The organism is Kitasatospora sp. NPDC092039 (assembly GCF_044756065.1).
Lineage (GTDB): Bacteria > Actinomycetota > Actinomycetes > Streptomycetales > Streptomycetaceae > Kitasatospora.
In genome coordinates this window covers 54,634-165,665 of the sequence record NZ_JBIVSD010000010.1, presented here as the reverse complement: position 1 = coordinate 165,665, position 111,032 = coordinate 54,634, and the positions used below count along the sequence as shown (strand labels likewise).

At 75.0% G+C, this 111,032-nt stretch carries 102 protein-coding genes, 1 tRNA gene and 2 pseudogenes (2 of these 105 only partly in view); 54 read left to right on the top strand and 51 right to left on the bottom strand.

Features of this window, described 5'->3' with window-relative positions; translation table 11 throughout:
• Window positions 1–53: the 3' portion of a DUF4232 domain-containing protein gene (locus ACIQI7_RS21055; RefSeq protein ID WP_401112128.1), read on the top strand. The gene continues 703 nt to the left of window position 1, outside the view; 53 of the gene's 756 nt are visible here — the last part of the coding sequence; the start codon falls outside the window, past its left edge; the stop codon is at window positions 51–53.
• A 71-nt stretch (window positions 54–124) separates the two neighbouring features.
• Here ACIQI7_RS21055 and ACIQI7_RS21050 read toward each other — a convergent pair whose 3' ends face one another.
• On the bottom strand, window positions 125–1,342 hold the full coding sequence (locus tag ACIQI7_RS21050) for an alpha/beta fold hydrolase (protein ID WP_401112125.1): 1,218 nt from the start codon (window positions 1,340–1,342) through the stop codon (window positions 125–127).
• 100 nt (window positions 1,343–1,442) lie between these two features.
• On the opposite strand from ACIQI7_RS21050, the gene ACIQI7_RS21045 reads away from it, so the two are divergent.
• The 3 genes from ACIQI7_RS21045 (at window position 1,443) to pntB (ending at window position 5,546) form a co-directional block, all read left to right on the top strand.
• Window positions 1,443–2,078 carry a TetR-like C-terminal domain-containing protein gene (locus ACIQI7_RS21045; protein WP_401112123.1) on the top strand — a complete coding sequence of 212 codons (636 nt, stop codon included), beginning with the start codon at window positions 1,443–1,445 and terminating at the stop codon, window positions 2,076–2,078.
• Between the two features lie 398 nt (window positions 2,079–2,476).
• On the top strand, window positions 2,477–4,081 hold the full coding sequence (locus ACIQI7_RS21040) for a Re/Si-specific NAD(P)(+) transhydrogenase subunit alpha (protein WP_401112120.1): 1,605 nt from the start codon (window positions 2,477–2,479) through the stop codon (window positions 4,079–4,081).
• A gap of 4 nt (window positions 4,082–4,085) precedes the next feature.
• Entirely contained in the window at window positions 4,086–5,546 is a 1,461-nt protein-coding gene (gene pntB / locus ACIQI7_RS21035) for a Re/Si-specific NAD(P)(+) transhydrogenase subunit beta (RefSeq protein ID WP_401112117.1), read from the top strand.
• A gap of 97 nt (window positions 5,547–5,643) precedes the next feature.
• Here pntB and ACIQI7_RS21030 read toward each other — a convergent pair whose 3' ends face one another.
• Window positions 5,644–5,976 (bottom strand): NHLP-related RiPP peptide, encoded by a 333-nt coding sequence (locus ACIQI7_RS21030; protein ID WP_401112114.1) that lies wholly within the window; start codon window positions 5,974–5,976, stop codon window positions 5,644–5,646.
• 165 nt (window positions 5,977–6,141) lie between these two features.
• Here ACIQI7_RS21030 and ACIQI7_RS21025 point away from each other — a divergent pair, with 165 nt between their 5' ends.
• Window positions 6,142–7,332, top strand: a complete 1,191-nt coding sequence (locus tag ACIQI7_RS21025) for a putative peptide maturation dehydrogenase (RefSeq protein WP_401112112.1) — start codon at window positions 6,142–6,144, stop codon at window positions 7,330–7,332.
• A 291-nt stretch (window positions 7,333–7,623) separates the two neighbouring features.
• On the opposite strand, the gene ACIQI7_RS21020 is transcribed toward ACIQI7_RS21025, so the two are convergent.
• Together ACIQI7_RS21020 and ACIQI7_RS21015 are read right to left on the bottom strand one after the other, a co-directional pair.
• Window positions 7,624–8,304, bottom strand: a complete 681-nt coding sequence (locus ACIQI7_RS21020) for a hypothetical protein (protein ID WP_401112109.1) — start codon at window positions 8,302–8,304, stop codon at window positions 7,624–7,626.
• 340 nt (window positions 8,305–8,644) lie between these two features.
• Window positions 8,645–8,848 (bottom strand): hypothetical protein, encoded by a 204-nt coding sequence (locus ACIQI7_RS21015; RefSeq protein WP_401112107.1) that lies wholly within the window; start codon window positions 8,846–8,848, stop codon window positions 8,645–8,647.
• A 68-nt stretch (window positions 8,849–8,916) separates the two neighbouring features.
• On the opposite strand from ACIQI7_RS21015, the pseudogene ACIQI7_RS21010 reads away from it, so the two are divergent.
• Window positions 8,917–9,545 (top strand): annotated as a pseudogene (locus ACIQI7_RS21010) (transposase family protein); the annotation flags it as partial.
• Here ACIQI7_RS21010 and ACIQI7_RS21005 read toward each other — a convergent pair.
• Window positions 9,441–9,953: an SMI1/KNR4 family protein gene (locus ACIQI7_RS21005; protein ID WP_401112467.1), complete on the bottom strand. Its 513-nt coding sequence runs from the start codon at window positions 9,951–9,953 to the stop codon at window positions 9,441–9,443. The pseudogene ACIQI7_RS21010 and the gene ACIQI7_RS21005 overlap by 105 nt on opposite strands.
• Window positions 9,954–10,246: 293 nt before the next feature.
• Here ACIQI7_RS21005 and ACIQI7_RS21000 point away from each other — a divergent pair, with 293 nt between their 5' ends.
• The 6 genes from ACIQI7_RS21000 to ACIQI7_RS20975 all read left to right on the top strand — a co-directional run bounded on the left by ACIQI7_RS21000 (window position 10,247) and on the right by ACIQI7_RS20975 (window position 14,822).
• Window positions 10,247–11,044, top strand: a complete 798-nt coding sequence (locus ACIQI7_RS21000; protein WP_401112104.1) for an SMI1/KNR4 family protein — start codon at window positions 10,247–10,249, stop codon at window positions 11,042–11,044.
• A gap of 289 nt (window positions 11,045–11,333) precedes the next feature.
• A complete protein-coding gene (locus ACIQI7_RS20995) occupies window positions 11,334–11,975 on the top strand; it encodes a hypothetical protein (protein WP_401112102.1) in 642 nt (213 codons plus the stop codon).
• A gap of 162 nt (window positions 11,976–12,137) precedes the next feature.
• Window positions 12,138–12,779 (top strand): dihydrofolate reductase family protein, encoded by a 642-nt coding sequence (locus tag ACIQI7_RS20990; RefSeq protein WP_401112100.1) that lies wholly within the window; start codon window positions 12,138–12,140, stop codon window positions 12,777–12,779.
• A 4-nt stretch (window positions 12,780–12,783) separates the two neighbouring features.
• Window positions 12,784–13,626, top strand: a complete 843-nt coding sequence (locus ACIQI7_RS20985; RefSeq protein ID WP_401112097.1) for an alpha/beta fold hydrolase — start codon at window positions 12,784–12,786, stop codon at window positions 13,624–13,626.
• Between the two features lie 201 nt (window positions 13,627–13,827).
• Entirely contained in the window at window positions 13,828–14,028 is a 201-nt protein-coding gene (locus tag ACIQI7_RS20980) for a hypothetical protein (RefSeq protein ID WP_401112095.1), read from the top strand.
• Between the two features lie 179 nt (window positions 14,029–14,207).
• On the top strand, window positions 14,208–14,822 hold the full coding sequence (locus ACIQI7_RS20975; RefSeq protein ID WP_401112092.1) for a restriction endonuclease: 615 nt from the start codon (window positions 14,208–14,210) through the stop codon (window positions 14,820–14,822).
• A gap of 39 nt (window positions 14,823–14,861) precedes the next feature.
• On the opposite strand, the gene thpR is transcribed toward ACIQI7_RS20975, so the two are convergent.
• From thpR to ACIQI7_RS20955, 4 genes are all read right to left on the bottom strand, one after another.
• Entirely contained in the window at window positions 14,862–15,497 is a 636-nt protein-coding gene (thpR, locus tag ACIQI7_RS20970; protein WP_401112089.1) for an RNA 2',3'-cyclic phosphodiesterase, read from the bottom strand.
• Window positions 15,498–15,572: 75 nt separating this feature from the next.
• Window positions 15,573–16,553 carry an endonuclease/exonuclease/phosphatase family protein gene (locus tag ACIQI7_RS20965; RefSeq protein WP_401112086.1) on the bottom strand — a complete coding sequence of 327 codons (981 nt, stop codon included), beginning with the start codon at window positions 16,551–16,553 and terminating at the stop codon, window positions 15,573–15,575.
• Between the two features lie 165 nt (window positions 16,554–16,718).
• The gene (locus tag ACIQI7_RS20960) at window positions 16,719–17,876 is read right to left on the bottom strand and encodes a toll/interleukin-1 receptor domain-containing protein (RefSeq protein ID WP_401112083.1); all 1,158 of its coding nucleotides are present in this window, start codon (window positions 17,874–17,876) and stop codon (window positions 16,719–16,721) included.
• A 167-nt stretch (window positions 17,877–18,043) separates the two neighbouring features.
• Window positions 18,044–18,114: transfer RNA gene (locus ACIQI7_RS20955), tRNA-Cys, on the bottom strand.
• A gap of 195 nt (window positions 18,115–18,309) precedes the next feature.
• On the opposite strand from ACIQI7_RS20955, the gene ACIQI7_RS20950 reads away from it, so the two are divergent.
• Window positions 18,310–19,143 (top strand): hypothetical protein, encoded by an 834-nt coding sequence (locus ACIQI7_RS20950; RefSeq protein WP_401112081.1) that lies wholly within the window; start codon window positions 18,310–18,312, stop codon window positions 19,141–19,143.
• Between the two features lie 72 nt (window positions 19,144–19,215).
• Here the strand turns inward: ACIQI7_RS20950 and ACIQI7_RS20945 are convergent, their stop codons facing one another.
• Window positions 19,216–19,887 (bottom strand): polysaccharide deacetylase family protein, encoded by a 672-nt coding sequence (locus ACIQI7_RS20945; protein ID WP_401112078.1) that lies wholly within the window; start codon window positions 19,885–19,887, stop codon window positions 19,216–19,218.
• A gap of 363 nt (window positions 19,888–20,250) precedes the next feature.
• Here ACIQI7_RS20945 and guaD point away from each other — a divergent pair, with 363 nt between their 5' ends.
• Complete coding sequence (gene guaD / locus ACIQI7_RS20940; protein ID WP_401112075.1) at window positions 20,251–21,753, top strand: guanine deaminase; 1,503 nt, start codon at window positions 20,251–20,253, stop codon at window positions 21,751–21,753.
• 502 nt (window positions 21,754–22,255) lie between these two features.
• Window positions 22,256–22,609 carry a beta/gamma crystallin domain-containing protein gene (locus ACIQI7_RS20935; RefSeq protein ID WP_401112072.1) on the top strand — a complete coding sequence of 118 codons (354 nt, stop codon included), beginning with the start codon at window positions 22,256–22,258 and terminating at the stop codon, window positions 22,607–22,609.
• A gap of 104 nt (window positions 22,610–22,713) precedes the next feature.
• Here the strand turns inward: ACIQI7_RS20935 and ACIQI7_RS20930 are convergent, their stop codons facing one another.
• The 7 genes from ACIQI7_RS20930 to ACIQI7_RS20900 all read right to left on the bottom strand — a co-directional run bounded on the left by ACIQI7_RS20930 (window position 22,714) and on the right by ACIQI7_RS20900 (window position 30,553).
• Window positions 22,714–23,181 carry a hypothetical protein gene (locus tag ACIQI7_RS20930; protein ID WP_401112069.1) on the bottom strand — a complete coding sequence of 156 codons (468 nt, stop codon included), beginning with the start codon at window positions 23,179–23,181 and terminating at the stop codon, window positions 22,714–22,716.
• Between the two features lie 505 nt (window positions 23,182–23,686).
• Entirely contained in the window at window positions 23,687–24,130 is a 444-nt protein-coding gene (locus ACIQI7_RS20925) for a hypothetical protein (protein ID WP_401112066.1), read from the bottom strand.
• Window positions 24,131–24,691: 561 nt separating this feature from the next.
• A complete protein-coding gene (locus tag ACIQI7_RS20920) occupies window positions 24,692–25,900 on the bottom strand; it encodes a cytochrome P450 (protein ID WP_401112063.1) in 1,209 nt (402 codons plus the stop codon).
• Window positions 25,901–25,993: 93 nt separating this feature from the next.
• Window positions 25,994–26,212, bottom strand: a complete 219-nt coding sequence (locus ACIQI7_RS20915) for a ferredoxin (RefSeq protein ID WP_401112060.1) — start codon at window positions 26,210–26,212, stop codon at window positions 25,994–25,996.
• A 262-nt stretch (window positions 26,213–26,474) separates the two neighbouring features.
• Window positions 26,475–28,013 carry an SDR family oxidoreductase gene (locus tag ACIQI7_RS20910; protein ID WP_401112057.1) on the bottom strand — a complete coding sequence of 513 codons (1,539 nt, stop codon included), beginning with the start codon at window positions 28,011–28,013 and terminating at the stop codon, window positions 26,475–26,477.
• A gap of 356 nt (window positions 28,014–28,369) precedes the next feature.
• Window positions 28,370–29,059, bottom strand: a complete 690-nt coding sequence (locus ACIQI7_RS20905; protein WP_401112055.1) for an arylsulfatase — start codon at window positions 29,057–29,059, stop codon at window positions 28,370–28,372.
• Window positions 29,060–29,296: 237 nt separating this feature from the next.
• Window positions 29,297–30,553 (bottom strand): alpha/beta hydrolase, encoded by a 1,257-nt coding sequence (locus ACIQI7_RS20900; protein ID WP_401112052.1) that lies wholly within the window; start codon window positions 30,551–30,553, stop codon window positions 29,297–29,299.
• A 119-nt stretch (window positions 30,554–30,672) separates the two neighbouring features.
• Here ACIQI7_RS20900 and ACIQI7_RS20895 point away from each other — a divergent pair, with 119 nt between their 5' ends.
• Window positions 30,673–31,131, top strand: coding sequence for a MarR family winged helix-turn-helix transcriptional regulator (locus tag ACIQI7_RS20895; RefSeq protein ID WP_401112049.1), 459 nt, complete (start codon window positions 30,673–30,675; stop codon window positions 31,129–31,131).
• A 4-nt stretch (window positions 31,132–31,135) separates the two neighbouring features.
• Here ACIQI7_RS20895 and ACIQI7_RS20890 read toward each other — a convergent pair whose 3' ends face one another.
• Window positions 31,136–31,591, bottom strand: coding sequence for an STAS domain-containing protein (locus ACIQI7_RS20890; RefSeq protein ID WP_401112046.1), 456 nt, complete (start codon window positions 31,589–31,591; stop codon window positions 31,136–31,138).
• A gap of 168 nt (window positions 31,592–31,759) precedes the next feature.
• On the opposite strand from ACIQI7_RS20890, the gene ACIQI7_RS20885 reads away from it, so the two are divergent.
• Window positions 31,760–32,053, top strand: a complete 294-nt coding sequence (locus ACIQI7_RS20885; protein WP_387754599.1) for a helix-turn-helix transcriptional regulator — start codon at window positions 31,760–31,762, stop codon at window positions 32,051–32,053.
• Between the two features lie 96 nt (window positions 32,054–32,149).
• On the top strand, window positions 32,150–32,482 hold the full coding sequence (locus ACIQI7_RS20880; RefSeq protein WP_401112043.1) for a hypothetical protein: 333 nt from the start codon (window positions 32,150–32,152) through the stop codon (window positions 32,480–32,482).
• 76 nt (window positions 32,483–32,558) lie between these two features.
• Here ACIQI7_RS20880 and ACIQI7_RS20875 read toward each other — a convergent pair whose 3' ends face one another.
• Together ACIQI7_RS20875 and ACIQI7_RS20870 are read right to left on the bottom strand one after the other, a co-directional pair.
• Entirely contained in the window at window positions 32,559–33,371 is an 813-nt protein-coding gene (locus ACIQI7_RS20875; RefSeq protein WP_387754595.1) for a maleylpyruvate isomerase family mycothiol-dependent enzyme, read from the bottom strand.
• A gap of 224 nt (window positions 33,372–33,595) precedes the next feature.
• Window positions 33,596–35,443, bottom strand: coding sequence for a hypothetical protein (locus ACIQI7_RS20870; RefSeq protein ID WP_401112040.1), 1,848 nt, complete (start codon window positions 35,441–35,443; stop codon window positions 33,596–33,598).
• Between the two features lie 934 nt (window positions 35,444–36,377).
• On the opposite strand from ACIQI7_RS20870, the gene ACIQI7_RS20865 reads away from it, so the two are divergent.
• From ACIQI7_RS20865 to ACIQI7_RS20835, 7 genes are all read left to right on the top strand, one after another.
• The gene (locus ACIQI7_RS20865; RefSeq protein WP_401112038.1) at window positions 36,378–37,730 is read left to right on the top strand and encodes a PLP-dependent aminotransferase family protein; all 1,353 of its coding nucleotides are present in this window, start codon (window positions 36,378–36,380) and stop codon (window positions 37,728–37,730) included.
• Window positions 37,727–38,863 carry a 3,5-dihydroxyphenylacetyl-CoA synthase DpgA gene (gene dpgA / locus ACIQI7_RS20860; protein ID WP_401112036.1) on the top strand — a complete coding sequence of 379 codons (1,137 nt, stop codon included), beginning with the start codon at window positions 37,727–37,729 and terminating at the stop codon, window positions 38,861–38,863. The genes ACIQI7_RS20865 and dpgA overlap by 4 nt, the downstream gene beginning before the upstream one ends.
• A gap of 26 nt (window positions 38,864–38,889) precedes the next feature.
• Window positions 38,890–39,573, top strand: a complete 684-nt coding sequence (gene dpgB / locus ACIQI7_RS20855; protein WP_401112034.1) for an enoyl-CoA-hydratase DpgB — start codon at window positions 38,890–38,892, stop codon at window positions 39,571–39,573.
• Window positions 39,570–40,889, top strand: a complete 1,320-nt coding sequence (gene dpgC / locus ACIQI7_RS20850; RefSeq protein WP_401112031.1) for a (3,5-dihydroxyphenyl)acetyl-CoA 1,2-dioxygenase DpgC — start codon at window positions 39,570–39,572, stop codon at window positions 40,887–40,889. Before dpgB ends, dpgC begins: the two co-directional genes overlap by 4 nt.
• Window positions 40,890–40,967: 78 nt before the next feature.
• Entirely contained in the window at window positions 40,968–41,201 is a 234-nt protein-coding gene (locus tag ACIQI7_RS20845) for an MbtH family protein (protein ID WP_401112028.1), read from the top strand.
• On the top strand, window positions 41,198–43,225 hold the full coding sequence (locus tag ACIQI7_RS20840; protein ID WP_401112026.1) for an ABC transporter ATP-binding protein: 2,028 nt from the start codon (window positions 41,198–41,200) through the stop codon (window positions 43,223–43,225). Before ACIQI7_RS20845 ends, ACIQI7_RS20840 begins: the two co-directional genes overlap by 4 nt.
• Window positions 43,222–48,180 carry an amino acid adenylation domain-containing protein gene (locus ACIQI7_RS20835; protein WP_401112024.1) on the top strand — a complete coding sequence of 1,653 codons (4,959 nt, stop codon included), beginning with the start codon at window positions 43,222–43,224 and terminating at the stop codon, window positions 48,178–48,180. Before ACIQI7_RS20840 ends, ACIQI7_RS20835 begins: the two co-directional genes overlap by 4 nt.
• Window positions 48,181–48,289: 109 nt before the next feature.
• Here ACIQI7_RS20835 and dpgD read toward each other — a convergent pair whose 3' ends face one another.
• Window positions 48,290–49,117 (bottom strand): enoyl-CoA-hydratase DpgD, encoded by an 828-nt coding sequence (gene dpgD / locus ACIQI7_RS20830; RefSeq protein ID WP_401112022.1) that lies wholly within the window; start codon window positions 49,115–49,117, stop codon window positions 48,290–48,292.
• Between the two features lie 289 nt (window positions 49,118–49,406).
• Here dpgD and ACIQI7_RS20825 point away from each other — a divergent pair, with 289 nt between their 5' ends.
• The gene (locus ACIQI7_RS20825; protein ID WP_401112019.1) at window positions 49,407–49,898 is read left to right on the top strand and encodes a helix-turn-helix domain-containing protein; all 492 of its coding nucleotides are present in this window, start codon (window positions 49,407–49,409) and stop codon (window positions 49,896–49,898) included.
• A 72-nt stretch (window positions 49,899–49,970) separates the two neighbouring features.
• Here the strand turns inward: ACIQI7_RS20825 and ACIQI7_RS20820 are convergent, their stop codons facing one another.
• The 4 genes from ACIQI7_RS20820 to ACIQI7_RS20805 all read right to left on the bottom strand — a co-directional run bounded on the left by ACIQI7_RS20820 (window position 49,971) and on the right by ACIQI7_RS20805 (window position 53,774).
• Complete coding sequence (locus ACIQI7_RS20820) at window positions 49,971–50,573, bottom strand: ClpP family protease (RefSeq protein ID WP_401112017.1); 603 nt, start codon at window positions 50,571–50,573, stop codon at window positions 49,971–49,973.
• Between the two features lies 1 nt (window position 50,574).
• Window positions 50,575–51,213, bottom strand: a complete 639-nt coding sequence (locus ACIQI7_RS20815; RefSeq protein ID WP_401112014.1) for an ATP-dependent Clp protease proteolytic subunit — start codon at window positions 51,211–51,213, stop codon at window positions 50,575–50,577.
• A 183-nt stretch (window positions 51,214–51,396) separates the two neighbouring features.
• The gene (locus ACIQI7_RS20810) at window positions 51,397–51,741 is read right to left on the bottom strand and encodes a hypothetical protein (protein WP_401112012.1); all 345 of its coding nucleotides are present in this window, start codon (window positions 51,739–51,741) and stop codon (window positions 51,397–51,399) included.
• Between the two features lie 164 nt (window positions 51,742–51,905).
• Window positions 51,906–53,774, bottom strand: coding sequence for an RICIN domain-containing protein (locus ACIQI7_RS20805; protein WP_401112009.1), 1,869 nt, complete (start codon window positions 53,772–53,774; stop codon window positions 51,906–51,908).
• 332 nt (window positions 53,775–54,106) lie between these two features.
• Here ACIQI7_RS20805 and ACIQI7_RS20800 point away from each other — a divergent pair, with 332 nt between their 5' ends.
• Entirely contained in the window at window positions 54,107–54,643 is a 537-nt protein-coding gene (locus ACIQI7_RS20800; RefSeq protein WP_401112007.1) for a hypothetical protein, read from the top strand.
• Window positions 54,640–57,492 carry a M48 family metalloprotease gene (locus ACIQI7_RS20795; RefSeq protein ID WP_401112004.1) on the top strand — a complete coding sequence of 951 codons (2,853 nt, stop codon included), beginning with the start codon at window positions 54,640–54,642 and terminating at the stop codon, window positions 57,490–57,492. Before ACIQI7_RS20800 ends, ACIQI7_RS20795 begins: the two co-directional genes overlap by 4 nt.
• 43 nt (window positions 57,493–57,535) lie before the next feature.
• On the opposite strand, the gene ACIQI7_RS20790 is transcribed toward ACIQI7_RS20795, so the two are convergent.
• The gene (locus ACIQI7_RS20790; protein ID WP_401112002.1) at window positions 57,536–58,348 is read right to left on the bottom strand and encodes an arylamine N-acetyltransferase; all 813 of its coding nucleotides are present in this window, start codon (window positions 58,346–58,348) and stop codon (window positions 57,536–57,538) included.
• Window positions 58,349–58,584: 236 nt separating this feature from the next.
• Here ACIQI7_RS20790 and ACIQI7_RS20785 point away from each other — a divergent pair, with 236 nt between their 5' ends.
• On the top strand, window positions 58,585–59,556 hold the full coding sequence (locus tag ACIQI7_RS20785; RefSeq protein ID WP_401112000.1) for a hypothetical protein: 972 nt from the start codon (window positions 58,585–58,587) through the stop codon (window positions 59,554–59,556).
• Between the two features lie 75 nt (window positions 59,557–59,631).
• Here the strand turns inward: ACIQI7_RS20785 and ACIQI7_RS20780 are convergent, their stop codons facing one another.
• From ACIQI7_RS20780 to ACIQI7_RS20760, 5 genes are all read right to left on the bottom strand, one after another.
• A complete protein-coding gene (locus ACIQI7_RS20780) occupies window positions 59,632–60,810 on the bottom strand; it encodes a serine hydrolase domain-containing protein (RefSeq protein ID WP_401111997.1) in 1,179 nt (392 codons plus the stop codon).
• A gap of 242 nt (window positions 60,811–61,052) precedes the next feature.
• Window positions 61,053–61,670 (bottom strand): RICIN domain-containing protein, encoded by a 618-nt coding sequence (locus ACIQI7_RS20775; RefSeq protein ID WP_401111994.1) that lies wholly within the window; start codon window positions 61,668–61,670, stop codon window positions 61,053–61,055.
• A gap of 34 nt (window positions 61,671–61,704) precedes the next feature.
• Window positions 61,705–62,343 (bottom strand): hypothetical protein, encoded by a 639-nt coding sequence (locus tag ACIQI7_RS20770; protein ID WP_387754544.1) that lies wholly within the window; start codon window positions 62,341–62,343, stop codon window positions 61,705–61,707.
• A 204-nt stretch (window positions 62,344–62,547) separates the two neighbouring features.
• Complete coding sequence (gene ligA, locus ACIQI7_RS20765; RefSeq protein WP_401111990.1) at window positions 62,548–64,596, bottom strand: NAD-dependent DNA ligase LigA; 2,049 nt, start codon at window positions 64,594–64,596, stop codon at window positions 62,548–62,550.
• Between the two features lie 64 nt (window positions 64,597–64,660).
• On the bottom strand, window positions 64,661–65,656 hold the full coding sequence (locus tag ACIQI7_RS20760) for a 3-oxoacyl-ACP synthase III family protein (RefSeq protein WP_401111987.1): 996 nt from the start codon (window positions 65,654–65,656) through the stop codon (window positions 64,661–64,663).
• Window positions 65,657–66,051: 395 nt separating this feature from the next.
• Between ACIQI7_RS20760 and ACIQI7_RS20755 the strand changes: the two genes are divergently transcribed.
• From ACIQI7_RS20755 to ACIQI7_RS20735, 5 genes and pseudogenes are all read left to right on the top strand, one after another.
• Window positions 66,052–66,483, top strand: a complete 432-nt coding sequence (locus ACIQI7_RS20755; RefSeq protein ID WP_401111986.1) for an SRPBCC family protein — start codon at window positions 66,052–66,054, stop codon at window positions 66,481–66,483.
• A 62-nt stretch (window positions 66,484–66,545) separates the two neighbouring features.
• Window positions 66,546–66,836: pseudogene (locus ACIQI7_RS20750) on the top strand (UTRA domain-containing protein); the annotation flags it as partial.
• Between the two features lie 149 nt (window positions 66,837–66,985).
• Window positions 66,986–67,069: a tryptorubin family RiPP precursor gene (locus ACIQI7_RS20745; protein WP_401112463.1), complete on the top strand. Its 84-nt coding sequence runs from the start codon at window positions 66,986–66,988 to the stop codon at window positions 67,067–67,069.
• 131 nt (window positions 67,070–67,200) lie between these two features.
• The gene (locus tag ACIQI7_RS20740) at window positions 67,201–68,259 is read left to right on the top strand and encodes a cytochrome P450 (RefSeq protein WP_401111984.1); all 1,059 of its coding nucleotides are present in this window, start codon (window positions 67,201–67,203) and stop codon (window positions 68,257–68,259) included.
• Complete coding sequence (locus ACIQI7_RS20735) at window positions 68,249–69,514, top strand: cytochrome P450 (protein ID WP_401111981.1); 1,266 nt, start codon at window positions 68,249–68,251, stop codon at window positions 69,512–69,514. Before ACIQI7_RS20740 ends, ACIQI7_RS20735 begins: the two co-directional genes overlap by 11 nt.
• Before the next feature lie 234 nt (window positions 69,515–69,748).
• On the opposite strand, the gene ACIQI7_RS20730 is transcribed toward ACIQI7_RS20735, so the two are convergent.
• Window positions 69,749–70,012, bottom strand: a complete 264-nt coding sequence (locus tag ACIQI7_RS20730; protein WP_401111979.1) for a hypothetical protein — start codon at window positions 70,010–70,012, stop codon at window positions 69,749–69,751.
• A gap of 221 nt (window positions 70,013–70,233) precedes the next feature.
• Between ACIQI7_RS20730 and ACIQI7_RS20725 the strand changes: the two genes are divergently transcribed.
• Window positions 70,234–71,250, top strand: coding sequence for a helix-turn-helix domain-containing protein (locus ACIQI7_RS20725; RefSeq protein ID WP_401111976.1), 1,017 nt, complete (start codon window positions 70,234–70,236; stop codon window positions 71,248–71,250).
• A gap of 295 nt (window positions 71,251–71,545) precedes the next feature.
• Here ACIQI7_RS20725 and ACIQI7_RS20720 read toward each other — a convergent pair whose 3' ends face one another.
• Both ACIQI7_RS20720 and ACIQI7_RS20715 read right to left on the bottom strand, forming a co-directional pair.
• Complete coding sequence (locus ACIQI7_RS20720; RefSeq protein ID WP_401111973.1) at window positions 71,546–72,340, bottom strand: hypothetical protein; 795 nt, start codon at window positions 72,338–72,340, stop codon at window positions 71,546–71,548.
• 59 nt (window positions 72,341–72,399) lie between these two features.
• The gene (locus ACIQI7_RS20715; protein WP_401111969.1) at window positions 72,400–73,428 is read right to left on the bottom strand and encodes a DUF4232 domain-containing protein; all 1,029 of its coding nucleotides are present in this window, start codon (window positions 73,426–73,428) and stop codon (window positions 72,400–72,402) included.
• 263 nt (window positions 73,429–73,691) lie between these two features.
• On the opposite strand from ACIQI7_RS20715, the gene ACIQI7_RS20710 reads away from it, so the two are divergent.
• Together ACIQI7_RS20710 and ACIQI7_RS20705 are read left to right on the top strand one after the other, a co-directional pair.
• On the top strand, window positions 73,692–75,290 hold the full coding sequence (locus ACIQI7_RS20710; RefSeq protein WP_401111968.1) for a M4 family metallopeptidase: 1,599 nt from the start codon (window positions 73,692–73,694) through the stop codon (window positions 75,288–75,290).
• 138 nt (window positions 75,291–75,428) lie between these two features.
• Window positions 75,429–75,806, top strand: a complete 378-nt coding sequence (locus ACIQI7_RS20705; protein WP_401111965.1) for a hypothetical protein — start codon at window positions 75,429–75,431, stop codon at window positions 75,804–75,806.
• A 78-nt stretch (window positions 75,807–75,884) separates the two neighbouring features.
• Here ACIQI7_RS20705 and ACIQI7_RS20700 read toward each other — a convergent pair whose 3' ends face one another.
• The gene (locus ACIQI7_RS20700; RefSeq protein WP_401111963.1) at window positions 75,885–76,766 is read right to left on the bottom strand and encodes a helix-turn-helix domain-containing protein; all 882 of its coding nucleotides are present in this window, start codon (window positions 76,764–76,766) and stop codon (window positions 75,885–75,887) included.
• A 191-nt stretch (window positions 76,767–76,957) separates the two neighbouring features.
• Between ACIQI7_RS20700 and ACIQI7_RS20695 the strand changes: the two genes are divergently transcribed.
• Window positions 76,958–77,884 (top strand): alpha/beta hydrolase, encoded by a 927-nt coding sequence (locus ACIQI7_RS20695; RefSeq protein WP_401111960.1) that lies wholly within the window; start codon window positions 76,958–76,960, stop codon window positions 77,882–77,884.
• 299 nt (window positions 77,885–78,183) lie between these two features.
• Here ACIQI7_RS20695 and ACIQI7_RS20690 read toward each other — a convergent pair whose 3' ends face one another.
• Together ACIQI7_RS20690 and ACIQI7_RS20685 are read right to left on the bottom strand one after the other, a co-directional pair.
• Window positions 78,184–78,435, bottom strand: coding sequence for a hypothetical protein (locus ACIQI7_RS20690; protein WP_401111958.1), 252 nt, complete (start codon window positions 78,433–78,435; stop codon window positions 78,184–78,186).
• Window positions 78,435–78,797, bottom strand: coding sequence for an ATP-binding protein (locus tag ACIQI7_RS20685; RefSeq protein ID WP_401111955.1), 363 nt, complete (start codon window positions 78,795–78,797; stop codon window positions 78,435–78,437). Before ACIQI7_RS20685 ends, ACIQI7_RS20690 begins: the two co-directional genes overlap by 1 nt.
• 254 nt (window positions 78,798–79,051) lie before the next feature.
• Between ACIQI7_RS20685 and ACIQI7_RS20680 the strand changes: the two genes are divergently transcribed.
• Together ACIQI7_RS20680 and ACIQI7_RS20675 are read left to right on the top strand one after the other, a co-directional pair.
• On the top strand, window positions 79,052–79,900 hold the full coding sequence (locus ACIQI7_RS20680; RefSeq protein ID WP_401111954.1) for a helix-turn-helix domain-containing protein: 849 nt from the start codon (window positions 79,052–79,054) through the stop codon (window positions 79,898–79,900).
• Window positions 79,901–79,910: 10 nt separating this feature from the next.
• Entirely contained in the window at window positions 79,911–80,102 is a 192-nt protein-coding gene (locus ACIQI7_RS20675) for a DUF397 domain-containing protein (protein WP_401111951.1), read from the top strand.
• A 265-nt stretch (window positions 80,103–80,367) separates the two neighbouring features.
• Here ACIQI7_RS20675 and ACIQI7_RS20670 read toward each other — a convergent pair whose 3' ends face one another.
• Complete coding sequence (locus ACIQI7_RS20670) at window positions 80,368–81,015, bottom strand: NADPH-dependent F420 reductase (protein WP_401111948.1); 648 nt, start codon at window positions 81,013–81,015, stop codon at window positions 80,368–80,370.
• Between the two features lie 74 nt (window positions 81,016–81,089).
• On the opposite strand from ACIQI7_RS20670, the gene ACIQI7_RS20665 reads away from it, so the two are divergent.
• On the top strand, window positions 81,090–81,482 hold the full coding sequence (locus ACIQI7_RS20665; protein ID WP_401111946.1) for a winged helix-turn-helix transcriptional regulator: 393 nt from the start codon (window positions 81,090–81,092) through the stop codon (window positions 81,480–81,482).
• 281 nt (window positions 81,483–81,763) lie between these two features.
• Here the strand turns inward: ACIQI7_RS20665 and menC are convergent, their stop codons facing one another.
• From menC to ACIQI7_RS20635, 6 genes are all read right to left on the bottom strand, one after another.
• Entirely contained in the window at window positions 81,764–82,873 is a 1,110-nt protein-coding gene (menC, locus tag ACIQI7_RS20660) for an o-succinylbenzoate synthase (protein WP_401111944.1), read from the bottom strand.
• A complete protein-coding gene (locus tag ACIQI7_RS20655; RefSeq protein ID WP_401111940.1) occupies window positions 82,870–83,679 on the bottom strand; it encodes a GNAT family N-acetyltransferase in 810 nt (269 codons plus the stop codon). Before ACIQI7_RS20655 ends, menC begins: the two co-directional genes overlap by 4 nt.
• A 53-nt stretch (window positions 83,680–83,732) precedes the next feature.
• Window positions 83,733–85,331: a PucR family transcriptional regulator gene (locus tag ACIQI7_RS20650; RefSeq protein ID WP_401111937.1), complete on the bottom strand. Its 1,599-nt coding sequence runs from the start codon at window positions 85,329–85,331 to the stop codon at window positions 83,733–83,735.
• Window positions 85,328–86,182 (bottom strand): amidohydrolase family protein, encoded by an 855-nt coding sequence (locus ACIQI7_RS20645; RefSeq protein ID WP_401111935.1) that lies wholly within the window; start codon window positions 86,180–86,182, stop codon window positions 85,328–85,330. The genes ACIQI7_RS20650 and ACIQI7_RS20645 overlap by 4 nt, the downstream gene beginning before the upstream one ends.
• A gap of 98 nt (window positions 86,183–86,280) precedes the next feature.
• Window positions 86,281–87,861 carry a serine hydrolase domain-containing protein gene (locus ACIQI7_RS20640; protein WP_401111932.1) on the bottom strand — a complete coding sequence of 527 codons (1,581 nt, stop codon included), beginning with the start codon at window positions 87,859–87,861 and terminating at the stop codon, window positions 86,281–86,283.
• A gap of 581 nt (window positions 87,862–88,442) precedes the next feature.
• On the bottom strand, window positions 88,443–89,435 hold the full coding sequence (locus tag ACIQI7_RS20635) for an ArsR/SmtB family transcription factor (RefSeq protein ID WP_401111929.1): 993 nt from the start codon (window positions 89,433–89,435) through the stop codon (window positions 88,443–88,445).
• Between the two features lie 116 nt (window positions 89,436–89,551).
• Here ACIQI7_RS20635 and ACIQI7_RS20630 point away from each other — a divergent pair, with 116 nt between their 5' ends.
• Window positions 89,552–90,154 (top strand): ricin-type beta-trefoil lectin domain protein, encoded by a 603-nt coding sequence (locus ACIQI7_RS20630; RefSeq protein WP_401111926.1) that lies wholly within the window; start codon window positions 89,552–89,554, stop codon window positions 90,152–90,154.
• A 178-nt stretch (window positions 90,155–90,332) separates the two neighbouring features.
• On the opposite strand, the gene ACIQI7_RS20625 is transcribed toward ACIQI7_RS20630, so the two are convergent.
• Window positions 90,333–90,914 (bottom strand): HD family hydrolase, encoded by a 582-nt coding sequence (locus ACIQI7_RS20625; RefSeq protein ID WP_401111923.1) that lies wholly within the window; start codon window positions 90,912–90,914, stop codon window positions 90,333–90,335.
• Between the two features lie 13 nt (window positions 90,915–90,927).
• Entirely contained in the window at window positions 90,928–92,037 is a 1,110-nt protein-coding gene (locus tag ACIQI7_RS20620; protein ID WP_401112460.1) for a helix-turn-helix domain-containing protein, read from the bottom strand.
• A 231-nt stretch (window positions 92,038–92,268) separates the two neighbouring features.
• Between ACIQI7_RS20620 and tgmA the strand changes: the two genes are divergently transcribed.
• From tgmA to ACIQI7_RS20600, 4 genes are read left to right on the top strand one after another with little or no spacing between them, the layout of a single operon-like run.
• A complete protein-coding gene (gene tgmA / locus ACIQI7_RS20615; RefSeq protein ID WP_401111920.1) occupies window positions 92,269–92,523 on the top strand; it encodes a putative ATP-grasp-modified RiPP in 255 nt (84 codons plus the stop codon).
• A complete protein-coding gene (tgmB, locus tag ACIQI7_RS20610; protein WP_401111917.1) occupies window positions 92,520–93,494 on the top strand; it encodes an ATP-grasp ribosomal peptide maturase in 975 nt (324 codons plus the stop codon). Before tgmA ends, tgmB begins: the two co-directional genes overlap by 4 nt.
• Entirely contained in the window at window positions 93,491–94,636 is a 1,146-nt protein-coding gene (gene tgmC / locus ACIQI7_RS20605) for an ATP-grasp peptide maturase system methyltransferase (RefSeq protein WP_401111914.1), read from the top strand. The genes tgmB and tgmC overlap by 4 nt, the downstream gene beginning before the upstream one ends.
• A gap of 40 nt (window positions 94,637–94,676) precedes the next feature.
• Window positions 94,677–94,970, top strand: coding sequence for a DUF6087 family protein (locus ACIQI7_RS20600; RefSeq protein WP_401111911.1), 294 nt, complete (start codon window positions 94,677–94,679; stop codon window positions 94,968–94,970).
• Between the two features lie 96 nt (window positions 94,971–95,066).
• On the opposite strand, the gene ACIQI7_RS20595 is transcribed toward ACIQI7_RS20600, so the two are convergent.
• Window positions 95,067–96,137 (bottom strand): alpha/beta fold hydrolase, encoded by a 1,071-nt coding sequence (locus tag ACIQI7_RS20595; protein ID WP_401111908.1) that lies wholly within the window; start codon window positions 96,135–96,137, stop codon window positions 95,067–95,069.
• A 229-nt stretch (window positions 96,138–96,366) separates the two neighbouring features.
• Here ACIQI7_RS20595 and ACIQI7_RS20590 point away from each other — a divergent pair, with 229 nt between their 5' ends.
• The 3 genes from ACIQI7_RS20590 (at window position 96,367) to ACIQI7_RS20580 (ending at window position 102,480) form a co-directional block, all read left to right on the top strand.
• On the top strand, window positions 96,367–98,814 hold the full coding sequence (locus tag ACIQI7_RS20590; RefSeq protein WP_401111906.1) for a helicase C-terminal domain-containing protein: 2,448 nt from the start codon (window positions 96,367–96,369) through the stop codon (window positions 98,812–98,814).
• A gap of 255 nt (window positions 98,815–99,069) precedes the next feature.
• Entirely contained in the window at window positions 99,070–99,447 is a 378-nt protein-coding gene (locus tag ACIQI7_RS20585; protein ID WP_401111903.1) for a recombinase family protein, read from the top strand.
• 141 nt (window positions 99,448–99,588) lie between these two features.
• Window positions 99,589–102,480 carry an ATP-binding protein gene (locus ACIQI7_RS20580; RefSeq protein WP_401111900.1) on the top strand — a complete coding sequence of 964 codons (2,892 nt, stop codon included), beginning with the start codon at window positions 99,589–99,591 and terminating at the stop codon, window positions 102,478–102,480.
• Window positions 102,481–102,589: 109 nt separating this feature from the next.
• Here ACIQI7_RS20580 and ACIQI7_RS20575 read toward each other — a convergent pair whose 3' ends face one another.
• From ACIQI7_RS20575 to ACIQI7_RS20560, 4 genes are all read right to left on the bottom strand, one after another.
• Entirely contained in the window at window positions 102,590–102,760 is a 171-nt protein-coding gene (locus ACIQI7_RS20575; RefSeq protein ID WP_401111897.1) for a hypothetical protein, read from the bottom strand.
• A 259-nt stretch (window positions 102,761–103,019) separates the two neighbouring features.
• Window positions 103,020–104,984, bottom strand: coding sequence for a glycerophosphodiester phosphodiesterase family protein (locus ACIQI7_RS20570; protein WP_401111894.1), 1,965 nt, complete (start codon window positions 104,982–104,984; stop codon window positions 103,020–103,022).
• 230 nt (window positions 104,985–105,214) lie between these two features.
• Window positions 105,215–106,312: a chemotaxis protein gene (locus ACIQI7_RS20565; protein WP_401111892.1), complete on the bottom strand. Its 1,098-nt coding sequence runs from the start codon at window positions 106,310–106,312 to the stop codon at window positions 105,215–105,217.
• Window positions 106,313–106,610: 298 nt separating this feature from the next.
• Complete coding sequence (locus ACIQI7_RS20560) at window positions 106,611–107,201, bottom strand: lytic polysaccharide monooxygenase (RefSeq protein ID WP_387754412.1); 591 nt, start codon at window positions 107,199–107,201, stop codon at window positions 106,611–106,613.
• A gap of 344 nt (window positions 107,202–107,545) precedes the next feature.
• On the opposite strand from ACIQI7_RS20560, the gene ACIQI7_RS20555 reads away from it, so the two are divergent.
• The 5 genes from ACIQI7_RS20555 to ACIQI7_RS20535 all read left to right on the top strand — a co-directional run.
• Window positions 107,546–108,055: a MarR family winged helix-turn-helix transcriptional regulator gene (locus ACIQI7_RS20555; RefSeq protein WP_401111889.1), complete on the top strand. Its 510-nt coding sequence runs from the start codon at window positions 107,546–107,548 to the stop codon at window positions 108,053–108,055.
• 219 nt (window positions 108,056–108,274) lie between these two features.
• The gene (locus ACIQI7_RS20550) at window positions 108,275–109,471 is read left to right on the top strand and encodes an MFS transporter (protein WP_401111886.1); all 1,197 of its coding nucleotides are present in this window, start codon (window positions 108,275–108,277) and stop codon (window positions 109,469–109,471) included.
• Between the two features lie 40 nt (window positions 109,472–109,511).
• A complete protein-coding gene (locus ACIQI7_RS20545; RefSeq protein WP_401111883.1) occupies window positions 109,512–109,946 on the top strand; it encodes a heme-binding protein in 435 nt (144 codons plus the stop codon).
• Window positions 109,947–110,052: 106 nt separating this feature from the next.
• On the top strand, window positions 110,053–110,883 hold the full coding sequence (locus ACIQI7_RS20540) for an aldo/keto reductase (RefSeq protein ID WP_401111881.1): 831 nt from the start codon (window positions 110,053–110,055) through the stop codon (window positions 110,881–110,883).
• Between the two features lie 76 nt (window positions 110,884–110,959).
• Window positions 110,960–111,032, top strand: the 5' end (the start) of a protein-coding gene (locus tag ACIQI7_RS20535) for a TIGR03571 family LLM class oxidoreductase (protein ID WP_401111878.1). It continues 935 nt past the right edge of the window; the window shows 73 of its 1,008 coding nt (coding positions 1–73); its start codon is at window positions 110,960–110,962; its stop codon lies off the right edge, out of view.

Here is a 111,032-nt window from a genome sequence, read left to right as displayed (position 1 = left end):
ACCGTTCCACCGTCGCCGAAGCGGTCGCCTCCATGACCAGCGCGGGCAAGTAGGCCCCGGCCGCCGCGCGCCGGCACCGTCTCCCCCGGGCGTGACGGCCGGGAGGAGGCGGCGGCCCCGGCCGTCAGCCGGCGGGCGCGGCCGCCCGGGCCAGGGTGGTGTCCAGCCAGTCGAAGACCGTCTGGTGGAAGCGGGACATGGCGCCCATGTGGCAGTGCTCGCCCGCGCCTTCGGCGTCGGTCAGGGTGACGAGGGCGTGGGGGCAGGTCAGCGCGGCCCGGACCTGCTGGGGCTGGCCGCGGAAGAACTGGTCGTTCTCGGCGTCCAGGACGAGGGTGGGGCAGTCGATGAGGTGGGCGACGCCGTCGAGGGTGTAGTCGGCGGAGCGGCGCAGGTAGTCCGCCACCGATGCGGCGCCGAACGTCCACACCCCGTTGCGCATGGCCCAGCGCAGCTGGGTGCTCGCCTGCATGAACAGGCGCATGACGGGCTCGACGAGGTCGTCCCGGCCGGCCTCGACCCACTCGCGCAGGAACGGCGGCAGGAACCGGTCCTGGGCCTGGCCGAAGCTGTACAGGCCGTCGTCCAGCACCAGGGCGGCCAGGCGGTGTTCGTGGGCGGCGGCGCGGGCGGCCAGGTAGCCGCCGAGGCTGTAGCCGAACAGGACCAGCCGGTCGGCGGCGATCTCGGGGCGGGTCAGCGCGTGGTCGACCACCGGGGTCACCACGGCCTCCCAGTCCGGACGGAAGACCAGCCGCTGCTCGCGCAGCGCCGCTCCCTGGCCCGGACCGTCGTAGGCGAGGACGTTGTAACCGCGGCGCAGCGCGGCCGCGGCGACGGCGAAGTACGCCTCCTCCAGCGTGGAGTCGAAGCCGCTGGTGAACAGGACGGTGGGGCGCGGGGCGCCGGAGTCGTCGACGAGGAAGAGGTAGCCGGGCAGGGTGGTGTCCTCGTAGGGGATGCGCACGGCCTCGACCGGGGTGTCCATCAGGGCCGCCGCGGTGGCGAAGGTCTCCCGGGAGAGCGCGGAGAGGCGCCTGGCCTCGGGGTCGTTCGCGGGGTCGTCGCGGCGGTAGAACTCGGCGGTGCGGTAGTAGTTCGACGCGCGCAGCAGGGCTTCGCGGGCGCTGACCCGGTGCCCGGCCGCCAGGGCGCGGCTGCCGATGCGGTGGACGCGCTCGGCGGTGGCCTTCCACTCGCGCAGCCAGGCCTCCTCGTCGCCCTCGCCGATGGTGCGGGCGGTGGCGATGACCTCGCCCAGGTCGGCGCCGCCGTAGGTGGCGAATCCGGCGGCCCGGAGCGTTTCGAAGGAGAACGACTCGTCCTCGAAGAGGAATCGCATGGGTGCTCCCGACATTGTCGAGACGGAACGGTTCCGTCTCGACTAAGAGTAGCCGTGTCTAGCCGAGACGCAAGCGTTCCGTCTGGTGTAGTTTCGGGGGATGTCCCGCACACCCGCGCCCCCGCCCGCGACCTCCGGCCCCTCCGAGCAGCCCGCGCGCCGCACGCCCGGCGGGCCGGTGCTCCAGGACTCGGTGACCGAGGCGATCTCGGCCGCGTTCTTCGAGGAACTCGCCGCGGTCGGCTACGCCCGGCTCTCCCTGGAGACGGTCGCCAAGCGGGCCGGGGCCGGCAAGGCCGCCATCTACCGCCGCTGGCCGTCCAAGCTCGACATGACCCTCGACCTGGTCCGCTCGGTCGCCGTGGACGCCTCCGAGATCAAGGACACCGGCACCCTGCGCGGCGACGTCCTCGCCTTCCTCACCGAGATCGACGGGGCACTGCGCCACCGGCTCCCGTCGAAGATCATCCCCGACCTGCTCGCCGAGAGCGGCCGCAACCCCGAGCTGGCGCAGGTGCTGACGACCGCCGTCCGCGACACCCGCCGGCACAAGGCCGCCCGCCTGCTGGAGCGCGCGGTCGACCGCGGCGAGCTCCCCGCCGACGTGGACCGCGAGTTCGCGCTCGACTTCCTCGTCGGCCCCCTGTACTGGCGCCTCGCGGTCGTCCGCACGCCCACCGGCCCCGACTACCTCGACCGGCTCACCGACAAGCTCCTCGCCGCCTTCGCCGCCTGACGGCGGGACGGCGCCGCGCCTCGCCGCACCTCGGCGCGCCGCCGGCGGGGGACGCGCTGGACGGGGACGCGCTGGACTGCGGCGCTGCGGGAGCCGACCAGCGGTCACCGGTATCCGCGTGCCCCGCCGTGAGCAGCACGGCGGGGCACGCGGGCACCCGGGGCAGGCGGGCACGCCCACGTCGGCGGATCCGCAGCCGGATTCCTCCCCGGCTCCCGGGGCCCGGGGCCCGGCCGGTTCGCGTCGGCGCGTCGGCGCGAACCGGTGGAGCACATCACAGTGGCGCCCCGGTGCCGGGCGGCGCCGTGGCGGGTAGGTTCCTGCCCCCGAGGGCAGCGAGGCTCCCCCGGGCGCGGATTCCGCCGTCATCGGCTCCTTCGAGGAGAGAGGCACGAGTGATGTCTGCACAGCACTCCACGCACCACCCCCCGCGGCTCGTCGGCGTGGTCGCCGAGTCGGCCGCCGGGGAGACCCGCGTCGCCGCGACGCCGTCGACGGTCCGGGGGATCCTCGCCCTCGGCTACCGGGTCGTCGTCGAGTCCGGCGCTGGCGCGGCCTCCGGGTTCACCGACGAGGCCTACGCCGGGGCCGGCGCGGAGATCGCCGGGGCCGGCGCGGAGGTCGCGGACGCCTGGGCGGCCGACGTCGTGCTGAAGGTCAACGCGCCGTCGGCCGCGGAGCTCGCCCGGCTGCGCGACGGCGCCACCCTGATCGGCCTGCTCGCCCCGGCCCAGCGGCCCGAGCTGCTGGCGGCGCTGGCGCGGCGCCCGGTGACCGCGCTGGCGCTGGACGCGGTGCCGCGGATCTCGCGGGCGCAGTCGATGGACGTGCTCAGCTCGATGGCGAACATCGCCGGGTACCGGGCGGTGATCGAGGCGGCGCACGTGTTCGGCCGGTTCTTCACCGGCCAGGTGACGGCGGCCGGCAAGGTCCCGCCGGCGAAGGTCCTGGTGGCCGGGGCCGGTGTGGCCGGGCTCGCCGCGATCGGGGCCGCCTCCAGTCTGGGTGCGATCGTCCGCGCGACCGATCCACGGCCCGAGGTCGCCGACCAGGTCAGGTCGCTGGGCGGCGAGTACCTGGCGGTGGAGGTGGCCCAGGAGACGGGCGCCGACGGCTACGCCAGGGCGACCTCGGCCGACTACGACCGGGCGGCGGCCGCGCTCTACCGCGCGCAGGCCCAGGACGTGGACATCGTCGTCACCACCGCCCTGACCCCCGGCCGCCCCGCCCCCCGCCTGCTCACCGCGGCGGACGTGGCGGCGATGAAGCCCGGCAGCGTCATCGTCGACATGGCCGCCGCGCAGGGCGGCAACGTCGAGGGCACGGTGGCCGGCCGCGCGGTGGTCACCGGCAACGGCGTCACCATCATCGGCTACACCGACCTCGCCTCCCGGCTGCCGGCCCAGGCCTCGCAGCTGTTCGGCACCAACCTGGTCAACCTGTTGAAGCTGCTGACGCCGGGGCAGGACGGGCGGCTGGTGCTGGACTTCGAGGACGTGGTGCAGCGGGCGGTGACGGTGGTCCGCGCCGGTGAGGTCACCTGGCCGCCGCCGCCCGTGGCCGTCTCCGCCGCACCCGCGACGGCGCCGGAGGCCGGCACGGCGGTCGGCGCGGCGGCCGCGGCGGAGCCCCGGCGCTCCCGGCTCGCCCCGGCCGCCCGGTTCGGCCTGATCGGCGCCGGGATGCTGGCGATGTTCCTGCTGGTCGGCTTCGCCCCGGCCCAACTGGCCCGGAACTTCACGGTGTTCGCGCTCGCCGTGGTGATCGGCTACTACGTGATCGGCAAGGTCCACCATGCCCTGCACACGCCTCTGATGTCGGTCACCAACGCGATCTCCGGGATCGTGGTGGTCGGCGCCCTGCTGCAGGCCGGGCACGGGAGCACGCTCGTCACCGTGCTCTCCTTCACGGCCGTCCTGCTGACGAGCGTGAACGTCTTCGGCGGCTTCGCCGTCACCCGCCGCATGCTGAGCATGTTCTCCTCCTCCCCCGAAAGGCGCTGAGCCGATGACCTCCACCACCGCGGCCCACGCCGCGGACCTGGTCGCCGCCCTGCTGTTCATCCTCAGCCTGGCCGGGCTCTCCCAGCACCGCACCTCCCGCGCCGGTGTGGGGTACGGCATCGCCGGCATGGCGCTCGCCCTGGTCGCCACCGTCGTGGTGGCGGCGCGGAGCATCAGCGCCGGCGCCGTCGCCCTGATCGTCCTCGCCATGGCGCTGGGCGGTGCGATCGGCCTGTGGCGGGCGCGGCGGGTCGAGATGACGCAGATGCCGGAGCTCATCGCCGTCCTGCACAGCTTCGTCGGGCTCGCCGCGGTGCTGGTGGGCTGGAACAGCTACCTGGAGGTCGAGGCGCACGGCTCGGCCCGAACCGCCGTACCGGCCGACCTGTCGGGCATCCACCACGCCGAGGTGGTCATCGGCGTCTTCATCGGTGCGGTCACCTTCACCGGCTCGGTCGTCGCCTTCCTCAAGCTGTCCGGCCGGATCGCCTCGCGCCCGCTGGTGCTGCCCGGCAAGAACGCGCTGAACGTCGGCGCGCTGGGGGCGTTCGCGGCGCTGGCGGTCTGGTTCACCGCCGACCCGGGCCTCGGCCCGGTGATCGCGGTGACCGTGCTCGCGCTCGCGCTCGGCTGGCACCTGGTCGTCTCGATCGGCGGCGGCGACATGCCCGTCGTCGTCTCCATGCTCAACAGCTACTCCGGCTGGGCCGCCGCGGCCGCCGGGTTCCTGCTCGACAACGACCTGCTCATCGTCACCGGCGCGCTGGTCGGCTCCTCGGGCGCCTACCTGTCGTACATCATGTGCCGGGCGATGAACCGGTCCTTCCTCTCCGTCATCGCCGGCGGCTTCGGCATCGAGGCGCCCTCGGGCGGTGGCGGGGAGCAGGGCGAGCACCGCGAGATCCACGCCGAGGAGGCGGCCCGGCAGCTCGCGCAGGCCAAGTCGGTGGTCATCACCCCCGGCTACGGCATGGCGGTGGCGCAGGCGCAGCACCCGGTCGCGGACCTCACCCGCCGGCTGCGCGAGCGCGGTGTCGAGGTGCGCTTCGGCGTCCACCCGGTCGCCGGGCGGCTGCCCGGCCACATGAACGTGCTGCTGGCCGAGGCCAGGGTGCCGTACGACATCGTCCTGGAGATGGACGAGATCAACGACGACTTCGCCGCGACCACCGTGGTCCTCGTCATCGGCGCCAACGACACCGTCAACCCGTCCGCCACCGACGACCCGGCCAGCCCGATCGCGGGCATGCCGGTGCTGCGGGTCTGGGAGGCGGAGCAGGTGATCGTTTTCAAGCGCTCGATGGCCTCCGGCTACGCGGGGGTGCAGAACCCGCTGTTCTTCCGGGAGAACAGCGCGATGCTCTTCGGGGACGCCAGGCAGAGCGTCGAGTCGATCCTGCGCGCCTTGGACGGCGGCCGTCCGGACGGGCGCAGCGACGCCCCGTCCGACCGGGCCGGGGTGTAGCGCCGGGGGCGGCGTGACGGGCCCCGGCCCGGCGGCGGCCTGATCGGGGCCGCCGCCGGGCCGGGGGTTCCGCGCGGTGTTCGGGGCCGGCGTCGCGTCAGGTCCGGCGCAGTACCGCGTGCATCTCCCCGGATTCGAGGGCATGCGGGTTGCTGTACGCCGCGTCGGCCAGCAGGTGCGCGCGCAGTTCCTCGCGGGCCCCGGCGATGGCCTCCTTGTCGGCCAGCCGGTCCACGGCCAGACAGCTGAGCGGCGAGGCCGCCCGCAGCTGTTCTTCGGACAGTGCGCAACCGGCCTCGACCAGCGCCGCGTGGCGGTTGTGCGTGAACAGCCGGCGGAAGCGGTCGTCGGTGCTCAGCAGAGCGAGCAGACGATCGACGACGTCGGCCGGAAGGTGCAGCTTCTCGTTCCCCAGTACCTGAGTCCGCATGGTACAAAACCATAGCCAACTGCCTTGCTGCACGGGGGCTTTCCGCGGCACCGTCGATACCGGATCCCGTGCTCCGGATCCGCCGTGCTCCGGAACCGTCCGCTGTCCGCTGTCCGCCGTCCGCCGTCCGCTGTCCGCTGTCCGCTGTCCGCCGAACGGATCCCGATGCGAATTCGCCGTTGTGCCGTGCTGTTCCTGGAGCCTCGCGAGGAGGTGGACTTCGACCTGGGCTCGCTGCTGACCGGCGGTACCGGCCTGAGCCGCACCAGGCGCTGGCTGGCGCTGGCCGCGCATCTCGACGCGGAGGTCGAAGTGGACGCGGCGCAGCGCGAGTTGCTCGGCCGGCTGAGCCCCGGCGAATGGTGTGGCACCGACTCGCTGGACGCCGAGGAATCGGCCCTGGTGGCCGGGCTGGTCGACAGCGGCCTGGTGATCTCCGACGACGAGCGCCAGGCCGCCCATCGGGAACGCGACGAGGTCCTGCGGGCCGGCCACTGGTGGCCGCCCGCGGCGATGATGCACCGGCTCGCACGGTGGGAGGGCATGGACAGCGTCAGCAGCATGGAAGCCAACGAGCTGACCACCGCCGCCGACCTGAGGCGCAAGCTCGGCCCGCCGCCCACCCACGCGCTCGAACGCGGGGACGCGCCGGAGCGGGTGCCGTTGCCGCGCGTCGAAGGCAACGGGTTCGACGCGATGCTGGCGCGGCGTGCGACCTGCCGCAACTTCGACGGCGAGCGGGCGTTGCCGCTGGCGTTGTGCGCGCACATGCTGCAACGCGTGTTCGCCGCGCAGGCGCAGGTGCGCGTCGGCGAGGACACCGTGTTCCTGAAGAAGCACACGCCTTCCGGAGGCGGTCTGCACCCGACCGAGGCCTACCTGATCGTGCAGAACGTCGAGGGCCTCGCGCCCGGGCTGTACCACTACCACGCGGTCGAGCACGCGCTGGAGCGCCTGCCCTCCCCGGACGAACCGCTGGAGCAGTTCGCGCGCCGCGCCCTGGCCGGCCAGCACTGGTTCTCCGACGCGGCCGTGCTGGCGGTCCTGGCACCTCGGTACGCACGCAGCTTCTGGAAGTACCGTCAGCACGCCAAGGCCTACCGCGCCCTGGTGCTCGACAGCGGGCACCTGTCCCAGACCCTGTACCTGAGCGCGACCGAACTCGGCCTCGGCGCGTTCGTGACGTCGGCGATCAACGAGGTCGACATCGAGCGCGGCTTCGGCCTGGACCCGCTGGCCGAAGGCCCGCTGGCGGTCTGCGGCTTCGGCTGGCGCGCGCAGCGGATGACCACCAGCGAATTCGACCCGGCCGAGGAGGTCTGGCTGCGGACGGCGGACGCGGCCGAGGAGGGCTGAGTCCAGGTGCCCGCCCCTGCCGGGCGGCAGCGGCCTCCGGCGCCGTACGGATCTTGCGGATCTTGACGTCCGGCCGGGCTGTGGACCCGACGCGGCGCAGCGCGGTGTTGCGGGTGTGCCGAACGGCAGGCTCCTTCCTCGTTCCGTCCTGGGGCCGGCCCGGCCCCGGGGTGACGGTGGGCGGCCCGGGGGTGCGGTGGGCGTACGTGCCCGCGCACGCGGCGGGGCGCGGCGCGGCACGGCGGGGCGGGGCGCGGCACGGCGGGGCGCGGCACGGCGGGGCGGGGCGCACTACTGGGCGGCCGACGTCGGGGGCTCCAACTCGGTGTGGTGGACGGCGAAGCCGCCGCGTATGACCGGAGCGAACGGGGCCGGAGCCATGCAGGTGCCCACCACCGGCTGGTAGGGCTTCCCGTCCTCCCCCACGTCCAGGTTGGCCACGCCCCAGGAGAACCCGAGGCGACCGCCCTCACGGCCGCTGCCCTGGTGGACGCTCAGGCCGATCCGCTCCTTGGCGTTGCCGGTGTTCGAGGCGGGGATCACGGCGGTCAGCGTGGCGACCGGGCCTCCGGTGCTCAGGCAGTCCACCTCGGCCTCCGCGCTGTGGACCTCCCCGGTGGCGGCCACGCGATGGGAGTAGCGGACCGTGCCCCGGGCGTCGGTGGGCAGTCCGTCGGGCGCGTTGGTGCCCGGGAGGGGGTGGGTGTACGGCGCCGCCTGGGCATCGACGGTGAACCAGATCTCGTCGTCCGGGGAGAAGGCGTACGAGATCCGGGCGCTGCCGCTGACGCTCGCCGGACGCGCGGGTCGTCCGTCCCGGTGGTCGGACGCGACGGCGTCGGCGGACGCGGTGCCGGCGCCGGAGGCGGAGGCCGGGGCGACACCCGTGAGCGCCGCCAGGACCAGCCCGCCGGCGACGGAGGCCCTGGCGACGCGGGCGGTGGCACGGTTGCGGGTACGAGTGCGGAACACGGTGGCTTCCCTCCCTCCGACGGCCCCGGTGGCCGCCGTTCTGATGTCCCCGATCCTGCGCGCCGAACCCCCTCACGCACATGTGCCGATCAGCAGGGATTCGCCCTCGTACCGGCCCCCTCCCCCTGCCGATCGGCACCCCCGGCCGGCGGCCCCGGCCGGCACCTCCGGTCGGCTCCCCCGGCCGCCACGACGGCGCTGGTGCTGCCCGACGGCGCCGCTACCGGGGTGTGACCCGCATCCGCAGGTGGTCCCCCCGGCCCGCGCGCCTTCCTGAACTCCCATGAGGGGACGCTCGTCCGCAATCGCCCGGAACGCGACGCCGGGGCGCCGCCCGGCCTCAGCCGAAGTCCTGGATCACCGCACTGCACGCCAGGCCGCACATCACGCTCACGGCGGAGGCGACGAAGCGCCACGGAGCCCAGCGCGGTCGGCGCGGCAGGGCCCAGGCGGCCGCGATGAGCGCCACCTGTACGCCCATCAGGCCGTGGGCGGCGTCGTACTGCGGACCCCAGTCCCGCCCGCAGGCACCCGCGGCGTGCACTGGTCGACCGCGACCGCGCGCACCAGGGCGAAGTACCGGTAGAGGATCTGGCAGAGCGGCAGCAGAAGCGTCGCGACGAGCGACGCTGCAAGCTCCCGCCCCACCAGCGTGCCCTCGTCGGCCTCGTCTACCTACGCCGGCACGACACGCTCGCACAGATCGCCGCCGGCTTCGGCATATCCGTCGGGACCGCCCACGCCTACGTGACGGCCGTCGTCGATCACCTGTCCCGCCGGGCACCCGGTCTGCTACGGGTCCTGCGCGAGACGGATCCTGATCACGTCCTGCTCGACGAGACCTCGCCGAGTGCGACCGTGTCGGCGACGGCCGGAGCGACTTCTCCCAGAGCGAACGCCAGGGCGTCCCCGTGCTCGCCGACCGCGCCTACATCGGAGCCGGCCCCTGGATGACCACGCCCATCAGAGGGCTTCCCGGCCAGGACCTCACCGCGACCCAGCAGACAATCAACCGAGCCCTGTCAGCGGCAGGAGCACCGGTCGAACGAAGCATCGCGCGACTGAAGTCCTGGCAGATCTTCCGCCGGGCCCGCTGCAGCCCCAACCGGATGACCGTCATCCGGTGGGGAACCGTCTCACGACCAGACAAGTCGCCCTTCGACAACGGAACAGACCGGATAGTCCCCCGCGCCGATCCTCGTCAGCATCTCCGCCACGGAGTCGAAATAGTGAGCCAGTGACGCGTACTCGCCGGTGACCGTGGGCGCACCCACGAACCATCTGCCGATACGTCCGTCCCTCGCGTCGATGAACCGGCCCATCCAGCCGTCCCGGTCCGACTGGAACGGGATCCACTCCTCGCGCCATTCGCTCCCACCGGACAAGGGGTGATTCGCGTAGAGCCTCTCCGACGCCCGGATGCCCAGAAAGAAGCTTCCCTCGTCGGGGAACCAGTCGAAGCCGCAGCACATCACGTCGTCGTCGACGTCTTCCTCCGGCAGATCCAGATTGTTCTGCAACATCCACGTCCGTAGGTCCCCATGAAGGGAGATCCCCATCCGTTCCTCGGCTGCCGCGAGCATCTGCTCCGTAGCGGGCCCTGGCAGATCCGCGTGATCGGCCGGCGCGTGCTCCCGAAGAAGACTCATCACACGCGACCAACTCTCAGCCACACTCATCGCCCTCTGCCCTCTGACTTCTCTGCAGGGATGTCTCCGTCCGACCACGCCACTGCGGAGGTTGTGAAGTACCGGCCGGAGAACCTTGCAGGGATAGTACTTCGAGCATGTGTTCCATTCCTCCCCATGACTATCTTCCGCCCCGAAGCGCAGGGCCGGCCCCCTCAGCGAAGTGACCGCCCGCGACAGACAACCCGCTATACCCGGCGGGCCCAGCCGAGGAGCTTCCCGGGCCCAAGCGAGGGCCGCGGCGTCACCCTGGAGTGGCGGAGCTGAGAACGCTCAGTAAGCTGCCCGCGGCCGAAGGCGCCCGAGGACATACAGGAGTTCGGACAACGGCCATACCTCGCGACGCCCTCCTGGACCTGTGCCGGGCCGCCGCGGCGGGACTGCTCGATCTCGACGGGTCCTGCCCCGCCTCGCGCGATGCGGTGCGGGCGCGGGAAACCCTCCTGGAGCCGCGCATCGGCACCGTCGCCCGGACGGTGCCGCCGGGCTACCGGGCGCTGCTGGCGGAGCACAACCGGCTGCACTGCCGTCGGGAGGAGGATGAGGACGAGCGCGAGTTCGTGCCCGTGGACGAGGAGGAGCTCGTCGGGCTGAACGCCGAGCTGGTGCACCTGCCCGAGGGGGTCGGTCGCGAGCCCGGGCGGGTCCTGTCGACCGATCACCTGGTCGGGTCCGCAGGGGCCGGTGACGAGGCGGTCCGGTGTTTCGATGTCGCGAAGCCCGGCGGAGACGGCGAGTACCCGGTCTACTACCACCATCAGGACGAGCCGCGGGCACGCTACGTCGCGGACGGCACGTGGGTGGAGCAGGCCGACGCCGTGCCCGACTTCCCTTCGTTCGCGGCCTGGTTCGAGGCGACGGCCGCGGCCTTCACCTCCGCGCGGCCCCCGGCGTGGTTCGACGAGATGGGCGCCCCGGTCCTGGTCCGGCTCGCCCGTGACGGGATCTTCCGGGCCGACGGTCGTCCTCTCCCCGGCGGTCCCCTCGTCTCGTGGGTCGCCGCCACCTCCGGGCCCGACGGGCGCACCGGCGCACCGGCGCACCGGCGTTGACGGTTCTCCTCCTGCCGGCGGCCGCCGCGCTCGTCGTCATCGTCACCTGAGTCGAGGCGTACGGCTCCCGGGTACCGGCCACAGCGGGCCCAAGTCCTCTGCGGGGCGGGCCTCCACGCACCCGGGCGCTCCAGCCGGCCGGACCCGGCCGGGCACGCCTGCGGGCGGGGTTGGCGCTTTCGGGTGGCGCAGGGCATGTCGGGCGGCGGGCTTCGATTGGCGTGTCCACGCCCGTGGCACCGTGGGGGCTTCCGGTACGGATGGCTCGGGACGAGAGGGAATCGCTGCAATGAGGAGAATCGCGCGCGGGTTGGCGGTGCTCGGGGCGGCCGCCACGGCGGTCGCGGCGACGGTGGCCCCCGTGCCGGCGCAGGCGCAGACCCGGCAGTTCCGGCCCGCCGAGCTCGGCATCCGGTTCAACCCCGACGGTGTGTCAGGGCAGTGCGGCGGGAGGACGGGTGATCAGTGGGTCGCGGAGGGGGCCTGGACCGACGTCATCCGTTTCGACACCGACAGCCGTCCCGGCGGCTGCCAGCTGGCGTTCGGCGTCCACGACCCCGACAACGAGCTGGAGGGCGTGTCCCTCGCCTACGCCCTCCAGGCCACCGCCGGCGGGGACCCGGCACAGTGCGGCAACCAGGGCACCTTCGGCATGCCGATCCGCAGGGACGCCCGGACCTTCGGCCCCGCCGTCCGGATCGACACCGACAACCGGCCGGGCGGCTGCAGCCTCACCTTGGCCGTGCCGCAGATCAGGCAGACGTACGTCGCCCTCGACATCCAGTACGACGCGGACGGCGACCGCGCCCAGTGCCGGAACACCGGGTACCGGTGGGCGGAGACCGACCGCGGCCCGGCGACGATCGGCATCGACACCGACGACCGCCCCGGCGGGTGCCGGCTCCAGCTCCGGCTCCGGGTCGGGCTCTGACGGGACGGGCGGACCGAGCAGGCCGAGCGGGACGGGCGGGGCGAAGCGCGGGGCGGGGCGATCGGCGGGTTCGGAAACCGGGTGTCGGCGTGGCGATGAGTTTTCCGGCCCCGGCGGGTCTACATCTCGACCGGGACGACCAAACTCATCGGGAGTGCAGACATGGGCCTCATCCACATCGAACTGTTCGCGACCCTCGACCTCGTCGGGCAGGCGCCCGGCGGCCCCGACGAGGACCCGGAGGGGTTCCCGTTCGGCGGCTGGCAGGCGCCCCTGATCGACGAGGCCACCGGGGCGCAGATCCTCGCCGCGTACGAGGGCACCGACGCCCTGCTGCTCGGCCGGCGGACGTACGACATCTTCGCCGCCTACTGGCCGCACCAGAAGGACGGCGAGATCGCCGAGCTCTTCAACCGCGTCCCGAAGTACGTGGCCTCCCGCGGCACGCCCGACCTCCCGTGGGCCGGGTCCACGCTGCTCGGCCCGGACCTGGCGGACGCCGTGCGCGGGATCCGCGACCGGCACCGGAACATCAAGGTCGTCGGCAGCCTGGACCTGGTGCAGACCCTCCTGCGGGAGAAGCTCTTCGACCGTCTCGACCTGTGGGTGCACCCGATCGTGCTCGGCGTCGGGAAGCAGGTGTTCGACGGCGGCGCGGTGCCCACGAACCTCACGCTCCTCCAACCGCCGGCGGCCGGCCCCACGGGCACCGTGTACCTGCGCTACGGGCTCGCCGACGGCACGCCCCGGACGGGCGACATGAGCGCCCCCGACCGCGGTCTCGGGCACGACGACGCCCGGTGACCCGGTGACGACCGTCGACGCCGGCGGGATCGCGCTGGGCGTGGAGTCGTTCGGTGACCTCGGCGCACCGCTGGTCCTGCTCGCGGGCGGGCCGACGATGCTCTCCTGGCCCGACGCGCTCTGCGAGCGCCTCGCCGCCGGCGGGCGCCGGGCGGTGCGCTACGACCTGCGCGACAGCGGGGAGTCGACGACGGTGGATCCGGGAGCCCCCGGCTACACCCTGCGCGACCTCGCCGCCGACGCGGCGGCCCTCGCCGAGGCGCTCGGCGGCGGGCCCGCGCACCTCGCGGGGATCGGCGTCGGCGGGATGGTCGCCCAGGTGGCCGTGCTCGACCGCCCGGACGTGTTCTCGGCGCTCACCCTGGTCGGCACCCGCGCGGTCGCCCCCGGCCCGCCCGACGACGACCTCCCCGACCACGACCGGGCGACGATGAAGCGGCTGTTCGCCCGTCGGATGCCCGACTGGAGCGACCGCGGGGCGGTCGCGGAGTTCGCCGCCGCCGGCGCGGAGATCCGCGGCGACGACCCCGCCGCCGCGCGCGCGACCGCCGCCCGCGTCTGGGACCGCACCCCCGGCACCGCTGCCCCGGTCCAGACGGCCAACCAGCTGGGCGCGGTGTTCTCCAGGCTCGACTGCGCACCGCGCTGGCGCGAGCGCCTGCCCGCGATCGCGGTGCCCACGCTCGTCGTCCACGGCCGCCGCGACCCGTTCTTCCCGGTCGGCAACGGCGAGGCGCTCGCGCGCGAGATCCCCGGGGCACGGCTGCTCGTCCTCGCCGAGGCCGCCACGGCGATCCCCGACGCGGCGGTCGGCGAGGTCGCCGGGGCGATGCTCACGCTCGGCTAGCCGCCCCGCCCCCTGCCCGGGCAGCCCAGGGGGCGGACAGCGGGGACGGGAGGTGGGGGCGGGCGGTGGGCTGAGCCGTTCGCGTCCGGCTGATTCGGGCAAAGCGGCCCCGGGAGGGGGGCGGCTCTGGCATGCTCACCCGGATGCGGCGGGCTCCCGGTGACGGGAGCCTCACACAGGGTCAATATCCGGGGGTGGGCAGTGCAGTACACGATCAGCGCCACGGCGTTCCTCGCGATCGTCATCGTCGTCCGGCTCCGCCGCCGTACCGAGGCCCGCAGCCGTGTCGACGAGGCGTTCACCGTCTTCACCGCCGTCACCTTCGGTGTCCTGATCGCCGCCACGTCCTGGGGTCACGCCGTCCTGGAGCTCGTCGGCGTCGCCGTCGAAGCCACCCGCTGACGCCCGCCCGGCCTCACCCGTACCCGTCTGCGGCGAGAGCCCTCGAAGGAAGGACACCGACGTGCAGAGGTCCGGAGCGGCGGATGGCTAGGCGCAGGCCTCCGGCGCGGCGCGCGCGCCCGCGCCCGCGTCCGCGTCGTGCCGGACGGCGTGACGACGTCAGCTGGTTCGTCTACGCCGTGGTGGCGTTCCTGGTCCTCAGCGCGGTCGCCGCCGCGCTGCGGTGGCTGGCGGCGAACTGGTGGGTCCTCGTCGTCGGCCCCCTGGCCGCCGGTGGCGCCGCCGCGGCCGTCGTACGGGCCCGGGTCCTCGCCGCGCGCGAGCACCGGCTGCGCGCCGCCCGGTTGCGGCTGGCCCTGAGCGGCCCCGGCGGGCTCGACCACATGAAGCCGGATGCGTTCGAGTTCGCGGTGCGTGACCTGTTCGAGCGCGACGGCTGCCGCGCCCGCAAGGTCGGGCGGGCGAACGACCAGAGCGTGGACGTCCTCGCCGAGGACCCGATGGGCCGGCGCTGGGCCGTGCAGTGCAAGCACAAGCAGGACCCGCTGGGCGGCAGGCCGGTGGGGGTGGGCGTCCTGTACGCGCTCGCCGGCACCTACCAGCGCTCCCACCACGCCCACGTCGCCGTGGTCGTCACCAACGGCCGCTTCTCCCGCGACGCCCACCGCTGGGGCGCCGAGCACGGGGTCCACCTCGTCGACCGCACCGCGCTCGCCCGCTGGGCCGCCGGCAGCCAGCCCCTGTGGAACGTCCTGCCCCGCGTCCCCGCGCCCCGCGACGGCCGGCGGAACTGACCGCGGCCCGGCGTCGGGCGCAAAGGCCTCGCCCGTCGGCTACGGCCCGGTGAGGGCTCCGTCGTCGCGGCCGCCCCCGTCGTCGCCGGTTCGGGCGGCGGCGGCGAACGGCCAGGCCTCGATGTCGCGGTAGCGGATCGGCCCGGGACCGCGGCCGATGTTGCTGCCGACGAGGTGGAGCCGTTCGGTCCGCCACGGCCGGCCGACGAACCCGGTGAGCCCCGCCGCGGCCAGCGGCACGCTGACCGGGTCGTCGCGGCGGGAGCGGGCCAGCGTCAGGTGGGGGTGCAGCGGCCGGTCCCTGAACTCGATCCCGCGGGAGCGGACCAGGTCGCGGACGGAGTCGGCGAGCAGGTGCAGTCCCTCCAGGTCCCCGTCGATCCCGCTCCACAGCAGTCGCTGGTCGAAGTGGCCGCCGCCGCGCAGGCCCAGGCGCAGGGCGGGGTGCGACGCGGCCCGCCCGGCCAGGTCCGCCCGCAGCGGCGGCACCGCCGTGGACGGCAGTTCGCCGAGGAAGGCGAGGGTGATGTGCCAGTCCTCGATGCGGTTCCAGCGCAGCCGCGGGTACCTGGCGTAGGCGGGCTGCAGGGCCCGGGCCAGCTCGTCCTTGGCGTCGTCGGGCGGAGCCAGGGCGACGAAGACGCGCAGGGTCGAGGGTTCGGGGTGATCGTCCACGAGGGGGGAGGGTAGCCGAGGGCGGCCGCCCGCGCTCAGCCGGTGCCGGCGGCGGTCAGCGCAGGACGGCGGCGGTCAGCGCAGGACGGCGAGTTCGGCCACCACGGCGCGGTGGTCGCTGCGCGGCAGGGCGTGCTCGGAGACGTCGACGGCGGTCAGCGCGGGCCCGTGCAGGACGTGGTCGATCTGGATCACGGCCGGGACGGGGTAGTCGGGGTGGTCCTGGGGCCAGGTCGGCAGCAGGCCGGCGCCGAGTTCCTCGTGGGTGTCGGTCAGGCCGGTGCCGATCAGGTCGCGCATCGGCTTGTGGTCGAGGGTGGCGTTGAAGTCGCCGAGCAGGACCGCGTTGCGGTTGCGCCCGGGCGCGGCGGCGCGCAGGTCGTGCAGTCCCTCGGCCCAGCGGCGGGCGTCGCCGACCGGGTAGTAGGTGTGCACGGCGACCAGTTGCACCGGGCGGCCGCCGACGTCGACGGTCAGGTTGGTGGTCGGCCAGGCCGGGTCGGCGGCGGAGCCGACGGGCAGCCGGGTGTAGAGCGCGGTGTCGGTGCCGGCCGGCCGCTCGCGGTGCGGCAGCAGGGCGCGGATGCCGGCCGCGTCCAGCGCGTCGGCGGCGGAGTCGCTCTGCTCCTCGACCGCGAGCACGTCGATCCGCTGGTCGCGCACCAGGTCGACCAGGGACTGCGGCGAGACCTGCCCCATGAAGTTGTTGCTGGTCGCCACCCGCAGCCGGGGCGCGTCGGCCGGGGCGTCGGCCCCGTCCGGGACGAACCGGGGTACCAGCCACCACAGTTGCAGCACCACCAGGACGGCCGCGGCCCCGGTCAGCCACCGGGCGCGCAGCACCGCCACCGCCGCCAGCAGCAGCACGCTGAGCAGGGCCGCGTACGGCAGCCCGGCCATCGGCAGCGCCCACACCGTGCCGTCGTCCCACCCGAGCAGTCGCACCGCCGCGAGCACGGCCGGGCCCAGCAGCAGCACCCCGCACCCGATCAGTGCGACCGGGCGCCAACGGCCCCGGCGGGCGGGCGACATGCGCTGCGACGTACCGTCCGTCACGGTGCTCCTTCCAGGGGCGGCCGACGGCGGTGATCATCGGCCGCCGTCGTGAAGGACGGACGCGCGCGCCCCGGGCCCGGTTCCGCGCGCCCCCGGCCGAGGCGGGGCAGGGGCCCCGGGGCCGGGGCCCGGGCGCGGGGACGGGGGTGGCGCGGGCCGGGGGCCTCAGCCCTCCCGCAGGTCGCGGGCCAGGCGGCTGACGGCCTGGGGCAGGGCGAGGCCGTCGCCGCGGAAGTCCGGGATGTGGTACTCGCGGATGGCGCGGGCCACGTCGTAGCCGGCGTCGGCGTCGAACAGTTCCCAGCGCAGCAGCCGCTCATGGGCGACGATGCGGATCGGGAAGAGCTTGCGGGTGCCGCTCTCCCGTTCGGCCCGTACGGCCCGGCCGATCTCGGTGGCCACCCAGTTGCTGGCCATGCTGGCCTCGGACAGCACGAGGACCATCCGTCCGCGCCGCTGGATCTCCTCGGTGACCTGCTCCAGGATCGTCCGGCCGCCGCGGATGTCGTGCGGGGCGAACCAGGTGTCCACGCCGTTGGCCTCCAGCTGGTCGCGCAGTTCGGCGGCGAAGGACTCGTCGGCCGAGCTGTAGCTGATGAAGACGCTGGGGCGGGCGGGCTCGCGGGCGCCGCGGGCGGTGTCGCGGTAGGCGCGCACGGAGGCCGGGTCGGCCCCGGCGCGGACGAGGAACCGTTCCAGGCCGGCGAGGTCGCGGGTCAGCTCCCGGACGGCCCGGTCGTCCCCGAGCCGGTCGCGGGCGGCGTCCAGGGCCCGGCTGTTGAGGATGAAGGAGGAGGCGATGGTGCGCTCGTCGATCCGGCAGAGCCCGTTGACGACCACCGGGTCCAGGGTGGTGGCGACGAGCTCGGTGGCGGCGAAGACGTTGAACCCGAAGTGGGCGTCGTCGAAGCGGGCGCCGCGGAGGACGACCTCGTCGAAGACGGCCTGGACGAGGAAGGCCTCGCGGTAGTCGCCGCCGAACGTCCCGCCGCGGAAGGTGGCCTTGAAGAAGTCGGCGCCGCGGAAGGCCGCCTGTTCGACGTCGCAGTGCAGGAACCGGGCCTGGATGAAGCCGGCCCGGACGGCGTTGATGCGGCGCAGCCGGCAGCCCCGGAACTCGCAGCGGTCGAAGGTGCCCATGGCGAGGACGCAGTCGTCGAACTCGCAGTCGGTGAAGACGGCGTCGCCGAGGTTCTGCCGGCCGAGCCGCAGGCCGGTGAACGTCCGGCCGTCGAACTCGCGGGTTCCGGCGGCGTATTCGGCGAGCAGGGCCCGGGTGGCCTGCTCGCCGTCGCGGTCGGTGTCACGGTCGGCGTCGGTCATGGGCGACCCCCCGAGGTTCCTGCGGATGCGGGACGGACACCGTGAACATAGCACCGGGGCACGGCAGTTCGGCCTACTCCGGAGAGGCCGCTCCGGAGAGGCCGGTCCGGGACGGTCGGTCCGGGACGGGCGTACCGCCGGGCCGGGACCGGAAGGAACAGGAGAGGAGGTGGAGACAGGAATCGAACCCGTCTGAACGGCCCTGCAGGCCGCCGCCTCGCCACTCGGCCACTCCACCTCGGCGACGGTGGAAACATTACCCGCCCGTGAACCCGGGCCGTTCGGAAAACGGCGGTTCTTCACTCCGGAAGGCCCTTAGTGCGTTTAGTGCTATTTCTCTCGACATGGCTCCGAAAGGACTCGGGAGCCCGTCCGGGGAAAGGAGGGGTGCGCTAGCCTGTGCCGATATCTCCGACCCGATGGGATTTCACCGATGACCGTCGAGGAATCACGGTTCACCCGTACCGCGGGGCCGCGCTGCGAAACCACCGCGAACCGGTGCCAGTACAAGAGCCTGCCCCTGCGCGACCTTCCCCCGCTCGGTGTCCTGCGCCGCGCCCGGATCGCCCGTGAGGGCCTGCGGGAGCGCCGCGCCGACGTCCCGGAGCCCGGCCGGCCCTCCCGCTTCGCCGAGGGGGACTGGGTCCGGGTGAAGGACGAGGCCGCGGTGCGCGGCACCCTCGACGCCGCGGACCGCCACCGCGGCCTGTGGTTCACCCGCAGCCAGTGGTCGTTCTGCGGCGGCGTCTACCAGGTCGACCGCGTCGTGCGCCGGATGATCGACGACCACTACCGCGTGCGGCGCCTGTCGGGCACCGTCGCGCTGGCCGGTGCCACCTGCCACGGCGCCGACGGGACCCAGGGCTGCGGGATGGACTGCGCGCTGCTGTTCCGCGACGAGTGGCTGGAGCCCTCCCCCGCGCCGGTGCCCGCCGCCCGGCCCGCCGCCCGGTGGGCGACGGTGCGCAGCCTCGCGGAGATCCACGCGACCCTCGGCCCGGACGGGCGCCTGCACGGCGTCCCCTTCCAGCCGGGGATGGAGCGCCACGCCGGCACCCGTCACGGCGTCACCGAGCTGCGCCACCGGTCCCTCGCCTGGTGGCAGCACCCCACCGGGGGGCGCTGGTTCATCCTCCACGGCCTGCGCTGCGGCGGCGAACCGCTCGCCACCGGCTGCGACCGCCGCTGCGCCCTGCTGTGGCACGAGTCCTGGCTGCGCCTGGAAACCGTGGTGGAGCCCGCGGTGGAACCCGCCGCCGTCCGCTGAGCGGCCGCCGGCGACGCCGGGGCGACGGGGCTTCGGGGCGGCGTCGCCGGAGCCGGCGGCGCCGGGACGGCGTCAGCGCCGCCAGCGGTCGCGCACCAGCTTCGCGGTCAGGTGCAGCGGCCCGTCCCGGTCGCCGACGTAGCAGCGGGGAAGCGCGTACACGCCGCCGTGAGCGCCGGGGCTGACCGCGCACCCGTACGCGTAGCCGGCCTGGGCCACCGCCTCCACCGCGGCGGCGTCGAGCGAGCCGTACGGGTAGCAGAACCCTCCGACCGCCCGGCCGGTGAGGTCCTCCAGCAGGTGGCGGCTGTCGGCGACCTGGGCCGCGAGGTCCCGCGCGTCCAGGCCCGCCAGCCGCCGGTGCGTCAGCCCGTGCGAGCCGATCTCCACCCCGGCGGCGGCGGTCTCCCGGACCTGGCGCGCCGTCATCAGCGGCTTGCGCGGGCCCCGGCGGTCCCAGTCGTTGTACCCGCCCAGCCGGTCGGCCACCACGTAGACCGTCGCGGTGAAGCCGTACTCCGCGAGCGCGGGCATGGCCTCCTCCACGAAGTCGCGGTACCCGTCGTCGAAGCTGAGGCCCACCAGGCCCGCCGCGGCGCCCTCCCGGTGGGCGCGCATCAGGGCGCCCACCGACACCCCGCGCAGCCCGCGGGTGGCCAGCCATCGCAATTGGCGGCGGAACCGGGCGGGATCGACGGTGATCAGATAGGGGTCCTCGGTCGTCGACGCCACCGAGTGGTACATGAGCGTCCACGGGAAGCATCCCGCGCCTGTGCCGGGCTCCTTTTCCGGACTGTTGCGTGGCCGAATGATTCGCATGTTCCGCTCCAGCTGTCCGGTGGCACCGCCTGTGCAGGTGGACCTCGAGGAAATTGCATTCTGGCAGCGCCGGACCCGGCTTCCGTTCGCGCCGGGCGATGCCGCGCCATTTCACCCGGATGCCGGAGCGGGAGTCGCCCGCGAAGGGCCGCCGCCCGCTCCGGCGGACCGTGACGTCCGGTCCGGTCCGGCGGGGTACGGTGGGCGTGAACCGTTGGGATGGCTTTTGCCGCGATTTCCCGGTGGCCGGCTCAAGGCGCGCCACCCGGCAGTCCGAGGAAGACGGACATGGACAGCGACGAGGGGGCCGGACGCCCCGGCGAGCCGGCGGAAACCGCGGCGGACGACGGTGCGGGCCCGGATGCGGGGACCGGCCGCGGCCGGCGGGTGACGGTGTTCCTGGGGACGGTCCTGCACTTCTCGGACGATCCGTGGATGCCGGACGGCGAGGGCCAGGACGACCCCCGGGCCTACCACCTGTTCGATCCGGGGGCGCTGGTGGTGCGCGACGGCCTGGTGGTCTGGGCCGGCCACCACCGCGAGTGCCCGCGGGAGTTCGTCGACCACGGGCGGGTCGTCGACCACCGCGGCCACCTGCTCGTACCGGGCTTCGTCGACCCGCACATCCACTCCGGCCAGGTGGACTCCGTCGCCAGCCCGGGCGGTCAACTCCTGCCGTGGCTGCGGGACTACATGTACCCGTCGGAGATGCGGTTCGCCGACCGGGAGTACGCCCGGGCCGCCACCTCGTTCTTCTTCGACCGGCTCCTGGAGTCCGGCACCACCACCGCGTGCGTCTACACCACCACCCACCCGCACGCCGCCGACGCCTTCTTCGCCGAGGCGCACCTGCGCAAGCTGCGGATGGTCTCCGGCAAGCTGCTGATGGACGACGACAACGGCGGCACGGTGCCCGAGGAGTACCTCGACGGGTCCGTCGAACAGGCCGAGGAGGACTGCCGCCGGCTCATCGACCGGTGGCACCACACCGGGCGGCTGCGCTACGCCGTCTCCCCGCGGTTCGCACTGACCTCCACCCTGGAGGCGCTCCGGATGGCCGGCCGCCTCTACCAGGAGTCCCGGCACACCGACCGGCCGCTGTGGGTGCAGTCCCACCTCGCCGAGAACCGCGACGAGGTGCGGGCGGTGCTGGAGAAGTTCCGCGACTCCCTGGACCCGCGCTCCTACCTCGACGTCTACGACAGGTGCGGCCTGGTGGGGCCCCGCAGCATGTGGGGCCACTCCGTGTGGATCGACGACGCGGACCGCGCCCTGCTCGCCGACGCCGGGGCCGGCGCCGCGTTCAACCCCACCTCGAACCTCTTCCTCGGCAGCGGCCTGTTCGACCTGGACGGCGCCGCCCGCGCCGGTGTCCGGGTCGCGCTCGGCACCGATGTGGGCGGGGGCACCAGCTACTCGATGCTCCAGACCATGAACGAGGCCTACAAGGTCGTCGCCCTGGCCAACACCTACCCCCACCCCGTCCCGGAGCAGGACCGCAAGACCCTCACCGCCCTGCGCGGCTTCTACCTGGCCACGCTCGGCGGCGCCCGCGCACTCCGCCTCGACCAGCACATCGGCAGCTTCCGGCCCGGCCGCGAGGCCGACTTCGTCGTGCTCGACTGGGCCGCCACCCCGCTCCTGAGGCGCCGCACCGAGGTGGCCCGGGACTTCCGCGAACGCCTCTTCGCGCTGGCCACCCTCGGCGACGACCGCGCCGTCAGACAGACCTACGTCCTCGGCGAGCCCGCGCTGCGGCCGCACCGGTGGGGGTGCCGGGGAACGTCGTGAAGCCCGGCCGGGCGGCGGGAACCGGACCGGCAGCGGGGGCGGCGACCCGGGCAGCGGGGCGGCGCGGAGGGTAGGCCGTGGGCCTGCCGGGTGCCTCCCCTGCCGCGGCGGCACGGCCGGTTCCGCGCCATTCGCCGACCGGGCGCCACGGCGGCGGGTGCCCGGCGGCGACCGGGAGCGGGAGGGGCCGCCGGCCGGCGGCCCCGTCGTCCCAGGCCGGGGCGGGACCCCGGGGGCGGGTGCCGCGCCCCCGGGAACCGGCGGTTCGGGCCCTTCACCCGGCGGCCACCCACGCCCCACGGGCTCCACCGGCACCACCGACCCCTCCGTACACGGAAGGTTCGGACGGACATGACCGATACCTCGTCAGTGCCCGGTGGACGCGATTGACCGCTTACCTGGGCGCCGAGAAGCTGGTCGGGCACGACGCGACCGGAAATTCCCTCGCGGCGTGGGTTCCTGATCCGGAATCGATTCGAATTGATTCGACTGAGGAGGATCCGTGTTCTCGAAAACGAAGAAGACCGTGGGTTCCGTGACCGCCGCGTTCGCCGCGGCGGCCGCGTTCACCGTGGCCGTCCCGTCCGGCGACGCCTTCGCCATCGACCACGTCGAGTGCCGGGGAGGGGAGAACTTCCTGAAGATCTGGTCGCACAGCGGCGGCAGCCAGAGCGTGGACTGCTACGCGAACGCCGGCCGGACCTCCTTCGGCGACTGGTGGGTCGACCGGATCTCCACCGGGAACAACGACTTGATCTACTACGACGCCAACGGCGACTCGGTCAGGATCCCGCGCTGGACCGACATCTCGTTCCCGAACCGTCCGCCGCAGGTCAGGTCCATCGAAATCCTGTGACCCGCCGGACGGGCCGGACGGGCCGGACGGGCCGGACGGGCCGGACGGGCCGGGCGGGAGCGCATTCCCGTGAGGTGAAGGCGGTCCCGCCCCGCCCCGGGCGGTCAGGCGTCCGGCTGGGTGACCGTCAGGCCCCAGTGCACGTCGGCGGCCGAGGCGGCCACCCCGACGTGGAAGGACCGGCCCTGCTCGGCCGTCACCACCGCCGAGCCCGTGCCGACGGTCTCGGCCGGGCAGGGCACGGTGAACTCCACCGGAGTGGGGTCGCCGTAGTACGGCGTGAAGGTGACCCGTACCTCACCCGCACCGCCGCTGCCGCCCTGGCAGCCCACCGTGACGGTGACGGGCGGACCGGCCGCGTAGGCGCCGCCGGTGACCGCGCCGCCGTCGCCGATCCAGTCCGGGATCCAGATCAGCCCCTCCGCCCCCGGGTACGGCAGGATCTCGCCCGTCCCCGGCGTCCCCTGCCCGAGCGCCCCGCTCTCCCCGGCGACCGCCGGGGCCGCCGTCGTCACCGCGATCGCCGCCACCGCCGCGGCCGCGGCCGCCCCGGCGAAACCCGCACGCCTCATCCTTCTCCCCCTTCGTGGTGCCGGGCCCAGGAGTCCCGGCGGACCTCCACAGTCTCATCCGGCACCGACAGCACCGCCTGAGTACGGATACTCAAAAAGACGACGCCCCGCACCCGGTGGAACGCGATGGCGGCGGGCTCCGTCACCACCGGGCTCCCGGCCCTGGTGACGGGCCAGTCCGTCACGGGGAGGATCTCCGTGGACGACGCCCACCACTGCGTCGGATCCCTCACCCTGTCCAAGACCGGCCGGACGGACTTCCTCTCCGACGGGACCCGCGCCTGGCTGAAGGCCGGCGAAGGCCTGTGGGGTGCGGAGCGCGCCGCGGTGATCGGCGACAGGTATGTCACCGGTCCGCGGTCGGACCGGGTGTTCCAGATCCCGGCCGTCTTCTGCGCCACGGCCGGCCGGGTCCTCACCGGCGATCCCGGCCTCGGCGACGTGGGGAGCCGGACGGCGCCCCGGCGGGTCGGGTTCGGCGCCCGCGGGCCGGGTCGTCATCCCGTCAGAGGGTCACCGCGATCGCGTACGCCGTCACCGCGACCAGCCCGGCCCCGATCACCACGGCCAGTGCCCGCCCCAGCGGCAGCCGCTCCGGCCGCCGGTGGATCCAGAACGGCCGGGCCGCGGCCGGCCGCCGGGGCTGCTCCACCGGCTCCACCGGCTCCGTCGCGGCCAGCTCCTCCGCCAGCCGGCGCAGCCGCAGGGCGAACTCCTCGGTCAGCCGCGGGTCCTGGGCGGACGGCGCGTCCCGCAGCTGGGACACCAGCGCGCCGAGCTCGCCCGGCGGGCCGGGCGGCCCCGGGTGTTCGAGCAGCTCGTGCAGCGTGTCGCCGAGCGCGGACAGGTCGGACCCGGGTGCCGGGGCGGCCGTGCCGAAGCCGAGGACCTTCACGGTCCCGGTCGGGGTGAGCAGCAGTCGGGCGGGCTCGATCCCGCCGTGCGTCATCCCGGCCCGGTGCGCGACCAGCAGGGCCCTGGGCGATCTGGGCGCCGAAGCCGGCGACCTCGGCCGGCCGGAACCGGCCGTCCAGCAGGTGGTCGTCCAGTGTGTACCCGTCGAGCAGCTCCATGGCGAGGAACGGCCTGCCCTCGTGCTCTCCCACGTCGAGCACCGTGACGATCCCCGGGTGCCGCAGCCGGACGGCCGGGCCCGGCGCCCGGGCCGGCGTCTTCACCGCCACCGGCCGCCCGGACCCGGTGTCCTGCCCGAACCGGACCTCCCCCACTCCGTCGGGGCCGATCCGGTACCGCCCGCCGACCACACTGCCGGTCTCCATGCCTTCCCCGTCCCCTCGGCCCCGGCCGCCCGGGAGTCCGTGCGAAGGCCTCGGCGATCAGTGTGCCGCACCGGGTGGCCCCGCCGGACGGCTCCGGCCGACCGCGGTGGCGTCCCCGCGCCGGGACGGTCTGCCGGGAGGGGCCGGCCGACTGGGAGCTGTCCGCGCGGTCATGTGACTGTCATCTGCGGTCCGGGCCTGGAGAACGGGAGTTCTCCGTCGGGCCCCGCTCACCAGGTCACGGGCAGTGAGCGCATCCCGTAGATGAACGACTCGGTACGGAACTCGCGCTCGCCGGCCGGTCGCAGCCCCGGCAGCCGACGGAACAGCGTCTCCAGGGCGATCCCGAGTTCGGCGCGGGCCAGCGGCTGGCCCAGGCACTGGTGCACGCCGAAGCCGAACGCCAGGTGCCGCCGGGCGTCCCGGTCCAGGTCCAGCTCGTCCGTCGCCCGATGGCCGGCGCCGCCGAACACCGCCTCGTCCCGGTTGGCGGTGGAGAGCATCGCCATCACACCCTCCCCGGCCCGGACGGTGACGCCGCCCAGCTCCACGTCCTCCAGCGCCACCCGGGGCAGGCCGGTGTGCACGATGGTCAGCAGCCGCAACAGCTCCTCCACCGCGCCCGGCAGGGTGGCCGGGTCGGCCAGGGCGGGGATCTGCTCGGGGTGCTCCAGCAGCAGCGCGGTCGACAGCGAGATCATGTTCGCGGTCGTCTCGTGCCCGGCGATCAGCAGCAGCACGCCCATGCCGGCCGCGTCGTCCGGGGTCAGGTCGTCCCGCGCCGCGAGTCGGCTGAGGACGTCGTCCTGCGGCTGTGCGCGCTTGCGGGCGGTCAGGTCGCGCAGGTAGTCCCTGACCTCCTCCTGGGCGTCCCGGAGCTGTTCCACGGTGCTCTCCTGGTTGAGCATCGTGCGGCTCAGGCTCTGGAAGCGGTCGTGGTCCTCGTAGGGCACGCCGAGCAGCAGGCAGATCACCAGCGAGGGCACCGGCAGCGCGAAGTCGGTGACCAGGTCGGCCGTGGTCCGGCCCGCGGTCATCCGGTCCAGTGCCCCGTCCACGATCCGCTGGATCTCCGGGCGCAGCGTCTCCACCCGCTTGACCAGGAATTCCCCGGTGAGCATGCGGCGCTGGCGGGCGTGCTCGGGGTCGTCGAGCCGCAGGAAGTCCGGGTTGTCGGTGATCAGCTCGCGGGCGCCGGCGACCAGCAGCGGGAAGGTCGGGTGGCGTATGTCGGCACTGAACCGGCGGTCGGACAGCACGGTGCGGACCTCGGCGAAGCCGGTGACCAACCAGCAGAGGTCGCCGTCGGGCAGCTCGGCCCTGGTCACCGGCCCGGTGGCGGCGGCCCGGGAGTACGCGGGCGGCGGGCCGAACGGGCAGCCGCCGGAGTGCCGGGCCGGCAGTGGGAGGACGGGGGTGGTGGCGGGTGCGGTGGTCAAGGCGGGGGGGTCTCCTCACGTCGCGGGTGTTCCCGTGGGGTTCGGGGCCCGGGAAGGTCTCCGGCGGCCTGCGGGGCCGGCGGCGGGGGTCCGTCAGGGCCCGGTCCGCGCGGGCTCGTCCCCGGTGACGGTGATCGCCCGGCCCGGGCAGAGCTCGGAGGCGAGCCTGACGTCGTCGAACTGCTCCGGCGGCACAGTGGTCTGACGCAGCGTCACGAGACTGTCCCGGCTGTCCTGGTCGAAGACCGCGGGGGCGTTCACCACGCACATGCCGGAGCTGCAGCAACGGTCGCGGTCGACGCTCACCTGCATGTCGGGCACCTTTCGCCAGGGCGATGCCGGCTGCCCGGCGGCCGCCTCTCGTTGTCACGGTCAACCTAGCCGTCGCCGGTCCGTTCACGGAGGGGTACGGTGGCCGGATCGAGAATGGCCGGTTCGGCGCCTGTGTGTGAACCCCCGTTGTGGTGCGGCGCGTTCAAGCCGCGGCACTTCGCCGGACGGGGCCGGCGGACCCGGCCGGGCGGACGGCCTCACAGGCCTTCGGCGGTGGCCGACTCCCCTGCCCGGCCGCCGGTCAGGCCCGGCCGTCCCGGGGTTCGCGGCCGTCCCGGGGTTCGCGCGCCGCCTGCTCGGTGATCCGCCGCGCCATCCCGCCGAAGACCGCGGCGTGGAACGGCGCCACCGCCCACCAGTACGCGTGCCCGGCGAGCCCGCGCGGGTGGAACAGCGCCCGCTGGCGGTAGCGGCTCCCGCCCGCGCCGTCCGGCGTGACCGAGAGCTCCAGCCAGGCCGGCCCGGGCAGCCGCATCTCCGCGCGCAGCCGCAGCAGCCGCCCCGGTTCGATCTCCTCCACCCGCCAGAAGTCGAGCGACTCGCCGACCCGCAGCCGCGCCGGGTCCCGCCGCCCCCGGCGCAGCCCCACCCCGCCGACCAGCCGGTCCAGCCAGCCGCGCACGGCCCAGCCGAGCGGGAAGGAATACCAGCCGTTCTCCCCGCCGATCCCCTCCACGACCCTCCACAGCGCCGCCGGGTCGGTGTCCACCCGCAGCTCCCGGACGTCCTGGTAGAGGCTTCCGCCGGCCCAGTCCGGGTCGGTCGGCAGCGGGTCGCTCGGGGCGCCGGGCACGGAGGCGGAGGACCAGCGGGTGGCGACGTCCGCGTCCCGGATCCGCCGCAGCGCGAGCCCGACCGCCGCGTCGAAGCCGATGCCGCCGCCCGGGGGCTGCGGCAGGTACCGGTCGAGGTCGTGCTCGCCGCGGACCACCTCGTACCGCAGCGACTCCACGAGCGGCCGGGCGATCGACCCCGGGACCGGCGTCACCAGGCCGACCCAGAGGCTGGAGAGCCGCGGGGTGAGGACGGGGACGGCGACGATCAGCCGGCGCGGCAGCCCGGCCACCGCCGCGTAGCGCTCCATCATCCGCCGGTAGGTCAGCACCTCCGGACCGCCGATGTCGAAGGCCCGGTTCACCTCGGGCGGCAGGCCGGCGGCCCCGACCAGCAGCCGCAGCACGTCCCGGACGGCGATCGGCTGGATCCGGGTCTCCACCCAGCGCGGGGTGACCATCACCGGCAGGCGCTCGGTGAGGTACCGGAGCATCTCGAAGGAGGCCGACCCCGAGCCGATGATCACGGCGGCCCGCAGTTCGGCGGTCGGCACGCCGCTGTCGCGCAGCACCCGTCCGACCTCGACCCGCGACCGCAGGTGCGGGGAGAGCCGCCCGGCCGGCACCCCGGCGGGCGCGAGCCCGCCCAGGTAGACGATGCGCCGCACCCCGGCCAGGGCCGCCGCCCGCCCGAAGGCCGCGGCGGCGGCCCGGTCGGTGGCCTCGAACCCGGAGCCCGTGCCGAGCGCGTGCACCAGGTAGTAGGCGACGTCGATCCCGGTGAACGCGCCGTCCAGGCTCTCCGGACGGGTGACGTCCCCGGCGGCGGCCTCCACCCGCCCGCGCCAGGGGTGGTCCCGCAACCGGTCCGGATCCCGGACCAGGCACCGGACGCCGTACCCGGCGGCCAGCAGCTCCGGCACCAGCCGGCCGCCGATGTACCCGGTGGCCCCGGTGACCAGGCAGCGCGGCGCGCCAGGAGGAGCGGGGTCTGCGGCATCGGTCACGGCGGCTCCCGGGGGCGGTCGGCCATCGCCACGATGGTCTCCGCCCCGGACCCCACCCGCACCCGCAGCGGTGCGGTCGGCCGCACCGGCGCAGGAGGCGCCTCCGGCCGGTCCCGGACAGCGGCGGCCCGCGGGTCCGGCAGGGCGATGCTTTCGAACAGGTCGCGGCCCGTTCCCGGCGCGTTCGACCGGATCGCCGCGCCGGCCACCGCTCCCGGCGCCAGGTAGGCGGCGGAGCGCCCGTCCGCACCGCCGCCGGCACCTCGGACGCCGTGCCGGAGCCGGCGGCCAGGCGTCCCTTCGCGAGCCTGTCGAGGGCCGTGTCCGGGTCGTCGGCCACCGTGCGGGCGACGGCGTCACGCGGTCCGTGGGCGGGGTGTCCGGGCTTCGGGGCGGCAGGCGGCAGCGGCGGCGGCGCGCAGCCCGGGGGCCGGGCTGGAGAGGACGGGTACGGCGGTGGTGGCCCGGTTCGCGGCGGCGGCCGTGGAGGCCTGGGCGAGGACGACGACGTCCGCGTCGTCGACGGCCTCGACGGCGGTGGCGACCGCGGTCAGGTAGCCGTCCCGGTCACCGGCCTCGAAGCGCTCCCAGGCGCCGTCGACCACGACGGTGGTCAGGGTGACCGGGCGGGCGGCCCGTACGGCCTCGTCCTCGATGAGGGCCGCCGTCGGGCGCACCGTGCCGGCCAGGGCGGCGACCACCGTGACGCGGGTCGCCGTCCGGCCCGCCGCGGGTGCCACGGCGACGGCGGCGGCCGCCATCGGCCGGTCGACGCGCAGCACGGGCACGCCCGCCGCCGGGGCCCTGGACTCCGCGACCGCCCCGATCGTCGAGCAGGTGCACAGCACGGCCGTGGCCCCGGCGGCGACGGCGGGGGCGAGGAGGCGGTCGATGTGCTCCGCGACGGCGTCGGGCCCGTCGGCCAGGGCCGTGGCCAGCAGGTCCTCGCGGACGAGGTGGCGCAGGGGCAGGCCGGGGTGCTCGCGGTCGCGGAGCGCGTCGAAGACCGGGACGTGGACGGGCGAGGTGTGGAGCAGTGCCAGCATGCGCGCGATGCTAGGGCGTGTCTGACAATTCGCGTCGGATCAGGGCGCGGCGTTGGGGTGCGTGCATCGCAAGGCGGAGGAGGGAGCCACTGCGGAGCATTGGCGACCGACGACAACGCGGCGAGGTGCGTGCCCCGGCGTCGCGAACCCGGCGGGAATTGTCAGACACGCCCTAGCGACCGCGGCGGACCGGGCCGCCCGCCCTGGCTCGGACGGGCGGCCCGGGGCGGGCGGGGCTCAGCGGCGGCGGGCCTCGGTGAGCCGGGTGGGGGCGGCGCCGAGCCACCAGGCGGGGTCGGCGCTGCCGTCGGTGGTGCGGCCGTCGCGGTGGACGTGGTGGCGCACGTCCCGTCCGGGCTCGGCGAACTCGCCGGCCAGGGCCCGCTCCAGCCACTCCGCCGCGAACCGGAAGGCCTCGGCCGCCACTCCCCCGAGCGGGTGGAACTCGTCCTCGTAGACCCGCAGTTCCTTCGGCGCCCGGATGCGCTCGAAGCTCTCCAGGGCCTGGCCGAGGTCGGTGAGCTCGTCGAACTCGCCGATCCCGTACAGCACCGGGCAGGCGATGTCGGCGACCAGGTCGCCCAGCGGCATCCGCCGGGCGAGGTCGCGGTCGAAGGCGTCCTCGTCGGTGTACCCGGCCATGTACATGTAGTTGTTCTTGAAGGTCGGCTGGGCGCGCTCGAAGATGGTCGCGAAGTCGCCGGTGACGGCCTCGAAGGCGGCGAGGGCGGCCAGGCGGCGGTCGGTGGCGGCCGCCCTGGAGCCCCAGTAGCCGCTCATCGAGATGCCGAACATGCCGATCCGGTCGGCGTCGACCTCCGGGAGCGCGGCCAGGTGGTCGAGGTAACGGCCGATCGCCCGCTCGTAGTTGGCGAGGTCGACGGTCAGCCCGCCGGCGCGGCTCTCGCCCTGGCCCGGCCCCTCGATGGACAGCGCGACCATCCCGCGCGAGGTGTAGTAGCGCTCGGCCGCCCAGATGTAGTCCTCCTTGATCATGTCCATCCCGGGGCCGAGGATGACGGCCGGCGCGTTCTCGACCCGGCCGGCCGGCAGGTGCAGCAGGGCGTGGATCCGCGAGCCCTCGAAGTCCAGCTCCACCCGCCGCACCCGGCCCCCGCGCAGCGCGCCCAGGCGCTCCACGCAGTGGTCGGCGCGCTCGCGCATGGCGGCCTTGCGCGGGTCGGCCGCGTCGAACAGCGAGTACTGCGCCCGGCCCCACATCACCGCGGCCCGCAGGTAGAGGTCGGCGGCGGTCTGCGCGAACCCGCCGCGCTCGTGGTGGGCGGCGCGCTCCTCGGCCTGGCCGGCCACCGTCGCCCACGCCTTGGGCAGCATCGCGCCGCTCCTGACCAGCGCGAAGACCTTGGCGAAGTCGGTGTGGTCGTGGCCCAGCTGCTCCATGGTCCCGACGGCCTCGGGGTGCAGCGCGTCGAAGCCGCCCTGGGCGAGGGCGATGTCCAGGGCCCAGCTCTGGCCGGTCGAACGGATGGTCATGGGTCTCCTCCTGGAGGTCCGGTTGGCTCAGTACTTAATGAATAAGTACTTAGTCATTAAGTACTGAGGCTAGGCTGTTGTCAACCGGGCCGCCGTCCACCCGTCCAGGAGGAATCCCGATGACCGAGCCGCAGCCCACCGACGACCGCGCCCGGGCGCTCGACCGCCTGGCCCGCGCCGCCTACCGGCTCAGCGCCGCCGACGCCCGGCTGCGCGGGCGCGCCACCCGCACCCCGGGCGCGCTCTCCCTCACCCACGCCCGGGCCCTGCGCACCCTGGCCGAACAGGGCCCCCTGACCATCGGCCGGCTCGCCGCCGGCACCGAGACCACCGGCGCCGCCACCACCCAGCTGGTCAACGGCCTGGTCGCGGCCGGCTACGTCACCCGCACCCGCCAGCCCGAGGACAAGCGCTCCGTGCTGGTCGCCCTCACCGACACCGGCCGGGCCCGGCACGACCAGCGCCAACGGGCGCTGGCCGAGGCCCTGCACACCGACCTGGACGACTACGACGACGAGGCCCTGGACCGGGCCACCGAGGTGCTGCAGCGGCTGTCCGCCGTCTACGACCGGCTCTGAGCGCCTACGGCCGGCCGCGCGGGGGGACGGCGGGCAGCGCGTCCGGCGCGTACCGGCGGACGGCGTCCTCGGCGCTCGCGTGGACCGGGAACAGCGCGGTGGTCTCGGTGAGCTCCATGACCCGCAGCGTCCGCTCGGAAGGGGCGACCAGCACCAGCGGGACGCCGTCGGCCAGCGCCCGCCGGCGGGCGGTGAGCAGCAGGTTGAGGCCGGTGGAGGTGAGCAGCTCCACGCCGGCGAGGTCGATCGCGAGCAGGGACGGACGCCGGTCGAGCGCGGCGGACAGCGCGCGGGCGGCGACGGACTCGCTGTCCAGGATCATGTCCCCGGCGAAGGAGCACACGAGGGCGTCACCGATCCTGGCGGTCTCGGACGTCAGGCACGGCGGCCCGCTCGCGCAGCTCGGGCCGACGCGGTCGGCCAGCAGGGACTGCAGCCGCTCCAGTGCCTGCCTGTTCATCGGGTCCACGCACACCATCTCCAGACGGAACCACCGCACGGGCCCCGTTCAGGCGGTTCGGATTGCGTCCGTTCCACTCTTCGCCCAACCCGCCGGACATGTCAACCATTGCACGAATTATCTGTCGTGTTTCCGCTGTCGTGAAACCCGTGGCACTATCGTGGGGGAATGGACGACGGCACGACGACCGAACGGCAGTGGACCTTCCTGACCAATCACGCCCGCGTGCTGGTCCAGATCGCCCGGGACCCCGGCATCCGGGTGCGCGACATCGCCGCGCGCTGCCTGCTCACCGAGCGCGCCGTCCAGCGCATCATCGCCGACCTCGAACAGGCCGGGTACCTCAGCCACGAACGCCGCGGCCGCACCAACCACTACAGCGTCATCACCAGCAAACAGCTGCGTCACCCCGCCGACGCCGGGCCCACCATCTCCGAGCTCCTCGCCACCCTCCTGCGCTGACCCCGGCCGCGCCGCCGCGGGCCCCGGGCCGCGGCCGGCTGGTCCGGATGCCACCGTGCGCGTGCGGCGCGGCGCTCCTGCGGCGACGTTGAGGGGATGGACACCGTCATCGTGCTCGAACCCGATACGCCGGCCAACGTGCGGCTCCTCGGCCCGGACCTCCTGCCGGCGGACCCCGAGAACCCGGTGCGTCTGGCCCACGCCGCTCCCGCGGAGGCCTCCGGGGCCTGCGGGCCCCTCACCCTGTGCGGCCGGCACACCTCCGACATGACCCTCGCGCCCCACCGCTCCTCCGGCCCCGGCCGGCCGCACTGGAACACCTGCGGGACGTGCCGGGACGCCGAGGAGGGCAGGGCGGCGCCCCGCACGCCCCGCGCTCCCGACCCGGCCGACCCGGGCGGCCCCGAGGACGGCCCCCGGCCCGGGTAGCCGTCCTCCCGCCCCGCCGGTCGGCCGCCCGGAACCCGGACAGAGCCGCCCGGAAGCCAGTCGGAGCCGGTGGGGCTCAGGGCGCGGTGAACAGCCCGGGGAAGGCCGGGGCCAGCCACGGGCGGCGGCCCCAGGCGAACACCTTGCCGCGGGCGATGGCGCCGGTGGTGGAGCAGCGGCCCAGGGCCAGGAGGAAGAACGCCACCGGCTCGACGACGATCGTGCAGTCCGGGCGGCGCGGCGGCTCCTGGCTCACCACGGCGGCGCCGTCCGTGAAGGTCACCGCGAAGCCGCCCTGGCCCCGCAGCCGCAGCCGGTAGCAGGCGCTGTGGCCGGCCGCGGTGCGGGCGTCCGTCACCAGCGGCATGGCGGTGCGCAGGAACGGCATCGTCAGCTCGACCCGCCGCCGGTCGACCGGGTGCGGCCGGCCGAGGGCGACGGCGACGTCGTACAGGTGGGCCAGCATGTGGGTCAGCAGGTAGGCGCCGAGGGTGTCCAGGTCCATCCGGCCCAGCGGGGTCAGCACCGGTTCGGCGCCGGTGCGCGGGCCGGCCGCCGCCGCGAACTCCCAGGCCTGCCGGGCGATCTCCCCGGCCAGCACGGCCGGGTCCCGTTCGGGCCGCTCGGCCAGCGAGACCGCGTTCGCCGCGGCCAGCGCCCCCGGGGTGCCGTCCCCGTACGGCCGGTCCTCGCCGGCGGCCAGTGCGGCCATCAGCTCGTTGGCCATCGCCAGGTGGGCGGCCGCCTCGGCGACCGTCCACTCGGCTCCGGGGATCCGGGTGTCGCCGCGGCAGTCGGCGAGCAGGGCGACGGCCTCGTCGCCGACCGCGGTGACCGCCTCGAAGAGCGCGGTGCGCGCGGTACCGGAAGTGTGTTGAGGGAACGTCATGGTGGTGAAGACTGGACGACTCGCGCACCGCTGTCCAGTCCGTGCACGGCCGGACGTCCCACCACCGCGGCGGCCTGGGGCACGACGGGCGCCGCCGCTCGGCGCGCGCCCGAACTCGGCGGCGCCGTAGGGCGGTTGGGCGCCACCGGCGGCGCTGCGCGGAGCCGCCCGCGGAACCCCCGGCCGGCCGGACGGGCAGGGGCGGGCGGGGCAGGGGGCGGCCGTCAGGGCCGGGCGGGCGCCGGGTCCTGGACGCGGCCCTGCAGGGCCTTGGACAACTCGGCGACGCAGGCGGCGAGTTGACTGGTCGTCAACTGCCCCGGGTCGCCGCCGCACCCGCCCGCCGGTGCGGGCGGCGGCGCGGTGGGAGGCGCGGTGGACGGCTGCCCGGTGGGTGCCGGTCCGGTCGGCGTCGGTGTCGGCGCCGGGGCCGGCCGGCCGCCGCCGGGCGCGGTGATGTCGCCGCTCAGCGACACCAGGTTGGGCGTCACCGTGGCGTCGCCCGACAGGTCGATGTAGTCCTGGGTCTGCCCGTTGAAGTCCACGAAGCCGCGCCACATGTCCCGCCCGAACGGGACGATCTCCTGCAGCGCACCGCCCGGCCCGGCGCTGATGGAGATCGAGGTCTGCTGGGCCATGTACGACACCATCCGGCTGGCCAGCACGTCCAGGTTCACCGCCGGACCGTCGTCGCCGCGCACGTACACGTGCAGGTCGTTGAGGCCGCCGCCGACCCGGTCGGCCTGCAGGACCGCGAAGGCCACCACCAGTTGCGAGGAGCTCTCCCGCGGCACCAGCGGCGTCACGTAGTACAGGTGGCCGTCCGCCTTCGAGCGCAGCAGGAACTCGCCCGGGTTGACGGCGTTGGTGGAGGCCGAGGTGTGGGCGTAGCCGAAGCCGCGGTCGTCCTTCGCGCCGCGGCCGCCGAGCCACTGGACCTCGTGGATCTGGGAGCGGACCACCGAGGCCGGGTAGACGGCTCCGGGCAGTTCGCCCGGCGCCACGTCCGCCCGGTACGTCGCGTCCGGGCGGCCGTCCGGCGAGCCGCGCAGCACCAGCACCCCGGCCGGCTCCAGGACGGTGCGCTGGCGCCAGCCGCTCTGGCGGGCCACCGAGATCACCACCACGGGCTCGGCGGCGCGGGGGTCGGCGCCGTCGCAGTAGCCCCAGATGTCCTGGTCGCTGTAGACCAGGTCCGGGAACCGTTCGGCGAGCAGGTTGCGCAGGCTGACGGCCCCGGTGCCGGCGAAGGCCCGGCCGAACGCGTGCTCGCCGCGGAACGCGCAGGTGGCGACGGAGTTCGAGCGGCCGTCCCAGACGGCGACGCCCTCCATCGGCTGCTCGCCGGAGCCGTCCAGGACGGCCGTCCACACGCCGCCGCCCGGTGCGGCGCCGGGCAGGTAGTGCAGGCTGTGGCCCATCAGGTGGACCCCGGAGGTCAGGCCGGCGCTGTCGGTCAGCGCCTTGGTGGCCGCCGCGTAGGAGGCGGTGCGCGCCTCGAAGTCGAAGTCCGGCATCGGCGCGGTCTTCACGCAGGCCGGCACGTCCGCGGTGCCCACCAGGTCGCAGCGGCCGCCGTCGCCCGCGCGGGTGTGCTCGGTGACCGGCAGCACCGAGCGCGGGGTGCCCGCGCCGCCGGCGGGGATGTCGAGCACGGTGGCCGCCGCGTAGTAGCGGCCCTCGTCCTTGTCGTCGTCCCACAGCCCGGTGCCGGCCCGCACCAGCGAGCCGGCCAGCGCCAGCAGCACCGCCGCCAGCGTCAGGCGCGTGCGCCACCCGCGGTACCCGGCCTCGGACTCCCGGGCGACGTACGCGACCGCGACCACCGTGCCGCCCAGGCCGATCGCGACCCAGATCCAGAACAGCGGCGCCGCGTCCAGTACCCCGCCGTTCGGGAGGAACAGCCGCTCGACCAGCAGCACGTAGCTCTGGTCCTGCTGCCCGAACCCGCCGAACACGGCGTGCTTGACCAGCCACACCAGCGCCGCGACCAGCGGCATCCACAGCCACCAGACGGCCAGCGCCAGCACACCGCGCCGGACCGCGCCCCGCCGGACATCACGCTTCGTCACACGCTCCCCCTCGGTCCGCGCCGCCCCGCCACCCGCCCGCCGGCCTCCGATCCTACGCGCCGCCCGGCCCCGCCCCCAGGGCCCCAAACGTCCCCCCGCCCAAGGGGGTTGGAATTCGGTGGCCGCCCGTCCGCAGCCGTCCGCAGCCGCGGGCCGGGCCGGCCGCGCGTCCCGCGCCCGGCGCCGGGGGCGCGACCGGCGCCCCGCCCGGCCACCCGGGTGGTGGCGGACCGTAGTCGGACGGAAACGCTCGGCACTTGACAGGGGCTTGTGCGGGGGCGCGTACTGGAACAGGACAAACAGCAGACAGGGCCCTTGCTCCAGGTATCCGTTTGATATCCGTTGCCGGTTCGAAGCGGTGACAGGGGCGCGCCGGGATGCCGGGCATCCCCCGTGTCGCGCTCAGCCCCGTCGCCTTCGACGGCCGTTCTCGCGTTCAAGCGCCGCGCCCGCGCCACCGGACAGGTGGTGCGCGCGCAGTGGCGTTGCCGGGACCGGGGCCCGCAGGCCGGGTCCGAGGGGCCGCCATGAATTCGAAGTCGAAATCGGTCGATGTGGGAACGCGGGAGGCCGACCCCGGCGAACCGCCGGCGGGACGCCCCCCGGTCCTCGCGCGCACACCCCGGTCGGGCCGGGCGCCGCTGCCCGCGGCGCTCGCCGACGCGCGGGGCGTACGTCCGGGGACCGGGGTCGGGTCCGGCCGCACGGCCGCCCGGTGCGCCCCGCGTTTACGGCGTCGGGCACGCCGCGCCGCGGGTGCCCGACCGCACGACGCGAGCCGGACGACGGCGCCCGCCGGGCCCGGGCCTGCCGCAGGCCGTCCGCCGCACATCGCCCGCACCGGTGCCCTGCCGCACCTCCTTCCCGCGGGCCGTGGCCCGCGCCCTTCGGCGCGGGGCCCGAACTGCGGCCCGTACGCGGAAAGGTGGGCACCATGGTGCTCGATTCGACGACGCTGCACTCGAGCATCGAGGACCCCGTCCTCGACCGGATGAACTTCCTGAACGAGATCACGTTCAGCTACCCGGACGCGGTGTCCTTCGCCCCGGGCCGCCCCTACGACGGCTTCTTCGAGGTCGAGGAGGTCCACACCCACCTGCGCCGGTACGCGGCGTACCTGGAGAGCCGGGGCGCGGGGCCGGCCGAAGTGCGCAGCCGCTTCTACCAGTACGGGCCGGCGGCGGGGCAGATCCGGGAGCTGGTCGCGCACTCGCTGCGGCAGGACGAGGGGCTGGAGGTCGCGCCCGAGGCGATCGTGGTGACCGTCGGTGCGCAGGAGGCGATGTTCCTGACGCTGCGCACGCTGTTCGCGACGCCCCGGGACGTGCTGCTCCTGGTCACCCCGTGCTACGTCGGCATCATCGGGGCCGCGCGGCTGCTCGACGTCCCGGTGGTCGCGGTGCCCGAGCGCGACGGGCGGCTGGTGGTGGCGGACCTCGACGAGGCGGTGCGGGCGCAGCGCGCGGCCGGCCGCCGGCCCAGGGCCGTCTACGTGGTGCCGGACCACGCCAACCCGACCGGGTCCACGCTGGACCTCGCGACCCGCACCGCGCTGCTCGAACTGGCCGAGCGGCACGGGCTGCTGGTCCTGGAGGACAGCCCCTACCGGCTGAGCGGCCCCGGTCCGCGCAGCCCCATGCTCAAGGCGCTCGACGGGTCGGCGTGCGTCGTCCAGCTCGGCACGTACTCCAAGACGCTGTTCCCCGGCGCGCGGGTCGGCTACGTGGTGGCGGACCAGGAGGTGCGCGACGCCCGGGGGCGGGTGCGGCTGCTCGCGCAGGACCTGGCGAAGGTCAAGAGCATGGTGACGGTCAACACCTCCTCGCTCAGCCAGGCGGCCGCGGCGGGTGCGCTGCTCAGCGCGGACGGGCGGCTGTCCGTGCTGAACGCCCGGGCCGCCGAGCACTACGGCCGCTGCATGGCCGACACGCTCGCGCAGCTGGACCGGTGGCTGCCCGAGGGGCGCCGCCGGGAGCTGGGGGTCGACTGGAACCGTCCCGACGGCGGGTTCTTCCTCACCCTGCGCACCGGTTTCCGCACCGGCACGGCGGCGCTGGAGCGTTCGGCCCGCGAGTTCGGCGTGATCTGGACGCCGATGGAGTTCTTCCACCCCTTCGGCGGGGGCGAGCAGGAGATCCGGCTCGCCATCAGCTGCCTGACGGCCGCTCAGGTGGCGCAGGGCGTGGAGCGGCTCACCCGGTTCGTGGAGGCGCTCAGCACCGGGACGCCCGGCGACGGGACGCCCGGCGGGAAGCACGGCAACGGAACGGAGAGTGACGCATCATGACCGCGACCCTGGACCGGGCACCGACCGCCACGGCCCCGCGCATCCTGAGCGTGGGCACCGCCGTCCCACCCGAGCACTACTCCCAGGAGGAGCTGCTCGACCTGTTCGGCATCACCGACCGCAAGGTGCGCTCGGTGTTCCTGCTGGGCTCCATCCAGCAGCGCTCGCTGGTGCTGCCCCCGGCGGCGCCCGACGGCACCCGGCTGCGGGAGAGCCAGGGCGACCTCCTGGACAAGCACAAGGCCTGGGCCGTGAGCATGGGCTCGGAGGCGCTGGCCCTGTGCCTGAAGCGGATCGGGGCCGCGCTGTCCGAGGTGGCGTACCTGTGCTGCGTGACCTCGACCGGCTTCCTCACCCCCGGGCTGAGCGCGCTGCTGATCCGCAAGCTCGGCATGGACTGGCACACCGCGCGCGCCGACATCGTCGGCATGGGCTGCAACGCCGGGCTCAACGCGCTGGCCGTGGTCGGCAACTGGGCCGCGGCCAACCCGGGCAGGCTGGCCGTGATGGTCTGCTCGGAGGCCTGCTCGGCCGCCTACACGATGGACTCCACGATGCGCACGGCCGTGGTCAACAGCCTCTTCGGCGACGGCGCCGCGGCGGTCGCGGTGATGGCCGACCCCGGGCCGCGGGACCGGGAGCCGTCCGAGGAGGAGCAGGAGGAGGGGCGGGGGGCCGGCGACCGGCTCGCGGGGCCCCGGATCCTGCGGACCGCGAGCGTCACGATCGTCGACGCCATCGACGCGATGCGCTACGACTGGGACCGCGACCAGGGCCGCTTCAGCTTCTTCCTGGACCCGCAGATCCCCTACCTGGTCGGCGCGCACGTGGAGGGCGTCGTCGACCGGCTGCTGGACGGCACGTCGCTGCGCCGCGACGACATCGCGCACTGGCTGGTGCACTCCGGCGGCAAGAAGGTCATCGACGCGGTCGCCGTCAACCTGGGGCTGACCCGGCACGACCTGCGGCACACCATCACCGTGCTGCGCGACTTCGGCAACGTCTCCAGCGGCTCGTTCCTCTTCTCCTACGACCGGCTCCTGAAGGAGGGCGTGGTCCGCGCCGGGGACTACGGCGTGCTCATGACCATGGGACCGGGTTCCACCATCGAATCCGCGCTCATCCAGTGGTGACCCAACCCGACGCAAGGGAGACAGCCATGCCTGTCAACGTCCTCCTCGGAGGCCCGGTGCTGCACGTGGACGGCCGCCGGGAGATCTCGGCCGAAGCGACCCGCGCCCTGTCCGACCTCTGCGACGAGGCGGAAGCCTCCGGAGCCGACTTCGCGACCCTGTTCCTCTCCGGCGCCCCGACCGGCGAGGAGGCGGCCAAGGCCGCCGACGTCGCCGCCGTCACCAAGTGGGAGCGGGCCGTACGGCGCTTCGAGCGGCTGCGGATGCCCACCCTGGCCGCGGCCGGCGGGGACTGCGGCGGCACCGCGCTGGACCTGCTGCTCGCCTCCGACATCCGGGTGGCCTCGCCGGACCTGCGGCTGCTGCTGTCCTTCCAGGGGCAGGCCACCTGGCCGGGGATGGCCGGCTTCCGGCTGGTCCAGCAGCTCGGCCTGGCCCCGGCGCGCCGCTCGGTGCTCTTCGGGGTGCCGATCACCGCCCGCGAGGCCCTGCAACGGTGCCTGGTGGACCAGGTGAGCACCGACCCCGGGCGCGCCCTGGCGGCCGCCGCCCGGCTGCTGCGCCGCCTGTCCGGCCCCGAACTCGCGATCCGTCGCCAACTGGCCTTCGACGCCCAGTGGATGAGCTTCGAGGACGCGCTCGGCCCGCACCTGGCCGCCTGCGACCGCGCGCTGCGGCGCACCCGGACCGCCGACGAGGTGACGGCGTGAGCACCGCGGACACCCGGGCCCCCGCCGCCCCGCCCGCCCCCGCCCCCGCACGGGGCCGCCCCGCGGACCGGCTCGACCGGGCCGCCCGGCTGCTCACCCCGTTCCCCGACCCCGGCCCGCGCACCGGCGAGCAGCGCGCCCGCACCGAGCGGCTGCTGGAGGCCGGCCGCGCCCAGCGCACCGCCTTCCTGGACCACCACGCCGAGCCGCTCTACGACCGGCTCACCGCGGGCCGCACCCGCCGCCCGCGGCTCGACGCCCTGGTGGAGGACGCCGCCTCGGCCGTGCCCGGCCTGGTGCCCACCCCCGCGCAGCTGCGCGCGGACCGGGCCGCCCCGCCCGGGGAGCGCCTGGGATACGAGACCGACGTGGGCGTGCTCCTGCGCGGCCTGCTGCGCCGCCCGGCCGCCGGCGGGCACCTGATGGACTCCATGCTGCGGCCCACCGGGCGCGCCCTGGGCCTGCTCGCGGAGTTCCGGGCCACCGGGACGGTACGGCTGGAGACCACGGAGCTGGAGAGGCGCGCGGGGGTGGCCCGGATCACCATGTGCGCCGGGGACCGCCTCAACGCCGAGGACGAGCAGCAGGTCGACGACATGGAGACCGCGGTCGACCTCGCCCTGCTGGACCCGGGCTGCGAGATCGGGCTGATCCGCGGCGGCGAGATGACCCACCCGCGCTACGCGGGCCGCCGGGTGTTCAGCGCCGGCATCAACCTCAAGCGCCTGCACGCGGGCGAGATCACCCTCACCGGCTTCCTGCTGCGCCGGGAGCTCGGCTACCTCCGGAAGCTGCTGCTCGGCCTGCGCACGGACGAGCCGTCCTGGCGCTACCCGCTCACCGACATGCCGTGGGTGGCGGCGGTGGACGGCTTCGCGATCGGCGGCGGCATGCAGCTGCTGCTCGCGGTGGACCACGTGCTCGCGGCCTCCGACGCCTACCTGAGCCTGCCGGCCGCGCAGGAGGGGATCGTCCCCGGCGCGGCGGACTTCCGCCTCCCCGCGGTGACCGGCCCCCGCCTGGCCCGGCAGATCATCCTCGGCGGCCGGCGGGTGCGCGCGAGCGACCCCGAGGCCCGCACCCTCGTCGACCGGGTCGTCGACCCGGCGGACCTCGACGCGGCCGTGGAGCACGCCGTCGAGCTGCTGCGCGACCCGGCCGTCACCGCCAACCGCCGCATGGTGAACCTCGCCCTGGAGCCGGCCGACGGATTCCGCGCGTACATGGCCGAGTTCGCCGTCCAGCAGGCGCTGCGCATCCACGCCGGCGACGTGCTCGGCAAGGCGGGCCGCTTCTCGGCCCGGCCGCCCGGATGACGCCCCGCCAGGGCCCCTGACCCCCGCACTCCCCCGCCGCCGCCCGGCGGCCGGCCCCCGAACCCCGAGGAGACCGAGATGACCAGCCCCTTCGACGACCCCGACGCCGCCTACCTGGTGCTCGTCAACCCCCGGGGCCAGTACTCGCTGTGGCCCGCCTTCGCGCAGGTGCCGCCGGGCTGGCGGATCGTCTACGGCCAGGGCGCGCGGGACGAATGCCTGGCCTACGTCGACCGCACCTGGACCGACCAGCGTCCGCGGCCCGGCGCACCGGTCACCGCCACGAACGGCAAGGAGGTCGCCGCACCATGATGGGCCCGGGCCCGCTGATCACCGTACGGGCCGACCCCGGCGACGAGGAGCGGCCGACCCGGGGGCGGGTCAGGCCCGGCACCGCCCGACGGGTCCTGCCCTACCTGCGGCCCTACCGCCGGCAGATCGTCGCGCTGCTGAGCCTGACCGTGCTCGACGCCGTCGTCACCGTCTCCACGCCGCTGCTGTTCAAGGTGCTCATCGACCACGGCATCGTGCCCCGCGACCGGGGCGTGGTGGCCGGTGCCGCCGCCGCGGTGGCGGGCCTGGCGCTGCTGCAGGCGCTGGTGGGCTTCCTGGTGAGCCGCAGTTCGGCGCGCATCGGCGAGGGGCTGATCTACGACCTGCGCACCGAGGTCTTCGGGCACGTGCAGCGCCAGCCGCTCGCGTTCTTCACCCGGACCCAGACCGGTTCGCTGGTGAGCCGGCTGAACACCGACGTGATGGAGGCCCAGCAGGCGGTGACGGTGCTGCTGTCCAACGTGCTCTCCAGCCTGCTGGTGCTGGGCCTGGTGATCGTCACGATCTTCTACCTGTCCTGGGTCGTCGGCCTGGTGGTGCTCGTCACGGTGCCCTTCTTCGTGCTGCCGGGCCGGATCGTGGGCCGCCGGCTCCAGCGCAACCTGCGCACCTCGATGCAACTGGACGCCGAACTCGGCTCGCTCATGCAGGAGCGCTTCAACGTCGCCGGCGCGCTGCTGGTCAAGCTCTACGGCCGGCCGGACGGCGAGGGCCGGCGCTTCGCCGAACGCGCGGCGCGGGTGCGGGACGTCGGCGTGGTCACCTCCGTCTACGCGCGGATGCTGCTGGTGACGGTGACGCTGCTGGCCTCGCTGGCCACCGCGGTGGTCTACGGCGTCGGCGGCGAGCTGGTGATCGACGGGACGATCCAGATCGGCTCGCTGGTGGCGCTGGCCACCCTCCTGGCGCGGCTGTTCGGGCCGATCAACCAGCTCTCCAACCTGCAGTCGAACTACCTGACCGCGCTCGTCTCCTTCGACCGGCTCTTCGAGGTGCTGGACCTCAAGCCGCTGATCGTGGAGCGGCCCGGCGCGGTCGCGCTGCCCCCGGCCGGCCCGGCCGGGGCCCCGGAGGTCGAGTTCGAGGACGTCTCCTTCCGCTACCCCCGGGCCGGGGAGGTCTCCCTCGCCTCGCTGGAGACGCTGTCGCTGCCCGTCCCGGAGCGCTCCGGCGACGCCCACGCCCTGCGCGGGGTCAGCTTCCGCGCCCCGGCGGGCCGGCTGACCGCGCTCGTCGGTCCCTCCGGCGCGGGCAAGACCACCGTCAGCCAGCTGGTGGCACGGCTGTACGAACCCACCGAGGGCACCGTGCGGATCGGCGGCCACGACGTGCGCGACCTGACCCTGGCCTCGCTGCACGCCACCGTCGGCATGGTGACCCAGGAGGCGCACATGTTCCACGACACCATCCGCGCCAACCTGCTCTACGCCCGGCCGGGCGCCAGCGAGGCGGAGCTCGTCGAGGCCTGCGAGGCCGCGCAGGTCTGGGACGTGGTCCGGGCGCTGCCCGACGGCCTCGACACCGTCATGGGCGACCGCGGCTACCGCTTCTCCGGCGGCGAGAAGCAGCGCCTGTCGATCGCCCGGCTGCTGCTCAAGAAACCGTCCGTGGTCGTGCTCGACGAGGCCACGGCGCACCTGGACTCGGAGTCCGAGGCGGCCCTGCAGCGGGCCCTGTGGACCGCCCTGTCCGGCCGCACCGCCCTGGTGATCGCGCACCGCCTGTCCACGATCCGCGAGGCCGACCAGATCCTCGTGCTCAAGGACGGGCAGGTGGTCGAACGCGGCCGGCACACCGAACTCGTCGACGGCGGCGGCCTGTACGCGGAGCTCTACCGCACCCAGTTCGCCGACCCGCCCGCGCCGCGCCCGGACACCGGGCGGCCGTCGGCGAACGGCCACCGCGGCCTTCCCCCGCTGGCGCCCGGCGGCGGGCCCCTGCGCGTACTGCCGCCGCCCGAGGCGGCGGGCAACCCCGGCCAACCCGAACGGAGAGCACGATGACCCAGTTGACGGTCGAGGACGTCTGGCCGCTGTCCCCGCTGCAGGAGGGACTGCTGTTCCACGCCTCGTACGACCAGGACGCGCCCCGGGACGTGTACGTGGGGCAGCGGATCCTCAACCTCGACGGCCCGCTGCGGCCCGACGTGCTCGAGGCGTCCTGGCAGGCGCTGCTGGAACGGCACGCGAGCCTGCGGGCCGGCTTCCGCTCCCGCGCGGCCGGCGACACCGTCCAGGTGATCGCCAAGGGCGTGCGGATCCCGTGGGCCTACGCCGACCTCGGCGGCCTCGGCGAGCAGGAGGCCGAGACCCGGGCCGCGCGGCTGGCCGAGGCCGACGCCCGGCGCTTCGACCTCGGCGTGCCGCCGCTGCTGCGGGTGCTGCTGCTGCGGGCCGGCCCCGAGCGGCACCGGATGGTGGTGACGATGCACCACATCCTGATGGACGGCTGGTCGCTGCCGATCCTGTTCGGCGAGCTGTGGGCGGTCTACGGCAATGACGGCGACCCCTCGGTGCTGCCGAAGGTGCCGCAGTACCGCGACTACCTGGCCTGGCTGGTGCGCCGCGACAAGGACGCCGCGCGCCGGGCCTGGCGGGAGATGCTGGCCGGCACCGAGGGCCCCACCCTGGTGGGCCCGGGCGACCGCGGCGGCCCGCCGGTGATGCTGCGGCACGTGATCGACCGGCTCGGCGACGACCTCGCCGAGCGGCTGCGGGAGACGGCGCGCGCCTCCGGAGTGACCCTCAACCGGGTCTTCCAGGTCGCCTGGGCGCTGCTGGTGGGCAAGCTGTCCGGCCGGCTGGACCCGGTCTTCGGGGCGACCGTCTCCGGCCGCCCCGCCGAGGTGCCGCAGGCGGACCGGATGGTCGGGCTGTTCATCAACACCGTGCCGGTGCGGGTGCCGCTGGACCCGGCCCTGCCCTTCCGCGAGGCCATGACGGCGCTGCAGGACCAGCAGGCCGCCCTGCTGGACCACCAGCAGCTGAGCCTGCCCGAGATCCAGCGCGCCGGCGGCCCGGGCGCGGTGTTCGACACCCTGATGGTCTTCCAGAACTATCCGCGCGGCCCGATGGTGGCCCCGTCGATGCGCTCGGCCGTGCCCGACGGGCCCCCCGGGGCGGCGGGGCCCGAGCCCCCCTCGCCGCCGGGCGAGGGCCTGGGCGGCACGGCGCTGCGCAGCGGGCGGCAGAGCGGCGGCCCGCTGCCGCAGGGGCCGCCCGAGCCGCCCGGCCCGCCCGGGCCCGGGGGTCCGGACGGGCCCGGGGGTCCGCCGCAGGGGCCGCCGCCCTCGCTCTTCGGGGCGGGCCCGGCCGGCCTGCGGATCTCCGCGGGCGGCGGCGAGGAGGCCGCGCACTACCCGCTGACCGTCGTGGTCACCCCGACCGACGACATCGAGCTGCGGCTGGACTACCGGCCCGACCTGTTCGACGAGCGCACCGCCCGCGCCCTCGTCGACCGGATGCTGCGGATCCTGCGCCAGGTCGCGGAGGACCCCGGCGTGCCACTGGGCCGGCTCGACGTGCTGACCGGCGACGAGCGCCAGGGCCTGGGCGGGGCCGGGAACCCGACCCGCCGCGACCTGCCGGGCGCCACGCTCGCCGAACTCCTGGAACAGCAGGCGCGCCGCACCCCGCGGGCGGTGGCCGTGGTGGCCGGGGAGCACGAGCTGACCTACGCCGACCTGGACCGGCGGGCGAACCGCCTGGCGCACCGGCTGGCCGGGCTCGGCGTCGGCCCGGAGACGCTGGTGGGCGTGGTGGCCGAGCGCTCGCCCGAGCTGGTCACCGCGCTGCTGGCGGTGGTGAAGACCGGCGCGGCCTACCTGCCGCTGGACGGCGGGCACCCGGCCCCCCGGCTCGCCGCGGTGGCGGCGCAGGCCGGCGCGGCCGTGGTGCTGGTCGACGAGCCGAACGCCGCGCGGGGCCTGGCCGACGCCGAACTGTTCGGCCCCGCCGAGGTGCTGCGCCTGGAGCCGGCCCCCGCGGACGGCGGCTCCCCCGCCGGGGCCGGGCCGGACGAGGCCTTCCCCCCGGTGCCCGTACGACCGGAGAACCTGATGTACGTCATCTACACCTCGGGGTCCACCGGGCTGCCGAAGGGCGTCGCGGTGACGTACGGCAGCGTCGTCGCGTTCTGCCTCGACGAGTGCTGGTCCTCCGAGACCCTCGAACGGGTGCTGGTGCAGGCCAACCACGCCTTCGACGCCTCCACCTACGAGATCTGGACGACGCTGCTGCACGGCGGCCGGCTGGTGCTGGTGCCCCCCGGGGACATCGACACGGTCGAGCGCGGCCGGCTGATCGCGGCCCATAAGGTGACCAGCGTGCACGCCACGGCGGGGCACTTCCGGGTGCTCGCCGAGCAGGCCGCGCACATCTTCGGCGGGGTGCGCGAGGTGTCCACGGGCGGCGACGTCGTCTCCGCCAACGCCGTGCGCACGCTGCTGCGCTCCCACCCCGGCCTGGTGGTGCGCACCACCTACGGCCCGACCGAGTCCACGGCCTTCGCCACCCAGCTGCCCTTCACCGACCCGGAGGCGGTGCCCGACGCGGTGCCGCTGGGCCGGCCGATGGACAACACCCGGGTGTTCGTCCTGGACGCGTTCCTCAAGCCGGTGCCGGTCGGCATGACGGGCGAGCTCTACCTGGCCGGGGCCGGGCTGGCCCGCGGCTACCTGGGCCGGGCCTCGCTCACCGCGGAGCGCTTCGTCGCCTGCCCCTTCCCCGCCGAGGGCGAGCCCGAGGGCGCGCGGATGTACCGCACCGGCGACCTGGCGCAGTGGACCGAGGACGGGCAGCTGCTCTTCCTCGGCCGCGCCGACCAGCAGCTCAAGATCCGCGGGTTCCGCATCGAACCGGCCGAGGTCGAGGCCGTGCTCGCCGCCCACCCGGACGTCGCCCAGGCGCTGGTGGTCGCGGTCGAGGACGGCGGCGGCCACAAGCGGCTGGCCGGGTACGTCGTGCCGGCCGGGGGCGGGCAGGCCTCGCCCGAGCCGCGGGCGCTGGAGGAGTACCTCGCCGGGAGGCTGCCCGACTACATGGTCCCGGCCTCGGTGACCGTGCTCGACGCGCTGCCGGTGACGGCGAACGGCAAGGTCGACCGGACCGCCCTGCCGCCGCCCGACTTCTCCGGCCGGGCGGCCGGGCGCGCCGCCGCCACCGACACGGAGGAACTGCTGTGCCGGCTCTTCGCCGAGGTGCTCGGCCTGGAGCAGGTGGGGGCGGAGGACTCCTTCTTCGCCCTCGGCGGCGACTCGATCACCTCGATGCTGCTGGCGGGCCGGGCCCGCAAGGCCGGCCTGACCGTCACCCCGCGCCAGGTCTTCGAGCTGCGCACCCCCGCGGAGCTCGCGCGGGTCGCCGAGTCGGTCGACGACGGCGCGGCGGAGGCCTCCGAGGACGTCCCCGGCGGCCCCGTCCCGCTGACCCCGGTGATGCGCGAGATCGCGGCCCGCACCGGTTCGCCGGCGCGCGCCGGCAGCCAGGCGATGGTGCTGACCGCGCCGCCCGGTCTGACGGCCGAGCGGCTGGCCGCCGTGCTCGGGGCGGTCGTCGCGCGCCACGACGTGCTGCGGGCCCGGCTGGAGGGCGAGGACGCGGACGGGCGGCTGGTGGTCCCCGAACCCGGCGCGCCCTGGGCCGTCCCGGTGGCGGACCTGGTGACCCGGGTGGAGGCGGCCGGCCTCGACGAGGAGCGGCTGGACGCGCTGATCGACGACCAGGCCGCCGCGGCCGAGGCCGCACTCGCGCCGCACGACGGCGTGATGCTGCGGGCCGTGCTCCTGGACCGCGGCGCCGGCAGCACCGGCCTCGTCCTGCTGGTCGCCCACCACCTGGTGATCGACGGCGTCTCCTGGCGGGTACTGATGCCCGACCTGGCGCTCGCGGACGCGGCCCTGGACGCCGGGGGCCCGGACGCGGCCCGGGCGGCGGTCGCCGCCGAGCCGACCTCCTTCCGCCGCTGGGCGCTCGCCCTCGCGGAGCGGGCCAGGGCGCAGCAGACGGTGGACGAGCTGCCGCTGTGGCGGCGGATGCTCGACCGGAGCGAGCCGCCGCTCGCCGGCCGGCCGCTGGACCCGCGGACCGACACCGTGGGAGGCGGCCTGTCCAGCGCCGAGCTGATCGTCCCGGCGGCGACGGCGGGACCGCTGCTGGCGGCCCTGCCCGCCGCCTACCACGCGGGAGTGGACGACGTGCTGCTGGCCGGGCTCGCCGCGGCGCTGGAGGAGTGGCTGCGGGCGCGCGGGCGGCCGGTGCCGGAGGGCTTCCTGGTCGACCGGGAGGCGCACGGCCGGGTGCCGCTGTCCGAGGACATGGACCTGACCCGGACCGTCGGCTGGTTCACCGCCGTCCACCCGGCGTGGCTGGAGACGGGCCCGATCGACCCGGCCGAGGTCCGGGCGGGCGGCGCGGACGCCGCGCGGCTGATCAAGCGGGTCAAGGAGCAGCTGCGGCAGCGGCCTGGCGACGGCCTGGGCTACGGGCTGCTCAGGTACGCCAACCCGGCCACCCGTCCGGTTTTGGAGCCGCTCGCGGCGCCGCAGATCGGCTTCAACTACCTGGGCCGGTTCGGCGGTTCGGGGCCGGAGGCGGGCGCCCGGGGCGGGGAGCCGCGGGCGGGTGCGTCCCCCTGGACGCCGGCGGTCGGGCACGGGTCGCCCGAGGGCGGTGTCGACGCCTCGACGCCGCTGCGGCACGTGCTGGAGATCAACGGCTCGGCGCGGGACCTGCCGGAGGGCCCCGAGCTGCGCTTCGTCCTGGAGTCGCCGCGCGGGCTGCTCGGCGGGGAGGAGCTCGGCGACCTCGCCGGGCGCTGGCGGGCCGTGCTCGAAGGGCTGGTCCGGCACGCCTCCGAGGGCCCCGGAGGTCACACCCCGTCGGACTTCTCGCTGATCTCGCTGGGTCAGGAGGACATCGACGAGTTCGAATCCGCCTTCGGCGGCGCGGCCGGCGACTGACCCGGCCCCGGCGGCGCTCCCGCGGCGGAGCGGGGTGGGGTCCTCCGGCCCGGCCGGGCCCGACGACGGGCCGGGCCGGGGGACCCGGGGACATCGGGCGCGGGCGCGCTCAGCGCCCGCGCCACACCGGCGGGCGCTTCTGCGCGAAGGCGCGCGGCCCCTCCCTGGCGTCCTCGCTGGCCCGGCGGACCTGCTCCCAGTGGTAGCGGGCCGTGAACGCCTCCTCCAGCGGCAGGTCCAGCGAGCGCAGCACGGCCTCCTTCAGGGCGCGCTGCGACAGCGGCGCGCAGCGCAGCAGGTCGGCCGTCCAGCGCTCGACGCACTCGTCCAGCCGCTCGTCCGGTACGACCTCGTTGACCAGTCCGAAGGCCAGCGCCTGGGCCGCGGACATCCGGTGTCCGGTGAGCAGGTAGCCCATCGCGGCCTTGAGCGGGATCTGCCGGGCCAGGCGGAAGGCCCCGCCGGCGCCGGGGACCAGGCCGAGGGCGGCTTCGGGCAGGGCGAAGACGGCGCTGTGCGCGGCGATCACCAGGTCGCAGGCGAGGACGAGTTCGAAGCCGCCGCCGAGGGCGTAGCCGCGGACCCTGGCCAGGACGGGTTTGGACAGGGAGAAGCGGTCGGTCAGGCGCGGCGAGCCGGGCAGGCCGCGGGATCCGAAGGTGGTCGGCGGGGTGCCTTCGCGGTCGAGGCGGGCCCGTTCCCGCAGGTCCTGGCCGACCGAGAAGGCGCGTTCGCCCGCGCCGGTCAGCACGACCAGCCGTACCCGGTCGTCGCGTTCGACCTCGTCCCAGACCGCGCCGAGTTCCGCGTGCATCCGCTGGTCCATGGCGTTGAGCACCCGGGGGCGGTTCAGGGTCACGCGGGCGACGTGCCCGGTCCGTTCGTAGAGCACGGGCCGGTCGGTGGCGGCTGCCTCGTTCACGTTCACGGGGTCCACCGGGGCAGGCTACCGGCGGGTGCGGGCGGTGGCGCGGATGTCGGCGGCCGTGGTCCGGCCGTTTGGCCGAGCGGATCGGGGTGAGAAGAGCACGGGGTGGTACGGGCCCGTTCCACCGCCGCTCAGAGCCCGGCCACCGTGACATCCACTCACCGGCGGCCGGGCGACGGCCCCTTGCCCGGTGGGGCGCCGCGGCCCTGAGGGGGCGTCCGGGGTCCTCGGGGGCGGATTCACCCAGGGCAGAACGCCGCGGCCTTCCCCCCGGGCCGGGGATCCCTAGGCTGAAGGGGTGAGCACTCAAGCGCCGAACGAAGCCCGCGTCATCCCCCTGCGTCCGCCGGCCTCTCCGCCCGCGTCCGACGGGGCCTCCCGCCCCCCGCGCCCGGCGGATGCCCCGCAGCCGCCCGTGCGCAGGGAGCCGCTGTGGCGCGACGTCGTCGGCGACGTGCTGCGGCGTGAGCGGCTCGCGCAGGAGCGCACGTTGAAGGACGTCGCGCAGGCGGCCCGGATCTCGATGCCCTACCTGTCGGAGCTGGAGCGCGGGCGCAAGGAGGCCTCCTCCGAGGTGCTGGCGGCGGCCGCCCGGGCGCTGGGGCTGGGGCTCGCGGACCTGCTCTCGCTGGCCCAGGACGAGCTGGCCCGGTACGCGGTCCCGAGCCGGGTGGGCCGGAGCCTGGCGGGCCGGGGCCTGTCCGGCCAGGCCCTGTCCGGCCAGGGCCTGGCGGGCCGGGGCCGGACGTCGCCCACGGCGCGGTACGACGGCCTCTGCCTGGCCGCCTGAGCGGGGCGCCGGCCCGGGTTCGGCGGCCGGTACGGCGGCGGTGCGCACCGCCGCCGTACCGGCCGCGCGGGGTCAGGCGAAGGGGAGCCGCCGGCTCAGCACCTGGTCGGCGATGCCGTAGGCGACGGCCTCCTCGGCGGTGAGCACCTTGTCGCGGTCCATGTCGGCGCGCAGCGTCGCCGCGTCGTGGTGGGTGTGCCGGGAGAGCACCTCCTCCACCTGCGAGCGGATGCGGACCATCTCCTTGGCCGCGAGGCTGAGGTCGGAGACCGTCCCCTGCCGGCCGCCGCTGGCCGGCTGGCCGAGCAGCACCCGGGCGTGCTGGAGCACGAACCGCCGCCCGGGGTCCCCGCCGGCCAGCAGCACGGCGGCCGTCGACGCCGCCTGGCCGACGCAGAAGGTGGAGATCGGCGCCTGCACGAAGGTCATCGTGTCGTAGATCGCCATCAGTGAAGTGAACGATCCGCCGGGCGAGTTGAGGTAGATCGAGATCTCGCGTTCCGGGTTCTCCGACTCCAGGTGCAGGAGTTGGGCGATGACCACGTTGGCGACCGAGTCGTCGATCTCGGTGCCGAGGAAGATGATCCGTTCGTTCAGCAGCCGGCTGAAGACGTCGTAGGTGCGCTCGCCCTGTGCGGTGCGCTCGATGACGTAGGGAACCGTGTACGAGCCCATGTCACAGTCCGATCCGTCGGCGGGAGGCGGCCGGGCGGATGTCGGCGACCGACTCCACCACCCGGTCCACGATCCCGTACTCCCTGGCCTGTTCGGCGGTGAACCAGCGGTCCCGGTCGCCGTCGCGGGCGATGGTCTCCTCGCTCTGCCCGGTGTGCTCGGCGGTGATCCGCTCGATGGCCCTCTTGGTGAACTGGAGGTTCTCGGCCTGGATCTCGATGTCCGCGGCGGTGCCGCCGATGCCCGCCGAGGGCTGGTGCATCATGATCCGCGCGTTCGGCAGCGCGAACCGCTTGCCGGGCGCGCCGACGGTGAGCAGGAACTGGCCCATGCTGGCGGCGAATCCCATCGCCAGGGTGGAGACGTCGTTCGGGACGAGCCGCATGGTGTCGTAGATGGCGAGGCCCGCGGTGACGGAGCCGCCGGGGCTGTTGATGTACAGGCTGATGTCGGTGCGCGGGTCCTCCGCGGACAGCAGCAGCAGCTGCGCGCACACCCGGTTGGCGGACACGTCGTCGACCTGGGTGCCGAGCAGGACGATCCGCTGGGCGAGCAGCTGCGCGGCGAGGTGGTCGTCGAAGGCGGTGGGCGTGGTGTCGCCCTCCGCCGCGCGGGGCGGGGACGTGCTGAGAGGGGTCATCTGCGCTCCTTGCGGGGGCGGGGAATGCCGTCCGCTCCACTCTGGGCCCGTCACGGCCCGCGGCCGCGGTTTCTCTGCCCGCCGCAGATTCGCCACGGGCAGAGCGCCCGGGCCCGGCCCCCGCGAGTAGCCCGCCCCGCCGCCGCGCGGTGGCAGCGGCGGGGCGGGAACGGTTACGCCGGGTCAGGAGGTCTCGTACAGCCAGGGAGAGCAGCCACCGCCGCCGGAGCGGCAGATCTTCCAGGCCAGGGACTGCCCCCACTGGCCGGACGGCAGGTAGTAGTCCCGCCAGGAGCCGTTGCCGTTGTAGTTCGGCAGAGAACTCTGGCTGACGCCGTTGATGCGCCACTCCACGTACGGGTAGTTGCCGTCGGGCTCGGTGTCGCCGATGCCGAACATGTGCTTGTTGCCGTCGTAGTAGCCGTAGGCGCCCTTGATGACGTAGGTCTGCGCGTCGGCCGTGCCGGCGCCGACGGCTGTGACGGTCAGGGCCAGCAGGCCGGCGGCCACGATCTTCCTGAGACGCATGGCGGTCCCTTTCTCCGGGGGTGGTCGACAGCCGTCCGGGCTGTCGACCGGTGGAGATCCGACCGTGCGGCAGGCCGGGATTGTCCGTCGACGCGGACCCGGCTGCGGGCCAGGTGGGCGGCGGACAACCCGGTGTCTTCGCGGACAACGCGGGGAGCCGGGGGCTACCGGCGCGGGCCGTAGGCCCAGTAGTGGTCCGGGTAGTCGCCGCACGGGTACTGCATCAGCGGGGCCTGCGGGGCGTTGCTGCCGTGGGAGACGGCGAGGCACTGCCGGCTGTTGCCGTTGACGAAGCGGATGCCGTGCGGCCACTTCTCGATCTTCCAGGCCTGTCCGGGGCCGTCGCCGCACGCTGACTGGACGACCTGGGCGGTGGCGTCGGTGCTGGAGTCCCGGACGGACAGGCACAGGGCGCTGTTGTAGCTGACGAACCGGTAGTAGGTGTCGCCCTCGGCGTCCGTGTAGGCCTTGCGGGCCTCCCAGAAGTGGTCGGGGTAGTCCCCACAGGGGAACTGCTGGACCTGCTGGCCCTCCTCCCGGCTGCCGCCGGGGGTGGCCACGCACTGCAGGCTGTAGCCGTTCCTGATCTCCACCGACCCCGTCGGCGGGGTCGTCGGGGTCCCGCCGAGGCGGGCGGGCGGCGTGGAGCCGGGCCCCGCCGTCGGTACCGGCGGGGACGGCGCCGGCGGGGAGGACGCCGGCGGGGCGGGCCGACCACCCCCGCTCGCGGCCGGGGCGGCGGATTCCGGCGGGGCGCCGGCCGCCGCGGTCGGGGCCGCCGTACCGGCCGGCGCGGGCGGGGCCTGCGCTCCCGCGGCCGGGGCGGGCACGGCGGCCGGTGGCGAGACGGCGGGCGCGCTGGTCGCGCCGCCGCCGGGGGCCGGGGACGAGGGGCTGCCCGCGGCCGGGGACGGGGAGTCGCCGAGCGCGCCGGCCTGCGGCCCGATCCGGGTGTCGACCGCCTGGGGAACGGTATCCAGGGGCGCGGAGGCAGGGCCCAGCCGGACGCCCACCAGGACACCGGCCAGCACCAGCACACCGGCCAGGGCTGCCGCCACGGCCGCGCCGGTCCCGGCGGGACGGGGCCGGCGCGCACCGGCGGGCCCCGGGCGCGGCGGGCCGGTGAACGCCGCGCCGCCCGCCGACGCCCACGCGCGCGCCACCGCCGGCGCGAGCGGAGCGAGCGGGCGGTTGTCCGCCGTACGGACCAGTTCGCCGCGGACAATCCCGGAGCCGGGCACGGCGTTGGCCATCCGGAGCACCTCCCGGCGCCGGTCGGCCAGGGCCTGCCGCACCTCCACGAGACCGGCGCCCAGCCGCCGCAGCACCGGCAGGTGGGCCTGCACCCCGTCGGCCACCACCAGTTCGGCGCCCGGCGGCCGGGCCTGCGTCAGCTCCTGGTCGACCAGGGCCTCGATGGCGTCCTGCTCCCGTTCCGCGGTGCGCCGTGCCTCGCACGCGCTGTCCCGGATGCGGCGCACCTCCTCCAGGCAGCGCGTCGCCTCCCGCAGCCGGGAGCGCCGCGACCCCGCCGCGCCGCCGCCGGCCGGCGGGGGTGCGGCGGGGCCCGCCGCGTCCTCGGCGCCGGTGGCCAGTTCGCCCCGCAGCTCGGCCACGATCGCCACCAGCACCCGGATCAGTTCCTCCGCCTCTGCCATGCCCGCCTCGGCCTGCCGTTGCGCCTGCCGGGCCAGGTCCAGCGCCTGCTGTGCGGCCGACCGTCCCGCTCCGGGCGGCTGGAGGCCCCCGGCCGCCCGGGTGGCCTGTTCGTGCAGGTGGGCGGCGCGCGCCAGCAGCGCCGCCCGGGCCCGCGGGTCCGTCACGTGGTCGTGGACCAGCCGTTGGAGCAGGTGCCACGGGATGTCCCGCTGCGCCGAGCGGTACTCGCCCCAGCTGGTCTTGCTGGCCCGGTAGCGCCGGGCGAGCTCGCGGACGGTGGTCCCCGACGTCATCTCCCGGACGAACCGGGCCAGGTCGTCCGCCTGCTCGGTCTCTCCCTTGTACCGCCCTTGCGGACGTCCAGCACGACCCACCCCGCGCCCCCTCCTGTGCGCTCGGCCGGGCCGGATCACCCGACTCCCGTCCGAGCCGAACCGTTCTTGTAGGTGGACCATCAAACAGGCCGTGCCGGGGGACCTCCACCGGTTCTTCGGACAACCTGCCGGCGCCCGACCCGGCCGCCACGGCGGGGTGTTCCCGTGGTGGGGCGGCTGCCGGCCCCGGACGCCCGTCCGCCGGGAACGGTCGGGAAACCCCCTGGATGGCGGGCCTTCGATGGGGGTAAGTTCCGCTCACGCGTCGGCAGTTGACGAAAGATCAGCTCAGGGGGGGCGGGCGGATGGCCGGATCGGTTCGGGACGTCGTCGTGGATGTGGTGACACGGCTGGCACCGGAGGAGCTTCCGCTGCTGCGGGGGCTGGACAGGCTGTCCTCCGAGGAGGTGGTGGCGCTGTTCGGGCGCCGGCGGCGGGGCGAGCCGCTGGGGTTCGGGCTGGCGGAGGCGGCCGCGCTGGCCACGCCGGTGGTGTGGATGGCGGTGGACGAGGCCTGCCGGGCCGCGGTCGGCGCCGGCGTGGCGCGCGCGGGCGGCGGGCTGCGGCGGCTGTGGCGGCGCGGGCGCGGCCGGCCCGCGCCGGAGCCGCCCGTACCGCCGTTGGACGAGCGGCAGTTGGCGGCCGTCCACGCCCGGGTGCGCACGGGTGCCCGCGAGGCCGGGTTCGACGAGCCGGCCGCCGGCGCGCTCGCGGACTGCGTGGTGGCCCGGCTGGCCATGGAGCCGGGCGCACCCGCCGCCCCGCCCGCTCCCCCGGAACCACCCACTGCCCCGCCCGCTCCCCCGGAACCACCCACTGCCCCGCCCGCTCCCCCGGCGGGGCCCGGCGCCCCGGAGCCGCCGGCATGAGCGCACCCGCCGCACCGCCGCTACCGCCCGAGCCGCCGAAGCCGCCCGCCGCCGCGCCGGTCCTCGACCCGCGCGTCCTGCCCGCCGGCACCGCGCTGCGCTTCGGCCTGCTGCTGCTGTCCATGGTGGCCGCCGCCCACCACATGCTGACGACCCTGCTGGAGCTGGTCCGCAAGGGCCGGGCCGCGGAGTACGCCTGCTCGCTGGCCGCCGGGTTCGACCCGAACGGGGACTTCCTGACGCAACTGGGGGTCGACCCGGGGACGGACCCGGCGCTGCGCGCCTGTCTGGCCGCCGCCCCGGACGACCCGCGCTGGCCGGTGCCCGCCGCGCTGGCGCTGGTGCTGCTGGCGGCCGCCGCGCTGTACCTGCTGCTGCCCCGCTGGCGGCGGCGCTCGCGCCGGCTGGAGCCCGTGGACGGGCAGCTGCGGGCGGAGCTGCTGCGCCTGGCGGAGTCGGCCCGGCTGCCGGTGGTGCCGGAGTTCGTGGTGGACCCGGGCCGGCTCGGCTCGGGGGCGGTGGTGTTCGGCCACCCGCGCCGGCGCACCGTGTGCCTGTACGCAGGGCTGCTGGTGACCCGGGTGAGCGATCCGGCCGGGTTCCGGGCGGTGGTGCTCCACGAGTTCGCGCACATCCGCAACCGGGACGTGGACCTGGGGTACGCGGTCACCGCGCTGTGGCGGGTGTTCGCGCTGCTGGTGGCGCTGCCGTTCGCGGTGGTGGTCGGCGGGTCGCTGGTGGGCGCGGAGTTCGGCCTCTTCGTGGGCGCCGACCGGGTGTTCTGGCCGGCCGGGCGGGCGCCGCTGGTGAGGCAGACGGCCACCGCGCTGGGCATGGCACTGCTGGTGGTGCTGGCCCGCGCGGACGCGCTGCGCCACCGGGAGCTGTACGCGGACGCGGACGCCGTCGCGCTCGGCGCCGACCGGCGGGTGTGGGACGTGCGCGATCCGGTGGGCCCGGCTGCCCGGCTCGGCCGGCTCTGGCGGGCGCATCCGACCTGGGCGCAGCGGCGCCGGGCGCTGGACGATCCGGCGGCGCTGTTCACCCTGGCGCCGCTGCAGACGTTCCTGGTGGGCGCGGCCGGTGTCGCCGTCCCGCTGCTGCTGCCCCCGTTCGCCGGGGGGACGGGCGGGGTGTGGCTGGCGGCCGTGCCGACGGCGCTGGTGCTCGGGGTGGCGGCCTGGCGGTCGGCGGCGTACGCGGCGCACCGCGGGACGGCCGGGCCGGAGGGGCTGCGGGCGGGGCTGTGGCTGGGCGCCGGCCTGGTGGTCGGCGAGCTGGTGGTGGACATCACCGCCGGCGGGCGCTGGTTTCCGGCGTATCCGCTCGCGCTGCTGGTGCTGCTGCTCGGCGCGTTGGCGTACGTCCCGTGGCTGGTGCAGTGCGCCCGGCTGGGGCTGGGGCGCGGGCGGGTGGCGGGGGTGGCCGCGCTGGCGGGGGCGGTGCTGGTCGCGGCGGCCGGGCTGGCCTGGTGGTCGGGGAGCGGCCACCTGTACACCGCCGGGGACGTCCTGGGCGGGGGCGGGATGCGGGAGCTGGTGGTCCGGCGGTTCCCCGGCGGGTGGGAGCGGCACGGGGCCGAGCTGGAGTGGATCGCCACGGTGATGCCGCGGCTGGGGGTGGACGGGCGCACGACGGCCTTCGTGGCGGCCGCGGGGGCGCTGTGGGCGCTGCCGTACCTGCTGTGGCTGCTCGGCGGGCACCGGGGGCTGGGCCGGGCGCTGCGCCGCGGGCTGCTGGGCGGGGTGCTGTGCGTGGCCGGGGTGCTGGCGGTCAAGGCCGTGCTGTACGCGGACCGTCCGCCGCTGGGTGAGCGCGGGGGCGGGTTCGTGCTGCGGTACGTGTCGTGGCTGACGGTCGCGGTGTGGGCCGGGGTGGTGGTCACGGCGGTGGTGGTGGCGCTGGTGTCCCGGCGGCTGTGGCTGGTCGGGGCGCTGGTGGCGGCGGGGGTCGCCCAGGCGTGCGCGCTGGTGGCGGTGTTCGTGCTGATGTCGGCGGACGGGTGCCTGGGGCCGTTGCGGACCATGGGCGACAGCTGCCTGTGGGTGCCGCAGGGCGGTTGGCCGGTGGTGCAGGTGCTGGCGGGCCCGGTGCTGCCGGCGCTGTTCGGGGCGGCGCTGGCCGCGGCGCTGGTGCGGCTGCCGCTCGCCCTCCTCCGGCGGGGCGGCGCCGCCGCGCCGGACGGCCGGGTGGCACGCTCCGGCGTCCGGCGGGTGGTGCTCGTCGGGGCCCTCGTCGGGGCGCTGGCCCTGGGGCCCGCCGCCGTGCAGGCGCTGCCGTCGGGTTCGGCGGGCGGGCTCGACCCCACGGCGCAGCGGCCGGCCGACGCCCGCTCCGAACGGGTCCGGGTCTTCCAGCTGCTGATATGGTACCTGGTCGGCGGGAAGCAGGACATCCTGGCGCTCGTCGACGGGTACCGGGCCTTCTCCGAGGAGGTCCAGGGGCTCCAGCGGGCGGCGGCCGAGCAGCCGGGCGAGTCGGTGCGGGTCGACGGCCGCCGCTTCGCCGAGGTCTGCACCGCGCTCCAGGGCGCCGCCGCGACCGCCCTGGGCCACCTCCACATCCCCGACTCCGGTCTGGACGGGCCCTGGTGGGCGGCGCTGGAGCAGACCCGGCGGGCCGGGCAGCACTGTGCGCGGGTCATGGACCCCGAGCGCGAGGAGCGGCCGGGCGAGGGGGAGGCCGTCCTGTCGGAGGTCGCCGACGGGATCGGGCCGCTGCTGGCCGCCGTCGATCCCGTCCTGCGGCGGATCGAGACCGACGGGCCGCGGTACTGGCCGGACCTCGTCCGCGTCGACCGCCCGCAGCCGTCCGGCCCGCCCGGGACGGAGGGGCGGGCCGGCGGCTGACCCGGGGGCGCGGCCCGCTCGGCCGCTCAGCCTGGTCGCCCGCTCAGCCCGGGAGGTCAGGAAGGCGGTCCAGGGCGATCCCGAAGCGGGTGCGGTAGGCGGCGAGGAGCTCGTCGTCGGCGAGGGCCCGCTCGGTGCGTCCGCCGTCCGGGCTGGTGGTGATCAGGCGCCGGCCGCTGACGGTCACCCGGCCGCCGTCCGCGGTGAGCAGCGAGCAGGTCGTCGAGCGGGTGAAGTGGGAGTCCGGCGAGGTGGCCTGCCACCAGCAGGTCGCGGCGAAGTCGGCGAGCTCGTACGGGCGCAGGCCCAGGCGGTACTGCGGCCTGCCGTCCAGCAGGACGTCCAGGTCACCGTGCGGGCCGGTCGGGGTGAGGGTGAACGCGCCCTCGGCGTCGGCCTGTTCGCCGCGTTCGTCCAGGCGCAGCGGGTGGCGGCTGAAGCGGCCGAAGCCGACGTCGACCAGCCAGGGTTCGTCGAGGTCCACCCGCAGGGCGAGGTGGCCGAGCGGCGGGCCGAGGCGTTCGCCGTCGAAGACGCGGGCGGCCAGCAGGCTCACCCGGTAGCCGAGCGAGGTGAGCAACCGGGCGAAGGCGCCGTTGAGTTCGTAGCAGAAGCCGCCCCGGCGGCGGGTCACGACCTTGGCCAGCAGGGCGCCGGGGGCGAGGTCGACGCCCTCGCCGAGGTGGAGGCCGAGGTTCTCGAACGGGACGGTGCGCAGGTGGGCGAGCTGGAGCCGGGCGAGCGCCTGCGGGCAGGGCCTGCCGGGGTCGGGCAGGGCGATCCGGTCGAGGTAGGCGGACCGCTCGGCGGCGGTGAGGCCGGCGGACGGCCGCTCGGGGTGTGGCGCGTGGTCCATCCGGCCATTCCACCCGGGCGTTGGGGTGTACGGCCATCGGCATTTGGTCCTACGTCCGGGGTTCTGGGCGGGGCCGCACCCGGCCGTCGTCCACGGCCTCGTCCCCACCGCCGTCGCCCCCGGGGTGGCCGGCGGGGCGCCGGCCGGTGCCCCGCCGGTGCCCTTTCGTCCCTGGCGGGAGCCGCGCGGGGGCCGTAGGGTCGGTGTGCCGCGCAGCGACGCAGGAGGGCCGGAGCGTGCGAGAGACCGCGACCCACTCGGTGGCGCCGACGTCCGGGGCCGCACCGGCCAGGCGTACGGCGCAGCGGCGGGCGTCGGCGCCGGCCGCCCCCGCCCGGGCGCCGCGCCCCGGCGAACTCGCCGACCTCCAGCGGACGGTGGGCAACGCGGCGGTGACCCGCCGGCTGCAGCGCCAGGCGGCCGACGGGGTCAGGGAGCAGGCGCGGCGCGACGCCGCCGACCCCGCCGGGCACGGCGAGTGGGGCTCGTTCCGCGAGGACATGGCCCGGGCGGGTTTCTCCGCGGACGTCACGGAGGTCGCCTGGCAGCTCGTCCTCGGCGGCATCGCCGAGCAGGGGCGGCTCAACGACGAGGCCATGGCGCGGTACACCGAGCGCCAGGCCCAGCGCGACCACCGGGCGTCGAACAGCTGGTACCAGGAGCTGGTGAAGGTCGTCGGCGACTACCTGGAGATCGACACGCCGACGCTGGCCCTGTGGTCGGGCGGCCGGGAGGTCAGCGACTACGCCCTCGCCAAGGGCCACACCCCGTTGGAGGCCACCGCCTTCGGCGGGGTGGTCGACAGGCTGACCCTGACCCCGGACTGGATGCTCAAGACGCCGATGTGGAACGTCCTGTCCAAGGCCTTCGTGAGCCGTGCCCGCGGCCCCGTCCACATCTTCCTGCGGGCGTACGACCCGGACAGCGTGCTGATCGCGCAGGAGGTGCCGCAGCTGCGCGTGGTCATGGCGCTCGACCCGGCGGTGCGGCTGGTGTGGCACCCGGTGTACGCCGCGGCCGACGGGAGGCTGATGGAGGTCACCCGGGGCCTCGACCTGGCCGCCGACGCCCCCTGCTCCACCCGCGACGAGTGCGTGCGGATCCTCTACGACTACCTGCGCCTGGTCCACGACCCGGCCAACACCCGCTCCGCGCGCGCCCACGCCGAGATGAGCGCCCGCCTCGCCGCCAACGGCAACCCGCAGTAGGGCCGTAGGGCCGGGGCGGGGAGGCCGGCCGGTCTCCCCGCCCCGGCCCTACGGCGCCGGTCGCGGTCCGGCGGCCTACTTGCAGAGGGCCGCGTCCACGTCGGCGGTGATCCGCGGCACGGCCGCTTCGGACGGCGTGGTGGTCACCGCGAAGTTCGCGGCGCGGCCGTCCTCGGTGACGCCCCCGAAGGTCACGGAGCCGGGCAGGCCGCCGCCGTGGCCCCAGTAGACGCCGGGGCCGCACGACAGCCGGTAGGAGGCCAGGCCCAGCCCGTACCGGGCGCCCTCGCCCAGGCTCCCGTCGGTGGCGACGGTCGTGCGCATCTGGGCGAGCTGCTCCGGGCCGAGCAGGCGGCCGCCGAGCAGTTCCGTGTAGAAGCGGTTGAGGTCGGTGTTGGTGGAGACCATCGCCCCCGCCGCCCAGCCCCACGACAGGTCCTGCCGGGTGACGTCGGTGAGCGGGGCGCCGGGCGTCAGCCGGTGGTAGATCCTGGGGTGGGCCTCGTGCACGGTGGTGTCCCCGGGGGTCGGGAAGTAGGTGTGCCGCAGGCCGATCCGGTCGATGACGCGGCGGGTGATCTCCTCGCCCACCGGCCGGCCGGTGATCTTCTGGATGATCATCCCGGCGACCAGGTAGCCGGTGTTGCTGTACTGCCAGCCGGTGCCCGGGGCGAAGTCGGCCTTGTGGGCGAGCGCGAGGTCGAGCAGGTCGCGGGGCTCGTAGTACCGGTCCAGCGGGCCGGTGAGGTCGAGGTACTTCGTGTAGTTGGGCAGGCCGGCGGTGTGCTGGAGGAGCTGGCGGACCGTGATGGCCGCGCCGTCGATGCCGTCCCCGCGCAGCAGGCCGGGCAGGTAGGTGTCGACGTGCTCGTCGAGCGCGACCTTGCCCTCCTCGACGAGTTGCAGCACGACCACCGCGGTGAAGGCCTTGGTGTTGCTGCCGATCCGCACCTGGCCGTCCACCGGCACCTTGGCCCGGGTGGCCAGGTCGCCCACCCCGGCGGTGTAGTTGCGGGTGCGTCCGTCCCGGCCGGTGACGGCGGCCAGCGCGCCGGGCATGTCGAAGTCCCGTACCAGGGCGTCCAGGTTCTTCTGGACGGTGTCCGGCCGCCGTGCCGCGGCGGGGCCGGCGTCGGCGGCGACGGCACCGGCGGGAGCAGCGGCCCCGACAACCAGCGCGCCGGCGACGGCGGCCAGCGCGATCCGGCCGCGCGCGGCGCTCCGGCGGGGGCGGTGGGACTCGTGCGCGTTCACGGGGAACTCCTGTCGGTGGGAGGGGTTTTCCGGGGTTTCCCGGCAGGCCTCCAGCCGACCATCCGCGACCGGGTCGGGTCGTCCGCGCACGGGACGAGGGCGCCCTCACACCCCGGCACCGGGGGCCCGGGCCGTCCGGGAGCCCGCTCCCGGTCCCCTCTCCCCCCGGGGTCGTACGCCGCGGGGCCGTACGCCGCGGGGTCCGGCCCGGCGCAGCCGGACCCCCGGGCGGGGCGGGGCCGTCAGGCGGCCAGGTGGTCCAGCGTGAACAGGGTGGCCCGGTAGGCGTACTGGGCCACGGCCGAACCGGCGCTGCCGGCCTGGTCGGAGACGGCGGCGAAGCTGCCGCTGTGCCCGATCCGCAGCACCACCTGGTTGGAGCCGGGCGTGGGGTACAGCAGGTGGAAGATCTGGTTGCCGTAGATCCACCCGGAGCAGTCGAACACGTTGAAGTTGGCGGAGTCGCCCAGTCCTTCGCCGTTGTCGTTCGGGTTCTGCTTCCAGATGCCCAGGCACTCGTTCTCGTTGCGCCGGCTGCGGAAGATGAAGGACTGGTTGTCGTCCTTGTAGTGGCACAGCTTCCACTGCTGGTTGTAGCCGCCGGTGTCGGGGTTCTGGACGGCCTGCCCCCAGGCGCTGTACTGGTTCCTCTCCACGAGCTGGTTGAACGGCGTCCTGATCCGGTAGTAGCCGTCGTCGCAGACGTAGCCGTGCCACTCGGTCGAGGCCGCTGCCCGGGTCTCGGCCGATGCGGGGGCGGCGAGCAGGGTGAGGCCGGCCAGTGGGGCGAGGGCGGCGGCGCCGAGGGCGCGCAGTGCCGTGCCCGGGCGGACGCTCGCGTGTCGCAGGGGGTTGGTCACGGGTTCCTCCGTCGTCGTCGGGTCGTGGGCACGGTCAGCAGCTGCTGATGAGGAGTTGGGCGGCCCGGCGTACGGTGCCGGCCGGTTCGGCGGGCGCGCAGCCGACCGAGCCGATCTCCGGGGCCTCGTAGGTGGTGAACGTCCCCGGGGTGGGCTGGGAGGTGACCCAGATTCCGGTGGTGGGGCCGGTCTGGGCGCAGACCCGGTTGACGTACTGGCCGGTGACGACCCGGGTCCCCCGGTAGAGGCCGTACCGTCCGGGCGAGTTGAGGTTCCAGGTGTCGCTCACGGTCTGGCTGGTGGTGCTGGAGGTGGTCGTCTGGACCGAGAAGCCGACCTTGGCCTGGACCTTGAGGAACAGCGCGCTCGCCGTGGCGGTGATCTCGGTCCGGTTGTCGACGGTGGTGCTCACCGAGCTGATCCTGGTCAGGGTGTCGCTGTGCTGTCCGGTGGTGCCCGCGGCGACGTTGACGATGAGGAAGTCGGTGACCTTGGGGGTGACCTGCACGTTGAAGGGTTCCGTCGTGGTCTGGTCCACGGCCGGGTTGCAGAAGGTCGGGAGGGTGTCGGCATGGGCGGCGGGGGCGGCGCCGAGGCCCAACAGGCCCACGGCGACGGCGGTGGTGGCCGAGGCGGCGAGGGTGCGCCGGCGGGTCCTGCGGGTGGTGGTCATCTGGGCTCCTCCAGCGGTCGCGGAAAGGGGCCGGGGCGTGCGCGCCCGTCACGGATGCGCGCACGCCCCGCGCAGGGGTGCGTACGGAGTGCGACGTCATCCTTGTCGATGCTTCGGGCACGCCGGTATCCGAGATTTCTCGGGGGTGCCCGGCACCCCGTCAGCCCCCCCCCGGCCGCCCCCTGGCTGTCCGCCGGCGCCGGGTCAGGCGGCGAGTTGGGAGGCCACCAGGGCGGCGAACTCCTCGGGGGTGAGGATGCGGATGCCGAGCTCCTCGGCCTTGGCGCGCTTGGAGCCGGCCTTCTCGCCGGCGACGAGGAGGGTGGTGCGCTTGGAGACCGAGGAGGAGGCCTTGCCCCCGGCGCGTTCGATCAGTTCGTTCATCTGGTTGCGGGAGAGGTCGGCGAGGGCGCCGCTCATGCTGCCGGTGACGACGACGGCCTGGCCGGCCAGCGGGCCGCCGTCGCCCCCGTCGCCGGTGCCGTTCCCCTCCCCCGCCGCCGCGGGGGCGGCCGGGGTGGTGACGGCGGTGCCCACGCCGAGGTCGGCGAGGCGGTCCAGCAGCGGGGCGAGCTCGGCGAGTTCGGCGGCGACGACGCGGGCCTTCTCGGCGCCGATGCCGTCGACGCCGGCCAGGGTCTCGGCGTCGGCGGCGCGGATCGCCGTCATGCTGCCGAAGTGCGCGGCGATCCGGCGGGACATGGTCCGTCCGGTGCCCCGGATGCCGAGGGCGCAGAAGACCCGGTTGAGCGGCTGGGTACGGGCGGTGGCGATCGCGGCGAGCAGGTTGACGGCGCTGGTCTCCCCCATCCGCTCCAGGGTGAGCAGTTGCTCGCGGGTGAGGGTGAACAGGTCGGCGAGGTCGGCGACCAGGCCGGCCTCGACGAGCTGGACGGCGCGGGTGCCGCCGAGGCCCTCGATGTCGAGCTGGTCGCGGCCGGCCGCGTAGAGGACGGAGGCCACGGCCTGGCAGTTGCGGCCGCGCACGCAGCGCCAGCGCTGTTCGGCGGTGTCGATGGCGTCGCCGCAGCGCGGGCAGGCCTCGGGGAAGGCGATCGGCTGCTCGGCGCCGGTGCGGGCGTCCAGCACCGGGGCCTCCACCCGGGGTATCACGTCGCCGGCGCGGTAGACGAAGACCTGGTCGCCGATCATCAGCCCGCGCCGTTCGATGTCGGCGGGGTTGTGCAGCGTCGCGAAGGTGACGGTGACGCCGTCGATCACCACCGGTTCGAGGACCGCGCGCGGGGCGATGATCCCGGTGCGGCCGACGTTCCACTCCACCCCGAGCAGCCGGGTGACCTTGTGCTGGGCGGCCAGCTTGCGGGCCACCGCCCAGCGCGGGGCGCGCGAGCCGGAGCCGGCCTCGGCGCGGTCGGCGGCCAGGTCGGCCTTGACCACCACGCCGTCGATGCCGAAGGGCAGTTCGGAGCGCAGGGCGGCGATCTCGTCGATGCGCCGCTGCACCTCCGGGATGCCCGCGCAGTGCCGCGGGCGGGCCGCGGTGGCGGCGGCGGTGTTGGCGCCGAGGGCGGCGAGGTGTTCCAGCAGGGCGCTGTGGGCGAGGCCTTCGGGGCCGACGGCGTCGTAGGCGAAGAAGGTCAGCTCGACCCGGTAGGGGCGGTCCTTGGCCCGCAGGGTGCCGGCGGCGCCGCTGCGCGGGTGGGCGAAGGGGGTGGCGCCGTGCTCGGTGCGCACCCGGTTGGCGTGCTCGAACTGGTCCTGGGTGAGCAGGACTTCGCCGCGCAGCTCGATGTCGGCGGGCTCGGTGAGTTCGGCGGGCAGGCCGAGGATGTCGGCGGCGGCGTGGGTGACGTCCTCGCCGGCGAGGCCGTCGCCGCGGGTGACCACCTGCCGCAGGCGCCCGGCGCGGTAGCGGGCGGCGACGGCGAGGCCGTCGAGCTTGGGCTCCACGCACCAGGCGGTGACGGGCCGGCCCAGGCGCCGTTCCAGGCCGGCGGCCCAGGCCTCCAGCTCCTCCGCGGAGAACACGTTGTCCAGCGAGAGCATCGGCACGCTGTGCGGGACGTCGCCGGTGGCGGCGCCGCCGGCCACCTTGCCGGTCGGCGAGTCGGGCAGCGCCTGGCCGGGGTGGGCGTCCTCGTAGGCGGCGATGGCCCGCAGCAGCGCGTCGTACTCGTCGTCCCCGAGCGGGGTGGCGCCGTCGGCGTAGTACGCGGCGGCGGCCTGGACGGCGGTGGCGACGGCGTCGGCGTACGCGGACGGGGAGGACAGCGGGGCTGCGGTGTCGGTCATGGCGGAATCATGGCGGCCGCCACTGACAACGCCGCGGCGGTCCCGGACCGGGGTGGCCGGCCGGTCAGCACTCCAGGAGGGTGCAGCTCCAGTGCATGCCGCGCCCCATGCCGGCCAGGGCGATCAGGTCGCCGTCGCCGAAGTGCCCGGCCGCGCGGTGGTACTGGAGGTCGAGGAGGTGGTCCGCGGCCCCGAAGTGGCCCCGTTCCAGGGAGATTTCGAGGTTGGTGCGCTCCACCGGGACGCCGAGCCGGTCGGCCAGCTTCGTCAGGGTGGCGTGGTTGTCGTTGAGCAGCACCACCCTGGCGAGGTCCTGGACGGACGCGCCGATCCGCTTGCAGGCCCGCGCGACCACCTCGTGCACCCGTTCGCCCATCAGGCCGACGAACTCCTGGAAGCGCTCCGTGTCGTAGTCGAAGAACTCCATCAGGCCCCAGGCGTCGCGGGCCGGGGCGGGCGTGCGGCCGCCGCGGAAGGGGGCGGCCGCGCCGCCCTCCTCCATCCGGAACAGGTCGGCGTAGCGGCCGTCGCTGATCGTCTCGGCGGCCCGCCAGCGCAGTTCGGGGTGGCCGCGCCCGGCCACCGCGGCGCCGGCGCCGTCGGAGAACAGCAGCGAGTTGGTGTACATCCGGTTCCAGTAGGGCTCGCACGTCCGGTGCGCCCCCACGACCAGGGCCCGCTGGTAGTCGGGGTGGGTGGCGAAGCGGCCGGCGAGCAGGTCGAAGCAGGTGATCCCGCTGACGCAGCCCTGGCCGACCAGGACCGCCTCGGCGCGGCGGGCGCCGAGGCGGTCCTGGAGGGCCGCGGCCGGGTCCCAGTACAGGTACTCGGGGATGTCGGTGATCGCGAGGACCACCAGGTCCAGGTCGGCGGGGTCGGTGCCCGCCTCGTCCAGGGCCGCCCGGGCGGCCTCGACGGCCAGGTCGGTGAGCCCGACCCCGTCCGGGCTGCGGTGGACGGTGCGGTAGCCGTACGCCTGGACGCGCTCGACGTCCTCGGTGTACTCGGAGGCCACGTCCGCGACGGCGACGGGCTCCCCGAGCGCCGATCCGAATGACATCAGTCCGTAGTCCACGTCACTGCCCCTTCCGGGCCCTGCGGTTGTTCCAGGACGTCCTGGCCTGGTCGGCGGATCCGGCGCGGGGCGCCGGCCCGCCGGTCGCGTCCGCACGGCACCGGCCGGTGCCGCGGGGGGTGCCGCCGCCGTCGCCGAGGAGGGTTCGTCGGCGAACTTCCGTCTTCCTGGCGCGGCCCGACGCCCCGTCAGGCTATACACCGCCGACCGGCCCTGACCAGCACCGACACCGGCGCACCCGGCGGCGGGCGGGGCTCCGGGCGCGGCCGCGGGGGCGCCGGGGTGCGGGGGTGGAGGTGCATACCGGGCCGCGCAGCGGGCAGCCGCGCAGCAGGGAGCCGCCGCGGGCGGCCGGTGGCGAGAGGTCAGGAGGAGCAGCGATGCACCGGATCGAGGAGTCCGTCGAGGTGTCGGCGCCGCTCGACACGGTCTACGGGAGCTGGGTGAGGGTCGAGGAGTTCCCGCGGTTCATGCGCGGGGTGGTCAGTGTCGACCGGTCGGACCGCGGCGCCAGCCTGGTGGTGCGGACCGCGGCCGGGCCGCGGGAGTTCGAGGCCGTGACGACGGAGCTGGTGGCGCGGGAGCGGATGGCCTGGGACAGCGGCCCCGGGCCGGTGCGGCACCGGGGTGTGGTCACCTTCCACTCGGTGGACGACCGGACCACCCGGGTGATGCTCCAGCTGGAGGTCGAGCCGCACGGGATCTGGGAGCGCCTCGCCGAGGCGCTCGGTTTCGTCGACCGCCGGGTGATCGACGACCTGGAGGACTTCCGGCGCCACGTCGAGGAGGACGCCGACGCCGCCCGGGCGTAGCGGCCGGGCGGCGCGAGGGCACCGGCACCGCGACGGTGGCGCGGATGCTCGGTCCTGTGGACGCCCGGGTGCCCGCGCTGGCGCGGGACTTCGACCCCGAGGGGTCCTTCTGCGGCTACCTGCGCGAGCACGGGGTGCGCCTGGGCGCGGCCGACGAGCGGATCGAGACGGTGCTGGCCACCCCGCGCGAGGCGCTGCTGATCGGCACCCCGTCGGCGCTGCCGATGCTGCTGCTGCCCCGCCGCAGCCTGGACGCGGCGGGGCGCCCGCTGGAGCAGGTGCGCACCCTCTACCGCGGCGACCGGTCCAGCTTCACCCTCGCCCTCGGTGCCCCGGACGCCGACCGGTCGTAGCAGTCCGGGGCCCCGTGTCCGCGGGGCCCCCGCCGAGCAGCGCTCCCGGAGTGAACCCGACGGGGGTTCGGCCGCGTGGAGAGGTCCGTAGGGCAACTGCAGAGCGGCCTTACGTCCACTCAGCCACCTGGCAACCAAGGGAGACCCAAATGATGAAGATCCTGTTCTCCATCCGTGACGCGTCCTTCGCCAAGAAGAGCCTGAAGGCCAGCGCCTGGTACGTCTGGTACTAAGCCGGCTGATCGGTACCTCCGGTACCTGAACAGCTGATCCGCCCCCGCCTCCGCCCGCTCGCGGCCTCCGCCGGGAGACCGGGCCGGGGCGGGGGCGGAGTCCGGCCCCGGCAAAGTCTCGGAGACCTCACATGGCACTCTCACCCGCCTCCGCCCGTGCGCGGAACACCGTGCTCTCCCCCCGGCTCGAGGCCCTGCTCAGGGACCATCTGGGCAAGGACGCCGTCCGGCTCGAACCCGACACGATCGGGGTCGCCGGGCCCGAGCTCACCGACCGGATCCTCGCCGCCCGGCGCGCCACCGAGATCGAACGGCCCACGTTCAAACCGCTGCACGGACGTTCGATCAGCCGCACCGAGGCGTCCTCGGTGACGCGGACGATCGGCAGCGACGTGCGCGAGGCGCTGCAGGCCCCGCTGCCGCGGAACATCGACCTGTCCGGTCCGTGGCCGCTCACCGGACACCTCTTCCTGCGCGACCTCATCCTCGGCCGGGACCCACGCCGACTGCGGATCCTGATGAGCCGCAACCTCGAACTGACGCCGCTGCTCACCTGGTTGGTGATCTCGGTCGGCGCCGCACTGCCGGGCGGCCCCAAGCCCGGCGACGACCTCACCGCACTCGGGAAGCTGGCCGCGAAGGCGCCCGGCTACCAGGACCGGCGGTACGCGATGGGCATGTACCGCCGAGCCGCCGCACCCGTCTGCTTCACCATCTCCACCCTGGTCGCGAACGCGCTGTGGCTCGGCGCACCGTTCGACGACAGCACGCCGAACCGCAACATCATCCTCGAGTCGCTGCGCCTGCTGCCGCCGTCGTGGAACATCCTGCGCCGCGCATCGCCCGAGTACCCCGCGATCGACCCGCGGATCGGCGCGGGCGACGACGTCCTCGTCCTGCCGCTGCTCTCCCATCGCGACCCGGCGCTGTGGGAGGCCCCGGAGGAGTTCCGCCCGGAGCGCTGGGACCACCTCGACCCGGACGGCACTCCCGGCTACCTGCCGTTCGGGCACTCCTCCGAACGCTGCTGGGGCCGGCACATGGTGATGCCGCTCGCGGAACTGCTGCTGGACCGGGTCCGGGAGGCCGGCCTGGTCGTCGACCCCGGGCAGCGGACCGCCAAGGTGCCGCTGCTCGGCCTGCTCGGCGTCAGCGAGGTCCGGGTCCTGAAGGCACGCGATGCCCGCTGACCACCCGCGCGCCGACCACCGGGCCGCCGAACGCGGAGCCGCCGGGACGGAGTTCGCCGACGGCCGGTTCTACGCCGACCCGCACTCCGCGTACCGCCGCTGGCGCACCGAGGGCGGCGTCCGCAAGGTCCGGTTCGGCGGCGCGGCCGGCCTCGAAGGCTGGGTCGTCACCGGCCACGCCGAGTGCCGGGCCGCCCTCGCCGACCCCCGGCTGAGCAAGAAGGCCGTCACCGAGGCGTTCGCCCGGCACGTCGGGAACTCCGAGGGCGGCCCGGGCCGCGACCTGATGACGCACATGCTCAACTCCGACCCCCCGGAGCACTCCCGGCTTCGCAAGCTGGTCCGGCAGGCGTACACCGGGCGGCGGGTGGCGGCCCTGCGGCCGATGGTCGAGCGCCACGTCGGCGCACTGCTGGACCAGCTGGACGGCCTCGAATCGGCCGAGCTGATCGCCGAGTTCGCACTGCCGCTGCCGCTCGCGGTGGTCTTCGAGCTGTTCGGCGCGCCGCAGGCCGAACGGGAGAACCTCCAGGTCCGGGGCAACGCGGTCGAGGCCGGCCCGCAGGACGGCGGCGGGGCGGACGGCGAGGTCTCGGTGGAGACCGCCGAGGGCATGGCGGACTACCTGCGCGCCCTGGTCGACCACAAGCGCACCCACCCGGGCGACGACCTGATCTCCGACCTGCTCGCCGCCCAGGCGGAGGGCGACCGGCTGACCGGGGCCGAGATCACCTCGATGGCGTTCCTGCTCGCGATCGCCGGCCACCAGACCACCGTCAACCTGATCGCGAACGGCGTCCACGCCCTGCTCGGCCACCCCGAGCAACTCGCGGCGCTGCGCGCGGATCCGCGGCTCCTTCCCGGCGCGATCGAGGAAGTCCTGCGCTACGAGAGCCCGTTCGGCATCGCGTCGCTCCGCCGCACGACCGAGCCGGTGACCATCGCCGGCACCACGATCCCGGCCGGCGAGTTCGTCCAGATCGCGCTGCTCGCCGCCAACCGCGACCCGGCCGTCTTCGCCGACCCCGACCGCTTCGACATCACCCGCCCGGACGCCACCCGCCACCTCGCGTTCGGCCACGGCATCCACCACTGCCTCGGCGCACAGCTGGGCCGGCTCCAGGCCGAGGTCGCCTTCGGCGAACTGCTGCGCCGCTTCCCGGCCCTGCGCCTGGCCGAACCGGCCGCGGCCGCGCGGTGGCAGGAGAACCCGAGGCACCGGGGACTGCTCAGCCTGCGGGTGCTGCTGCGCTGACGACCGGAGTCCGGGCGTCGACGGAAGGCGAATCGGGACGACGTCGAGGTCGCCGACGGCTCCGACGGACGCGACGGACGGTGCCGGATCCCCCGGGGAACCGCCCACGGCCGCCGCGTGTCCACCCCGGACATGGCGGCGGAGGGGCCGTCCCGGCCGGGACGGCCCCTCCGGCGGCCAGGGTCTTCATCAGGCTCCCCGGGCCCGGCGGGTGTCAGCCGGGCCCGGCAGCTGTCAGCAGGTGCCGACGCGGCCGTTGTCCGAGGACCAGACCGGCGTCCAGGGGCTGCTGTCGTCGTGCGGCCGGTAGACGACGACGTTGCCGTCGTACTGCGTGATCACCTTGCCGGCGCCGCCGGAGTCGGTGCCGGTGGCCCACAGCGCGGTGCCGCTCCCGTCGTACTCCACGAGGTTGCCGCCGCTCTGGTGGAGCAGCCGGTAGGCGCCGTTGGCGGAGACCGGCGAGTCGCCGGGCAGCAGGCGGCTGCCCCGGTTCATGTGGCCCCAGCCGCGCGGGTTGCGCGCGCAGCTCCAGTCGTCGGCGGCGGAGGCACCGGGGGTGCGCGGCGGGCGGCCGCATCCCGGGGCCGGGCGCGGCGCACCCGGTCTGACCTTGTAGGTTTCGGTGTCACCGGCTGCGAGGAGCCGGTGACACCCGGTGGGGAAGGGGAGCCCGGCCGGACGGGAAGGGGACGGACCCCGGAAGGGAAGGACGGACGGTGGCCACGAGCCCGGAGAGCGCGTTCCGCAGCGAGGGCGTGCCCGAGAAGGAACGGTTCGACTGCTGGCGGGAGTTGGTCAGCCGCACCCGGGACAGCGAGGTGACCAGCGTCCACCGCGACGACTTCCGGGCGGAGATGCGGCGCCTGGAGCTCGGGCCGGTGACCCTCCTGCGGACCTCCTTCCCGCCGACCCGCTTCCAGCGCACCGCCCGCCGGGTGCGGCGCTCGGACCAGGGGGTGTTCCACCTGACCCTGCTGCTCGACGGCAACTTCGCCCTGACCCGCGACACCGGGGGCACCGAGACCTTCGGGCCCGGCAACCTGCACACGCTCGACAGCTCCCACCCGTTCGACCTGCGGGCCTTCGACACCCGCGGCCAGGCCCCCGCGGAGCGCCGGATCGAGGCCGTCGGCGTGGACTTCCCCGCCGCCCTGCTGCCGCTGCCGCCGCACCGGGTGCACGAGCTGCTGGGCCGCGGCTTCTCCTCCCGGGAGGGCACCTGCGCGCTGCTCTCGGAGTTCCTCGTCGGCCTCGACCGGCAGGCGGCCCTCCTGGGCCCCGTCGAGACGCCCCGGCTGGGCGGGGTCGTGGTCGACCTGGTGTCCGCCTGGCTCGCCCGGGAACTGGACGCCGAGGCCGCCGTGCCCGACGACACCCGGCAGCGGGCCCTGGTCGAGAACGTCCGGGCCTTCGTCGCACGCCACCTGCACGACCCCGAGCTGACGCCCGCCGTCATCGCGGCCGCCCACCACATCTCCGTCAGCTACCTGCACCGCCTGTTCACCCGGCAGTCCGACGGCGAGACCGTCGCCGCCTTCGTCCGCCGCCGGCGGCTGGAGCGGGCCCACCGCGACCTCGCCGACCCCGCCCTGCGCACCCTGCCCGTGCACGCCGTCGCCACCCGCTGCGGGCTGCCCCGCGCCGCCGAGTTCAGCCGCGCCTTCCGGACCGCGTACGGCCTCTCGCCCCGCGAGCACCGCCGCCGGGCCCTGGCCGGGCCCGGGCAGCCGTAGGGGTCACGGGCAGCCCAGGGGTCACCGGCGGGCGCGGAACCCCCGCACCGCGGGCACCCGGCCAGCACGTCGTACGCACGGGCGGGCGGGAAAGCCGGAGCAGTCCACCCGGTGCCAACAACTGTCCACCCGGTGCCAACACCGCGGAGGCGCCGCCCTGACATGCTCCTCCTGGGAGCGCCGCGCGGCGGAACGCCGAGTTCCGGTTCCCAGGCCGGCGGTCCGGCACGCCACGGGGGAGCGTGCCGGGACGCCGGCTCCGCGCGGGCCGCCGCGCCCGACGCGGCCGGCTGGGTCAGCGGGCGGACTCGTGGGCGAAGACGGTCCGGCCGACCGCGTCCTGCAGCGGCTTCAGGTGCCGGTCGACGAGGGTCTGGTAGTCGGTGGCGCGGCCGTCGGACCACTGGCCCAGGCCCGCGACCATCGCCCGGCCCGCGCCGGAGAACATCTGCACCATGCCGCTGTCCGGCGGCAGGGCGGCCAGGCCCGAGGCGGGCGGCGGGGCCTGGGCGCCGACCTGGTAGTCGTCGAAGGCCATGCTCAGGGTGGTGACCAGGTGGACGGTCTCCTTGGGGTCCGCCATCGTGAAGACGGCCAGGTTGTACTGGTTCCTGGCGCTGTCGGTGTACAGGGCGATCTGCTCGCCCAGGCAGCCCTTCGACGCGCGGATCATGCCGATCAGCCGCGGGCCGACCGAGTCCGGTTCGACGCAGGACTTCATGACGGTCGATCCGACCCTGGTGTAGACCTCGCCGCCGGCCGCCTTCACCTGGGCCGGGAACAGCTGGTCGAGCGGCAGCAGGGACGCGGCGGCCGCGGAGGCGTCCGAGGAAGCGGCGGCCGGAGCGGCGGAGACCTGAGCGGCGGAGGCCGACGGAGTCACGGCGGCCGACGGGATCGCGAAGGCCGCGGCCCCCGACGGCGCCCCGGACGCCGAGGGGGCGGCGGCGGCCGGGGCCCCGTCCTCGTCGCCGTCGGGGCGCAGCAGGGTGAGGGCCCCGGCGGCCACGGCGCCGGCGACGAGGGCGAGCGCGAGGTTGCGCGGCCAGACCCGCTGGGGGTGGGGCCGGTCAGGATCGGTGTGATGCATACCGACGTACGGTAGTGATCTTGGTCGCGACGCTCGACGACGGTCCGATCACAGTGTCGTCACGGCCTCGGGGGCGTCGACGGCTGCTGCTCGTTCGCGTCCTCCCTGACCCAGGCGCCGGCGCCGAGGCGGCCCGTGGTGCCGAGGTCGAGTTCCGGGGCGACCGTCACGGGGGCGGCGTCGGGGGTGGCGCGCACCCGGACGTAGGGGGCGTTGAGCGGTTCTGGGCCGAGGTCGGTGGTGTTGCGCCACACCAGGGTGGAGCGGGCGCCCTCCCCCGGGCGCAGGGCGAACTTCTGGGGCGGGGCGTCGGCGCCGGTGCCGGTGGCGATCTCGGCGCCGCCGCGCAGGACGCGCACCCCGTCCAGGGGTTTGCGGTCGAGGTCGAGCGGCTGCACCTGGGGGTAGCCGTCGAGGGTGACGGTGGCGGTGCCGCAGTTGCGCAGGTGCAGGCCGACCACCCGCAGGCCCATCGCGGCGTCGCCCTCGTCGGCGTACAGCCGCAGGCCGGAGGGCGGGCAGGTGCCGGCGGCGCCGGGTGCCTCGGCGGTGGGGACGCTGCGGACCTGGAGGATCTCCGCCTTGGTCGCGCGGGGGCCGGGCCGCGGGGTGGGCCGGCCCGGGAGGGCGGCTTCGCTCGGGAGGGCGGGTTCGCCGAGCCGGCCCGGTGTCCCGTTCAGGTCGATCCGCCCCTTCTCGGTGGCGCCGGGGGCCAGCGCGGTGACGGTCCGGGAGATGTTGTCCAGCGCGGCTCCCTCGGCCGAGCGGAGGCTGAAGACCACGGTGACGTCGTGCGGTTCGCCGTTCGGGTTGGTCACCTCGTACTCGGCGCAGGCCGGGCCGACGGAGGTGATCCGCACCCCGCCCTGGGCGCGCCCGGTCGGCTCCGCCCCGGCGCCCGTCGGACGCGGTGTCGGGGTGCCGCAGGCCCCGGGGGTGCCGGAGGCCTGCGGGGCGCCGCCGCCGGGGCCGGTGGTCACCGTGGTGCCGCAGCCCGTGAGCAGCAGGGCGGCGGTCGCGGCGGCCAGGGCGGGCGCGGCGGCGTGACGGCCCGTCAGCGGGCGGCGGGGTGTGTCGGACTGGCGCATCGGTCGAGTCGATCACGCCCGCCGCCGGACGGCTGTGAGCCGCGCCACTTCGCGTGCAACAGGCCTGCCACGATCCGCGGCACCCGCTGCAAGGGCCCGTTCGATCGCCGCGGCGGAAGTGTGGGCTGATTCGTGCCGTTCCACAACTTTGGACACGAAAGCACGACTTGGCAACGTTATGTCCCATCCTCTGGCAGAGCTGACGGGTCGTCGTCAATCTCGGTGGTAGCTCTTCTCCCGCACCGCTACCACCTGGAGCCAGAGTGCGCACCACCCCCTTCCCCCGCCCCCGCCGCGCGGCCTCGGCCGTGGCGGTCGTCGCCGTCCTCGCCGCCCTCACGATCCCCGCCACCGCGGCCTCCGCCTCCCCCGCCCCCGGCGCGCGGGACACCGCGATCGCCCGGGCCGTCGTCAACGTCGCCGGCAACGCCGAGGTGTTCGGCTTCGGTCCGAGCCAGGACCTCGTGCCCACCGACGTCGTCCTCGACGCCGACGGCGCCTCGCACGTGCGCTTCGACCGCACCTACCAGGGCCTGCCGGTGGTCGGCGGCGACCTGGTCGTCCACCAGGACGCCAGGGGCGGGTTCAACGGCTCCAGCCGGGCGGCCGCCCACGACCCGTCCGTGAAGTCCACCGTCCCCCAGGTGCCCGCCCAGGCCGGCGCCGCGCACGCGCTCGCCGCCTCCCCCGGCGTCCAGGGCGCCGTGAGCACCCCCGAACTGGTCGTCTGGGCCGCCGACGGCACGCCCCGCCTGGCCTGGCGCACCACCGTCCGGGGCAGCGGCGACCACGGCCAGCCCGCCGGACGGGTCGTCGTCACCGACGCCGTCACCGACGAACCGATCGAGGCCTACGACGCCGACCCCCAGGCGACCGGCACCGGGAACTCCGAGTACACCGGCAGGATCACCATCGACACCACCCCGATCACCGGCGGCTACACCCTCACCGACCCGGTCCGCGGCCACGTCACCAAGGACGCCGACAACGTCGCCTACGGCTCCCTCACGGCGAGCTCCGGCACCAGGTTCACCAGCACCACCAACGTCTGGGGCGACGGGAGGAAGTTCTCCACCGACCGCTCCACCGCCGCCGTCGACGCCCACGCCAACACCGCCTGGACGTACGACTACTACAAGAACGTCCACGGCCGCAACGGCATCCGGAACGACGGCAGGGCCGCCACCGTCTTCGTCCACGTCGGCACCCGGTGGGACAACGCCGTGTGGTCCAACACGTGCTTCTGCATGATGACCGGCGACGGCAACGGCACCACCGACCCGGAGCAGGTCGACCTCGACACCATGGGCCACGAGATGACCCACGGCGTCACCGCCGCCACCGCCAACCTGCGCTACAGCGGCGAGTCCGGCGGCCTCAACGAGGCCACCAGCGACATCTTCGGCACCATGGTCGAGTGGTACGCCGACAACAGCATCGACACCCCCGACTACCTCTTCAGCGACCAGTCCACCCCGCCCTGGCTGCGCCGCTTCGACAAGCCCTCGCTGGACGGCCGCTCGGCGGACTGCTGGAGCAGCTCGGTCGGCAGCCTCGACGTGCACCACTCCTCGGGCGTCGGCAACCACTGGTTCTACCTCGCCAGTGAGGGCAGCGGCAGCAAGACGATCAACGGGGTCACCTACAACAGCCCGACCTGCAACGGCTCCACCGTGACGGGCATCGGCAACCAGAAGGTCGCCAGGATCTGGTACCGCGCGCTGACCGTCTACATGACCTCCACCACCGCCTACAAGGACGCCCGCACCGCCTCCCTCAACGCGGCCCGCGACCTGTACGGCACCGGCAGCACCGAGTACAACGCGGTCGCCGCGGCCTGGTCCGCCGTCAGCGTCAGCTAGCCACCGCCGCTGTCCAGGAGTCGTCCGGGAGCTGCTCAGGGGTCGGTCCACACCCTGAACAGCTCCTGGACGGCGGTCGGGTGACCGACCATCATCATCTGCGACAGCATTCCACCCCCGCCACGAGAGAAGACCGAGATGCCCGCGATACTCAGGAAGCCCCGGCTCAAGGCCGGGATCGTCGCCGCCGTCACCACCGCGGCGGGGGTGCTGGGCGTCGCCGCCGCACCCGGCGCCCAGGCGGCGGGCAACTGCACCCACTACGGGCAGGCGGGGTACGCGCAGGTGTTCACCGACTACAACTACTCCGGCGACTGCTGGGAGTTCCCGATCGGGACCTGGACGGTCTTCCCCGTCCTGGTCAACCACAAGGTCTCCTCGCTGAGGAGCTGGGCCTCCTACTCCGGCCAGGTCGTGCACCTGTCCGGCGACGGCCTGACCTTCGACGCGGGCGCCGGCGAGTGGTGGCCGAACCTGCCCGGCTGGTTCAACGACCGGGCGAACGCCGGCTACTGACCCCTCACGGCGACAGTGACCGGAGTGGGAAGTCGGCGGGTCCGACGTCCCACTCCGGAGGCTCACCACTCCGGAGGCTCACCGCGCCGGGGGCTCCGCACGCTCGGCGGCCGGCGGCCGGGCGGAGGTCCACGAGGTGAGGAAGCGCAGGGCGTCGTGGGAGGGGCTGCCGGGTTCGGCGGTCAGGACCATGAGGCGCTGCCCGGAGCCGTCCGGGCTGGCCCAGGTGTCGCAGTCGAGGGTGAGGTCCCCCACCAGGTGGTGGCGGTAGTGCTTGGTGCCGTGGCCGGCGCTGTTGACCCGGTGTTCGGCCCACCAGGTGCGGAAGTCGGTGTCCTGGAGGGACAGGTCGCCGACGAGTCGGGCCAGGGCGGGGTCGTCGGGGTCGGTCGCGGCTTCCATGCGCAGCGCGGCGACGGCCTCCCGGGCGTCGTGGGACCAGTTTCGGTGCAGCCGCCGGACCACCGGGTCGGTGAACAGCAGCCTCAGGTAGTTGCGCCGGTGGGCTTCGACGGCGGCGAAGTCGGTGTAGAGGGCCGTGGCGGCGGGGTTCCAGGCCAGGACGTCCAGGCGTTGGCCGAGGACGAGCGCGGGGGTGCCGGTGAGCTGGTCGAGCAGGCGCCCCATGGCCGGGCGCGGGCGTTGGACGGGCCGGCGGGGACGCGGGCGGGCGTCGGTGCGGCCGGCGAGTTCGTAGAGGTACCTCTGCTGGTCGTCGTCGAGGCGCAGGGCGCGGGCCAGCGTGACGAGCACGGGTGCGGAGGCCCGGACCCGGCCCTGTTCCAGCCGCGTGTAGTAGTCCACGCTGATGGCGGCGAGCCCGGCGGCCTCCTCGCGGCGCAGCCCGGCGACCCTGCGGGGCGCGCCCGTCTCGGGGAGGCCGCACTCCCGCGGGGTCAGCTGGGCCCGGCGGGCCTTGAGGAAGGCGCCCAGCGCCCGGGGGTCGGAGTCCGAGGTCATGGCGTCCAGTGTCGTCGTGCCGGGACGGTGGCGGCAGGGGTTCGAGGGGGCAGGTTCTTTCCCGGGCACGGATCCGGCTCTGCCGCGCGGGCGGCGGGTGACGGACCGTGGAGGCGTGCCCGGCAGGGCGGGGCCCCGGGCCCCGTGCGGGTACGTCACGCCCCCGCCACCGTCTCGTTGGAGAGTTCCCCATGCCCCGGACCACCGTCCGTTTCGACAGCGCCGGCATCACCCTCGCCGGCCACCTCTACACCCCCCAGGCGCCGGCGCCGGGCCCGCGGCCGGCGCTCGTGGTCGGCCACCCCGGCACCGGCGTCAAGGAGCAGGCGTCGGGCACCTACGCGCGGCGGATGGCCGAGCGCGGCTTCGTCGCCCTCGCCTTCGACGCCGCCTTCCAGGGCGAGTCGGGCGGTCTGCCGCGGGGGCTGGAGGACCCCGCCCAGCGGGTGGAGGACTTCAAGGCCGCGGTCTCCTACCTCACGACCCTCGACGAGGTCGACGCCGAGCGGATCGGCCTGCTGGGCATCTGCGCCTCGGGCGCCTACGCGCTGGCCGCGACCGGCGCGGACCCGCGCGTCAGGGCCGTGGCCGCGGTGTCCACCGCCGAGCCCGCCCGCCAGTTCCGCCTGGGCGCCGACGGCGCCCAGGACCCGGCCGTCTTCCGGGCGCTGCTGGAGGCGGCCGCGGCGGCCCGCAGCGCCGCCGCGCGCGGCGAGGACCCCGGGGCGTTGAGCGTGTTCCCGGAGACCGCCGAGCAGGCCCTCGCGCTCGGCGGCCGGCACGGCGCCGACGGCTTCGCGTACTACTGCACCCCGCGCGGGCGGCACGAACGCTCCGCGAAGACCCTCGCCTGGGAGAGCGTCGACCGGATGGCCCTGCACGACGCCTTCCTCGCCGTCCCGCTGATCGGCCCCCGCCCGATCCTCCAGATCATCGGCGAGCACGCCGTCACCGCCTGGATGGCCGTCGAGGCCCACCAGCGCGCCACGGGCCCCAAGGAGCTCCACCGGATCGAGGGCGCCGGCCACGTCGACCTCTACGACCGCAAGCAGTACGTCGACCCCGCCGTCGACAAGCTCACCGCCTTCTACACCGCCCACCTCGCCACCACCGGCTGACACGAAGCCCACCACCGCCGGCCCGCCCGCAGAGGGTGCGGGCGGGCCGGTTCGTCGAGCGCTACAGCGCGGCCAGGACGCGGCCCGCAGCGTCTCGTCGACGATGCCTTCGACGGGCCGCCAGACGGAGGCCCTGGGGAGCGGGCGCAGTGCCGCGGCCCCCGGCGCGTGGGCGGCGGGGGCCGGCGGGCGGGTGGGTCAGGCGTCCTCGTCGGGCGGGGCCGTGCGGAGGGCGGTGACGACGCCCAGGGCGACGGTCGCGAAGGCGAGGGCGAGGAGGACGGCGAAGGCCGTCCCGATCAGGAACCGCACGGGAGCTCGCGTTCGGCGTCGAGGAGCAGGACGAGGAGGTTGAGCAGGGTCGAGGCCGGCGCGGTGTTGAAGCGGACGAGGACGCGGCCGTCGATGGTCCTGTCGGTGGAGGCCGACGGGAAGACCAGCCCGAACTTCCGTCCGCGCTCCTGGACTTCGGCGAGGAGGGTGCGGATGTGGTCGTCGGTGTAGTGCCGGATCCGGGGGTCGGTCGGCAGCATCGGGTGGCGGCGCGCCATCACGCGGCACCGTCCAGCTCGAACCAGACCGATTTGGCGCGCTCGTGGGTGTCCACGCCCCAGCGGTCGGTGAGCCCGGCGACGAGCTGGAGGCCCCGGCCGGACTCGGCGAGCAGGGACAGCGGTGGGGTGGCGGGGAGGATCGGGCTCTCGTCCGTGACGGAGACGCGGAGGTTGCCGTTGGTGGAGATGATCTCGACGAGTGGAGCGGGGGTGTGACCGTGCCGCCACGCGTTGACGAGCAGCTCGCAGAGGGCGAGCTGCGCGTCGGAGGTGGTGGAGGGGGACCAGCCGACGCGGGTCATGGTGGTGCGGAGGGTCTGCCGCGCGATGGCGATGGTGGGGGTGTTGATGTGACGCATGGGAGTTCTCCCGAGGCGTGAGTGGGGAGGAACCGGCGGAACATGGGTCGCCGTGAGCCAGGCCGGTGGAGATGGACGTGGCTGCTCTGCGGTGCTTGCCAGCAAGCGTTACTGACGATCCGTCGGATCGATGTGACATCGACCATACGCCATCGGAATCACATGTGATCCCAATTCTGGATAGGTTCACCCTCAGGTGGACCCTGCGCACAACAGCGCGGCAGACTTGGTCCACACCGGCCAGGAAGGTTCGAATGCCGCCACGAGCACACCCAACGCTGCGCCAACTGCGCATCGGCACCGAGCTCAGGAAGATGCGCGAGGCCGCCGGCCTGTCGACCACCAACCTGAGCAGAGCACTCGGCATCGACCGGACTCAGGTCAGCCAGATCGAGGCGGCCAAGGTCGGCGTGAGCCCCGAACGGCTCCGCTCCTTCGCGGCTGCCTGCAAATGCATCAACGAGCCCTTGACCGATGCGCTGGAAGCCATGGTCCTGGATCGGTCCAAGGGCTGGTGGGAGGAGTACCGGGGCACGGTCCCGGACGGCTTCCTGGAGAACGCGGAGTTGGAGAAAACTTGCCACGAGCTCAAGTTGTGGCTTCTCACTCACATGCCAGGACCTTGCCAGACCCTCGGCTATGCCTCGGCCGTCTTCGGACGCGTCTTCCCTCCCCTGCCCCGGCATGAGCTGGAAGCACGCACGGCGTTCAGAATGCAACGGAAGGCAGACCTGCGCCGCAACCCGAAGCCGACGACGCTCTTCATCTACGAGTCGGTCCTCTGGACACGGTTCGGCGGCACTCCAACCCTCAAGGAGCAGCTCTCCTCGCTGCTCGAAGACTCCGAGCTGCCCTGGCTGACCGTCCGAGTCGTGCCCTTCGACATCGAAACCTTCCCCGGGGCTGCCGAGAACCTCACCTACGCCTTCGGCGCGGTCCCTGAACTCGACACAGTCGAACGGGAGTCCTCCCAAGGGCCCGAATACCTCGATGCCGTCAGCGAGCTGAACAGCTACCGCCACATCTTCGATCGCACGGAAGCTTCGGCATTGAGCGAGACCGAATCTCGTGACTTGATCCACAAGATCGCACAGAACCTATGAAAGGCCCGACATGACCGACACCGAGTGGCAGAAGTCCTCCTTCAGCGGCAACGTCGAGAACTGCGTGGAGGTCCGCACGGTCGCCGGGGCGGTCGAACTCCGCGAGTCCGACGAGGGCCACCTCATCCTCCGCACCACACCCACCGCCCTCGCCGACCTCCTCCACGCCCTCAAGACCGGCGAGTTCGACCACCATGCCTGATGCTCCACCCGCACCGCCCCCTTGTCTGCGCAGGAAGTCGGCCCGTCCGACTTCCTGCGCAGCGCCACCCCACCGAGCCGCTCGAACACCGCCGTCCCGGCGCCGGCGACCACGGTTCGTCACCCGGCGGGCCCTTGCGCTCCGCAAGGGCCCGCCGACACGGAGACCCGCCCTCTCAACGACCACCACGGGGCGCCCGACAGGACCTGACGATCACCCGGCCTCCTCCGACCGTCCTGACGGGCCGCCCCCCGCCCCGCGCCGGTCAGGGGGCGTCGACCCCCGCGTACTCCAGCGGCGGGGCGATCGCCTGGGCGTCCACGCCCTCGCCCACCCACAGGCCGATCAGGAACGCCGCCGTCGCCTCCAGCAGGCCCGCCCGGTCGAGTCCTCCCCCGTTGACCGGTTCGCAGCCCAGGTCGCGCACGAGGCCGCGCACCGTGTCGAGGGCCGCCTCGTCGTCGCCGCAGAGCGGCACCGCGAGGGGGCGGCCGCCGAAGACCGGCGGGGTCAGGCCCCACACGCTCTCGTGGCAGAGGTTGAACGCCTTGACCACGGACGCGCCGGGCGCGGCGGCCGCGATGCGCTCGGCCGCCGAGGGGCCGCCGCCGGTCGCCAGGACGAAGCCGGGCGCCACCGGGTTGGTGCAGTCGATCAGCGTGCGGCCCCGTACGGCGCCGCCCAGGGCCGCCACCACGCCGGTCGCCGCCGCGTACGGCACGGCCAGCAGCACGGCGTCCCGGCCGTGCCGGGCCGCGTCCTCCAGGGTCCCCGCCCGGGCGCCGATCCGCTCCGCCAGCGCGGCGGCGCGGCCGGTGTCGCGCCCGCCCACCAGGACGTCGTGCCCGGCCAGCGCCCAGCGGGTGCCCAGCACCCGTGCCATGGTGCCCGTGCCGGCGATTCCGATCCTCATCAGTCCAGCCTCCTGTGGTGGCGTGCGTCGAATTCGGGACGACACTAGGAGTCCGCTCGGGCACCATCTGGTAAGTGACCACTGATCAGGGCTTCCTCGCCGACTGCCGTGCCCGGCTCGCCTTCGACCTGCTCGCCAACACCTGGAACGCGGTGGTGGTGTGGGCGCTGCGGGAGGCGCCCGCGCGGCCGGGTGAGCTGCGCGGGCGGATCGGCGGGATCAGCCCCAAGGTGCTGACGGAGACGCTGCGCCGGCTGCAGTCCGACGGGTTGGTGGAGCGCCGCGCGTACGCCGGGTCGCCGCCGCGCGTGGAGTACTCCCTCACCGGGCTGGGGCGGACGCTGCTGGAGCCGATCGGGGCGTTCGGCGCCTGGGCCTTCGAGCACGGCGAGGACGTGATGGCGGCCCGAGAGCGGGCGGCGGACGTCGCTCGGGCAGCGGGCGCCGCTCCGCCGGACCGCCGGTAGCCGATCCTCCGGAACCGCCGGGACCGCCGGGGCGGGCTCAGCGTGCGGCCCTCGCGTACGTCTCGGCGAGCCGCTCCCAGATGACGTCAGCGGGAGAGCGCTGCGAGGCGTACCTGTCGTCACGACGACGAGCGTCACTCCGCGCCGGAGGTCCGTCGCGCCCTGCGCGGTGAACCCGGGGTAGCTTCCGCGGTGCCCCTGCCAGATCCGGTCTCCGGCGGTCCGACCGGCCGGGAGGGGCCCCGGGCGCCGCGCGGCGGTGCCCGGGGCCCTACGGCCGGTCAGACGGTGAGGGCTTCCGTGGAGGTGGTGGCGGCCTCCAGGGCGTCGGGGTCGGGCACGATGCCGATCCCCGGGCCGGTGGGGACGGTCAGGCGGCCGTCGTGGAGGACGAAGGGGTCGGTGATGTCGCGGGTGTAGTAGCGGGCCGAGGCCGAGATGTCGCCGGGCAGGGTGAAGCCCGGGAGCGCGGCCAGCGCCAGGTTGGCCGCCCGTCCCAGCCCGGTCTCCAGCATGCCGCCGCACCACACCGGTACGCCGTTGGCCAGGCACAGGTCGTGGATCCGGCGGGCTTCCAGGTACCCGCCGACCCGGCCGGGCTTGATGTTCACGATCGAGCAGGCCTCCTGCCGGATGGCGGTGGCCGCGTCCCGGGCCGAGGTGATCGACTCGTCCAGGCAGATCGGGGTGTCCATGCGGGCCGCCAGCCGGGTGTGCGACAGCAGGTCGTCGGGGGCGAACGGCTGCTCGATCAGCGTCAGCCCGTAGGCGTCGAGCCGGCGCAGGTGGGGCTGGTCCGCCGGACCGTAGGCGGTGTTGGCGTCCACCTGCAGGGCGAGGTCCGGGCCGAACGTCTCCCGGACCGCTCGCAGCGGCTCGATGTCCCAGCCCGGTTCGATCTTCAGCTTGATCCGGGCGTAGCCCGCGCTGAGGTAGCCGTCGACGGCGCTGACCAGCTCGTCGACGGTGTCCGTGATGCCGACCGAGACGCCGACCGCGAGCTCGGTGCGGGTGGCCCCGAAGTACTGGGCGAGGCTGATGCCGGCGGTGCGCAGTTCGGCGTCCAGTACCGCCATCTCGACGGCCGTCTTGGCCATCGGGTTCCCTCTGACCGGCCGGAGCAGCTCGGGCACCAGCGCCGCGGTCAGCTCGGGGGCCCGGGACAACCGGGGCAGCAGGAACTCGCGTACCACCTGCCGGGCTCCGGCCAGGTACTCGGCGCTGTACGTCGGGTCGTCGTCGGCCACGCACTCGCCCCAGCCGACGGCTCCGTCGGCCGTGGTCACCTTGACCAGCAGCGAGTTGCGGTGTTCCTGGGTTCCCAGTGAGGTCCGGAACGGCGCGACCAGGGGCAGGGCCACCTCGCGCAACTCGACCTGGCGCAGCTTCATTCCGATGTTTCCTTCCGTCGCAGGACGTACCAGCCGGACCGGTCGAAGCCGTCGATCCGGTAACCGTTCTCCAGGGCGCCGCCGAGCGCCTGGCGCATCGCGGACCGCCAGCGCCGGGCGGCGGCCGGATCGGTTCGCCGCAGGGACTCCGCGTCCGCCGGGGTGGCGCACCGCAGGACGCCGCCGGTCGCGGCGCGCGGTACGGGCTCGCCGTCGCCGTCCGTTTCGAGCACGGGTCGCGCCGCGGCCAGGTCCGGCAGCGGCGGCGGTGCGTGCGGCGTCCCGTGCACCGGCCAGCTGACGAACAGCCGGTCGGAGTCGTCGCCGTCGTTGATGCCGTCGGCCAACGGCCCGTAGAAGTCGGGCAGGTAGGCCTGAGCGACAGCCCCGAGCCGCTGCAGGTTGAAGTAGGCGTTGCGGCGGATCAGCGGGTCGTACGTCCACGAGATCGACGTCAGGCCGGCCCGGGCGGCCCACTGCCGCTGGTGCGACTTCATCGCCGCGCCGATCCCGCGGCCGTGCATTCCCGGCAGCACGCCGGCCACGTGCGAGTGCAGACTGTCCCCGATGGTGCGGAATCCGGCGGTCACGCCGACCATCGCCGTCCCGAGGTACGCCGCCGCGACGTAGCCGCCGGTGTGGGCGAGCGCGCACATCACGTCCAGGGCCAGCGGTGCCTCGGTGGTGTCCGGGGTGTTCCACACGGTGCGCAGCACCGTGTCGGCCTGCTGGAGTTCGGGTACGGTCCGGAGCAACCGGATTCGGACGTCCGCCCGTTCGGCGTCGGCGGAATGGGAATCGACCATGGGACGAGTCTGCTGGGCGGACCGCCCGGGGCCATTGGCGTCCGGGCCCGAGTTCACCGGGCCTCCTTTGTGCCGATGTCCGGCAGCCGTAGCCGCAGTTGCAGTGCCAGCGCGAGCCGCAGGTCCGGATCGTCGATGTCGATCAGCTCGGCCAGCCGGCGCAGGCGGTGCCGCAGGGTGTTGGGGTGCAGCGTCATGGCCTCGGCGACCCGTGGCACGTCGTAGTGCCCGGCGATCCAGCAGCGCAGTGTCTTCTCGTACTCCGTTCCGTGCCGGGCGTCGTGGTCGAGCACCGTCGACAGGGGTTCGCCGTCCAGGGCCGGTCGGTACCGGAGCGCCTCGTGGACGTCCCGCAGGAAGATCGGGGCGGCCAGCTCGTCGTGCCGTCCGATCTCCGTCCTGCCGAACGGTCCGCACACCACCGTGAGGGCCTGCCTGGCCTGGCTCAGCCCCGTCGAGACGTCGGCGAGGCCGGGTAGGGTGCGGCTGATCCCCGCCCGCCAGCCGCCGCCGAGGGTGTCCCTCGCCCGGGCCAGCACCGTCGCGATGATCAGCTGGATCACGGGGGCGTCGCAGGCTGTGTCGACCACCGCCGCGGCCTGGCCGTCCAGTGCTCCGGCGGCGGCTCCCAGCCGGTAGGCGGAGAGTCCCATCCGCAGCAGGTCGCCGACGTACTCGGCGGCGGAGTCCGGCGAGACGCCTCGGGCGTGGCCGGCCGGGTCGTCGAGGCGGCCGATCACCAGCACGGTCGCCGGGGCGTCGAAGCGTAGGCCGAACGAGTCGGCGAGCTCCCGGGTCGCTCCCTGGCCGCGGAGCAACCAGCCCAGGCGCTCGGCTCGTTGCCGGCGCTCGGTGTCCGCCGCGAGGCTGACCCGGGCCAGGTGGGGCGCGGCCAGGCGCGCGCCCTCGGCGAGGACGTCGGCCGCCTCCCGGGTCAGGGGCTCGTCGCCCTGGAGCACCCAGATGGTGCCCAGCGCCTCGCCGCCGTCGCGGATGGCGATGGCCAGGCGCGGCCGGTACTCCTTCGGCTCGTAGCTCCAGACCGCGGTGTCGCAGCGCAGGACGGCGGCGTACTCCTCGGCGTGGGTGGGGTGGTCGGGCACGCGGCGGCCGAGGATGCCGTCACGCCGCGGGTCGTCGACCAGTTGGCCCGGGACCGTGGAGTAGGCGAGCACGCGCATGGACAGGTCCTCGATCGCCACCGCGCCGCCGGCGCGCACGGCGATGTCGTTGGCGAGGGCGAACAGGTCGGTGGACCGGTGCCGGTCCGGCTCGAAGACCGGGCTCGTGATCGCGCGCAGCGCGTCGATCAGGGTGTAGAGCTGTCCCCAGGAGATCTCGGCGCTGCGTTCCAGGAGCGCCACTCCGGTCCGTTCGGCCGCCTGCGTCAGCGCTGCCGTGTCCGTGGTGCCGGCGCGCATGACCACGGCCCTGGCGTGGTGTTCGGCGGCCCACTCCAGGACGTCGGCGGTCAGTCGGCCGGGTACCAGGACGATCGCGTCGGTCAGTCCCGTCCCGGGGGCGTCGGTGTCGTGGATGGTGGGCGCCCCGACGGCGACCGCCCGGCCCCGGGGCAGCGCGAGCGGCCGCAGGAGGCCGGTTCCCAGGCTGTCGAGCACGACGCCGAGGGTGATCCCGGCGGGGGCCGTCATCGCCGCTCCGATCGCAGCATCCGGCCGCGGCGCTCTCCGGTGGACTCGCCGTCGGCGATGACCTGTTCACCGGCCAGGAACACGTGGGTCACTCCGGTCGGCCGCAGGTCGGGGTGCTCGTAGGTGCCGGCGTGGCCGATCCGCGCGGGGTCGAGGAGCACCAGGTCGGCGACCGAGCCGCGGCCGATCCAGCCGCGGTCGGACAGCCCGAACCGGCTCGCGGTGGCGGAGGTGAGTTTCCGGATCGCCTCGGCCAGGTCCACCACGCCGGCGTCCCGGACGTAGCCGCCGAGGAAGGTGGGGAAGGTGCCGTAGGTGCGGGGGTGGTTCGGGCCGATCGGGATGTCGCTGTCCGACCCGATGGCGACCAGCGGATCGGCCATGATCGCCCGTACGTCGTCCTCGTCCATGGTGTGGCAGACGACGTACGCCTGCGGGTCGGTGACGAGCAGCTCGCACAGCGCGTCCCACGGTTCCCGTCCGGCCAGCACGTCGGCGAGCCGGCGCCCCGTCACCGACGGGTCGGTGTGCCGCAGGATCTGCAGGTCCTCGGGGTGGACCTCCCGCCACAACCCGACGCCGGTGCCCGGCCCCGGTGCCTCGGCCGTCGCCCTGAGCGCCGCCCGGGTCCGCGGGTCGAGGAGCCGGGCGCGCAGCGCGTCCGTGCCGCCCTCGCACGCCTCGGGCGGCAGCATCGCCGACATGCTCGTGCAGAAGGCCCGGTACGGGTACTGGTCCGCCCGGGCGTCGACGCCGCTGCGGCGGGCGCATCCGGTGAGCAGCAGGCCCGCGGTCAGGGCGCCGCCGACCAGCCCGCGGGCCGTCCGGCGGCGTGGCGGAGTTGGGGTCATGGGGGGAGTCCTCGTCAGGGGGTGGACCGGGGTGGAGTGGACGCCGGTGAGGGACGCCCCGGGCGGTCGGCGCGGCGCGGGCGGCGGGTGGGGGTCCGTCAGCTCGCGGGGTCGAGGCCGGGGGGAAGGCCCAGGGGGGCGGTGTCGTCGGGCTGTCGGACGAAGCGCAGCCGGTGGACGCCCTGCGTGCTGATCAGGAGGTCGTCGCCGCTGGGGCGCAGGCTGAACAGGCCGCCCGCACGGAACGCGCCGTCCGGTGCCGGTTCGATCGTCCCGACGAACTCCAGGCCGAGTTCGAGCGTGCCGTCCCGGGTGACCGTCGCCAGGGTGCCGAGCTCCGCACTGCGGTAGACGGCCGGCGCCAGCGTGGCCCCCACCGCCGCGGGGGCACAGCGCCGGTACTGCGTGGCGCGGCCGGGGCGGTACACCGATCCGATCGTGACCGTGCCGGGGGACGCCCGCAGCCAGAAGCCGGCGCTGTCCTCCAGGCCCTGCCAGCTGCCGTCGACGGCCGGTGCGAACTCGCCGGCGCACGGCGCGCCGTGGACGCGGATCCGGCCGTCGCCCACGGCGTCGATCCGCAGGGTGAGGTCGGAGCGCGGATCCAGCCAGTCCCCCGCCAGCCGGGCGGCGGGCCCGGCGGCCGCCCGGCCCGCCGTCAGCTCGACGGGGTCGTCCTCGGGCAGCCCGGCGGCCAGCCGGAGCACCCGGGTGGCCAGCTTCGCGGCGTCGATCGAGGAGTTGTTGCCCAGCAGCGCCACGCCGAGGCCGGTGTCCGGCATGAACAGCAGCTGGGACCGGTACCCGGGGACGCCGCCGGCGTGGCCGAACGCCGGGTGGCCCGCGATCGTCGTGTGGTAGAGGCCCAGTGCGTACGGCCACTCCTGCCCGTCCCCGGAGTCGGCCCGCCGCAGCAGCCCGTCGCGGATGTCGGTGCCCAGGACCCGGCCGTCCTGCAGGAACCCGAACCACGGCGCCAGGTCGGCGACGCTGGTGGCCAGGCCGCCGTCGCCGACCGCGGACTCCTCGGTGTCGGCGCGCCGGACGCCGGCGCGGGTGACGTCGTACCCGTAGGCGAACCGCGGCAACGGCTCCCGGCTGTCCTCGCGGAACACGGTGTCGTTCATGCCCAGCGGGGCGAACATCCGGTCCGTGGTGAACTGCCCCAGGGTGCGACCGGTGAGCCGCCGCACGAGCGAGGCGGCCAGGACGTAGCCCGTGTTGGAGTAGGAGAACGCGGTCCCCGGTTCGAAGTCGACCTCGCTCAGCCCCGCCACGAAGGCCAGCGTCTGGTCCTGGGTGATCCTCGTCAGCGGGCGGCCGGCGATCGCCGTCAGGGCCAGCCAGTCCCGCAGACCGCCCGTGTGCCGCAGGCACTGACCGACGGTCACCGGCACCGCCAGCTTCAGCTCCGGCAGGTGCGTGCGGATGTCGTCGTCCAGCGACAGCCGCCCCTCCCGGCACAGCAGCAGCACGGCCGCGGCGGTGAACTGCTTGCTCACGGAGGCGATGTCGAACCGCGTGCGGGTGTCGACCGGTGCCTGGAACTCCACGCTCGCCAGCCCCGCCGACGCCTGGTGGATCAGCTTCCCGTCGGTGTAGACGCCGACGGACAGTCCTGGGTCTCCCGGGCGTACCGCCGAGCCCACGACCTCGGACAACGTTGTTGAGATGGCCATGCGCCACAGACTCTCAGCCCCGGCCGCCCGGAGGGTTTGTCCTAACCGGCAAAGTCCGCTCGCCCAACGTTGGCCGGGAGGACATGCCCCTGCACCCCTGATGTCAGGAGCATTCCTGTGTCGAGCACGTTGCGGCCCCGGCGTCGGCGTGCGTCCGCGGCCTGGGAGCCGTCGGCGCGCGTCCGCCGCGCCCCGCGCTCCGCCGCACGTGCCCGCCCCCTCATCGCCCGGCGGCCCCCGGGTGCCGCGCCCGGAGGAGCCCATGGACCACGAGACGCCACGAGGCGGACGCCCGACCGCCCGGCTGCCGGAGCTCCGCCTCGACGCGCGGGCGCTGGCCCGCCGTCAACTTCGGTCCGGGCGCCCCGTCCTTGGCCCACACCCCCGGCGAGTACGTCGAGGTCTCCCAGCTGCGCGAAGTGCACCGCGCCCTTCGGCACTGGCTCGTCGGTTGACGTCCGGCCCTCCCTGAGCGCCGGCCGGATCCCGGCGTCCGAGCGGGCGGTGTCGTCCCGCCAGGGCTGCCGCCGCCCGCCGTCCCCCGCCCGCACCGGGACGGGGGACGCCACCGTACGCGGTGGTCAACGGGGGCCGGGCGCCGCTTCGCCGAGCCGCTGGTAGAGCACGTGCCGGGACCGCCGGGAGCGGGTGACGAGGCCGGCCCGGTGGAGGATCTGCAGGTGGTAGGAGACGGTGGCCGGGCTCAGGTAGAGCCGCTGGGCGATCTCCGTCGTGGAGCGCGGCTGGCTCAGCTCGGCCAGGAGCCTGCGCCGCATCGCCCCGATCAGCGGGTGGTCCTGGGCGGGCGGCAGGCAGTCGACCCGCGCGGCGGGGTAGACGATGAGCGGGGTGCGCGGCGCCGGCGTCCCGGGCGGCTCGCCGGCGCAGAAGAGGGCCCAGTCGACGAAGGCGCTCGGCGTGAGGATCACGGCGTCGGCGTCCAGGGTCAGCCGGTGGACGCTGTCCGTGCGCAGGTGGACGCGCAGTTCGCCGTCGTGCCATTCCAGGTTCGGGGCCAGCCGGTTGAGGGCCTCGGCGAGCCCGTGCTGGGCGATCTCGCAGGCCCGGGCGGTGACGTCGGCCTCCAGCCGGGCCCGGATGGCCGGCCACGAGGGCTTCAGCGCCGCGTGCCAGAACCGCGCCATCTCGTCGGCGAGCCGGCGCGCGAAGTGGTCCTCCCCCCGGTCGAGGGCCCGCAGGAGCTGCCGCGGCGCCGGGTGGCTGGAACGGGGGTCCCAGGAGTGGCCGTTGACGGCCCCGGCCAGCTCGTAGCGGACCCGTTCCTGCGGGGTCGTGGCGATCTGGTGCAGCGCGGTGTCGACGTCGGTCAGGAAGGCCGCGGGCTCCGGGCGCAGGAAGTCCGGGGCGTAACCGAGCGGGCCTCCCCCGCCGACCACGGCCAGCAGCCCGAGCCGGTGGCGGGCCAGCGCGTCCGTGGCCCTGGTCCGCCACGGCGGGGTGAGGGTGCCCGGACTGTATCCGACGAGGCGCAGCAGGTCCTTGGCGGAGCCCACCGGTGAGACCGCGAACCTGACGCCTCCCAGCCCCTTGGCCCCCAGGCGGATCCGGATCACACGCGTTCCCCCTTCGCCAGCCCCTTCGAAGGAAATCGAATCATTCGACCGGTCGATCGGCGCGGCGTTTCCTGGTTTTCACCGCACAGACCCGTCCCGAAGGGAATCCAGGACCCGTGATCGTTCACAAGAAGCTGGCCGCCGTCGCGACCGCCGTGGCAGCCCTCACCGTCGGCGCCACCGGCGCGGCCTCCGCGCAGGACGCCCAGGCCGCCGGGCCCGCCGCCGCCCACCACGTGGCCTGGGAGCAGGGCCGGGCACCCGGCGCCCGGTCGGGCTCCCTCGCCGCGGGCGTCTACGTCCGGATCTACAGCCTGTACCGGGCGACCCCGGGCCAGTGCCTGGACGCCGACGCCAACGGCGGCGGCAACGGCACCAAGGTCCAGGTGTGGGGGTGCAACGGCACCACCCAGCAGGAGTGGCTGCTGTCCACCGACGGCAGCCTGCGCAGCGTGCGGTTCCCGGGCATGTGCCTGGACGCCGACACCAACGGGGGCGGCGCCAACGGCACCCGGGTGCAGCTGTGGCAGTGCAACGGCACCACCCAGCAGCAGTGGTACCACCCCTCCGGGGACCTGGCCATCTACAACGTCCGCTTCAACAACGGCGACAACACCGTGCTGGACCGCGACACCAACGTCCCCGGCAACGGCGCCCAGGCCCAGCTGTGGGGCAAGAACTTCCAGTCCCAGCAGTGGTGGGACATCCGGACCGCGTGACGCCGCCGGCGCCTTCGACGCCGGTGCCCGGTGACCGGCGTCTCGCGGCTTCTCCCCCACGAAGCCGTGAGATGCCCCGCCGAGGCCGCGCCCCTCGCCCTCTCCGGGCGAGGGGCCGACCGCTGTGGCCGGTTGGGGGCACGTCCCGACTCCTCCACGAATCGGCTGGTCCAGCGAGTCAGTTCGGCTGCTCGCCGAGGGCGGCGCGCAGCCAGTCGAGCGAGTCGGTCGCCAGCATGGTGTCCGCGAGCTCGTGGGCGGTCTTCGTGGTCAGCCGCCCACGGCTGTTGTCGATCCACCGCTGGGCGTTCGCATAGCCCTGAGCCCGGTACTCGATGCCCTGGATCAGGCACTCCAGCTTGTCGGCGTCCCGGGCGCAGATCGCCTCCGGCGACTCCTTCGCCTCGTACTCGGCGATGAGTTCCTGCACGGCGGAGGCCAGGATCTCGGGCATGCCGACGACCTGGTCGGCCGTCACCGCTTCCGGGTCGGCGCTGGTCGCGTACTTTCTGCCCACGTAGTTGACGTCCCCGGTCCGTGTCTCCGCGATGTCGTGCCAGGTGGCGAGGTACGCCGCTCGCGCGGGGTCGGCGCCTTCGAGCTTGGCGATGATCGAGGCGAGGAGCGCGGTCCGCCAGGAGTGCTCCGCTACCGACTCGGGGTCTCGGACGCCGGCCATCCACCAGCCAGTGCGCTTGGTCTGTTTGAGCGTCCCGGCTTCGAACAGGAAGTTCGCCACCGAGGACAGGTCGTCAGGCACCGTCGGACTCCCCTCACGCCTCAGCGAGGCGGACTGCGTAGCGGATGTTCTCGAGTTCGCGCCGCCCGCGCGGCGAGAGCTCAGCGCTATCCAACATCATGGGGAGCCGGTCCTGCAGAACACTTGCCGCCGCCCCGGAGCGCAGCAGGTTCGGCCGGATCTGGAGTAGGGACCACACGCTGTGGATGTTCAGGTCGAGGTAGCCATGGCGGATGTCGATGCCCTCGGCGAGGTGGGCGAGCAGTTTGTGTCCAGGCCAGGGGCCCGGTACCCGGGATGCGATGAAGTCGTCGGAAAGTTCGAGTGGGACCTCGCCGATCCAGTACGCCCAGTAGTTGAGGTTCGCGGATGCGCCGGCGTCGTCGGCGAGGGCGGTGTCGATGAAGTGGGACAGGCGGTCCGGGTCACCGTGGCGGGCGGAGACCATCGCCACGGAACGGAGGTTGAGCCAGTTGCTCAGCCAGTCACTCGGGCGCGCGGTCCGCTGCTGATGGGCGAGCCAGGACCGCGTGTCCTCCTGGTCGTCGAGTCCGGCGAGGTAGAGCGCCTGGCGCCGGAGGAGAAACTGGCTGCTCCCGCAGGCCTCCTCTGCTGCCCGCCGCATGGTGGCGAAGAACCGGGCGCGGTCACCCGTGGTGAACTCCGGGCCGGCCGGTACAGGCCCTCTCCGGGAGCGAGCCGGTGGTGGCAGTTCGCGGAAACGCCGGGGCGTCCCGCCACCGAGTGGCCACGCCAGAATCTCGATGAGGTCGCGTTGTATCACCATCGACCCGAGAGGGCCGACGCCCGTCAGGGCGCTCTCTCCGAGTGCGCTGACGAGGAGCACGTCGGCCTCGAGCGCATGCCCGAGGGCCTGGAGGAGGGCGGGCGGGGAACCCAGCTGCATCAGCCGGTGGCGGTACGCGAGTACCTGCCCGACGGGCACTGCGGTGAGTGGGCGTCGGCCGCTCTCCCACCCTGCGATCGTGTCCGCCGAGACTGCGAGGCGTTCGGCGAACTCCTCCTGTGTGTAGTCCTGTTGTTCTCGGATCACCCGTAGGACGTAGCCGGAGATGATGCCCGAGCGGGGGCGAGTGGCCCGCCCCTGACCGGCGGTCGGGGTTTGGCGTGAGGTCGATCGCAATGAAGCCCCATCTTCGGGAGTCCGCTTCGATTTACCCGTACTCCTGGTCACTGCATGTTCCGATCGGGGACTCCTACCGTCGTAGGCGTCCCCGGTCGAGGCTAGCCGGAAGCCCTCCTCGCAAGCCTCCTCTTCACTCGAAGCGGTGATGGGACCACCCAAGCCATGGAGGTACCGATGTTCGCGTACACGGATCGGATCCCGACCGGGAGCCCGCTCCCGCAGGGGCATGTGACCCCGACCCCATTCGTCGTCGGGCAGATCGCCCCGTACCCGCGGTTCGAGGGTGATGCCACCGCTCGCCGGATCGAGCTGGACCCGGCGACCCAGACCGCGAAGTACTTCGGTCCGGACGGGGCCCCGATGATGATGCCGGGTCACGGTACGTCGTCCGGCACGAACCCGCCGACCGGCACCACCGGGCAGGGCGACACCCAAGGCGGGGACGCCGCGGACAGCGACACGGGGAACGACACCGACCAGTGACGTCGACTTGCACGGGACCGGTCGCGGTCGTCACCAACCTGCAAGACCCGACCGCCGACCTGGTGATCGCCGAGCTGTACGACCGGGGCGTCCCGGTCGTGCGGTTCGACGCCGGTGACTTCCCCGCCACCCTGTCGTGCTCCGCCCGAATCGGCGGCAGCACGCGGGAATGGGAGGGAAGTCTGCGAACACCCACGCGGCTCGCCGGGCTGGGCTCGGTTCGGTCGTTGTACTACCGGCGGCCGTCCGCGTTCGCGTTCCCCCACTTCGACCCGCAGGACGCCCGGGTCGCCGCCGCCCAGGCCCGCTACGGGCTCGGTGGCGTCCTCGTCTCCCTTCCCGGGTGCCTGTACGTCAACCACCCGAACCGGATCGGCGACGCCGAGTACAAGCCCGCCGGTCTGGCCGCCGCCGCGGCCTGCGGCTTCCACGTCCCGCCGACCCTGCTCACCAACGATCCTGACGAGGCCCGCAGGTTCATCAAGGCCCACGGGCAGGTGATCCACAAACCGATCAGCATGCCGACGTACCTCATCGACGGCGTGGCCCAGACCGTCCCCGTCACCAAGGTCAGCGCCGAGGAGATCGGCGACTCGGTGGCCGGCACGATGCACCTCTTCCAGCAGCGCATCGACAAGGTCTCCGACGTACGGGTCACGGTCATCGGCGAGCAGGTGTTCGCCGTCCGGATCGACTGCGACCTTCTGGACTGGCGCGTCGACTACTCCACTCACACCTACACGGCGATCGCTGTCCCGGAGCGTGTCGAGCGCGCTGTGTTCGCCTACCTCGCACACTTCCGGCTGGTCTTCGGCGCATTCGACTTCGCCCTCACCGGCCCGGAACACGCCGACGACAGCTGGGTGTGGATCGAGTGCAACCCCTCCGGGCAGTGGGCTTGGATGGAGCCCCCGACCGGGCTGCCGATGACCGCCGCTCTGGCAGATCTTCTCCAACGAGGAGCACCATGACCGACACCGCACGGCTTCGGCGACGGCTCGCCGACGACATCACCGGGCACGGGCTCACCGAACCGGCCTGGCGCAAGGCCGTCGAGAGTGTCCCGCGCGAGGAGTTCCTCCCCGACGCCGTGTTCCGCCAAGGCCGGGACGCCCAGGGCATGACGGTCTACCGGCCGCTTCGCCGCCACGAGGTCCCCGCGGACGAATGGCTGGCGATGGCGTACAGCAACGAGACGTGGGTGACGCAGGTCGACGGCGTCCACGCTGGCGACGCGACCGGCCCGGTGCACGGGCTGCCGACCTCGTCGTCGACACTGCCCTCCCTCGTCGTGCGCATGCTGGAGGCCGCCGGTATCGGAGACGGCGACCAGGTGCGGGAGATCGGCACCGGGACCGGGTACTCCACCGCGGTCCTGTGCCACCGGCTCGGCGACGATCTGGTCACCTCAGTCGAGGTCGACCCGGTGCTCGGCGCTCGCGCACGCGAGGCGCTGCACCGCCTCGGCTATGCCCCGACCCTGGTCGTCGGCGACGGCCTCGACGAGCGGCGGGCCGGCATCGAGTTCGACCGCATCGTGGCGACGTGTTCGGTACGCAGCATTCCGTACCCCTGGCTCTGGCAGCTGAGGCCCGGCGGCACGATCACGACGTGCCTCAGCGGGTGGATGCAGGCCTCCGGTCTGGTGCACATCACCGTGCGGGAGGACGGCAGCGCGACGGGCCGCTTCACCGGCGAGGAGACGGCGTTCATGCTCGCCCGGCCGCACCAACCCCCGCCGCGTCCGACGTTCACCATTCACCCGGGCGTCCCTCGGCCGACCGGCCTCGACCCGGCCCGCCTGTGGTCGTGGACCGGCAGGTTTCTCGCCCAGCTTGCCGCGCCCTCGGCCGAGCTGCTGGGCGCCGACGCCCAGGTGATCCTGCTGGACACGGCGACCGGCTCCCAGGCGTGGACGGAGGTGGACGGGGTTGGCTGGACGGTTCACCAGCGCGGGCCGCTACCGCTGTGGGATGCGGTGGAACGCGCCTTCGAGCGGTGGGAGAAGGCCGGTTCCCCGGAGCAGGACCAGTTCGGTCTGACAGTAGCCGGTGAGGACCAGCGGGTGTGGATCGGAGATCCGAGCGGCCCGGGCTGGTCCCTGCCCTCCTGACCGCCGTTAGGCTGGGCCGCCCCGTCATGAGGAGGACCAGGTGGACGAGGACGAGCCGCTGGAGCGGTGGGCGGCCCGCCGGGACGCGCGGCGCCGACCGGTCGGCACGCTCAGAGCCGTTGTCCTCGGCTTCGAGGACGGACCGTCCCATCTGCACCGGGGCGAACCGCGGTTGGTCTCCCGCTGGGACGGCTACCAGTGGGTGCCCGAAACCATCGCGCCGGACTACGCCGCCGCGCAGCGATTCGTCCACGGCATCGAGGGTGATGGCGTGATCCCGATGACGTCGGCCCAGCCGGCGAAGAAGCCGGCGGGCAGGCACCGCAAGCCCTGACCGTGGGCCCGGTGCCCGGCCCTCACGGGGGGCCGGGCACCTCTGCGCTGCGCATGGGCCTTCAGACGCCCTGGGTCTCGCGGCCCGCCCGCCCGCTCAGAGGCGGTCGGCGTCCAGGACGGCCCGGACGAAGTCCTCGGGTGCCTCCTGGGGGACGTTGTGGCCGACGTCGGGCAGGGTGCGGTGGAGGTAGGGGCCGGTGAAGAAGTCGCGGTAGGCGGTGCCGCCGCCGGGGGCGGTGAAGGGGTCGCGGCCGGGGTCGAGGGTGACGGTGGGCACGGCGATCTTCGGGCGGGCGGCGAGCCGGCGCTCCAGCTGGTCGTAGCGGTGCTCGCCCTCGGCCAGGCCGAGGCGCCAGCGGTAGTTGTGGATGACGATCGCCGCGTAGTCGGGGTTGTCGAAGGCGGCGGCGGTGCGGTCGAAGACGGCGTCGTCGAAGGCCCAGGTCGGCGAGACCTGCTGCCACACCAGGCGGCACAGCTCGCGGCGCTTGTCCCGGTTCTCCATGGCCATCCGCCCGCGCTCGGTGGCGAAGTAGAACTGGTACCACCAGGTGTGCTCGGCGGCGGGCGCCAGCGGCTCCTTCTGCATCCGGACGTCGGTGATCAGGTAGCCGCTGACCGAGACCAGGGCCTTGACCCGCTCGGGCCACAGCGCGGCGATGATGTCGGCGGTGCGCGAGCCCCAGTCGAAGCCGGCCAGCACGGCCCGCCGGATGCCCAGCGCGTCCATCAGGGCGAGCACGTCCAGGGCGACGGCGGACTGCTGGGCGTTGCGCGTCGTGCGGTCGGACAGGAAGCGGGTGCTGCCGTGGCCGCGCAGGTAGGGGACGATGACGCGGTAGCCCTGGGCGGCGAGCAGCGGGGCGACGTCGACGTAGCTGTGGATGTCGTACGGCCAGCCGTGCAGGCAGATCACGGCGGGGCCGTCGGCCGGGCCGTCCTCGGCGTAGCCGACGTCGAGGACGCCGGCGCGGACCTGGGCCAGGCGGGCGAAGCCGGTCCGGGGCGCGACGGGCGCGGCGGCGGACGCCTCAGCGGACCCGGCCGCCGGTGCGGTCCCTGCCGCCGGTGCCGCCCCGGCGGTCTGGGGCAGGGCGGCCAGGGACAGCGCGGTGGTGCCCGCGCCGAGTCCGACGGCCCTGGTGAAGGTACGCCTGTCGATCATGCCGGTTCCTCCGTCGTACGGTCGGGTCGGCCGGCCCCGGGCGGACGCCCGCGAACCTGCCGTACACGCCAGTTGGTTGACGCTTCATCAACGCGCCGGACCGCGACCGAGTGCCGGGAGTGGCCCCCGGGATTCCCGGGACGGCCCGGGCGTTCGTCGCACTCACCCCCGTCGGTACGTCATCCTGGTGCTCCCGGCCGACTCCGGCAGGGCATGGACGTCCCCCTCTGTGGTGAGGTGCCCCATCAGCGAGAAGAGCGGATCGGCACTGGCCGCGTGGCTGCGCGGTCTGGACGCGGCCGGGTTGGAGCGGGTCCTGGCCGCGCGCCCGGACGTCGTGTCGCCTCCGGAACCACGGTCGGTCGGCGAACTGGCGGACCGCCTCCAGCGCCAGGCGTCGGTGGCCCTGGTCCTGCCTCGTCTCACGCTGCCGTGCCTACAGGTGGCGGAGGCCGTCGCGGCGCTGCCGGGCGTGTCACAGGACGGTCTGGCGGACCTCCTGGAGGCGACGCACGGTGAACGCGCCCATGGATTGGCCGCCGTCCTGGAGGCACTGGCCGATCGCGCTCTGGTGTGGCCCGACGGAGACGGCCTGCTGCAGATGGCGGCGCCGCTGGGGAACGCGTGGGACGCGCCGCTGGGACTCGACGCGCCGCTCGCACGGCTGCTCGCGGGCGCGAACTCCGACGAACTGGGCCGCATGCTGGCAAGACTCGGCGTCAAACCCTCCGCCAACAGGAAGGAGCTGCGGCGGACGGCGCTGATCGACCACCACAGCGATCCGGCTCGGGTCACCGCCCTGGTGGCCAAGGCGCCCGCAGCCACTCGAAAGCTCCTTGAACGGCGGGCGCACGAGGCTCCGGAGCGACCGGGCTCCATCGTGTTCGGGGCTCCGCGGACCAGCCCCGAGCCCGGCGAACCATGGGCGGTGGAACGGGGGCTGCTGATCCGGGACCGGCACCGGTACGGGCCGGCCCGCATGCCCGCGGAGGTGGCACTCGCGCTGCGCGGCTCCGACTGGCACGCCCCGTTCACACCCGTCCCGCCCCGCGTACGGTCGGTGCCCGCCGCCGCCTCGGACGTCGACCGAGAAGCCGCGGCCGCCTCCATGGCGTTCGCCTCCCACGCGGTGTCCGTCCTCGGGGTGTGCGCCGCCGCTCCACCGGCCCTGCTCAAGACCGGCGGGGTCGGCGCCCGCGAGCTGGCCCGGATCGGCAAGGCGGCGCGGTGCGACGAGACCCCGGTGCGCCTCGTGCTGGAGACGGCGAGCGCGGCCGGACTGCTGGCCCGGGACGGCGACCGGGTCGCGGCGACCGCGTCCTACGACACCTGGGCCGGGCAGGAACCGGCCGCCCAACTCGCCGTGCTGCTCCGGGCGTGGTGGGCGCTCCCGCTGACGTCCGGCGGGAGCCGCGACGAGGACGGGAAGGCTCTGCCGGCGCTCGCCGGCGCACCGCCCTGCGGAGGCTGCGTGCAGGCCCGGCACGGGCTGATCACAGCCGCGTCGCAGCTCCCCGCCGGCGAAGGCGCGGCGAGCTCGGCGGACCTGGGGGTACTCCTCGGGTGGCTGCGCCCGCTCGTCGACGAACTCCCCCAGGACACCACGCCGTTCGCCACCCTGGTCCGGGAGGCGGAACTGCTCGGCGCTCTCGCGCTCGGGGCCGTGTCCCCGATCGGGGCCGCCCTGCTCGCGGACGACGCCGAAGCCCTGGCCGACGCCTGCCGGCGCCTGCTGCCCGCCGCCAGCGGGACCGCCCGGTTCGGCAGCGATCTCACGGCCGTGGTCTCCGGCACGCCGTCGGCCCGCCTCCTCGCGTTGCTGGACTCCGTCGCGGACCGGGAGAGCGCCGGTGCGGCGTCCGTGTGGCGGTTCGGCCCGGGAAGCGTCCGCCGTGCCCTCGACGCCGGTCTCACCCCCGACGCCCTCACGGCCGACCTGGCCGCCGTCGCCGTCGGGCCGCTTCCCCAGCCGCTCGCGTACCTGATCCACGACACCGCGCGCAGCCACGGTCGGATGCGCGTCGTCTCCGCGGCCTGTGTCATCCACGGCGAGGAGCCCGCCCTCCTGGCCGAACTGGCCGCGCACCGCAAGCTCACTCAGCTCGGCCTGCGGCTGCTGGCACCGACGGTGCTGATCAGCCGAACCCCACTGGACGGGACGCTCGCGGCACTGCGATCCGCGGGCTACGCCCCCGTCGCCGAGAAGCCCGACGGGTCCGTCCGCATCGAGCGGGCCCGACGCCCCCGTGCGGCGAACCCCCTCCCGGCCCCGCGTCGCCCGTCCGCCGCCAGATCCCGCGCCCAGGATGCGGACGCCCGCACCACGGACGCCCGGACGGCCGTCGACCTGCCCTCCCTCGCCGCCCGGCTCCGGGACGCCCCGCAGGACGTCCCGGAGCCCGACCCGTGGGACAACCGCCCCTACGACAGCGACACCGAGGAGATCATCGCCGGACACGCGCGCAATCTGCCCTTCACCGATGTCCGCCAGCTGGCCCACGCCGTCAACGACGGCCGGGCCGTCACGATCGAGTACGTCGCGGCCTCGGGCAACGCGACGGTCCGCACCGTCAGCAGGATCGAACTGGATGCCCCCTACCTGCGCGCCTGGTGCCACCTGAGAGACGACGAGCGCGTGTTCACCATCTCCCGCATCCACGGGGTGATGCCCGCGTAGCCCGCCGAACCAGGAGGGGGCATCCAGCGTCCTGGTCTCATCCGTGGTCCCCTCCACCGACGTACCGCACGGTTCACCCGCGGCTCCGTGCTCGGCGCCGCGGCAGGTCGGAACCGGTGTGGACCCGGCGGACGGGGTTCGGGGGAATTGGGTGGCGCCCCCTATTGATCCCGCACTGTTCACCGGGGCCTGCTGGAGTGGACGGCCCCTCCCCCGGGCCCGTCGCACCCCCACCCGACAGGCCAGGTGAACGACATGCTCGACCGCCCCCCGCTCCCGGCCCGCCCCGCGCTGTACCTGCGCTGCTACCCCGCCGACCCGGCCGGGCTGGAGTACCAGCGCGCGGCGCTGGAGCGCCTGGCCCGGTCCCGCGGCCTGCCGGTGCCCGCCGCCTTCGTGGACGACGGGGTGCGCTCGGGCCACCGGCGCCCCGCCCTGGAGCGGCTGGTGGAGCGGGCCGGGCAGGGCTGGGTGAACGTGGTGCTGGTGCCCGGGCCGTTCGTCTTCTCGCTCGACGACCGCGGCGCCCGGGCGACCGTGCGCCGGCTGGAGGAGCTGGGCTGCGCGGTGCTCGACCTGCCCGGCCGGGGCGTCCTGCCGCACCGGCCGCCGGTCCCCGCCCGCACCGCCTGAACCCCCAGGCCCCGCCCGCACCGGCCCCGTACGGTGGCGGCGCCCCGGCGGGTACCGCCACGGGCCGTCACGGCATGATGGGCCCATGGCCTTCGCACCCCTCCTCGGCGAGCGCCGCGCACCCGAACCGGCCGGGCGGCCGTGAGTCGGCCGGTCGAGCCGGGACCGCCCGGCGCCGGTTTCGCCTTCGTCGGGCGCCGGCCGGAACTGGACCGCCTCACCGAGGCGATGCTCCACCCGCCCGCCGTGGTGCTGGTCGAGGGCGAGGCCGGCCTCGGCAAGTCCCGCCTGGTGGCCGAGGCCGCGGCCGGCGCGGCCGCCGCGGGCCGCCGGGTGCTGACCGGCTTCTGCCACCCGCTGCGCGAGCCGCTGGCCTTCGGCCCGGTGGTGGACGCGCTGCGCGGCGTGGGCCCGTTCCTGCCGCCCGCCGAGCGCATCGCGGCCAGCGCCGGGGCGCTGCGCCCGCTGCTGCCCGACCTCGCCGACCGGCTCCCGCCGCTGCCCGCGGCCGCCGGCGAGGGGCCGCCGGGGCTGCGGCTGCTGGTCCAGGCGGTGCGCGCGCTGCTCGGCGCGCTCGGCGAGACGGTGCTCGTCGTCGAGGACCTGCACTGGGTGGACGACGCCACCCGCGAGCTGCTCCTGCTGCTGGCCCGGGACGTGCCGCCCGGGCTGGCCCTGGTGCTCACCTACCGGGCCGAGGACCTGCCGCCCGACACCCCCGCGCTGGGCGCCGCCTACCGGCGTCCGGCCGGGGTGGGCGGCGCGCTGCTGCGGCTGTCCCCGCTCGCCGAGGCCGAGGTCGACCAGCTGGCCCGGGCCGCGCTCGGCCCGCGCGCGACGGCGGCGCTCACCCGGGTGCTGTTCGACCGCAGCGAGGGCCTGCCGCTGGTCGCCGAGGAGGACCTGATCACGCTGTGCGAGCGGCGCGGCGCCGGCGCGCTGACCAACGCCGCGGACCTGGCCGCCGACCTGGAGCAGTCCGAGGTGCCGCGCGGCCTGCGCGACGCGGTCACCGAGCGGCTCGCGGCGCTGTCCCCGGACGCCGCCGCGATCGCCTCCGCGGCCGCGGTGCTCGGCGTGCCGGCCGGCGAGGACCTGCTCGCCGCCGTGGCCGGGCTGGAGGCGCGGGCCGCCGCGGACGGCCTCACCGAGGCGCTGCGGGCGGCGGTGCTCAACGAGCGGCCGCTGGCCCGCTACGGGTTCCGGCACGTCCTGGCGCAGCAGGTGGCCTACCGCCGGCTGCCCGGGCCGCGGCGCGGCGCCCTGCACCGGCGCGCGGTGGCGGCGCTGGGCGCGCGCGAGCCGCGGCCGCTGGTGCAGATCGCCCACCACACCCTGGCGCTGGGCGACCGGGCGGCCTGGCAGGAGGTGGCCGAGGCCGCCGCCGACCAGGCGGTGGCGCTCGGGGACAGCGGCAGCGCGGGCGCGCTGCTGCGCCGGCTGCTGGACGAGCCCGACCTGGACCTGCGGCGGCGCGGGCGGGCCGCGCTCGCGCTGGCGCGGATCGCCGCCGACGGGGTGGACTCGGTGGCCAGTGCCGCGGCGCTGACCGCGATCATCGCGGACCCGCGGCTGCCGATGCCCGACCGCGGTGAGATCCGCCTCTCGCTGGGCTTCCTGATGGCCGTGCACGGCGGGGACCGGGCCGGTTTCGACCGGATGGAGGAGTCCCTGGAGGAGCTGGAGCAGCGCCCGGGCCGGGCGGCCCGGGCGATGGTGGCGCTGGCCATGAACGAGCGCGACGGCGCCGGCGAGCGCGCCCGGCAGTGGCTGGAGCGGGCCGAGCGGACGCTGGCCGCGCACCCGGACGAGGAGGTGGCCGCCGCGGTGCGGGCCACCCGGCTGACCTTCCAGGCGCGCGAGGGCGACCCCGGGGTGTGGGCGCGGCTGGCGGCGCTGCCGCGCGGTTCGGAGCGCCCGGAGATCGTCCGGCAGACCACCCGCGCGCTGTACAACGCGGGTGAGATCGCCGTCGAGCTGGGCCACGACCGGCGGGCCGCGCTGCTGCTGGAGGAGAGCCGGCGCCTGGCCCGGCAGGCGGCCATCCCCTACCTGGAGTGCTACAGCCGGATCGCGCTGGTGCGGCTGGACGGGCTGGCCGGGCGCTGGGACGGGCTGGAGGAGCGGCTGGCCGCGCTGGGCGCGGAGTTCCCGGACCTCGCGATGGCCGGGGTCGAGCAGGCGCTGCTGCTGGGCCGGCTGGCGGCCGCGCGCGGCCGACTCGCCGTGGCGCGCGCCCACTTCACCGAGGCGGGCCCGTACGGGGAGCGGGAGTCGCAGGTGACCGGGGCGCTGCGGGCGGCGGCGGGGCTGGCGGCGCTGCAGCTGGCGGAGGGGGACGTCGCGCGGGCGGCGGCCACGCTCGCGCCGGCGCTGGCGGCGCTGCGCCGGGCCGGGGCCTGGCCGCGGGCCGCCGAGCTGCTGCCGGTGGCGGTCGAGGTGCTGCTGGCGGCGGGTGACCGGGCGGGGGCGGCGGAACTGGCCGAGCAGGCGGGGGCGAACCTGGAGGGGCGGGACGCGCCGGCCGCGTCGGCGGCGCTGGCCTTCGCCCGCGGGCTGCTGCTGGCCGAGGGGGATCCGGCGGGCGCGTGCGCGCAGTTCGTCCGCTCGGGCGGGCTCTGGCAGGGGATCGGGCGCCCGTACGAGGGGGCGCGGGCCGAGGAGCGGGCCGGCACGGTGTCGGCGGGGGTCGACCGGGCGGCGGCCGGGGAGCGGCTGGCCGCCGCCGAGCGGGCCTACCTGGCGCTGGGCGCGGCCTCGGACGCGGCGCGCTGCCAGCGGCTGCGGCGGGAGTCGGGTCTGGGCCGGGCGGCCTCGCCGGGGCGGCGCGGCTACGGTGAGCGGCTGTCCCCGCGTGAGCGGCAGGTCGCGGCGCTGGCCGCGCGGGGGGCGGCGAACCAGGACATCGCGCGGGCGCTGTTCCTGTCGACCCGTACGGTCGAGCACCATGTGGCCAGTGCGCTGCGCAAGCTCGGGGTGGGCCGGGCGGGGCTGGGCGAGGCGCTGGCGGCCGCCGGGGACGACGCCTCCTGAGGTGAGGGGGGTCCCGCCCGCTCCCTCAAAGGGGCGGGACCCGGTCCGGGGGCCGGCGGTGCCGGTGGCGGCCGTCAGGCGTGCCGGTGGTGCCGGTGGTGGCCGGCCGTCAGGCGTGCCGGTGGCGGCCGGCGCGTTCGACGAGCCGGGAGAGCCGGGCCAGTCGGGCCAGGCCGGGCCGGCGCAGGCCGCTGCTGCGGCGGGCGGGCAGGACCAGCCCGGGGTCGGGGGCGGTGAAGTGCTCGTCGGCGTAGAGCCGCAGGCGTTCGCGACGGGTCATGGGGGCGACCTCCGGGGAGGGTGAGGGTCGTCGGCTGGGGCGGGCTCCAGGAAACCGGCCGGGCGGGGGCGGGAACAATGCGTGGCGCTACCCAATCCCGCGCCGAACCCTGGGTACCGCCCGTACCCACGCCGCCCGTAGCCGCGCCCCTGACGCACCCACGGCCCGCACCGCCCGCCCCGTACACCTGACGCCCCGTGGCCCGCACCGCCGGCGGGCGGTGCGGGGCCACGGCCCGGGCACGGGGCCAGTCGCGGGGTCAGCCGCGGGCGGCGGTGTCCAGGGCGCGGGCGTCGGCGGCGATCAGGGCGGCCCGGTCGGCGGGGACGCCGCGGCCGGCCTGGTTCTCGGCCCAGTGGGCGAGCGGCTGGTACTGGCCCTGGCCGAGCATCACGGTCAGGGTGGCGACGGCGTTGCGGTCGGCGCCGGAGGTGAGCACCAGGGCGGCCAGGCCGGTGGGGGTGGCGGCGACGGTGAACCCGGTGGTGGTCTCGGCGCGGCCGCCGGGGCCGGTGGCCTCGGCGCGCAGGGTGTGCTCGCCGAGCGCGAGGGCGGTGGTGTCCAGGGCGGTGCCGGGCGCCAGTTCCTTGCCGTCCAGGGTGAGGCGGACGGTGTCGGCGCCGGTGGCCTGGACGGCGGTCACCGGCCGCTGGGCGCGGTCCAGGGTGGCGCCGGCGGCCGGGGAGGTGATCGCCACGGTGGGCGCGGCGGGCTGGACGGGGGCGCCGCCCTGGAGCCAGGCGCTGTTCCAACCGGCGAGCTCCGCCGGGCGGTTGGTGATGACGCCGTCGACGCCGGCGGCCTCCAGGGCCTTCCAGCGGGTGGCCGAGTCGACCGTCCAGACGTTGACCGCGACGTTGGCCGCGTGCAGGTCCTTCACCACGTCCGGGCGCGCGGCGAGGGCGCCGTCGGAGGGGTTGTAGGCGGACAGGCCGAGCTCCTTGGAGACGGCCACCGGGTCGGCGTCGAGGGTGCCGCGCAGCAGGCCGAGCGGCAGTTCGGGGGCCAGCTCGCGGGTGTACTTCAGGGCGTCGACCTCGAAGCTCTGGACGAAGACCCGGCCGGTCATCCGGTGGTCGCGCACCTCCTGGACGATCCGGGCGACCTCGTCGCGGCTGTGCCTGCCCTTGATCTCCAGCAGCAGGTTGCCGCCGCGGGTGCGCAGGTCCTCCAGCTGGGCGGCCAGGGTGGGGACGCGGGTGCCGGCGTAGGCGGGGCCGAACCAGGAGCCGGCGTCCAGGGTGTCGAGCTGGGCGGCGGTCAGGTCGCGGACGCGGCCCTTGCCGTCGGTGGTGCGGTCGACGCTGTCGTCGTGCAGGACGTAGGGGACGCCGTCCTTGCTGGGCTGGACGTCGTTCTCGATCCACTGGGCGCCGCCGCGGCGGGCGATCTCGTCGGAGACCAGGGTGTTCTCGGGGGCGGCGGAGGAGGCGCCGCGGTGGGCGAAGACGGTCAGCGGGGCGCCGGCCGGGCGCAGCCGGCCGGCGGGGGCGAGCGCGGTGACCTTGAGGTCGTCGAAGGAGACCTTGGCGCCGTTGACCACCAGGGCCTGGCCGCCGTCGGCGCTGCGGGCGACCTGGGTGGTGCGCATGACCTCCCTGCCGTCGAGGATCCAGCGGGCGGTGGTGCCGTGGACCTCGACGGCGACGCGTACGTCGCGGCCGGTGCCGGCGGCGGTGGGGGCCGCGGCGGTGTCGGTGACGTTCCAGGTGTCGGCGGGGGTGCGCTGGGCGAATTCGAGGCCGTTGGCGGCGGTGGTGCCGGTGCGCAGGGTGGCGATCGACCAGGGGGTGGCGCCGGAGGCGGGGACGTCCAGGCCGAGGGCGGTCCAGCGGGCGCCGTCCCGGACGGTCTCGAAGCGGGCGGTGGCCTCGATGCGGAAGTCGTCCAGGTGGCGGCCGAAGGTGATCCGGCTCTGCTGCCCGGAGTCGGCGGAGGTGCCGACCAGGCGGCCGCCCTCCACCTTCCAGTCGCCCTCGACGGCGGCGAAGCCGGCGGGCAGGGCGGGGGCGGAGAAGTGCTCGTCGAGGACGACCTCGCCGGGGGCCGGGGCACCGGCCGGGGCACCGGCCGCGGCGGGGGCGGCTTCGGCGGCGGGGGCGGCTTCGGCGGAGACGGCGCTGGGGGCGTTCAGGGCGACGGCGGTGAGGCCGAGCGAGGCGGCGACGGCGGCGGCGAGCAGGCCGGTGCGGCGGCCCGCGCGGGGGCGGTGACTCGGTGTCATGCGCGGCAGGCTAGGGGAGGTTGCCGAACCGGACCCCACGGCTCCGGAAACCGTTCGTGACCATTGCGCGTGCGCTTCGCGAAACCGGCGGATTCCGTGCACCGTTCGGCCGGTTCGTTTCCGTACCGGTCGTCTCCGCCCGGGCGGTCCGGACGCGTCCGCGCCCGCCCACCGGGCAGCGGGGGGCGGGCGCGGACGGCCGGCGGCGGGCGGGCCGGGGCGAGGGCGGGTCAGTAGCGCAGGACGGCGGCGACCTGCCCGGAGTCGGCGAGGGTGCCGTCGGGGACGAAGCCGACCAGGCCGCCGGTGTCCAGGGTGCGTTCGACCACCTCGTCGACGATGTCGTCCCGGGCCCCGTCCTGGTCGGCCTCGGCGGGCACCAGATGCTCGCCGTCGTCGCGCACGGTGGCGCGGAAGTCCTCCTCGACCACCAGGCGGGCGATCCGGCCCTGGCCGACGTTCTGCCAGACCTCGTCCAGGCCGGCCGCGAACTGCTGGGCGCCGCGGGCCTTGTCGAGCTGGGCGAGGTGCTCGGCGACCTCGCGCTCGGCGCGGGCGCGCACGGCCGGCTCGACCACCTTGCGGACGGTCTCGGCGTCGGCCTGGGCCAGGCCGCCGTGCGGCAGCTGGGCGGCGGCCTCCTTGGCGATCGGGCCGACGGCGTCCAGCAGGGCGAGCGCGGCGGCCTCGCCGACCACGTACAGCGGGCGGGGGGCGGCGGCCAGCAGCTTGCCGACCTCGGTGTCGGCCTGGCGCAGGAAGGTCTTGGTCCCCTCGTCGCGGAAGGTGCTGGGCGTGTCGCCGATCTGCTCCTGCCGTTCGGGGTCGGGGTTGTCGAAGACGCGTACCAGCGGGAAGCCGTGGGCCTTGTCCTCGGTGACCCGATCCTCGGTGCCGCCCCACAGCACCACCTTGTCGGCGGCGACGGCGAGCACCCAGAACGGGCGCTCGGCGGCGTGCGCGGCGACCAGGTTGCGGGTGAGGTAGGTGTCGGACAGGACCACCCGGGCGGGGGTGCTGCGGCCGAGTGACCAGACCTGGTGCTCGCCGGGGGCGGCGAAGATCGCCAGGCCGTCCTCGGCGTGCACCAGGTCGACCTCGGCCAGCGCCCGGTCGAGCTGCTCCAGCACGTCGATCCGGTCGGCGCGGGAGACCTTCGGGTCGGCCTGGACGCGCTCCTTCGCCTCGGCCAGCAGGTTGCGCAGCCGGACCGGGTCCTGGGTGTTGTCCGGCTCCCGGCGGTGCGTGGGCATCAGGATCGACACCGCCGGGTAGGGCCGCGGCCGGCGCAGCTCGGCGAGGACGGCGGGGCTGAGGTCGGGGCGCATGGAGACCCTTTCCGAAGGCGGTCGGCCTTCTGGCGTGGACGCGCGGAGCCTGGCACTGGGCACTGCTGCCCAAATGTCGTCAATGTACCCATTCACGGCTTCCGCGGCGCGCGCGCACGGTCCCGGGGCAGGTGGCGGGGCGGGCCCGGGGGCGGGTCTCGGACGGGCGCCCCGCCGAACGCCGCCGCCCGGGGTCGGGTGGCGGCGCCGGCGGGACGCGGCGGTCGGCGGTCCGGTCGGGACGGCCGGGACGCGGCGGTCGGCGGTCCGGTCGGGACGGTCGGGACGGCCGGGACGGTCAGAACTGGACGTCGGTGCAGGAGTAGAAGGCGTTGGCGGTGTCGGCGATCTCCCAGACCGCGACGACCACCTGGTGGCCGGTGCGGCCGGTGGGCAGGGTCGCGGTGTGGGTGGTGGTGGCGGCGGGCTGGCGGCCGTTGTAGGGGACGGTCAGGAACGGGGTCAGGTCCAGGGCGGCCCGGGTGATCGGCTGGCCGGCGCTGTAGCCGGGCTTGGTCAGGTAGTACTTGAAGTTCGTGGTGGAGTGCCGGGCCTCGATCTCCCAGGTGAAGGTGAGCTGCTGGCCCGCCGTCACCTTGGTGGTCGGCCAGGCGCCGTTGCGGGGGTTGTCCAGCGGGGCCCAGCGGGCGTCCCCGCCGGCGCAGATGGTGCCGTCCGCCGGGCCGCGGCTCGGGAAGCCCTTGGGGCCCTCGACGCTCTGCGGCTCCCACTGGATGTCGCCGCAGTCCCACGGGACGGCGTTGGCGCCGCAGAGCGCGGAACGGCTCGGCGGCAGGTTGATGAAGCCGTGCGACTGGGCCGGCAGGGCCGCCGCGATCGGCAGGACGATCGCGGCCGCGGCGGCGGCGATCAGGTGGCGCTTGCGCATGGTGCTCCTCCGTGGGGGTGGATGGAGTGTGCGCCCGGCGCGGGGCGTGCGCGTGCGCGTGGGGGTGCGCACGGCGGCCTGCCCGAGACGTGGCATGCCCGCGCCAGACCGGTTGCCCGACACCGTAGGATCTGGTCTCCCCCCGCGTCAATGGTCTGAACCATTTGCGCCATCGCCCCTCAATCACAGGGCGCCGCCCGGTACTTCGCGCCCCACCCCCGGCCGCGCGCGCCCGCGTCCGCCGCATGGGAAAGTAGTTGCATGAGCGCAATACACGCTCTAGCCGATATTTCGATCGATGGCTTATCCTGGACCCAGCCCCACGTGGAAGGAGGCCGGGCCCGATGACCGCCACGGATCCCGCGCTCACCGCCCTTGCCAGCGGTTGGAACGCCCTGTCCCTCCTGCACAGCCGGATCGAGTCCCACATCGAACGCGCCCTGCAGGCCCGGCACGACCTGAGCGTGCGCGAGTACTCGCTGCTCGACGTGCTCAGCCGCCAGCACGACGGCGAGGGCGGGCACCTGCAGATGAAGCAGGTCGCCGACGCGGTCGTGCTCAGCCAGAGCGCCACCACCCGCCTGGTCACCCGGCTGGAGGACCGCGGCCTGCTGGCGCGCTACCTGTGCCCGACCGACCGCCGCGGCATCTACACCAACGTGAGCGAGGACGGCCTGAGGCTCCTGGAGCAGGCCCGCCCGACCAACGACGCCGCCCTGCGCGAGGCGCTCGACGAGGCCGCCCGCAACCCGGAGCTGGCCTCGCTGGTCAAGGCGGTCGAGGCCGTGGACGCCGCCTCCCCCGCCCCCCGCCCGCTGACCCCGGCCGGCCCCGCAGCGCCGCAGGCGCGGTAGCCCCGCCCCACGCCACCACTCCCCCGGGCCCGGCCCGTCCCGAACCGCACGCGCGGCTCGGGACGGGCCGGGCCCGGCCGCGTTCCCGCCCGCCCGGCCGGCACCCCGGGCGCCACTCTGGCATACGCCCCCTGTCCGCGCTTGCATATAGCGCGCGTCTGCAACTATTGTCGAAGCATGCAAGGAGCTCATTCAAGCAATCACGGAAGGGTCGGGCCCATGCCGCTCGCTCTCATCGCCCTGGCCATCGGCGCATTCGGGATCGGGACCACCGAGTTCGTGATCATGGGTCTCCTGCCCGAGATCGCCGGCGACTACGGCGTCTCCATCCCCGACGCGGGCCTGCTGGTCACCGGCTACGCCCTCGGCGTGGTCCTCGGCGCACCGCTGATGACCGCCCTCGGCACCCGGATCGGCCGCAAGACCATGCTCATGCTGCTGATGGGCCTGTTCACCGCCGGGAACCTGCTCTCCGCGTTCGCCCCGTCCCTCCCGGTGATGCTGGCCGGGCGCATCGTGGCCTCGCTCGCCCACGGCGCCTTCTTCGGCATCGGCTCCGTCGTCGCCGCCGACCTGGTCGCCCCGGAGCGGAAGGCCGGCGCCATCGCCACCATGTTCACCGGGCTGACCGTCGCCAACATCGTCGGCGTGCCGCTGGGCACCTTCGTCGGCCAGGCCGTCGGCTGGCGCACCACCTTCGTCGGCGTCGCCGCGCTCGGCGTGGTCGGCCTGCTCGGCATCGCCCGCCTGGTGCCCACCCTGCCCCGCCCCGAGGGCGCCCACCTGCGCCGCGAGCTGACCGCCTTCCGCAACCCGCAGGTGCTGCTCGCGATGGCGATGACCGTGCTCGGCTTCGGCGGGGTCTTCGCCGCGATCACCTACATCGCCCCGATGATGACCAACGTCGCCGGCTACGCCGACGGCTCCGTCACCTGGCTGCTGGTGCTGTTCGGCGTCGGCATGTTCCTCGGCAACCTGCTGGGCGGGCGCTACGCCGACCGCCGGCTGATGCCGATGCTCTACACCACCCTCGGCGGACTCGCCGTGGTGCTGGCCCTGTTCACCCTCACCGCGCACGACAAGGTGCTGGCCGCCGTCACCGTCCTGCTGGTGGGAGCCCTGGGCTTCGCCACCGTCCCCCCGCTGCAGAAGCGGGTCCTGGACCAGGCCCACGGCGCCCCCACCCTGGCCTCCGCCGTCAACATCGGCGCCTTCAACCTCGGCAACGCGCTGGCCGCCTGGCTCGGCGGGGCCGTCATCGCCGCCGGGCTCGGCTACACCGCCCCGAACTGGGTCGGCGCCGCCCTCGCCGCGGCCGCCCTGCTGCTGGCCCTGTGGTCCGCCGCCCTGGAACGCCGCGGCTCCCGCACGGCGGCCCCGGCCGCCGCGCCCGCCCCCGTCCCCGCCCACCACTGATCCCGCCCACCCACCCCCCGAAGGCCCAGAAGAGAGCACCATGAGCACCACCACCGCCGTCGTCCCGCTCACCACCGCCGACGCCGAGACCCTCGTCTCCGCCGCCCGCAGCGCCGCCGAGGCCGCCGGCGCGACGGTCAGCGTCACCGTCCTGGACGCGGGCGGCCACCTGCTCGCCTTCCGCCGCGACGACCGCGCCGTGCTGATCTCCGGCGAGACCAGCACCCGCAAGGCCTACACCGCCCTCCAGCTGGACGCACCCACCGCCGACCTGGTGGACCTGGTCAAGCCCGACGGGCCGTTCCACTCCCTGCCCACCGCGCTGGACCGCCCGCTGCTGTTCCTCGCCGGCGGCCTGCCGGTCCACCGCGACGGCCGGCTGGTCGGCGCGATCGGCGTCGGCGGCGGCGCCCCCGAGCAGGACCACTCCTTCGCCGCCGCCGCCCTGGCCGAGCTCGCCGCGCCCGCCCGCTGAGCACCGCGGCCCGCCCCCGCGGGACGTCGTCCTGCGCGACGGCCCCGGCAGCGCCCGGACCGTCCACTCCCCCCACCGACCGCACCGCCTGAAGGAGCACGCGACCATGACCACCCCCAGCGTCCCCACCGTGAAGCTGAACAACGGCGTCGAGATCCCCCAGCTCGGCTTCGGCGTCTTCCAGGTCCCCGACGAGCAGACCACCGCCGTCGTCGCCGCCGCCCTGGAGGCCGGCTACCGCAGCATCGACACCGCCGCCATCTACGGCAACGAGACCGGCGTCGGCCGCGCCCTGGCCGCCTCCGGCGTGGCCCGCGAGGACCTGTTCGTCACCACCAAGCTGTGGAACACCGACCAGGGTCACGACGCCACCCTGCGCGCCTTCGACGCCAGCCTCGCCAAGCTCGGCCTGGACCACGTCGACCTCTACCTCATCCACTGGCCCACCCCGGCCCGCGACCTCTACCTCGACTCCTGGCGCGCCATCGAGCGCCTCGCCGAGGAGGGCCGCATCCGCGCCGCCGGCGTCTCCAACTTCCAGCCCGCCCACCTCCAGCGCCTGCTGGACAACAGCTCGCTGGTGCCCGCCGTCAACCAGGTCGAGCTGCACCCCGGCCTCCAGCAGGCCGAGCTGCGTGCCTTCCACGCCGCGCACGGCATCGCCACCGAGGCCTGGAGCCCGCTCGCCCAGGGCGCCGTCCTGGACGACCCGGCGATCACCGCCGTCGCCGAGCGCACCGGCAAGTCCCCCGCCCAGGTCGTCCTGCGCTGGCACCTGCAGCTCGGCAACATCGTCATCCCCAAGTCGGTCACCCCGGCCCGCATCCGGCAGAACCTCGACGTCTTCGACTTCGAGCTGACCGAGCAGGACATGGCCGCCGTCGCCGCCACCGACCGCGGCCTGCGCACCGGCCCGCACCCGGACCAGTTCAACTGATCCGCCCCGCCCCACCACTCCCGTCCCGGGCGGTCGCACCGCCGCCCGGGACGGGGCCTTCCCCGAGGACCCCGCCATGGCACCGCCCCACCCCGCACTCGCCCGACTGGCCCCCGCCGACGGCCGGCTGACCATCGGCCTGGAACTGC

Excerpts from the sequence above, each read along its gene's own strand:
- ACIQI7_RS21050 (WP_401112125.1), bottom strand. The coding sequence starts at position 1,342 with ATGCGATTCCTCTTCGAGGACGAGTCGTTCTCCTTCGAAACGCTCCGG.
- ACIQI7_RS21045 (WP_401112123.1), top strand. The coding sequence starts at position 1,443 with ATGTCCCGCACACCCGCGCCCCCGCCCGCGACCTCCGGCCCCTCCGAG.
- ACIQI7_RS21040 (WP_401112120.1), top strand. The coding sequence starts at position 2,477 with ATGTCTGCACAGCACTCCACGCACCACCCCCCGCGGCTCGTCGGCGTG.
- pntB (WP_401112117.1), top strand. The coding sequence starts at position 4,086 with ATGACCTCCACCACCGCGGCCCACGCCGCGGACCTGGTCGCCGCCCTG.
- ACIQI7_RS21030 (WP_401112114.1), bottom strand. The coding sequence starts at position 5,976 with ATGCGGACTCAGGTACTGGGGAACGAGAAGCTGCACCTTCCGGCCGAC.
- ACIQI7_RS21025 (WP_401112112.1), top strand. The coding sequence starts at position 6,142 with ATGCGAATTCGCCGTTGTGCCGTGCTGTTCCTGGAGCCTCGCGAGGAG.
- ACIQI7_RS21005 (WP_401112467.1), bottom strand. The coding sequence starts at position 9,953 with ATGAGTCTTCTTCGGGAGCACGCGCCGGCCGATCACGCGGATCTGCCA.
- ACIQI7_RS20995 (WP_401112102.1), top strand. The coding sequence starts at position 11,334 with ATGAGGAGAATCGCGCGCGGGTTGGCGGTGCTCGGGGCGGCCGCCACG.
- ACIQI7_RS20990 (WP_401112100.1), top strand. The coding sequence starts at position 12,138 with ATGGGCCTCATCCACATCGAACTGTTCGCGACCCTCGACCTCGTCGGG.
- ACIQI7_RS20960 (WP_401112083.1), bottom strand. The coding sequence starts at position 17,876 with ATGACCGACGCCGACCGTGACACCGACCGCGACGGCGAGCAGGCCACC.
- ACIQI7_RS20950 (WP_401112081.1), top strand. The coding sequence starts at position 18,310 with ATGACCGTCGAGGAATCACGGTTCACCCGTACCGCGGGGCCGCGCTGC.
- ACIQI7_RS20945 (WP_401112078.1), bottom strand. The coding sequence starts at position 19,887 with ATGTACCACTCGGTGGCGTCGACGACCGAGGACCCCTATCTGATCACC.
- guaD (WP_401112075.1), top strand. The coding sequence starts at position 20,251 with ATGGACAGCGACGAGGGGGCCGGACGCCCCGGCGAGCCGGCGGAAACC.
- ACIQI7_RS20930 (WP_401112069.1), bottom strand. The coding sequence starts at position 23,181 with ATGAGGCGTGCGGGTTTCGCCGGGGCGGCCGCGGCCGCGGCGGTGGCG.
- ACIQI7_RS20925 (WP_401112066.1), bottom strand. The coding sequence starts at position 24,130 with ATGACGCACGGCGGGATCGAGCCCGCCCGACTGCTGCTCACCCCGACC.
- ACIQI7_RS20915 (WP_401112060.1), bottom strand. The coding sequence starts at position 26,212 with ATGCAGGTGAGCGTCGACCGCGACCGTTGCTGCAGCTCCGGCATGTGC.
- ACIQI7_RS20905 (WP_401112055.1), bottom strand. The coding sequence starts at position 29,059 with ATGCTGGCACTGCTCCACACCTCGCCCGTCCACGTCCCGGTCTTCGAC.
- ACIQI7_RS20900 (WP_401112052.1), bottom strand. The coding sequence starts at position 30,553 with ATGACCATCCGTTCGACCGGCCAGAGCTGGGCCCTGGACATCGCCCTC.
- ACIQI7_RS20895 (WP_401112049.1), top strand. The coding sequence starts at position 30,673 with ATGACCGAGCCGCAGCCCACCGACGACCGCGCCCGGGCGCTCGACCGC.
- ACIQI7_RS20890 (WP_401112046.1), bottom strand. The coding sequence starts at position 31,591 with ATGAACAGGCAGGCACTGGAGCGGCTGCAGTCCCTGCTGGCCGACCGC.
- ACIQI7_RS20885 (WP_387754599.1), top strand. The coding sequence starts at position 31,760 with ATGGACGACGGCACGACGACCGAACGGCAGTGGACCTTCCTGACCAAT.
- ACIQI7_RS20880 (WP_401112043.1), top strand. The coding sequence starts at position 32,150 with ATGGACACCGTCATCGTGCTCGAACCCGATACGCCGGCCAACGTGCGG.
- ACIQI7_RS20875 (WP_387754595.1), bottom strand. The coding sequence starts at position 33,371 with ATGACGTTCCCTCAACACACTTCCGGTACCGCGCGCACCGCGCTCTTC.
- ACIQI7_RS20865 (WP_401112038.1), top strand. The coding sequence starts at position 36,378 with ATGGTGCTCGATTCGACGACGCTGCACTCGAGCATCGAGGACCCCGTC.
- dpgA (WP_401112036.1), top strand. The coding sequence starts at position 37,727 with ATGACCGCGACCCTGGACCGGGCACCGACCGCCACGGCCCCGCGCATC.
- dpgB (WP_401112034.1), top strand. The coding sequence starts at position 38,890 with ATGCCTGTCAACGTCCTCCTCGGAGGCCCGGTGCTGCACGTGGACGGC.
- ACIQI7_RS20845 (WP_401112028.1), top strand. The coding sequence starts at position 40,968 with ATGACCAGCCCCTTCGACGACCCCGACGCCGCCTACCTGGTGCTCGTC.
- ACIQI7_RS20840 (WP_401112026.1), top strand. The coding sequence starts at position 41,198 with ATGATGGGCCCGGGCCCGCTGATCACCGTACGGGCCGACCCCGGCGAC.
- ACIQI7_RS20835 (WP_401112024.1), top strand. The coding sequence starts at position 43,222 with ATGACCCAGTTGACGGTCGAGGACGTCTGGCCGCTGTCCCCGCTGCAG.
- ACIQI7_RS20820 (WP_401112017.1), bottom strand. The coding sequence starts at position 50,573 with ATGGGCTCGTACACGGTTCCCTACGTCATCGAGCGCACCGCACAGGGC.
- ACIQI7_RS20815 (WP_401112014.1), bottom strand. The coding sequence starts at position 51,213 with ATGACCCCTCTCAGCACGTCCCCGCCCCGCGCGGCGGAGGGCGACACC.
- ACIQI7_RS20810 (WP_401112012.1), bottom strand. The coding sequence starts at position 51,741 with ATGCGTCTCAGGAAGATCGTGGCCGCCGGCCTGCTGGCCCTGACCGTC.
- ACIQI7_RS20795 (WP_401112004.1), top strand. The coding sequence starts at position 54,640 with ATGAGCGCACCCGCCGCACCGCCGCTACCGCCCGAGCCGCCGAAGCCG.
- ACIQI7_RS20790 (WP_401112002.1), bottom strand. The coding sequence starts at position 58,348 with ATGGACCACGCGCCACACCCCGAGCGGCCGTCCGCCGGCCTCACCGCC.
- ACIQI7_RS20770 (WP_387754544.1), bottom strand. The coding sequence starts at position 62,343 with ATGACCACCACCCGCAGGACCCGCCGGCGCACCCTCGCCGCCTCGGCC.
- ligA (WP_401111990.1), bottom strand. The coding sequence starts at position 64,596 with ATGACCGACACCGCAGCCCCGCTGTCCTCCCCGTCCGCGTACGCCGAC.
- ACIQI7_RS20760 (WP_401111987.1), bottom strand. The coding sequence starts at position 65,656 with ATGTCATTCGGATCGGCGCTCGGGGAGCCCGTCGCCGTCGCGGACGTG.
- ACIQI7_RS20755 (WP_401111986.1), top strand. The coding sequence starts at position 66,052 with ATGCACCGGATCGAGGAGTCCGTCGAGGTGTCGGCGCCGCTCGACACG.
- ACIQI7_RS20745 (WP_401112463.1), top strand. The coding sequence starts at position 66,986 with ATGATGAAGATCCTGTTCTCCATCCGTGACGCGTCCTTCGCCAAGAAG.
- ACIQI7_RS20740 (WP_401111984.1), top strand. The coding sequence starts at position 67,201 with ATGGCACTCTCACCCGCCTCCGCCCGTGCGCGGAACACCGTGCTCTCC.
- ACIQI7_RS20735 (WP_401111981.1), top strand. The coding sequence starts at position 68,249 with ATGCCCGCTGACCACCCGCGCGCCGACCACCGGGCCGCCGAACGCGGA.
- ACIQI7_RS20730 (WP_401111979.1), bottom strand. The coding sequence starts at position 70,012 with ATGAACCGGGGCAGCCGCCTGCTGCCCGGCGACTCGCCGGTCTCCGCC.
- ACIQI7_RS20720 (WP_401111973.1), bottom strand. The coding sequence starts at position 72,340 with ATGCATCACACCGATCCTGACCGGCCCCACCCCCAGCGGGTCTGGCCG.
- ACIQI7_RS20715 (WP_401111969.1), bottom strand. The coding sequence starts at position 73,428 with ATGCGCCAGTCCGACACACCCCGCCGCCCGCTGACGGGCCGTCACGCC.
- ACIQI7_RS20705 (WP_401111965.1), top strand. The coding sequence starts at position 75,429 with ATGCCCGCGATACTCAGGAAGCCCCGGCTCAAGGCCGGGATCGTCGCC.
- ACIQI7_RS20700 (WP_401111963.1), bottom strand. The coding sequence starts at position 76,766 with ATGACCTCGGACTCCGACCCCCGGGCGCTGGGCGCCTTCCTCAAGGCC.
- ACIQI7_RS20695 (WP_401111960.1), top strand. The coding sequence starts at position 76,958 with ATGCCCCGGACCACCGTCCGTTTCGACAGCGCCGGCATCACCCTCGCC.
- ACIQI7_RS20690 (WP_401111958.1), bottom strand. The coding sequence starts at position 78,435 with ATGGCGCGCCGCCACCCGATGCTGCCGACCGACCCCCGGATCCGGCAC.
- ACIQI7_RS20685 (WP_401111955.1), bottom strand. The coding sequence starts at position 78,797 with ATGCGTCACATCAACACCCCCACCATCGCCATCGCGCGGCAGACCCTC.
- ACIQI7_RS20680 (WP_401111954.1), top strand. The coding sequence starts at position 79,052 with ATGCCGCCACGAGCACACCCAACGCTGCGCCAACTGCGCATCGGCACC.
- ACIQI7_RS20675 (WP_401111951.1), top strand. The coding sequence starts at position 79,911 with ATGACCGACACCGAGTGGCAGAAGTCCTCCTTCAGCGGCAACGTCGAG.
- ACIQI7_RS20670 (WP_401111948.1), bottom strand. The coding sequence starts at position 81,015 with ATGAGGATCGGAATCGCCGGCACGGGCACCATGGCACGGGTGCTGGGC.
- menC (WP_401111944.1), bottom strand. The coding sequence starts at position 82,873 with ATGAAGCTGCGCCAGGTCGAGTTGCGCGAGGTGGCCCTGCCCCTGGTC.
- ACIQI7_RS20655 (WP_401111940.1), bottom strand. The coding sequence starts at position 83,679 with ATGGTCGATTCCCATTCCGCCGACGCCGAACGGGCGGACGTCCGAATC.
- ACIQI7_RS20650 (WP_401111937.1), bottom strand. The coding sequence starts at position 85,331 with ATGACGGCCCCCGCCGGGATCACCCTCGGCGTCGTGCTCGACAGCCTG.
- ACIQI7_RS20645 (WP_401111935.1), bottom strand. The coding sequence starts at position 86,182 with ATGACCCCAACTCCGCCACGCCGCCGGACGGCCCGCGGGCTGGTCGGC.
- ACIQI7_RS20640 (WP_401111932.1), bottom strand. The coding sequence starts at position 87,861 with ATGGCCATCTCAACAACGTTGTCCGAGGTCGTGGGCTCGGCGGTACGC.
- tgmC (WP_401111914.1), top strand. The coding sequence starts at position 93,491 with ATGACCGACACCGCACGGCTTCGGCGACGGCTCGCCGACGACATCACC.
- ACIQI7_RS20595 (WP_401111908.1), bottom strand. The coding sequence starts at position 96,137 with ATGATCGACAGGCGTACCTTCACCAGGGCCGTCGGACTCGGCGCGGGC.
- ACIQI7_RS20585 (WP_401111903.1), top strand. The coding sequence starts at position 99,070 with ATGCTCGACCGCCCCCCGCTCCCGGCCCGCCCCGCGCTGTACCTGCGC.
- ACIQI7_RS20575 (WP_401111897.1), bottom strand. The coding sequence starts at position 102,760 with ATGACCCGTCGCGAACGCCTGCGGCTCTACGCCGACGAGCACTTCACC.
- ACIQI7_RS20570 (WP_401111894.1), bottom strand. The coding sequence starts at position 104,984 with ATGACACCGAGTCACCGCCCCCGCGCGGGCCGCCGCACCGGCCTGCTC.
- ACIQI7_RS20565 (WP_401111892.1), bottom strand. The coding sequence starts at position 106,312 with ATGCGCCCCGACCTCAGCCCCGCCGTCCTCGCCGAGCTGCGCCGGCCG.
- ACIQI7_RS20560 (WP_387754412.1), bottom strand. The coding sequence starts at position 107,201 with ATGCGCAAGCGCCACCTGATCGCCGCCGCCGCGGCCGCGATCGTCCTG.
- ACIQI7_RS20555 (WP_401111889.1), top strand. The coding sequence starts at position 107,546 with ATGACCGCCACGGATCCCGCGCTCACCGCCCTTGCCAGCGGTTGGAAC.
- ACIQI7_RS20550 (WP_401111886.1), top strand. The coding sequence starts at position 108,275 with ATGCCGCTCGCTCTCATCGCCCTGGCCATCGGCGCATTCGGGATCGGG.
- ACIQI7_RS20545 (WP_401111883.1), top strand. The coding sequence starts at position 109,512 with ATGAGCACCACCACCGCCGTCGTCCCGCTCACCACCGCCGACGCCGAG.
- ACIQI7_RS20540 (WP_401111881.1), top strand. The coding sequence starts at position 110,053 with ATGACCACCCCCAGCGTCCCCACCGTGAAGCTGAACAACGGCGTCGAG.